Here is a 103,214-nt window from a genome sequence, read left to right as displayed (position 1 = left end):
AGAGTGAGAACGATGATCAGCACGATGAAGGCGAAGATGTCCTGGTAGTTACTGCCCAGGAAGTCGCCCGTCAGGTCGCCGATGTAACCGGCGCCCAGGCTCTCGATCAGGCCCAGCAGAATGCCGCCCAGCATGGCGCCGTAGATGTTGCCGATGCCGCCCAGCACCGCTGCCGAGAAGGCCTTCAGGCCCGGCACGAAGCCCATGGCGAATTGCGCGGTGGAGTAATTCGCCGCCCACATGACGCCGGCAATGGCCGCCAGCGCCGCGCCGATGATGAAGGTGACCACGATCACGCGATTCGAGTCCACGCCCATCAAACCCGCAATGCGCGGGTTCTCCGCCGTGGCGCGCATGGCGCGGCCCATCTTGGTCTTCTCAACGATGAGGACCAGCCCGATCATGGCGGCCAATGCCAGCAGCAAGAGCATGATCTGGGTCGGCGAAATCAGCGCGCCGGCGATGTGCACCGGATCCGACGGCATGATCTGCGGGAACGGCAGCGGGCTGCGGCCCCAGATCATCATGGCCAGCGTCTGCAGCAGGATCGACACGCCAATGGCGGTAATGAGCGGCGCCAGGCGCGGCGCATTGCGCAGCGGACGGTAAGCCACCCGCTCGATGATCATGCTCACGATCACGCACACGGGAATCGCGCCGATGATGGCGATGATCAGCTTGACGATGCCCGGCAAGTCCGGCGCCACGTGCTGCACCAGCTTCAAGATGCTCAAGCCTGCCATCGCGCCGATCATGAGCACGTCGCCGTGCGCAAAATTGATCAGGTTCAGCACGCCGTACACCATCGTGTAGCCCAGGGCGATCAGGGCGTACATGCTCCCCAAGACCAGGCCGTTGATGATTTGCTGGATGAATATGTCCATGGATGCTTCCTAACTATGTGTAACGAATCAATGAAATGCCTGCGAGGGCAAAGCCGGGCTCGGGCCCAGGCATGCGAGCGATAGAGCAAAAAGCGTTCCCGATCGGCCGAATGTCGCAAGCGCTTGCAAGCTGCCGGAGACGGCCATGGCGGCCGCCATCGGCGCTGTGGCCTTACGAGGTCAAACGGGAATTGGGGGAGGAACGCGTCAAGATGGAGCGTGCAAGGACAAGCTGGGGCAAATTCACGGGGATGCTCATGCGGATGGTCATGATCAGGGACGCTCCTTCTTTGTCGAAAGGTATTGGGGACGATCAAAAAAGCGAGTGCGCCTTGTGGGGCCTCGCGGTTGGAGCGGGATTATACCTAAGCGCAGGCTACAACACGAAAAACCGCGCAAGTGCCCGCCCGGCCTGTTGATCCGCGTGATTCACGACATAAAAAAAGCGCACCGGGGTGCGCTCTTTTGAAGCCCGGAGCAAACCGGGAAATTCCTTGTTCAGCTGTTGCCGGTTACCGAACGACCACCGCCCAGACCTTTGGGCATCGGGAATGTGACATGCTCCTCGATGCCCTCAAGGATGCGCACGCTGCGCAACGAGCCTTCCTTGATCCGATCGATGACGGCCTGCACCAGTACTTCAGGCGCCGAGGCGCCGGCGGTGACGCCGACGCGACGCTTGCCGTCCAGCCATTCCTGCTTGATCAGCTCGGCGTTGTCGACCATGTAGGCGGGCACGCCCTTCTTTTCCGCAACTTCACGCAGGCGGTTGGAGTTGGAACTGTTGGGGCTGCCGACCACGATCACGACGTCGACCTGCGGCGCCATGAACTTGACCGCTTCCTGGCGGTTGGTGGTGGCGTAGCAGATGTCGCCTTTTTTCGGCTCGGCGATATTCGGGAAGCGTTGCTTGAGCGCGGCGATGATGTCGGTGGTGTCGTCCACCGACAAAGTGGTTTGCGACACATAGGCCAGCAGATCAGGATCGGTGACCTGCAGCTTGAGGACGTCGTCGACGGTTTCCACGAGATACATGCCGGCTTCGGTCTGGCCCATGGTGCCCTCGACTTCAGGATGGCCCTGGTGGCCGATCATGATGATCTCGCGACCTTCGCGGCGCATCTTGGCGACTTCCATGTGGACCTTGGTGACCAGCGGGCAAGTGGCGTCGAATACGGTCAGGCCGCGTTTCTGGGCTTCAGCCTGCACCGCCTTGGAGACACCATGCGCGGAAAAGATGACGGTGTTCCCGGCCGGCACGTCGGCCAGCTCTTCGATGAAGATCGCGCCCTTGTTGCGCAGGTCGGCGACAACGTAGGCGTTGTGGACAATTTCATGGCGCACGTAGATCGGTGCGCCGAATTGCGTCAACGCACGCTCGACGATTTCGATGGCGCGATCGACGCCGGCGCAGAAACCGCGCGGCTGAGCCAATAAAATTTCAGATTCTTGCTTGTCCATATCGAGCACCTTACAGAATCCCGATGATTTTTACTTCAAATTTCAGTGTTTGCCCGGCCAACGGATGATTGAAATCGAACAGCGCGCCTTGCGCATCAATCTCGCGCAACACGCCTGCAAAGCGGCCGCCGCCCGGCGCCGCGAAATCGACCAGGTCGCCGACGCGATAATCTGCGTCCATCGACGAGTTTTCTTCCAGCGTGGCGCGCGAGATGCGCTGAATCAATTCCGGGTTGCGCGGTCCAAAAGCCTGCTCCGGCGCCAGCTCGAAAGTCTGATGAACGCCCTCCGGCAATCCCAGCAGGCAAGCCTCCAGGAACGGCGCCAGTTGACCCTGGCCGAATTGCAGTGTGGCCGGCTTTTCCTCGAAGGTGCTGACGATGTTTTCACCGGTCAGCGAAGCGAGGCGGTAATGCAGGGTGAGATAAGCGGTTTCGGTGACGACCGGGACAGATGCGTTGGACATGAACAATCTTCAATAAACGTGACAAAGTGGCGTGCCGGATCGATACAACATCAGTTGATGCGACAGCCCGCTATTGTAAGCCACGTTGCGAAGCTCCGTAAAAAACCCCTCGACTTTCGAGTGTTTTGAGTGTTTTAAAAGGACCCCATGGCAATCACCGATTGGCCGGAAGACCAGCGCCCGCGCGAGCGCCTGATCCGGCAAGGCCCGCAATCCCTGTCTGACGCCGAATTGCTGGCGGTGTTCCTGCGTGTAGGCGTGACCGGCAAAAGCGCGGTTGACCTCGGGCGCGACATGGTCGGACATTTCGGCTCGCTGCAGGGACTGTTTGCCGCCCGGCTGGCCGATTTTTGCGGCATCAACGGCCTGGGACCTGCCAAATACGCCCAGTTGCAGGCTGTGCTGGAGCTGGCCCGGCGTGCATTGGCTGAAGAATTGACGTCCGGGACAGCACTCAGTTCACCGCAGGCGGTAGCCAACTATCTGCGGCTGCTGTTCCACGGCAAGGCCCATGAAAGCTTCGTGGTGCTGTTTCTCGACGTCAAGAATCGCCTGATCGAGGCGGAGGAAATGTTTCGCGGCACGCTGACCCAAGCCAGCGTTTATCCGCGTGAAATCGTCAAGGCAGCGCTGGCGCGCAACGCTGCGGGCGTGATCCTGGCCCATAATCACCCGTCCGGCGAGCCCCAGCCTAGCAGCGCTGACCTGCTCCTGACGCAGACGCTGCAACAGGCGCTGGGCCTGGTCGACGTGCGTGTGCTGGATCACATCGTGGTGGCCGGGCGGCGTACGCATTCGTTTGCGGAGCATGGGCAGCTCTGAGAACCAGCGTTTCAGGACGGACCGACAATTGTTAAATTTAATTCAAAACAACGACACAATTGTTTTTCGCAAGTCATTGAATAATCAATGTTTTTTGGCTATACTCTCTTTTTTTCCAATTTCTGGAATTTTTAAGGAGCACTCCATGGCACGTGTATGCCAAGTCACCGGGAAGGGGCCGATGGTCGGCAACAACGTCTCCCATGCGAACAACAAGACCAAGCGCCGCTTTTTGCCTAACCTGCAAAACCGCCGCATTTTCGTCGAGTCGGAAAACCGTTGGGTTTCCCTGCGCTTGTCCAACGCCGGCCTGCGCGTGATCGACAAAGTCGGCATTGATGCCGTTTTGGTCGATATGCGTGCTCGCGGCGAAAAAGTCTAACTAGCAGAGTAAAGGAAATCTATCATGGCTAAATCCGGCCGCGACAAAATCAAGTTGGAGTCGACCGCAGGTACAGGTCACTTCTACACCACGACAAAGAACAAGCGTACGACACCTGAAAAACTAGCGATCATGAAGTTCGATCCCAAGGTTCGCAAGCACGTTGAATACAAAGAGACCAAGATCAAGTAATTGATTTTTCTCTTGTCGTAAAAAAAGCCCCGCGATTTGCATCCGGGGCTTTTTTATTGCCTGCGCATTCCTGAGGAATGCGCAGCGTCTGGTGAAACTGATAGCAGGGAAAACCTACTGCCCTGCTCTCACCAATTTTCAATTTGTTTGCAATCCTTGAGGATGTGCTCGGCATCTTCGCCCAGCGTTTCATCAGACAGGAATCCCTCGTTCCCCTTGTTCCACCAGACATAGCGTCCGGCAACGTATCTCACGCCCGAAGCCGCAACCACACTGACGAACAGCTGACGCTTACCCGCCACCGGCAAATAGGCGAAGGCGCCTGCGCTGGTATTGAGATAGCGCACCGGTAAACGCACATCGCCGGCGCAACGATAAATCAACCGTTGCTGGCTCTGGATCTTGACGTCGGGAAGAGTGAAACTGGGAAGAGTAGTCTTCGCCAGCGTTGCGCCGGGAAGCGCCGCCGAAGCGGCGACGGCTGCGAGCAAAATTGCAGGAAGAACTTTACTCACAGCCGATCGATACAAATCAAGCGTAGCTACGCAGGCGCAATGCGAAGTCACGCAGAGCATGGATGCCCGAGGCTTCAGCACGCACGCACCAGTCTTGCAACTGCTGCAGCAACTGTTCGCGGGTCGAATTGGAACGGCCCCAGATCGCGCCCAGTTCCACGCGCATTTCGTGCATGGTCTGCAGCGCCTTGCTGTGCGTGAACAACTCGGACAATTGTTGCTTCTGACCGTCTTCCAGCTTGGCCGGTTCACGTTGCAGCAGCTTCTTGGACGACTTCAGGAAACGCGATTCCAGCTTGGCCTTTTCCGCCAGGTGTTCGATTTCGTCAGCCCAGGCGCGCTTGAGCGACTTGGCGTACTTGGACATGACGTCGTAGCGGTTGGCGATCACGGATTGCAGCGTATCGAAATCGGCGACCAGTTTCTGACGATCGAACTTCGGCGCCGGCGCAACCTTCTTGACCTTGGCCAGGCCCATCATCTCCAGAATACGGATATACATCCAGCCAATGTCGAACTCATACCACTTCGACGACAGTTTCGCCGACGTGCCGAAAGTATGATGGTTGTTGTGCAGTTCTTCGCCGCCGATGATGATGCCCCATGGGAACACGTTGGTCGCAGCGTCGTTGCAGTCGTAGTTGCGATAGCCCCAGAAGTGACCGATACCGTTGATGATGCCGGCGGCGGTGATCGGGATCCACAGCATCTGGACAGCCCAGACCGTCAGACCGATAACGCCGAACAGCATGACGTCGATGATCAGCATCAGACCGACGCCTTGCCAGCCGAAACGGGTATAGACGTTACGCTCGACCCAGTCATCCGGCGTGCCATGGCCATACTTTTCCATGGTTTCGGCGTTCTTGGATTCAGTGCGATACAGCTCGGCGCCTTCCAGCAGCACCTTCTTGATGCCGCGTACTTGCGGGCTGTGCGGATCTTCTTCAGTTTCGCACTTGGCGTGATGCTTGCGGTGAATCGCGGCCCACTCCTTGGTGACCATGCCCGTGGTAATCCACAGCCAGAAGCGGAAGAAGTGACTTGGAATGGCGTGCAGATCCAGCGCACGGTGCGCCTGGCAGCGATGCAGATAAATGGTGACGCCCGCGATCGTGATGTGGGTCACAATCAGGGTGTAAAAGAAAATCTGCCAACCGGTTGCGTGCAGCAAGCCGTTCGAAAGAAAGTCCAGGATCGAATCTACTGTCATTACCACTCCAAAAAAGAAAAACTTCACGGCAAATGAGTTTGCCAACGGGCTTGCCCAATACAGCTTGCTAAGCAACTTGCCGAGTGAAGTTGCCACCATCTAGCACTTATATTCTTTTATTTTCCGGCATTGTACCCTGATTGTGCATCCTTGTGCACTGAAGATGCCGAACCGGCAACGCTTTGTTCAAAACTGCGCTCATCCATCAACCGAATGTCGCGTTTTGGATGCGCCACCTGGATGCCATGGGTCTTGAACACCCTCCAGATAGCCCTGTTAACGTCCGAGAGCACATTCAGACGACCGTTTTCTGGATCCGTGATCCAAAAACCTATTTCCAGCTGCAAACCGTCCTCGCCGATTTTGAGCAGCAAGGCTTGCGGCAGGATCTGGTCGGATACCCGCTCCACTGCAAATGCGGCCTTCTCCAGCATAGACAACACCGTTTCGATATCGTCCTGATACAAGATCGTAACTTGTGTTGCCAAACGTATAATTTTTCGGTTTAGCGAGTAGTTCTGGACCGGGGTCGACATGAACATTTCGTTGGGCAACACGGATTCAATGCCATCCAGCCCTTCGAGAATGGTGTAACGCGTGTTGATTTGCGTCACTTTTCCGAAATAGCGGTCCACATTCACCATATCACCGATCGCCAGGCTGCGTTCAAGCAGGATCACAAAGCCTGATACATAGCTGCTGGCGATCTTTTGCAGACCCAGACCCAGACCGACGCCCAGCGCCCCGCCGAATACCGACAGCACCGTCAGGTCGATGCCGACCGCCGACAGGCTGACCAGGATCGCCACCAGGATCAGGACCGCCCGCACCATCCGCGCCACCACCGTGCGCAGGGACAAGTGCATGGTGCTGATCTTCATCATGCGGTCTTCCAGCATGGCGCCGGCCCACAGCGCGATGATCAGCGTCACCAGCACCGAGGCGGTGGCCTGCAGGATGGTCAGCAGCGAGGTCTTGTGGCGGCCCAGCGGCAGCATGGTGGTGTCGAGGTAATCGACCAGATCCGGCCACAGGCCGGTAATGTAGAGCAGCACGCAGATCCAGACCAGCGTGGCGAATACTTTTTCGAACAGCTGGAGGAAGGCGCCGGCGGTGGTTTCCTTGACGAAGATGCGACGCAGCACATAGAACACGAAGCGCATCGCCACTTGCGAAATCATCAGCGGGATCATCACGTGCCACAGCGTCACCGGCAGCTTCAGGCGAATCAGCACCAGTCGCGCCAGCACCAGCAGGATCAGGATCAGCAGCGGCGACAGCACGCGCATGAAACTCTTGATGCCGATGTGCACCACGCTCTGCTCGTCGCCACCGGACAGCGTGAACAGTTTGCGCAGCCCGCGCGACAAACCCCAGCCGCAGGCCACGCACAAGGCAATGACCGCGAGTTGGCGCAACAGCTCCGTCGGCGGCAGCTCGCCGAACAGGTAGTCATAGAAATCGGTCAGCAAAGTTGACATGATCTTTCTTGGCGGTGGAAGGCCGTGGCGCTGGCGGCTAGCGGTCGGGCCGATACGCGTCGGCTTCCTCGAAATGACGCGTCCAGTTGGCGACGTACCTTGCCGCCAGCGGCGGATTCTTGCGCGCGATCAGGATGTTTTCAGCATTCTTGTTTTGTGCCGACCAGGTGAAATTATAACTACCGGTGATCACGGTGGCGTCGGCGCCGGCGGCATCGATGACGATGACCTTGTTGTGCGCACTTTTATATTTGGTCTCTTCCCTCACCGTAACGCCGGCGGCGAGCATGGCGGCGATGCGTTCGTGGCCGAGCTTGTTGAGCTGGCCGGCGTCGACCAGCACGCGCACTTCGACACCGCGCTTGCGGGCGGCGATCAACGCATTCGTGAGCGGCTTGCTGGTCAGGATGTAGGCTTGCACCAGCACTTGCCGGCGCGCCTTGGCGACGGCATCGGTCAGCAAACCTTCGATGTCGTCGCCCGGCGTGAAGGCGGTTTCAAGCGTGCCTTGCGCGGGCAGCGCTTGCCCGCCCGCATCGAAAGCCTGTGCAGCGGGAAGGCATGCGCAGGCGACCAGAGCGAACGCGGCGAGATGGCTTGCATGTCGCCGCAGATAGGACAACCCGGACAGACCCGGCAGCATGGCCATGACCCGCAGCATCCGCAGCATTACTTCTTGCGTTCCAGTACGGCTGCGAAGAAACCGTCGGTGTGATGCACCTGCGGCAGCATCTTGAGGTATTCGCCGGTGTCCAGGTCGATCTTCTGTTCGGCCAGCACCGTGTTCATCGGCACCAGCGTGAAGTCCGGATTGGCTTGCAGGAACTGGGCGACGATGTCTTCGTTTTCTTCATTGAGGAAACTGCAGGTGCCGTAGACCAGGCGACCGCCGGCTTTCACCAGGCGTGACGCGCTGGTGAGAATGCTGATCTGCTTGACGTTCATTTCGGCGACGGTCTCGACGGTCTGGCGCCACTTCATGTCGGGATTGCGGCGCAGCGTGCCGAGGCCGCTACAGGGCGCGTCGACCAGCACGCGGTCGATCTTGCCGGCCAGGCGCTTGACCTTGGCGTCATTCTCGTGGGCGATCATGACCGGATGCACATTGGACAGGCCGCTGCGCGCGAGGCGCGGCTTGAGCTTGGCCAGGCGTTTTTCCGAGATGTCGAAGGCATACAGGCGACCGGTATTGCGCATGGCTGCGCCCAGCGCCAGCGTCTTGCCGCCCGCGCCGGCGCAGAAATCGACCACCATCTCGCCGCGCTTGACGCCGACGATCTGGGCCAGCAGCTGGCTGCCTTCATCTTGCACTTCAATGGCGCCGTCCTTGAACAGCGGCAGGTTCTGCAGTGCGGGCTTTTTGATCACGCGCAGACCCAGCGGCGAATACGGTGTCGCCTCGCAGAGGATCGGCGCCGCAGCCAATGCCGCCATGACGTCTTCGCGGTTGGCCTTGATGGCGTTGACGCGCAAGTCCAGCGGAGCTTGCTGGTTCAATGCCTCTGCCATTTCCATGGCGGCGGCTTCGCCGTCGCGTGCGATCAGCTTGTCGAGCAGCCATGGCGGCATGTTGGCGCGCATTGCCAGCGGCAATTTATTGCGGTCGATCTGGGCGGTGCGTGTAAGCCACTCGACTTCTTCCGGCGACAGGCCGGCGATCGATTCGATGCTGACCGTGTCGACCAGGCCGAGCAGCGCCATGCGGCGCATCATCGGGCCGACGCCGGATTCGGCGAAATTGGTGAAGACCGACTTGTTGCGCAAGAGGCCGTACACCGCTTCGGCGATGACGCCGCGTTCGCGGCCGCCGAGCTTGGGATTCTCGCGGAAGTAGCGCGACAACGTGACATCGGCGGGGCCGGTGAAACGCAAAATTTCACGCAAGACTTCTTCCGTGTGGGGAACGATTGCGGGTGGCAATCTCATACTGCTTCCTTCAAAAAATGTGGTTCAGACTTGCTCGGCGGATGGATCGAGACGGACGCGATTGCCGTCCAGGCTGAGCTTGCCTTCGACGAACCAGCGCACAGCGCGCGGGTAAATAAGATGTTCCTGTTCCAGCACGCGCTCACCCAGCGTTTCTTCGCTGTCCGCGCCGCGCACCGGCACGGCGACCTGCGCCACGATCGGGCCGTGGTCGAGGTCGGGCGTGACGAAATGCACGGTAGCGCCATGCAGCCTGACGCCCGCCGCCAACGCTTGCCGGTGCGTGGCCAGTCCCGGAAAGGACGGCAACAGCGACGGATGGATGTTCAGCATCCGGCCGGCATAGTGCTCGACAAACGGTGTAGTCAGGATACGCATGAAACCGGCCAGCACCACCAGATCAGGCGCAAACACGTCAATCGCGGCGCGCAGGGCGGTATCGAACTGCTCGCGCGTGGGATAGTCCTTGTTGGCGACGACTGCGGTGGCAATGCCATGCCGGCGGGCAAACTCAAGTCCTGCCGAGTCGGTGCGGTTGCTGATGACTGCTGCGATGGAAACTGGCCATTTTTCAGCCTGGGCGGCCCGGACGATGGCTTCCATGTTGCTGCCACGGCCGGAAATCAGGATAACAATGCTTCTCATGGTCGGCATTGTAACCGCTGCCCGAGGCCGGATTGCCAAAAATTGGCGCCGGCGCGACAGCGGGAAGTGGAAAAATTACTGGAATGAATAAAAAACGCGGAATGCGACTTTCTTGTCGGCCCAAAAGTCGGCAGCGTCGCGGAACACGTCCAGCAAGGTTTCGCGGGCTTCTTTGTCGAATTTCTGTGTGTTCGGCAATTGCTCGATGACAACAATGAATCCCGGTTGCTGGCCGGCCTTGTGCGTCAGGTCGGTCAGGCAGTCGCCGAGGGCGTCGAAATTCTTGCCAAAATGGCGGGGAAAATGAAAGGCGCCGGCAATAATTGCGAGGACCTGCTGCTTGGTCGTCGCTTCGGCGCAATAGGCGTACAGAAAGTGTTGCCCAAGACGAGCAGCCTCTTCCTGCAAGTCGGTCACGCGAAAAGCGCGGATAGACTGCACAACATTTGGCGGCACCGTTTTAAATAAACTCATTTCTCCCTCAGATTTTGCAATGAATGCTGCAACCAAGATCGCCTCCTTCATTCCCTGATACGTTGGAATGTCTGGTAATGATCCTTGGTGTAATAGTACTCACCGGACGTTTGCGGATTGCCGCCGGAGATGATCCGGCGCGCGCCGCGATTGCGTGCCTTGGGCGTTTTCACGGTGAATTCGTGATAATACCCGCGCTTCTGCCTCGGTAAAACCCCTTCGTAGTTGCCAAAAACCACGCCGTCCTTCGCATAGGGATAAGGTCCGCCCTGCTTGATCAGGACCAGCGTCTGTTGCGCCTCGGGCGGCAACTGGCTGAGTGCAACGTCGTCGACGCCCAGGGAAGCGGGGCCTTTTGCGAATACGGAGCAAGATAACAGCAGCGCAGCAAGGAAAACAGACCACTGTTTCAGAAATGATGTCTTCAAGAGCAGGCTCGCATTTTATGTTGCAGAAGTATTAATTATTCGCAATACCATTGCGTAGAGTAACGTTTTGCTTCAAACCAAGCAACCCGAATCTTCGGATGAACGTGCCCGGCAGCGGGCTCACGCTTGGAGCGCGGCGATCCGATCTGGTTCAAAAAATGCAAGAACCTGGTCGCGCATGGCGTAGGTATCGCGTTCGCCGAGGCTGATCAGCTCCTGCGTGAAGCTGCGCTCGAACAACAGATAGGAGGCCAGCGCAGCGCCGCGCACTTCGGTCGCGCCGATGCCGCCCAGCATCACGCGCACCGGCCGCGGCAGGCTGTTGACGTGGCGGCTGGCGATCTCGTCGATACGCTCGGACGGCGAAATCACCAACACCTCGATCGGCTTGAGCGGGGTCTTGGCGCGCTGCTCCGGCGTCAGCATCGACAAAGTCTGGTTGACGCGGTTGGTGCGCTCGATGTCGGCCGCGAGCCCGTCAAGGAAGATGCTCGACAACGCATGGCCGGCTACTTGCGCCAGACTGGGATATTGCGCCAGTTGGGTCGGCGCTTCGGAACGCTCGCCCATGCGGCCGGCGCCGATCACCAGGATCTTGCTGGCGCCGAGGTGAATCGCCGGGGAAATCGGCGCAACCTGGCGCATGGAGCCGTCGCCAAAATACTCGCGCCGGCCTTCGTAGAAAATCGGAATCGCAGGAAAGATGAACGGAATCGCCGACGACGCCAGCAGATGCTCGACGCCGATCTGGTCACGGATGGCGCCGCGCTGGGTGCGTCGCCATGGTTCGATTTCCTGCATCGACTGATAAAACGTCAGATGCTGGCCGCCGGTATAGGACGAGGCCGTCACCGCCAGCGCATGCAAGTTGCCACTGGCCAGCGCGTCATCGAGACGCGGCAAATCCAGCAGGCGGTGCAGCATGGTCACCAGCGGGGTGTTGTCGAGCAGGGAGTTGGGCGGATTGGCGCGCCACTTGCGCAGCAGCCAGCCGAAAGAGAACAGCGACAGCCAGCGCGCTCCGGAGCGGATCACGCCGAGCGAGTCGGCGCGATAGACCTGCTCTACCTCGAAATTCGACCAGACGTTGACGAGCTCGCGCACACCTTCGCCGAAATCGTCGGCGCGGCACGCCAGCGCGGTCGCGTTGATCGCCCCGGCCGAGGTGCCGCAAATGATCTTGAAAGGATTCTGATGCCCCGGCCAGCCGGACTCCAGCAAAATCATGGACACGGCGTTGAGAACACCGACTTGGTAAGCCGCACGTGCACCGCCGCCGGTCAGGATCAGTCCTGTTTTTTTATCTGTTGACTCCATGCCAACAGCTTAGCAGGGCACACGCGCTTGCGGCACATGTTGATTTGCAAAAATTCCACATGTTGCTAAAAATACGCATGGAATAATTACGTAACTATTCTATTTCGGCGGCATGCGAATAGCGCCGTCGAGACGGATGGTCTCGCCGTTGAGCATCAGGTTCTCGATGATGGTCTTGGCCAGGTGCGCATACTCGACCGCCTTGCCCAAACGCGGTGGAAACGGCACGGCGCCGCCCAGCGAATCCAGCACTTCCTGCGGCATCGACATCATCATCGGCGTCTCGAAAATCCCCGGCGCAATGGTCATCACACGGATCCCGCTGCGCGCCAGGTCACGTGCCATCGGCAGCGTCATGCCGACGATCGCCGCCTTGGAAGCGGAATATGCGGTCTGGCCGATCTGGCCGTCGAACGCCGCCACCGAGGCGGTATTGATGATCACGCCGCGTTCGCCCTGCTCCAGCGGCTCCTGTTTGCTCATGGCGTCTGCCGCCAGGCGGGCCATGTTGAAGGTGCCGACCAGGTTGATGTTGAGTGTCTTCTGGAACAAGGCCATGGTATGCGGGCCGTCCTTGCCGATCAGCTTGGCGCCCGGCGCAATGCCCGCGCAATTGACCAGGCCGCGCAGGCTGCCCAGTTGCTGCGCCGTCGCGATCGCCTTCAGGCCGTCCTCTTCCGTGGTGACGTCGCAGCGCACAAATTCACCCTGCAGTTCGGCCGCCAGCTTTTGCCCGGCCTCTTCCTGCAAATCGGCCAGCACCACCTTGCCGCCGTTCTCCGCCAGCATGCGCGCGGTCGCCGCCCCCAAACCCGATGCCGCGCCCGTCACCACAAATACCTGTCCCGCAATCTGCATGTCTCTTCTCCAATAATAAAGACCGGCATGGAGTACCCATGCCGGTCGTTTTTTAGTCATCCTGATGGGATGTGGACTTCTATTTTCCCACGGGTACGGCGATCACGACAGATTCCGTTGTCGTTGTGGTTGTCGTCACCGCAGCCGGAACCGCTGCGGCCGCAGTGGCAGCCGTCAATGCGGGTGCCGGCAGCAAGGGCACCAGCAGCAGCGCGACGATGTTGATGATCTTGATCAGCGGATTGACCGCCGGGCCGGCGGTGTCCTTGTACGGATCGCCCACGGTGTCGCCGGTGACGGCCGCCTTGTGCGCATCGGAACCCTTGCCGCCGTGATGGCCGTCTTCAATGTACTTCTTGGCGTTGTCCCAGGCGCCGCCGCCGGTGGTCATCGAAATCGCCACGAACAGGCCGGTGACGATGGTTCCCATCAGCAATCCGCCCAGCGCCGCCGGTCCCAGCAACAGGCCGACGATGATCGGCACGATCACCGGCAACAACGAGGGCACGATCATTTCCCTGATCGCCGACGAGGTCAGCATGTCGACCGCCTTGTCGTATTCCGGCTTGCCGCTGCCGTCCATGATGCCCTTGATCTCGCTGAACTGACGGCGCACTTCGACCACCACGGCGCCGGCCGCGCGGCCCACCGCTTCCATCGCCATCGCGCCAAACAGGTAGGGAATCAGGCCGCCGATGAACAGGCCGACGATCACCATCGGATTGGACAGGTCAAACGAAGTGCTCTTGCCGACCGCGTCCAGCGCATGCGTGTAGTCGGCGAACAGCACCAGCGCGGCCAGCCCGGCCGAACCGATGGCATAGCCCTTGGTGACGGCCTTGGTGGTGTTGCCGACGGCGTCGAGCGGATCGGTGATGGCGCGCACCGATTCCGGCATGCCCGACATCTCGGCAATGCCGCCGGCGTTGTCGGTGATCGGACCGTAGGCATCCAGCGCCACGATGATGCCTGCCATCGACAGCATCGATGTCGCCGCAATCGCGATGCCGTACAGCCCGGCCAGCCAGTACGACGCCAGGATCGCCGCACATACAGCCAGCACCGGATAGGCAGTCGACTTCATTGACACGCCCAGGCCGGCGATGATGTTGGTGCCGTGACCGGTGGTCGAGGCTTGCGCGATATGCTTGACCGGCTTGAAATCGGTGCCTGTGTAGTACTCGGTGATGTAGACCATCAGGCCGGTCAGGACGATCCCGATCACCGCCGAACCCATCAGCGGCACGCGCAGCTCGGGCGGCACCATGGTCCAGGTGACCACCGCGAAGCCGATCAGGCTGAGGATCGCCGCCCACCACAAACCGGTGTAGAGCGCCGACATGATCTTCTTGCCGGGCGCAACCTTGACCATCATGCAGCCGACGATCGACGCCAGGATCGAGACGCCGCCCAGGGCCAGCGGATACAGCACCGCCAGCACTTCACCGCCCTTGATCACCAGGCTGCCGAGCAGCATGGTGGCGATCAGCGTCACCACATAGGTCTCGAACAGGTCGGCCGCCATGCCGGCGCAGTCGCCGACGTTGTCGCCGACGTTATCGGCAATCACCGCCGGATTGCGCGGATCGTCTTCGGGGATGCCGGCCTCGACCTTGCCCACCAGATCGGCGCCGACGTCGGCGCCCTTGGTGAAGATGCCGCCGCCGAGCCGGGCGAAGATGGAAATCAGCGATGCGCCAAACGCCAGCCCGATCATCGGCCGCAAGGCATCATGCAAGGACGCCGCACGCCCTTCGCCATGCAGGAACAACCACCAGAAAAACAGCGCCACACCGAGCAAGCCAAGCCCGACCACCAGCATGCCGGTGATCGCGCCGCCGCGAAACGCCACGTTGAGCGCCTCGTTCATGCCCTTGGTGGCTGCCTGCGCGGTGCGCACGTTGGCCCGCACCGACACGTTCATGCCGATGAAGCCGCAGGCGCCCGACAGCACCGCGCCTATCAGGAAACCGATCGCGGTAATCCAGCCCAGGCCGGGGATCAATGCAATGACGATGAAGAGCACCACGCCGACCAGCGCGATGGTGCGGTACTGGCGCGCGAGATAGGCTGCCGCACCTTGTTGAATGGCAGTCGCGATGTCTTGCATGCGCTGGTTGCCGGGGTCCTGCTTGAGAATCCAACTGCGGGAAATAAGACCGTAGATCACTGCGACCACGCCGCATGCCACGGCAAACCATAGGGCTCCTGCCATCATGTCTCCTCCTTGTTTTTTCACGACAAAGTCAACAATCACGACCTTCCGCAGCAACGTCTCTTGGACGTCATGGCGGACACTGCGCACTGCAATACTTTACGTGGCCTCTTTTATGGATTTGATGGGCCGCCCCTGGTTACACCGTATCGCTTACGTCTGACTCCCCTGTTTTCAGTCTGTCTATCACTAAACTGCTGCATCCGCGGTATCTGCTACGGACATAAAAAAAGCGGACACATGGTCCGCTTCATTTTATGACGCCAGAGCGGCAAATGCACTCTCTCTGATTTGCTCCACCGGTCCGACGCCGGCGATCTTGCGATACTGCGGTGCGCCAGGCTGGCCCGATTCGGCCCACTTGCCGTAGTAACCGACCAGCACTTCGGTCTGCTCGTGGTACACCGACAGGCGCTTCAGGACGGTTTCTTCCTTGTCGTCGTCGCGCTGGATCAGCGCTTCGCCGGTGACATCGTCCTTGCCTTCGACTTTCGGCGGATTGAATTTGACGTGGTAGGTGCGGCCCGAAGGTTGATGCACGCGGCGACCGCTCATGCGCTCGACGATGGCGCTGTCGGGCACGTCGATTTCCAGCACGTAGTCGATCTTGACGCCGGCATCCTTCATGGCGTCGGCTTGCGGCGTGGTACGCGGAAAGCCGTCGAACAGGTAACCGTTAGCGCAGTCAGGCTGCTTCAGGCGGTCCTTGACCAGGCCGATGATGATGTCATCGGAAACCAGACCACCTGCGTCCATGACCTTCTTGGCGGCGACGCCGAGTTCCGTGCCGGCAGCAACGGCGGCGCGCAGCATGTCGCCCGTCGAAATCTGAGGAATGTTGTACTTTTCCTTGATAAAAGTGGCTTGCGTACCTTTACCGGCACCAGGCGCTCCTAGAAGGATGAGGCGCATATGTTTTCCTAAATTGAAGTTTTGAATTCTATTGCGATGGCAATCAGTGCAACTGTTGCCATCGAAGGCGATTGTCTCTGTGACGCCGCTTGCATCTTGCTCTGAACGAAACTTACCACAAAATCTTACTGAATCATGACAAACGCCTATTTTTTAGGCAGCTCGCCAACCGCAATTATCACCATGGAGAATGACAGGAGACTTACAAAACCGCGCCGGCAGCGACTTATCGGCGAGACGAATTGTCTCGCCGATAAGCTATGGACGTTACAGCGCGGAAATAGCCGCCACCAGCGGACTGTCGGGAGGCGCTTCGAAATGCTTGCGCACGCGCTCCAAGTCTTCGGGCGTGTCGACGCCGGCTTCCGGCAGCAGCGAGGTCACATGCACCGCGATCGAATATCCGTGCCAGAGCACGCGCAATTGCTCGAGCGCTTCAATGCGCTCGATCGGCGACGCCGTCAGCGTCGGATAGACCTGCAGGAATTTGTTGGTGTAGGCGTACAGGCCGATGTGGCGCAACGGTGCGAACTCATGGCTGTGCAGGTCGGACAGGCTGTCCTTGGACTGCGCAAAACCGTCGCGATGCCATGGAATCGCCGCGCGCGAGAAATACATGGCGCGCCCTTCCTTGTCCAGCACTACCTTGACGACATTCGGATTGAACATCTCCGGCAGCAATTCGATCGCATGCGCGGCCGTCGCCATCGGCACGTCGGCCTTGATGTGGCCGGCGGTGGCGGCGATCAGGCCGGGATCGATCAGCGGTTCGTCGCCCTGCACGTTGACCACCACGGCATCTTCGGCCAGGTCGAGTGCCGCCGCGACTTCAGCGATGCGATCGGTGCCCGAGGGATGATCGGCACGCGTCATGGCGACGTCGATGCCGTGCTGTTCACACGCGGCGTAGATATCGCGATGATCGGTCGCGACCACGATGCGCGTCGCGCCCGACAACGCCGCCCGCTCGGCCACACGCACGATCATCGGCTTGCCGCCGAGGTCGGCCAGCGGCTTGTTCGGCAGACGGGTGGAAGCGAGGCGTGCGGGGATGATGACGGTAAAGGACATGGCAGGAATCAATCAGCAATCAAACGTACGACAACAGAAACTGCGGAAACTTGTTCTTTATTCAGCAGCCGGTTCGACCGCAGCAAGGCCGGCAGGCGCGGCGCCCAGATCGCGCGCTTCGTCAGCCCACATGATCGGAATGCCGTCGCGGATCGGATAAGCCAGTTTGTCGCCGTTGCAAATCAGTTCCTGGGCTTTTTTGTCGTACTCGAGCGGGCCCTTGCAAACAGGGCACACGAGGATATCAAGCAGTCGGGCGTTCACGGAGTTTCTCCACAATGTGTTCAGCCAGCGCGCCGTCTATGCGCGCCGTCACAGGCACGACCCAGATGCGGGGATCGTTTTTGATGGCCTTTATAGCCCTGCATTTTACTGCATCCTTCTCGGTGATCAGGATCACCGCCGCCGACATCGCGGCGAAGGGGTTGTGGGCAAAATCGTAATGGTCGGGCAATGCCACCCGCTCGAAGTTCAGGCCGGCCTGCTTCAGTGTCGTAAAAAACCGCGCCGGATTGCCGATACCCGCCACTGCGGCCACACCTTCGGCAGCGCTGAGCGATGCAAGCGGCTGGCGGCAGGTGCGGTCTTTCAGCAGCTCGACCTGATCGGTTTCAAGGCGCATCGCGAACGCGCCGGCCGGCGCTTCGCCGGCGGTACCGACATTGCATACCGTAAAGTCGCGCCGGCGCGAGGCCGGTTCACGCAGCGGCCCCGCCGGCAGCAACCAGCCGTTGCCGTTGCCGCGTGCATCGGACAGCACGATTTCAATATCGCGCGCCAGTGCGTAGTGTTGCAAGCCATCGTCCGAAACGATCACGTCGACTTCAGGATGCGCCGCCAGCAAAGCCTGCCCCACCGCCACCCGGCTGCGGCCGACCATCACGGGGCAACCGGCGCGCTCGGCGATCAGCAGCGGTTCGTCGCCGACCTCTGCGGCCTTCGAACCTGAAGTAACGGGACGCGCTTCAGCCTGCGCAGAACCATACCCACGCGAAATCACGCCAGGCGTATGACCGGCCTGGCGCAAGGCCTGCACCAGCCAGATGGCCAGCGGGGTCTTGCCGGTGCCACCGACGAAAACATTGCCCACCACCACCACCGGCACATCCAGGCGCGTCGCCTGTTTCAGGCCAACTCGGTACAGCGCGCGCCGCGTCAGCGCGACGGCGCCGAACAGCAGCGACAGCGGCCACAGCAGGCACGCGAGCCAGCCGCGCCGCAGCCAGGCGCGCGTCAGCGTCGATTCGAGGGAGGAAGGTGCGGACAAAGGTAGAGGCGCGCGTGCGGCTTACTTGCCGCCGGTCTGCGCAGCGAACGTGACCTTGGCGAAACCGGCCGTGCGAGCTGCTTCCAGCACGTTGATCACGGTCTGGTGCGCAGCCAGTGCGTCGGCATTGATGATCACCACCGGATCGGGCTTGCCGCCGCTGGTATCGGTATTGGCAGCGTTAGCCTGTACCGCGCTCTGCAATTCGCGCGCCAGTCCGGCCGCGTCGCGTGCAGCAATCGGGACGTTGTTGATGGCGTAGCGTCCTTGCGCGTCGACTGCAACGTTCAGTTCGAACGGCTGCTCCAGCGCCTTCTCGGCGTTAGCGGTGGGCAGGGTAATCTGCAAGGCGGTGAACTTGCTGTACGTCGTCGTGACCATCAGGAAGATGACGATCACCAGCAGGACGTCGATGAACGGGATCAGGTTGATCTCCAACTCTTCCCGCGCGCGGCCTTTGCGAAAATTCATGAGACTTCCTTTTTACTGGCGCGAGCCGTGCACGACGTCAACGAACTTGACGGCCTGCTGCTCCATGTCGACCACGAAGCTGTCCACCAGCGCGCGGAAGTGGCGGTAGAACACCAGCGACGGCATCGCGATCGCCAGGCCGAATCCGGTGTTGTACAGTGCGATCGAAATACCGTGCGCGAGCTGGGCCGGATTGGTGCCGGCGGCGTTTTGCGAGGCGAAGATTTCGATCATGCCGATGACCGTGCCGAACAAGCCCATCAGCGGCGCCAGCGAAGCAATGGTGCCGAGCGTGGTGAGATAGCGCTCGAGGCGGTGGGCGGCGGCCTGGCCGGCTTCTTCGATGGCTTCCTTCATGACTTCACGCGGCGCGTCGACGTTGCGCAGGCCGGCGGCGAGCACCTGGCCCAGCGGCGAATTCTGCTCCAGCTTGTCGATCACGTCGTCGTTGACGCGGCCGCTTTCATAGACGCGCACCACTTCCGGCAGCAGGTCGGCCGGCAGCACGCGCGAGCGGCGCAGGTACAGGAGTCGTTCGATGATCAGCGCGAGGCCGATGATGGAGGCGATCAACAACGGCCAGATCGGCCAGCCTGCGGCCTGGATGATTGCGAACAAGAGAGACTCCTTTAATACAATGATGTAATGACGAATGCTACCGGGTTAAACCCTGCTTCATTTTCCGGTGCAGAATGTAACGCGTTGCAACCCGCCGGGCAAGGCCAAGATACAGCGGTTGCAAAGGTTTCGCCGGACGCCGCAGCGGAACCGATTTAAAATCCTGTGCACTTTACCCACATTTCCTGTGCATAACTTTGTGAACAAGCGCTTTGCAATGATGCAAGCCCCTTGATTTCAAAGCTTTTTTCCATTCTGTACAGAAACCGTGCACTGACCTTACGCCAGCCAATGAACCACGACGATTTTTCCAGCCCCTCCCCTTCCGCCCCGCCGTCCGGCCCGCCCGTGCTCGCCGTATCGGCGCTCAACCAGGCGGTCGCGCGTGTGCTGGAGCGGACCTTTCCTCTGGTCTGGGTATCCGGCGAAATATCCAATTTTACCCGCGCGGCGTCCGGCCATTGGTATTTCACCCTGAAAGACGATGCCGCCCAGGTGCGTGCGGTGATGTTCAAGGGCCGCGCCCAGCATGCCGGCTTTTCGCCGCGCGAAGGCGACAAGGTCGAAGTGCGCACGCTGGTCACGCTGTATGCGCCACGCGGCGACTACCAGCTCAACGTCGAAGCGATCCGCCGTGCCGGCGTCGGCAATTTGTATGAAGCCTTCCTGCGCCTGAAGGAAAAACTCGAGAACGAAGGCCTGTTCCATCCCGATCGCAAACGTCCCCTGCCCGTCTTCCCGCGCTGCGTCGGTATCGTCACGAGCCCGCAAGCCGCGGCGCTGCACGACATATTGACCGCATTGCGCCGCCGTGCGCCGCACGTGCGCGTGATCCTGTATCCGACGCCGGTGCAGGGCGAAGGCGCCGGCGCGAAGATCGCGCGCGCCATCCAGATCGCGTCCCAACGCGCAGAGTGCGACGTGCTGCTGGTCGGTCGCGGTGGCGGCAGCATGGAAGATCTGTGGGCCTTCAATGACGAAGCCGTGGCTCGCGCAATTGCGGCGTGCCCGGTGCCGGTGATTTCCGGTGTCGGCCACGAGACCGATTTCACGATCGCCGACTTCGCCGCCGACCTGCGCGCGCCGACCCCGACCGCCGCCGCCGAGTTGTGCGCGACGCCGCGCGCCGAGTGGCTGGCGCAGGTACACAATCATGCCGCCGACCTCACGCGCGCACTCAAGCGTCGTCTCGCCGAGCATGGACAGACCGTCGACTGGATGTCGCGCCGGCTGGTCAGCCCTGCTTCCTACATCACACACGAACGCGTCAAGCTGCGCGCGCTGCAGGCCCGCCTCGAACACGCCACACGCACGCCGGTCACGCGTGTGCGCTACCAGTTGCAGCATCTGCAGACGCGCCTGCAAAATCGCCTGCCCGACACCCGCGCTGCGCGTCTGCTGGTGGGCGGTCATCAACGCCGCATCGGCAATGCCGTCGCGCTGCTGGTGCAACGGCAGCGACAAACTCTCGCGGCACAATCGTCCCAGCTTGAATTGCTCAATCCGCAGCGCACGCTCGAACGCGGCTACGCCATCGTCACCGACGCCAAAGGCAAGGTCCTGCGCGCCCCCTCCGAACTGCAACCGCGCAGCAACGTCACGCTGCGACTGGCCGACGGCAGCGCCGAAGTCGGCATCGCCAGCGTGCAGCCGACACTGGACTGACACGGAATTCAAGGCGTATTGAGAATCATCCCTATTGACATGGCCAACGCCTGAATTTCCTACGTCAATTTAAGGCGTCCGACACCCGCAAAAGCCTGTCGCGAGGATGCAAAGAATCGCTATCCGCTTTAGAATCACAAACTCAGAATAAAAAATTCGTTTCAATCACCGATACCCGAAAGGATTCACCATGGCACATACCCTCCCGGCACTGCCTTATGAACTGGACGCACTGGCGCCAACCATTTCAAAAGAAACGCTCGAGTACCACTACGGCAAGCATCATCAGACCTACGTCACCAATCTGAACAACCTGATCCCAGGTACAGAATTCGAAAACCTCTCCCTCGAAGAGATCATCAAGAAGTCCTCCGGCGGCGTGTTCAACAACGCAGCGCAAATCTGGAACCACACGTTCTACTGGAACGGCCTGACGCCAAAGGGCGCCGGCGCTCCAAGCGGCGCACTGGCTGACGCCATCAACGCCAAGTGGGGTACCTTCGACGCCTTCAAGGCCGAATTCACCAAGCAAGGCCTGGCCAACTTCGGTTCCGGCTGGACATGGCTGGTCAAGAAAGCCGACGGTACACTGGACATCGTCAACACCACCGGCGCCGGCACACCGCTGACCACCGACAGCAAGGCGCTGCTGACCATCGACGTCTGGGAACACGCTTACTACATCGACTACCGCAATGCACGCGCGAAGTATGCCGAAGCATTCTGGGGCATCGTGAACTGGGATTTCGCAGCGAAGAATTTCGCATAAGCAAACTCGGTTTTCGCATGTGAAAAAGCCTGCCAGCGTGCAGGCTTTTTTAATGCATACAATGAATACGCAGGCGCAACTGCCAGGGACAAACAAGATGAAAGACGACAGGCTGGTCGAAATGAAGATCTTCAAGGCGGTAGCCGAGCATGGCGGCTTTACGGCTGCCGCGCTGGCCCTCGACGCCAGCCAGCCCTTCGTCAGCAAGACCATGAACAACCTCGAGCAGCGCCTCGGCGTGGCCCTGTTGCGGCGCTCCACGCGCCGCATCCACCTGACCGAAGAAGGCCAGGGTTTCCTCACCGCCTGCAACAAGATCATCGCCGAGATTGAGCAAGCCGAAGGCCTGGTCTCGGCCACCGGCGCAGCACCGGCGGGCGACTTGCGGGTCACCACCGCAACCTCGTTCGGCATGGACCAGATCGTGCCGCTGCTGCCCGAGTTCATGCAGACCTATCCGGGCATCCGTATCCGGCTGGCCTTGTCGGACACGCTGGTGGACCTCATCGGCAGCGGCTTCGACGTCGCCATCCGCATGGGGCAATTGCAGGACTCCATGTTGCTGAGCCGGAAACTCTGCCACCTGCAACGCATCGTCGTGGCAGCGCCGTCCTATCTCGCCCGGCACGGCACGCCAACCCGCCCGGAAGACTTGCACCGCCACAACTGCCTGCGCTGGGAAGCGCCGATGGATCATCTGAATCATTGGCCGTTCATGATCGACGGTGAACGCACCCACGTCGAAATTCAAGGCAATTTCCAGTTCAGCACCGGCATGACATCGGTCGAACTTTGTCTGGCCGGGGTCGGCCTGACGCGCATGGCGGAACACTTCGCCATTCCCGCCATCCGTAAAAATCTGCTGGTGCCGTTGCTGACCGATTTCCAGGCGCCTGACGATACCGCCATTTACGCGGTCTACGCCAAGGAACGCCACGTCCATCCACGCGTGCGCACCTTCGTCAACTATCTGCTGGAAAAATTCAAGCAACCGCCCTGGAAAGCGCCATAAAAAAGGGCGCTCCGGATTCGGAGCGCCCTCGCACAATGTTGCCGGCCTGCCCTATTTATCGAGACTCTTGGGCAGACACATGGTGATGATGCTGCCAGCCACCAGGAAGACGCCGATGACGTACATGCCGACCTCGGTGCGTCCCAGCGCCACGTTCAGCCATCCCACCAGGTAAGGGGAGACGAATCCCGCGATGTTGCCGAAGGAGTTGATGAAGGCCAGCGCCGCCGCTACCGAAGCGCCGACGAACACGCTGGTCGGCAATGCCCAGAACAGGCTGATGCAAGAGTACACCCCGGCGGCGGCCAACGACAGACAGAACAAGGTCGTCGCCGGTCCGCCGTTGAGCACCATGGCCAGCGCCAGACCTACTGCTGCCAGCAACATGAAGGCGGCAAAATGTGCGCGGCGCTTGCCCGTCAGATCGGCGCTGCGACACGACAGGTACAGACATGCGGCGGCAACGATGTTGGGTATCGCCGAGTAAATGCCGATCCAGAACGGATCAAGCACACCCGAGCGCTTGATCAGCGAAGGCATCCAGAAGCCCACGGCATACAGTCCCATGATCAGGCAGAAGTAGATCAGCACGAACACCCACAGCTGCGCATTCCCGAGAAAGGCGCGGACGCTGCCGTGATCGATCTTGGTGGCGTTGTCGGCACGCAGGTCGGCGTCGATCTGATCCTTCTCCTGCTGGTTCAGCCAGGGCGCCTTGCGGAAATCGTCGATCAGAAAAAAGTACACCGCGACGCCCAGGATCAACGCCGGAATCGCTTCCACCAAGAACAGCCATTGCCACGCCTCAAATGGCGCCACGTGCTGGAAAGCGCTGAGGATCCAGCCCGACACCGGGCCGCCGATGATGAACGCCAGCGGCGCGCCCATCACGTAGATCGCCATGGCGCGCCCTCGCCGCCGCGCCGGAAACCACAGCGTCAGCAAGTACATGATGCCCGGCGCAAAACCGGCCTCCGCCACGCCCAGCAGGAAGCGTGCGATATAGAACTGCATCGGCGTCTTGACCAGCAGCATGCAGGCCGAGATGATGCCCCAGGTAATCATGATGCGGGCGATCCAGATGCGCGCGCCCACCTTGCGCAGGATCATGTTGCTCGGCACTTCGAAAATCAGATAGCCGATGAAAAAAATACCCGATCCCAGACCATAAATAGCATCGTCGAACTTGAGGGAATCGAGCATCTGCAGCTTGGCGAAGCCGACGTTGACGCGATCCAGATAGGCGACGAGGTAGCACAGCAGGATCAGCGGCAGCATCCGCCAGTAAGCTTTGCGATAGACGTTGCCGGCGAGATCGGCCTGCGCCAGGGCGGCGCCGGTGTAAGCGGTTGTCATGTGGTCTCCAGATGATTTTTACGGGCGCGTATCTTCGCGCCCTGTCTTATAGTCCCACCGTCGCTGCATGCCGCGACGGCGGGTAATTCAGCACAGATTTCAGCCTGCGATGCCTTAATCAAACAGGTCCGGCTGCGTGTGTGAGACTTCCGCAAACAGCGTCTGGAAATGCAACCAGCCGATGAATTCATTGCCCAGATGCTTGCGCGAGTATTCGGCGTTTTCCGGCGCGATGAATTTCGGCCGGATCGGTGCAGCCTCGGTCAGCAATTGCATGCGGCAGACATGGTCGAGCGCAATGAAATGCCAGCAAGCATCATCGATGCTGTGCCTGCTGGCCGTCAACAAACCATGGTTCTGGTGGATGACAGCCTTATTCTTGGCGAACGCCTTGGCGACAGGATTACCGGATTCTTCCGATACCGGCACCTTGCCGGCGCCGTCGGTCAGCACGGCATGGTCGCCGTAGAACATGCAAGCGTCCTGTGTGATCGGATCGAGCGCGCGTCCCATCGATGCCCATGCGCCCCCGTGCACGGTATGCGCATGGCAGGACGCGACGATATCGGGATTCTCTTCATGGATGGCGGAATGGAGGATATATCCGGCATGGTTGATCGCATAGTCTCCCTGAACGACTTTGCCGCGATGATCGACTTGCACCAGCATCGATGCTTTCACCATGGAAAACGGCACGCAGACCGGGTTAGTCCAGAACAGATCCGGAAACTCCGGATCGCGCACCGTCAGGTGGCCGCCGAAGCCAAAGCTGAAGCCATGCAGTGCAAACAGGCGGCAAGCGGCGGCGAGGCGTTCCTTGCGGTGCTGACGCTCGTCGGCCTTCGATGCAAAAACAGGCTCCTTGGGGAAAATAAGGCCTTCCTGTCGCGGTTGATAAACTGACTTATTTTTTGTCGCTTCCATTAACATGGTGATCTCCTCAATTGTCGAGAATTGATTATAGGATCGGACTTTCGAGGGATTATGCAGGCTGCGGGAATAGGACTTATGCCGCCTGAAGGGTAAATCGCCGACCGGCGCCGCAACGTCAATCAGGGAGAACATCATGGCCACCATCCATCTGCACAACGACGCCGGCTACGCGCAACGCATCCGCGCCCGCACCCATCAGTTGCAGGCGGACGAACCCGCCAGCAACGGCGGCACCGACACCGGCGCGGCGCCTTACGAATTGCTGCTGGCCGCGCTGGCCGCGTGCACCTCGCTGACCTTGCGCATGTACGCCGATCGCAAGGGCTGGGACCTGGGCACCATCCACATTGATGCGCGCTTTTCACGCGATGACTGCGGCCTGGAAAACATCGAGCGCACCGTCACCTTCGGCAATACGCTGACGCCGGAGCAGCTCACGCGCCTCGGTGAAATCTGCGAGAAGACGCCGGTCACCAAGACCCTGCGCGAAGGCACGCCGATACGCACGGCTTTTATATAAGACTTCGGCACAGCGAATTTTCGATATTTATTGAAATAGATCGTCAAAAATTACCTGAAACCGGCGATAAAACGAAGCAATAAAAACAAATAACTCTTTATTTATCAACAACTTATACTTATCATCGAATAATTCGATGATAGCACGCCAATCTTTCCGTTTTTCTTTTCATTTTGCCCCGCGCATACTCCGTTCTGCCCACTTAATCATGCAAACAAGAAGGCAGTTTTCCAAGGTGGAAAACGCCCTTGCCTGCACTAACCGACGGAGAAAAACATGCTTCAAATTCGCAAAAGCAACGAACGCGGTGTCGCCGATCACGGTTGGTTGAATTCGCACCATACATTTTCGTTCGGTCATTATTACGATCCGCAACAACTGGGCTTCGGTCCGCTGCAAGTGATCAATGAAGACCGCGTCACGCCCGGCATGGGCTTCGGCACGCACGGCCACAGCGACATGGAAATCATCTCCTATGTCCTCGACGGCGCGCTCGAACACAAGGACAGCATGGGCACAGGTTCGGTCCTGCACTACGGCGACGTCCAGCGCATGAGCGCCGGCAGCGGCGTGCGTCACAGCGAGTTCAACCACTCCAAGACGGAGCCGGTGCACTTCCTGCAGATCTGGATTCAGCCGAACGTGAAAGGCATCCCGCCAAGCTACGAAGAGAAGAATTTCACTCCGGAGCAAAAGCAGGGACAACTGCGCCTGATCGCTTCGTCCGACGGTCGCGACAACTCGGTGCTGATCCATCAGGATGCATCGATCTTCGCCTCGATCCTGAACGGCGACGCCAAGCTGGAACATGCACTCGGCGCCAAGCGTCTCGGCTACGTCCATCTGATCCGCGGCCAGCTGACCGTCAACGGCACTCAGTTGTCGGGCGGCGACGCGCTGAAAATCAGCGCAGAAAGCCTGATCACGTTTGAAAAGGCCGAAGCAGCAGAATTCCTGCTGTTCGATCTGCCTTACTAAAACATCAGAAATACCGACGCGCTGCACTCCCTGCAGCGCGTTGTCTTACCGTACCCATACAAGGAAAACATCATGGCAAACATTCTGTTCATCAATAGCAGCGCCCGCAACAGCGGTTCGATCTCGCGTCAGGTCGCAGGCGAATTCGTCGCCAAGCTCCAGGCTTCGCAACCTGGCAGCGTAGTTGTCGAACGCGACGTCGCCGCCAATCCTATCCCGCATCTGGATGAACAAAAACTGGGCGCCTTCTTCACGCCGGCCGACAAACGCAGCGCCGAGCAGCAAGCACTGGTCAAGGTCTCCGAAGAACTGATCGCGGAAGTCAATGCCGCCGACATCATCGTCATCGGCGCACCGATGTACAACTTCTCGATCACCTCCACGCTGAAGACCTGGATCGATCACGTGGCGCGTGCCGGCGTGACCTTCAAGTACACCGAATCCGGTCCGGTCGGCCTGATCCAGGGCAAGAAGGTTTACGTGTTCACTTCGCGCGGCGGCGTCTACAGCGAAGGTCCGGCCAAGGTGATGGACTTCCATGAAACCTATCTGCGCGCCGTGCTGGGTTTTATCGGCATGTCCGACATCACCTTCGTCCACAGCGAAGGCCTGGGCATGGGTGAAGCGGCTGTTGAAAAAGCCATCGCACAAACTCGCGAAACCATCGGTACCCTGGTCGCGGCATAAACTGCCGGTCCAATAAAAAAGCGCGACGGCCACAAGCCGTCGCGCTTTTTTTACGTCCGCAAGATCTACAGACCGCCGTCGGCGATCTGCGACAGCATGCGATTGAGGACTCCGGTCTCGCGCATGCGCTTGAGCCACCAGGTCAGCGCAGCGCCGTCTTCGCCGACGCGCCAGGCCAGCGAGAAGGTTTCTTCCGCGCGCGGCTGTTCGACTTCCTTCGCGATCAACGCACCGGAGGCGATGGACTTCTGCACGCACGGCTCCGGCAAGAATCCGAAACCCACGCCGGCCAGCTGCAAGGCATATTTGCTGCGCATGTCCGGCACCGTCAGGGTGTCCTGTCCGAACAGCAGGCCGACGGTGCGTGGTGGCATCTTGCGCGCCGAGTCGGCAACGCTGATGGCGCGGTAAGGATGCAGGTCGGCCTTGCTCAGGACCTTGTCCATCTTCGCCAGCGGATGATGCGGCGCCACCACGAAGACAAACTTTACCGTACCGATCTGCTCCGCTACATAGCCGCCGCCTGCCGGTCCTTCACCGGGCGCGGCAATCAGCAGGTCGACGCGGCGATCGAGCAAGGCTTCCCAGGTGCCGGCCAGCGACTCGCGCGCAATGCGCAGGCGCGTACGATCAGCCACCTGATAAAACGCCACGATGTCAGACTCCAGCGATGCCGCCGAGTAGAGCGAATCGAGGCCGATGGTGAATTCGGTTTCCCACCCGGAGGCGACGCGGCGCACGCGATGCTCGAGGTCTTCCGCCGCCTTGAGCAAGTAGCGGCCCTCCTTCAGCAATTCTTCACCGGCGCGTGTGAGCACGACCTTGGGTCCCTGCCGGTCGAATACCTGCACGCCGAGGTCCTGCTCCAGCTTCGACACCGTATAGGAAATCGTCGACGGCACCCGATGCAGCTCCAGCCCGGCGGCGGAAAACGAACCGCGCCGGTCGATCGCATCGAGAATCAACAGGGCATCGAGACTGATTCTGAACATGGATTATTTCCGCAGAAAAGAGAGAGCGAACGCCGCTCAGGCTTCGATCGAATAACCCGCCGCCACCCAGGCGTCGATGCCGCCGGTGAGCGGGCGCACGCGCTTGTAGCCGCGCCGCATGAGTGCTTTGGCGACCAGTGCGGCCGAGGCTTCGTTGGGGCAGGCGCAATAGACGATGACCTCATCTTCCATCGGCGCCTCGAACGCGAAGGTCTGGATCTCCTGGTTGGAAATCGTCAGCGCGCCGGGGATGCGGCCGATCTGCTGCGAGGCCGGCGAGCGCACGTCGACGATGGTCGGACGCACTCCGCTCTTGAGCAGGCCATCGAGCTCGCTGACCGAGATGCGCGCCATTTCCAGCGACTTGCGGAAGCGGCGGCGCTGCCACCATTTGCTGGCGACGAAGACGGCGAAGCCGATCAGCACCAGCATCATGCCGTATTGACCGAGTTCGGCCAGTACGCTCAGTACATCGTCAATGGCGGTGTTGAACAGTGCACCGAGAAAGATTGCCAGCCCCGACCACAAGGCTGCACCGACGCCGTCGTACAACAGGAATTTGCCGCGCGAGGTGCCGACGGTGCCGGCCAGCGCACTGGCGATCGAAGCGAAACCGGGAATGAATTTGGCGACCAGCAGCGAACGTGCGCCCCAGCGCGAATAGATCGATTCGGTCTGGCGTACGCAGGAATCAGGGGAAAGGGAAATGCGGCACAGTGTCGACATGATGCGGCGACCGTAACGGCGACCGGCCATATACCAGACATAGTCGGCGATCAGCGCGGCGACCACCGCCACCAGCAGCAGCAAGACGATGGGATACTGCCCGCGCCAGGCCAGCGCCCCGGTGATCACCAGCGTCGGATAAGCAGGAATCGGCGCGCCCAGCTGCTCGGTCAGCACGTTCAGGAATACGATGATCAGACCGTACTGTTCAATCAGGTGATACAAATAGCTCATCGCTGTTCCACTGCCTTTCGCCTTGTCGGCCTGCCCTGCTTGCTGCTGTTTTTATCGTTCGAATTACCCCAAGCGCACATTATAGGTCGAAGCGGGTCGAAGCGAATCGGAGCAGGCTTCAGGCCTTGCCTGCCTGCGTGGCAGATGTCGCCCTGAATTCAGCCACGATCATCGCCATCAGGATAGCAACCGGCAATAACAGCGCGAAGAACAATGCCTGGCGATAAGCAAAGGCACCGCCGATCGCCCCCACGCCGAACGCCACGATAGGCCAAAAGAACTTGATGCAGCGCTGGCGTACAGCGTCATCCGCGGCACCGCGCACAATATCGGTCACGTCGATGACCAGTTGCGTGACGTTGCCGGTCATGACGGTAGTTGGCGCCGCCTGCGGCAAAATCAAGCGGGCAGCGGCGTTCTGGATGCCCATGGCAGCGGCGCCGAACATGCCTGCCAGCAAGGCGGCGGTGGCGCGGGCATCGGCCACCCCGACCGGCGCAATGCTCTGGCCGAAGCCCATGAACGCCAGCAGGAACATCAGTTGCAGCATCAGCACCCAGGGCAAGGCCGGCTTGCCGCTGCGCTCCAGCGCAATCACTACCAGCCGCGTCATGACCACCGACAGAATGAAGGCGGGAAAAGCCAGAAACTTGATCAACACGCCGTGCGAGGGATTCGCCAGTTCACTGCCGATCAGCACGAAGTTGCCGGTGACGTGGGCGGTGAACAATCCGAACAAGGCGACGAAGCCCAACGTATCCACATAGCCCGCCAGGAAACTCATGGCGATGCCCTGGCAGGTGGCGCGATTCAGATAACGCAATCCGGCGGGGCGGACGGGACTATTCAGCGCAGCCATATCAATCCTCGATTTTTTGTGCGAGAGCAGCGTCAATCGAATAACGGCCGGCGCCCATCAAGGCGATGCTGCCGAACACGATCATCAGCAACCAGCCGAACTGGCCTTCCGCCACGCTCCAGTCGGGATGCACCAGGAACATCGATACGCCCAGCAGCACCAGCACCGCTGCGCTGGCCAGCCGCGTCAGGATGCCGGGCACGATCAGCACCGGGCACAGGACTTCGGCAAAGATGGCGAAGCCGAGCGTGAAGGCGCGGCCGACGTGCAGCGGATCGTCGATGTGCGCCAGCTCGCCGGCGAAGTTGATGATCTTCGGCAGGCCGTGCACGTACAGCAGCAGCAAGGCGCCGCTCAGGCGCAGGAACAGCAGGCCGAGGTCCTGGGCCGGCGCCCACAGCAGGCGCAGGAACAAATTTTCTTTTACGGTTGATGCAGTGTGAACTGTTTGCATGTCGATTCTCCTTGATCAGAAATGTCCTGCCAGCACATAGCCGGCAAGCACGTAACCCAATGTCATTGCCACCACCAGCGAAGCACCGACCGGTGTCGGCGGCGTCGGCGACGGCAAGCCGAACCAGCGGCAGACGGCGCCGATCAGCGTGCCCAGCACGGCGCCCGTGAACAGCGCGCTCATGCTTGCACCTCAGCTTGCTTTGCTTTCGCATCCTTGGCGGCCAGGTAACGATCCACCAGCCAGTAGCCGCTGCTCATCATGAACACCAGCAAGGCGCCGCTGAGAACCGGCGGCGACGGCACCGGGATTTGTGCAAGGTGGCAGCAGAAGCCGACCACGAAAGAGAGCAACAGGCCCCAGATGATTTTGGAATAAGTCATGTTCATTCTCCGATCAGAACGCGAAGCAGCTGCAACCGAGCGCGCCCCAGAAGCCTGAGAAATTCGACGCCGGCACCGACGAGCGGCGCGCGACATCGTGCGAGTGTGCATGCACGTTGCAAGCGCCTGCGCATTGATGCGGCAGAATCGAACGGCGTTGTTGTTGCTGGCTCTGCGTGCCCGACTTGCGTGCACTGTAGTGGCCCGGCACGTTCTTCACCGGCGACCAGTCCGGCAGCACCGGGATGGCCGGCGGCGCCAGCGGGTCGAACTCATCGGCGCCGTAGACGATCTTGCCGCCGACCACGGTCATGACCGATTCGATGGCCTTGATATCTTCTTCGGCGACACTGAAGAAGTCGGCCGACAACACCACCAGGTCAGCCAATTGGCCTGCCTTGATGCGGCCCTTCTTGTCTTGTTCATTGGAGAACCAGGCACTGCCTGCGGTCCACAGTTCCAGCGCGGTTTCACGCGGCAAGCCGGCTTCGGCCAGTTGCAGACCGCCCACGGTCTTGCCCGAGACCAGCCAGTACAGCGCGGTCCACGGGTTGTAGCTGGCGACGCGGGTGGCGTCGGTACCGGCGCCGACCGGCACGCCCATGTCCAGCATGCGCGCCACCGGCGGCGTCGCCTTGGCGGCTTCCTTGCCGTAGCGGTCGACGAAATATTCACCCTGGAACGCCATGCGGTGCTGGATCGCCAGGCCTCCGCCGAGTTCGCGCACGCGCTCGATGTTGCGCGGCGAGATGGTTTCAGCATGATCGAAGATCCAGTGCAGGCCGTTGAACGGAATGTCGCGATTCACTTTTTCGAAGACGTCGAGCATGCGGCTGATCGATTCGTCATAAGTCGCATGCAGGCGGAACGGCCAGCGGTTGGACACCAGATGGCGCACGACTTTTTCGAGTTCGTCTTCCATGCCTGCGGCGAGTTCGGGACGCGGCTCGAGAAAGTCTTCAAAGTCGGCCGCCGAGAACACCAGCATTTCGCCGGCGCCGTTGTGGCGATAGAAGTCGTCGCCCTGCCCCGGCTTGATCATGTCGGTCCAGCGCTGGAAGTCGCCCAGCTCCTTGCCCTTGTTCTGCGTGAACAGGTTGTAGGCGATGCGGACCGTCAGCTGCTGCTCGCGCGCCAGCTGGTCGATGATGGCGTAGTCTTCCGGATAATTCTGGAAGCCGCCGCCGGCGTCGATCACACTGGTGACGCCGAGGCGATTGAGTTCGCGCATGAACTGGCGCGTCGAATTGACTTGCTGGTCGAGCGGCAGCGACGGGCCCTTGGCCAGCGTCGCGTACAGAATCATGGCGTTGGGACGGGCGATCAACATGCCGGTCGGATTGCCGGCGGCGTCGCGCTGGATCTCGCCGCCCGGCGGATTCGGGGTGTCCTTGGTGTAACCGACGGCGCGCAGCGCAGCCTGGTTGAGCAAGGCGCGGTCGTACAGGTGCAGGATGAACACCGGGGTGTCGGGGGCGGCGGCGTTGATTTCTTCCAGCGTCGGCATGCGGCGCTCGGCAAACTGGAACTCGGTCCAGCCGCCTACCACGCGCACCCACTGCGGATGCGGTGTGCGCAAGGCTTGCTCGCGCAGCATGCGCAAGGCATCGGCCAGCGAAGGCACGCCTTCCCAGCGCAGTTCCAGGTTGTAGTTGAGGCCGCCGCGAATCAGGTGGATGTGCGAATCGTTCAGGCCCGGCACGACGCTGCGGCCGTTCAGGTCCACCACTTTGGTGGCGTTGCCGCGATGGCGCATGGCGGCTTCGGCGTCGCCGACGGCCAGGAACTTGCCGTCCTTGATCGCCACGGCGCTTGCCAGCGGTTGTGCTTTGTCGATGGTGTGGAAATTTCCGTTCAGCAGAATCAGGTCGGCGCTCATGTTCACTCCTGGGATTGTTCGTTGGCGTTGTGTTGTCAGGGGAGGTCTAAAACTACGGGATCCCGTTCGTGGGGGAAGCGGGATCCCGGAAATACGTGCCGAAGAATTAATGGCCTTCGGAAGCGTTGAACATGGTCTTGGCGTAGATCAGGCCGAGGCCGTAGGCGCCGCCGTTGGCGATCGCGGTGGTGACGGTTTCATTGTAGGTCTCGGTGCGGGCCCAGTCACGTTGCAGTTCGAGCAGGTATTGCAGCGACGTCATCGGACGTGCGCCCAACTGGATCATGCGTTCGACGGCGCGTTGATGCGCTTCATTCGACACGTCGCCGCTGGCGTCGGTGATCACATAGACTTCAAAGCCCTGGTCCAGCGCCGACAGCGCAGGTCCGACGATGCATACCGAGGTCCACAGGCCGGCCAGCACGATCTTTTCCTTGCCGATGGCGTTGACGCGGTCGGCGATGCGCGGGTCTTCCCAGGTGTTCATGCTGGTGCGGTCGATCACTTCTTCGTTCGGGAACACCGATTTGATTTCATCAAACATCGGGCCGGAGAAGGATTTTTCGGCAACGGTGGTCAAAATCGTCGACACCTTGAATTCCTTGGCGGCCTTGGCGACCAGTGCGACATTGTTGCGCAGCGTGACCATGTCGATCGAATGGGTCGCAAACGACATTTGCGACTGATGGTCGATCATGATCAGCGTGTGGTTGGTTGGGTTCAACAGTGTCTTGCCTGGTTGTGCTTTTGCGATTGCCATGATGTTCTCCTGAGGTTATTGACGATTAATTCGATAAGGGTGAGTGCTTCGTTGGTGTCCGTCTTTGTCTGTGCCGTTCACCATGGAGCGAAGTATGGGCGAACGATGCGGGAAAGAAAAACGGAAAGAATGACAGTCAATCATCGAAATATTCGAAAATAGAAACAGAGGCGTTCAGGGCCGTCGATATTTGCCTCAGGCGCAATAAAGCTTTGCCTTGCACCGTATTTTTGCAACAGCACTTTGCCCGCATACTGCTGTCCATGGAGTAAGCACCGCAAGCCTCCCTCCCTTGCGCGCCGGCCATGTCGCGCGCCCATCTCACTTACCAAGGAATTCCATGAGCACCATTCCCGCATTCGGCCTCGGCACCTTCCGCCTGAAAGACCAGCAAGTCATCGACTCCGTTACCAACGGCCTCGAACTCGGTTATCGCCACATCGACACCGCGCAGATCTACGGCAACGAAGCCGAGGTCGGCCAAGCCATCGCCGCCGCCGGCGTTGCGCGCAAGGACTTGTTCGTCACCACGAAGATCTGGACCGACAACCTCGGCAAGGACAAATTGATCCCCAGCCTGAAGGAAAGCCTGGCCAAACTGCAGATGGACCAGCTCGACCTGACGCTGATCCACTGGCCCGCGCCCAACGACAGCATCGCCGTCGCGACCTACATGGAAGCGTTGGCCGAAGCCAAGGCGCAGGGATTGACCCGGCTGATCGGCGTGTCGAACTTCACCATCGCGCATCTGCAGCAAGCCATTGACGCCGTAGGGGCTGCAGAAATCGCCACGCTGCAGATCGAGATCCATCCCTTCCTGCAAAACCGCAAGGTGGTCGACTTCGCGCGCAGCCAGGGCATCCACCTGACGGCCTACATGCCGCTAGCTTACGGGAAGGTCATGACGGACCCGACTATCATCGGGATCGCCAAGGCGCACCAGGCCAACCCGGCCCAGATTGCACTGGCCTGGTCGCTGCAACAAGGCTTTGCGACGATTCCGTCGTCGACTAAACGAGTCAATCTGGAAAGCAACCTGGCAGCGCAAAACATCCGCCTCAGCGACGCCGAGATGGCCGCCATCGCAAGGCTGGACAAGGGTGAGCGCCTTGCCAATCCGGACTTTGCGCCGCAGTGGGATTGATGCTGACTTGACGCATTGCTTGCGCCTGCGTGGCGCAAGCCTCCTCCCATTCCCGGCCCGGCAAAAACGACGCTCTGGAATTTTTTATTTTAAATTGCTTGCAATTTAATTTTCATCAATCTATTATTCGTTCCATGCACTGCTCCTCACCCCAACGAGGCAAGCGCATGCATGACTTGTTTCATTTGCCAAAGCATCAAATATATTGCACACAATTTAATTGCTCGAATACAAAACCCCGCCCCCGAAAGGAAACATCATGAAATCGATCAAACAACTGCTTGCCCTCAGCACCATCGCACTCGCCGCCGCTTCGGCCGCCCAATCTGCATCGGCCGCCTCCGTCGAACCGCAAACCCAGGGTTTCCTCGACGCGCTGGCCGCCGCCGGCGGTCCTCCGATCTACACGCTGACACCTGAACAAGCACGCAACCTGCTGGCCGGCGCACAGTCCGGCAAGGTCGCCAAGCCGGCTGCCGACATCGAAGACCGCGTGATCCCGGTCGGGCCGACCGGCAGCACCCGCATCCGCATCCTGCGTCCGCAAGGCAACAAGGAAACGCTGCCGGTAGTGATGTACTTCCACGGCGCCGGCTGGGTGATGGGCGACGTCAACACGCACGATCGCCTGGTGCGCCAGATCGTCGACGGCGCCAAGGTTGCCGTGGTCTTCGTCGACTACGACCGCTCGCCGGAAGCGCGCTATCCGATCGCCATCGAACAGGACTACGCCGCGACCAAATACGTCGCCGAACATGCTGCGGAATTCAACGTCGATGCGAACCGCCTGGCGATTGCCGGCGACAGCGTGGGCGGCAACATGACTGCGGTCGTGAGCCTGCTGGCCAAGGAACGCAAGGGTCCGGCGATCAAGTACCAGGTGCTGTTCTATCCAGTGACCGACACCAATTTTGAAAACGGTTCGTACAACCAGTTTGCCAACGGCCCATGGCTGACCAAGGAAGCGATGAAGTGGTTCTGGAACGCCTACCTGCCGGCCGGCGCCAACCGCAAGGATCCGCATATCGCACCACTGAACGCGACGCTGGAACAGTTGAAGGATCTGCCGCCGGCACTGGTCATCACCGATGAAAACGACGTGCTGCGCGACGAAGGCGAAGCCTATGCCGCCAAGCTGGCCAAGGCCGGCGTGCCGGTGACGCAGGTGCGCTACCTCGGCACCATCCACGACTTCGTCATGCTCAATGCGCTGGGTGATACCCCTGCGGCGAAGAGTGCCGTCGATCTCGCAACCTCCAGCCTGCGCAAGGCGCTGTCCAAATAATGGGGCAGCATCGCTGAAACAAAAACGCCCGCTTCATCAACGTGAAGCGGGCGTTTTTGCGTGAAACGGAAAAAGCGGTTTATGCAGGAACCGCCACCGGCTTGTCATGCTGGTGCCCCTTGATGCGCAACACCATCACCGCACCAACCAGGCAAGCGACTCCCATCAGCATCGACGAGGCCGTGTAGTCGCCGAGGTTGGCGCGCATGAAGCCCGATATCGTGGTGGCGGCAGCGGCGCCGAGCTGGTGACCGGCAACGATCCAGCCGAACACGATCGGTGCAGCCAGACGGCCGAATACATCATTGGCCAGACGCACGGTCGGCGGCACGGTGGCGATCCAGTCAAGACCGTAGAAGATCGCGAACACGGTCAGGCCGAAATAATCGAGGCCGAACGCATACGGCAGAAAGATCAGCGCAATGCCGCGCAAGCCGTAGTACCAGAACAGCAGCACGCGCGGATTGAAGCGATCCGACAGCCAGCCGGACAAGGTCGTGCCGACCAGATCGAGCATGCCCATCGCCGCCAGGATGCTGGCGCCGCCGACTTCGGAAATGCCGTAGTCGTTGCACATCGCGATGAACTGCGTACCGATGTAGCCGTTGGTGCTCATGCCACAGACGAAGAAGCTGAAGAACAGCAGCCAGAAATCGCGCACCTTCATCGCCTGGCGCAACGCGTCGAACGCGATCGCCAGCGGATTGCGTTGCTTCACCGCAGCATCGTCCGGCGCATCGGCCGCCTGGCCGTAACGACGCAGACCGACGTCGGATGGACGCTCCGGCAGGAACAACGCCACCAGCGGCACCGCCACGGCAGCGACGATCGCCACCAGGAAAGCCACCGAACGCCAGCCGTAATGCTCGACCATCGACGCCATCAGCGGCAGGAACACCATCTGGCCGGTAGCCGCGCTGGCGGTCAGCAAGCCCATCGCCAGGCCGCGGCGCATTTCAAACCAGCGGCTGACAATCGTTGCGCCCAAGGTGTTGGCGGCGACCCCGGTACCAGAGCCGACCAGCAGACCCCACGTCATCACCATGTGCCACGGCATCTGCATCAGCGTGCTCAGTGCAGTGCCGATCGACAGCAGCACCAGTGCACCCATCACGACGGGGCGAATGCCGAAGCGTTGCATCGCGGCTGCGGCGAACGGGCCGATCAGGCCGTACAAGGCGATGTTGAAGGAAATCGCCAGCGAGATGGTGGAACGGTTCCAGCCGAATTCATGCTCCAGCGGCAGGATCATGACCGACGGCGTGGCGCGGATGCCGGCCGAGGTCAGCAGGACGAGGAAGATCACGGCGACGACCACCCACGCATAACTGAAACGGTGCGAGGTGCGCTGCGCGATGGCTTGAGTGACTTTATTCATGACGCTCATTCAAAATAATGGTGAATAAAAAACCATCAATGCGGCAAGGCATTGATGGTGCTTGTATTAAAACTGTATTGAAACCGTCTGCCCGATTGGCGGGATCAGGCTTCCTGCAATTTGTCGTAAGCCTCGTCGATCATGCCGGACAGGGCTGCATGCAAATCCTCGCCGAGCAGGCCGTCAATCTCCAGCTGCGCCTGCACCCAGTTGGGACGAGCCTTGGCCAGCTTGGCCTTGCCTGCGTCACTGAGGCCGAGTCCGAACGAGCGCTTGTCGACATGTTCGTCTGGCGGCATGTCGATCGTGGCGATCCAGCCGGCCGTCATCAGCGGTTTGATGTTGCGGCTCAAGGTGCTGCGATCCATGCCCATTTCCGCGGCCAGACGCAGATTGGCGATCGAGCCGTGCTTGCCCACCCTGCTCAGCAACGAATACTGGCTGATGGTGAGTTCGTCCGGCAGCAGATGACGGTCGTATATAGAAGTGATCCGCCGCGTCAGCCGACGCAGGCGGGTACAGGTGCACTGGTTAAACATGAAGCTCCGGCCTATTTAAACGATCCAAATAAATGCATATGCATCAATGTATATGCATACTAATGAGCGAAGAGAGGGTTGTCAAGCGCGTGCGTTGAAACCGGACAAAAAAATGGCGTCGCAACAACGACGCCATGGAGACAACCGAAACAGGTGAATCAAGCGCTGCGCGCAGCGGCCTTCTTGCGCGGCGCCTTTGCAGGCTTGGCAGGAGGCGCAGCTTCCGGCGTCGCTGCCGCATCGTTGGCAGCAGCTTCGGCGGCCCGTTCGCGGGCAAAGTTGATGCGTGCCTTCATGCCTTCGTTGGCCTGCGGCCCCGGCGCAAACACGAAATCAGGTGAATTCAGGCGCTTGCCGCTCTTGCCGTCGATCATCACTGGTTCCGCCACTTCGCCCGTGGTCGAATCGATCAGCAGCACGCTCGGGCCTTCCGGCGCAAAATGCTTGTTGCCCCAGGTGTTGAGCGCGACCAGAATGGAGCGGAAATCACGTCCCAGGTCGGTCAGGATGTATTCGTGGCGCGGCGGCCGTTCGCTGTACTGGCGGCGCTCCAGCAGGCCGGATTCGACCAGCGAGTTGAGGCGGCGAGTGAGCATGTTGGGCGCGATGTCCAGGCTCTTCTGGAACTGGTCGAAGCGGGTCAGCCCGTGCAGCGCATCGCGCAGGATCAGGATGCTCCACCATTCGCCCACGCGCTCAAGCGTGCGGGCTACCGGGCACTGCATGTTGCCGAAGCTTTTACGTTCCATGGACAAGTCCCATCTGGCTGGCTATCATTCGGATGAACAACTAACTATCATTTTGCAATCTACATTATAAAACAAGTCAAGGGAGACCGCCAATGTCTGTCAATTTGATGTATCTGGAAGACTTTACGCCGGGTCAAAAATTCAGCCACGCCGCCGACGAGGCATTGAGCGCCGATGCCATCAAGGCGTTCGCCGCCAGCTACGATCCGCAACCTTTCCATCTCGACGAGGCCGCTGCAGCACAAAGCTTTTTCGGAGGACTGGCCGCAAGCGGCTGGCATACCGCGGCGCTGACCATGCGCCTGCTGGTGAAAACCCTGCCGATCCATGGTGGCATCATCGGTGCCGGCTTTGAAGAGTTCCGCTGGCCGCGCCCTACCCGTCCGGGCGACCGCTTGCATATCGAGGTGGAAGTGCTGGAACTGAAATTCTCTCAATCGAAACCGCAACAGGGCTTCCTCAAGCACCGCGTCACCACCTTCAACCAGGACAACCAATCGTTGCTGGTCATGACCGGCAACCTGCTGGTGCCGCGCCGTCCGCCGGCTTAATTATTAATTGTCGAAGATGAACTGCGTGGCCTTGTCAGCCGACAACGGCCGGCCGTAGAAATAGCCCTGGATTTCATCGCAGCCCCAGGCGCGCAGCAATTCGCGCTGGGTCACGGTTTCCACGCCTTCGGCGATCACCGACAAGCCGAGATGGTGACCGAGGTTGATGACTGCCTGCACGATCGCCGCGTCTTCGCTGTTGGGGCGCAGGTGGCGGATGAAGGACTGGTCGATCTTGAGCTTGTCGATCGAGAAACGCTTGAGGTAAGCCAGCGATGAATAACCCGTCCCGAAGTCATCGATCGCCAGCGTCAGGCCGCGCTTGCGCAGGTCTTCCAGCAACTCGATGGTGCGTTCGACATCGCGCATGACGATGCCTTCGGTGATTTCCAGTTCGATGAAGGACGGATCGATCATGCTTTCGGCGAGCGTCGTGGTGACGCGCCGCAGGAAGGATGGATGATGGAACTGGCGCGGCGAGATGTTCACTGCGATGACGAATTTGCGCGGCGTCTCCAGGCTCCAGATCTTGGCCTGGCGGCATGCTTCGGCCAGCACCCAGTCGCCGATCGGCACGATCAGGCCGGACTCTTCGGCCAGCGGAATGAAGTCGGCCGGCGAGATCAGTTCGCCGTTGCGGCGCCAGCGCACCAGCGCCTCGAAGCCGACCAGGCGATCGTCCGCCAGCCCTTGCTGCGGCTGGAAATGCAGTTCCAGTTCATTGCGTTCGATCGCGTGGCGCAGTTGTGCTTCCAGCGCCAAGCGTTCTTGCGCGCGCGTGTTGAGCGCATTCGAATACTGCACGAAGCAATCGCCGCCGGCGTCGCGCGCGGCCTGCAGCGCCGCGTCGGCGTTCTGCAGCAGGTGCGCCGGTTCGGCGCCGTCGCGCGGATACTCGGCGCCGCCCATGCTCATGCTGGAAAAAATCTCATGCTGGCCGAACTCGAACGGTTGGCGCATGTATTCCTGCAGGCTCGACAGGGCCTCCTGGAAGCTGAGGTTGTCGCCGTTGGACTTGTACAGGATCGCCACATTGGCGCCGTTGAGGCGGAACACTTCACCGCCGTGACGTTCGGCCGCACGCTTGATGCGGGTCGCCATTTCCTGCATCAGACGATCACCGAAGGCGTGACCAAGGCCGCCGACGACGCGCTCGAAACGGTCGATCATGCCCAGCACCACCGTATGCGGCTGATCTGCCATGGTCTTGAGCCGACGCTCGAACGATCCACGGTGCGCCAGGCCGGTCAGAGGATCATGCGCCGCCTGGAAGGCCAGCACGTTCTCCGAACGGAAGCGCGCCCACACGTGATACATCATGAACAAGGCGGTCAGCAGCATACCGACACTGTAGATATGCACCAATCGGGTAATCTCGTCGACGCCGCTGTTGGCGAGGTCGCCCACTTCATATATCCCGGCTTCGACGTCGTGCTTGGCCGTGCCGAGCAGGCCACGGATGTTGTTGGTCTTGACGTTGAGTTCGCCCAGCAGCAGGCGCGCCTTTTCCCGGTTGACCGGCGGCGCCAGCATGATCTTCTCGAGCGCCGGTCCCATCGCCAGCACGGCGTCATAGTTGCTGCGCAGGCTACCCATCTGGGCCGCCTGCTGCAAGTCGCGCCGCACGTAATCGAAGTTGTCGGCCATTTCTTCGCCGGCCTGGGTTTCCAGTGTGTCGAAGCGGTCGCGGCCGATCGACGCCACATAGTATTTGTTCAGCGCCAGCTGGTAACGCAGCAGCGCGCTTTCAAAATCGGACAGGTGGCGCAGCGTGGGGATTTTTTCCTGCAGCAGCGGCGTGGTCGACGCGCGAATATCCTTGGCCGTGCGCGCCATCGCGAAAAACAGCACGATGCCGGCGGCGATCACGACCACCAGCAAACCGTAAATCGCCCAGCGATAAGGTCGGCTGACCACTTGCATACTTGAACCCCAGCGAAGAAAAACCGCCCCCCGGAAACAGCGCCGCGCATGCGTGAACGTGGTGATGAACATCGGCTGATTGCGCGCATCCGGCCACTGCCATCTTGTGCGGCGCGGCCCTGCGGCATGTCAGGTCGATGTCATTTCCCGCTCCCCGTCATCACGACAACGTGATTCCCTGAGTCAGACTGAATCGTTTTATGGGCAGGCGCTGCGAGCGCCTGCAATATTGCTTTTTTGCCATCGGACATGATGCGTCTTTTTTTATTATCGGCAGCGCAGAAAATTATACCGGCAATCTCCCGCACCACCGCCATTTCCGGGATGCGCGGTACGCTCAAAGGGCAGACTTTGGCAAATTTCCAACAGGCATTACTTGAAATCCCGGCAAGCGCTTTGCGTCGGAAGGTTTCAAGACCAGATCAGGGAAGCGGAAATTGCCGGCGTGGCGCTGCGCCGCCGGCAGCGCCTCCAGCGAGGCTGAGGGAGATTCAGGCGGCGTCGGGCTGCGCCGACGGCTGCGCCAGCTGGAAGGCCTCGAGTGCACTACAGGCTTCCTCGATCGCAACCAGCGTCGGATACAGCGTCATGTCGACATTGAAACGGCGGGCGTTGAAGATCTGCGGAATCAGGCAGCAATCCGCCATGGTCGGTGACTCGCCAAAACAGAAGCGGCCGCGTTGCGCACTGGCGGCCAGTTGCTTCTCCAGCGCGCCGAAGCCGAGCGCGATCCAGTGCTGTATCCACTGCTGCTTGACCTCTTCGCTCACGCCCAGCTCCTGCTTGAGCATGCGCAGCACGCGCAGGTTGTTGAGCGGATGGATGTCGCAGGCGATCGCCAGCGAAATCTCGCGCACGTGGGCGCGGTCCAGCAAACCCGGCGGCAGCAATGCCGGCGTTGGGAAGCGCTCTTCCAGATATTCCAGGATCGCCAGCGACTGCGTGATGTGACGCCCTTCTTCTTCCATCACCGGCACCAGCGACTGCGGATTCATCGCGCTGAATGCCGGCGCATATTGCTCGCCGCCGTTGTTGAGCAGATGCACCGGCACGGTGTCGTAGGACTGGCCCTTGAGATGCAGGGCGATCCGCACGCGATACGACGCAGAGCTGCGGAAATAGCTGTAGAGATGAATCGTCATGGTCGCTGTCTCCTTTTTGTTTTTATCAAACCTGGCGCGCCGGCAGCACGGTGCCCGCAACTTCGCCGAAACCGATGCGCGGCAAACCCTCGCGTCCGGCCCAACCGCGCATGATGACGGTGTCGCCGTCTTCGATGAAGATGCGCGTTTCGCCATTGTCCAGATTGATTAATTGCTTGCCGCCGGCGGTCAGCTCCAGCAGCGAACCGGCCGATTCCGGCGTCGGTCCCGACAACGTTCCCGAACCGAGCAGGTCGCCCGCACGCAGGTTGCAGCCGCCGACGGTGTGGTGCGCCACCAGTTGCGATACGGTCCAGTAAGCGTCGCGGAAATTACCCAGCGACAGTCGTTGCGGCGCAGTCCCTGCTTCACGCATGGCCTTGGTTTGCAACAGCACTTCGAGTTGCACATCGAAGGCGCCGTGCTCGCGCAAGTCCGGGGCATCGAGGTAAGCCAGCGGCTGCGGATCTTCGGCGTCGCGCGTCCACGCGGCGCGATACGGCGCCAGCGCTTCGAGCGTGACGATCCACGGCGAAATCGTCGAGGCGAAATTCTTCGCCAGGAAAGGACCGAGCGGCTGGTATTCCCAGGCCTGCACGTCGCGCGCCGACCAGTCGTTCAACAGGCACAGGCCGAACACATGCGACTCGGCGGCGCCGATGCCGATAGCGTCGCCGATGGCGTTGCCCTGCCCCATGAACACGCCGACTTCCATTTCATAGTCGAGGCGTTTACACGCGCCGAACACCGGTACGTCGGACGTCGGCGGCTTGAGCTGGCCGAGTGGACGACGGAACTGCTGGCCCGACACCGCAATCGAGGAAGAGCGGCCGTGATAGCCGATCGGCACCCACTTGTAGTTCGGCAGCAGCGGATTGTCCGGGCGGAACAGCTTGCCGATCGCGGTGGCGTGATGGATCGAGGTATAGAAATCGGTGTAGTCGCCGATCTGCGCCGGCAAGGCGTGTTCGGCTTCGGCCTGCGGCACCAGCGCCGCTTGCAGTTGCGACTGGTGCACCGAACCTTCGCGCAGCAGCGTCGACAAGGCCAGGCGCAAGGCCGACCACGCCGCAGCGTCGAGCTCCATCAGCGGATTCAGATTGCTTCCCGCAGTCGCTGCAACGATTGCCTTGTGCACGGTCTCGCCGAAGCCGGCGAAGGCGCCGCTTTCAAACGCCGCGCGCAAGTCGAGGATGCTGTCGCCGATGGCGACGCCGGCGCGGAAAACTTCGTCGCTTCCCTTCCTGCGGAACACGCCGTACGGCAAATTCTGGACCGGGAAATCACTGCCGGCGGCATTGGCCGAGGCGACCCAGCTGCGCAAGCCGGCGTCGTGGGTTTCATTCAGGATGATGCTCATTGTTGCTCCGGGCGGTGTTGTGGATTGAAGTGCGGGTCAAAGTTCTTTTTGATATCCATCCAGCACTGGTAATAATTCTTTTGCAGCGTCGGCGAACTCAGCGCGTGGCGCGTCGGCTTGATGATATTGCGCGTCTCGAACATGAAGGCCATGGTGTCGCCGACCTTGTTCGGCGTGCTGGTGTCGCTGCGGCTGGCCTTCTCGAATGTGGCGGCGTCGGGGCCGTGGCCGGTCATGCAATTGTGCAGGCTGGCGCCGCCGGGACGGAAGCCTTCTGCCTTGGCATCGTACACGCCGTGGATCAGGCCCATGAATTCGCTCGCCACGTTGCGATGGAACCATGGCGGGCGGAAGGTGTTTTCCGCCGCCAGCCAGCGCGGCGGGAAAATCACGAAGTCCAGCGTGTCCACGCCCGGGGTATCGCTCTGCGCCTGCAGCACGAGGAAAATCGACGGGTCGGGATGGTCGTAGCTGATCGAGCCGATGGTATTGAAGTGGCGCAGGTCGTATTTGTACGGCGCGTAGTTGCCGTGCCACGCCACCACGTCCAGCGGCGAGTGACCGATCTTGGCCTGCCACAGGTTGCCGCCGAATTTGGCGATCAGCCTGAAGTCGCCTTCACGGTCCTCATACCAGGCATGCGGCGTCAGGAAGTCGCGTGGATTGGCCAGGCCGTTGGAGCCGAGCGGACCAAGGTCGGGCAAGCGCAGCAGCGCGCCGAAGTTTTCGCACACGTAACCCTGCGCGCTGCCGTCGGGCAGTTTGACCTGGAAGCGCACGCCGCGCGGAATCACCGCAATCTCCTGCGGCTCGATGTCGATGGCGCCCAGTTCGGTCAGCAGTTCCAGGCGGCCGACTTGCGGCACGATCAGCAATTCGCCGTCGGCGGAATAAAAATAGCTGTCGGTCATCGACTGGTTGGCCGCGTACAGATGAATCGCACAACCGGTCTGCGCATCGGGCGAACCGTTGCCGGCCATGGTGATCAGGCCCGCGACGAAATCGGTGGGCGCGTCCGGCATGGGATGGGGATCCCAACGGAACTGGTTGGGCGGCGTCTCGACGTCGTCGAAGCGACCGACGAGTCCATTATCGATGCGTTCGAACGGCTCATGCATCGCCGCCGGACGAATCCGGTACAGCCACGAGCGACGGTTGTGGCCGCGCGGCGCGGTGAAGGCCGTGCCGGACAACTGCTCGGCATACAAGCCATAGGCAACTTGCTGCGGAGAGTTCTGGTTGGCCGGCAACGCACCGGGCAACGCCTCGGTCGCGAACTCGTTGCCAAATCCCGTCTGGTAACCAACCGTGTTGATCGCCGCTTGGGCGATGAAAGATTCTGCACGCGTATTCATGATGCGTCCTTCTCAAAAAACCGATTCCGATAACTATTGCGGGCGATACCAATGCAGGCGCGCCACCATCAGCGCAGAGATGATCGCAGGCACCGCAGCAGCCATGAACAGCGAACCGTTGGCCCATTGCATGGCGATCAGCTGGCCGCCGATGACCGGCCCCAGCACAGAGCCGATGCGGCCGATGCCGAGCGCCCAGCCGATGCCGGTGGAACGCAATTGGGTCGGATAGAACGTGCCGGCCAGCGCGTTGACCGCCGGTTGTCCACCGACCACGCAAAAGCCCGCCACCACCACGCAGATGAACAGCAGCACCGGCGTCGCGGCGACATGACCGATCAGCGCGATGAAGACGCACGCCACCACGAAGCAGCTGCCCAGCACGCGGGTAAAGCCGAAACGATTGATGAACCAGCCCAGTGTCAGCGTGCCGACGATGCCACCGACTTGCAGCGACGTGCCGATCAGCACCGCGGCGCCGGTCGAATAGCCGGCATCCTTGATCAGGGTCGGCAGCCAGTTGGACAGGAAATACAGGTTGATCAGGTTCATGAAGCTGATCAGCCACAGCAGCAGCGTGACACCGGCGCGCCCTTCGCGGAACAGTTCCGCCACCGGCATGCCGTCGTTGCGCGCTTCCTTGACCACTACGGTGCTGCCTTCATTGACCTGCAAACCCGGCTGCACCTTATTGAGCCAGCGTGCGACCTGCTTCATCGGCCGCTTGCGCAGCACCAGGAACTGGATCGACTCCGGCAGCCAGATCAGCATCGCCACCCCCAGCACCGCAGGGATCAGGCCGCCGACCAAGAACACCGAACGCCAGCCGAAGGCCGGGATCAGCGCCGCACTGACGAAGCCGCCCACCGCCGCGCCGACCGTGAAGCCGCACGACACCAGCATCATGCGCGTCACGCGCGAGCTGTTCGGGCTGAATTCGCCGACCAGCGCCATCGCATTGGGCATGATGCTGCCAAGGCCGAAGCCGGTGATGAAGCGCAGGACCAGCAACTCGTCGATGGTCTGCACGCGCGTGGTCAGCAGCATGCAGATGGCGAAGAAGAAGGTGGAGACGATCAGCACCGGACGGCGGCCGTACTTGTCGCCCACGGGCGTGAGCACCAGCGAGCCGAGCAGCATGCCGAACAGGCCGGCGCCGAACACCGGACCGAGGCTGGCCTTGTTGACGTGCCAGTCGCCGATGATGGCGGGGGCGACGTAACCCATGGCCTGGATGTCGAAACCGTCGATGATCAGGCACAGTCCGCAGAGCAGCAGCAGGCCGAATTGAAAGGCGCCGAAACGGCTCTGCTCGACGACCTGGTCGACATTGATGACATCGGATTGCATCCTTGCTCCTCCTTATTGGTTGTGGACGGTCGCGACTTGCCCGCATGACAACATGTCGGGCGATGCCGCGTTTTTTTATGAGTGGTGCAATGATCCGGCTTTTACGATATAAATGGGTAAATGTAGCCCATTGATATTATGAATAGTGGTCGGAAAAATAACGAACACATGACGCGAGCATGATCGAACCCAAAGATATCGACCTCAACCTGCTGGTGGTGTTTCAGGAAGTGTTCCAGGATCGCCAGATTTCCTCGGTGGCGCGCCGCCTGAACCTGTCGCAGCCGGCCGTCAGCAATGCGCTGGCGCGCCTGCGCCGCACCTTCGGCGATGAGCTGTTCGTGCGCACCGCGCAAGGCATGCAGCCGACGCCGTTCGCACAGCAACTGGCGGACCCGGTGGTGGCGGCGCTGATGCACGTATCGAAGGCGCTGAACCGGCAGGAAGCGTTTTCCGCGGCCGGCAGCGCGCGCCATTTCACCATCGCCATGACCGACGTCGGCGAGGTGTATTTCATGCCGCTGCTGATCGAAACCTGCGCCCGCCTCGCGCCCGGCATCCAGATCAGCACTGTGCGCGCCGGCGCCATTGACCTCAAGAGCGAGATGGAATCGGGTCGTGTCGATCTGGCCATTGGCGCCTTCGACAATGTGTCGGGTGCGCTGTACCAGCGCCGGCTGTTTCGCCAGAATTATGTGAGCATGTTTCGCCTGGGCCATCCACTGAGCGGCAGGACCGTGACGATGAAGGATTTCCTGGCGGCGCAACATCTGGTGGTGTCGTCGCTGGAGAGTCCATACGACCGCATCAACCAGAATCTGGAAAAGGCCGGCATCCGCGCCAACGTCAATTTCCGCGTGCCGCATTTCACCGCCGTTCCCTACATCGTCAGCACCACCGACCTGATCGTGACGGTGCCGCAGAAACTCGCCGAGAGCGCGGCGCAACCATTCAACCTACAATACATTCGTCCGCCCTTGCGGCTGCCGTCGCTGCAGACCAATATCTTCTGGCATCGCCGCTTTAACCAGGACGAAGGCAATCAGTGGCTGCGCGGATTCATTGCCGAGCACTTTGCGGAGCAATAAGAGCGGCTGACAAAACGCCGCTGGCAAGGCGCGCCGACGAAGACAGTACGAAAGTACGGCTAGCAGAAGCAACGCCGCCAGCGGCGTTTTGTCAGCCGCTCTAAGACAATAGGAGACGCCGCATGCATTACCTGCAATACGACCGTGAACAACTTGATCGCCAGTACAACGCGCGCGCCGGCATCCCGCGCTTCCAGGATATCTTCGATCGCTGGAGCCGCGATGCAGAGGCGTTTCGCCGGCAGCACAAGGTGCTGATCAACCAGCATTACGGCGACCATCGCCTGCAGGTGCTCGACTATTTTCCGGCTGCCGTGCAAAACGCACCGCTGCTTGTATTCATCCACGGCGGCTACTGGCGTTCGCTGGACAAGGACGACTTCAGCCACATCGCCGCGCCTTACCTGCAGGCCGGCATCGCGGTGGCCATGTTCAATTACCGCCTGGCGCCCGAAGTCGACATGGACGATATCGTCGCCGACGTGCGCGCCGGCTTTGCCTGGCTGTACCGGCAAGCGTCCGCGTTCGGCTTCGACACGCGCCGCATCCATGTCGCCGGTCACTCCGCGGGCGGCCATCTGGCGGCGATGCTGGCCGGCACCGACTGGCGCGACGCCAATCTGTCGGCGCATCCAATCAAGGGCTTGTGCGGCGTCAGCGGGCTGTACGACCTCGAGCCGATCAGGCTGTCTTATCTCAACGAGACCATGCAGCTGGATGAAAAGCAGGTCCGGGAATTCAGCCCCGTGCACCATCTGCCGCCCTCGCCGATCCCGGTGGTGCTGACCGCAGGCGGCATCGAGTCGGCCGAATTCCATCGCCAGCTCGCGGCCTATGCGCAGCGCCTGACGACCGCCGGAAATTCGGTACGGCATGTGAAACCGGCCGGCGGCCATCATCTCGACGTGATCGATCAGCTGGGCGACGGCAACGGTGAACTGGCGCGCGCGCTCATCGCCATGATTCAATCCTGAGGCCGGCACCTCTGAAGGGAGCACTGAAGTCGCCCGAGATCGCGGTGTTATCATGACACCTCTCCGGAATCGGGCCGCATCTGAACGCACCTGAACGATTCCGCTCAGCCCTCGCCTGCCTCTGCCTGAAACGCTTTATCGATGTCCCGTCCTCCTCTGCTGCAAATCATCCCGTTGGCCGCACTCACCGGCGTCGGCATGCTGGCCACCGATCTCTACCTGCCTGCGTTGCCGCATCTCGCCCACGATCTTGGCAGCGACGTGCCGGCCGTGCAGGCGACGATTTCTTCCTTCATGATTGCGCTGGCGCTGTCGCAGTTGCTGTGGGGGGCGCTGGCCGACAAGCTCGGCATGCGCAACACGCTGCTCGCCGGGGTCGCCTTGCTGGCCGCCACCGGTGTGGCGTGCGCACTGGCGACGGATGTCGACGCGCTGATCGTTTACCGCACCGTGCAAGGCATCGGCGCCGGCGCCGCCACGGTGGTGGTGCCGGTGCTGCTGCGGCGGCGCTTCGCCGATGCGGATGCCATGCGCGCAATTTCCGGGGTCAGCATCGCCGAATCGGTCATCCCCGCCGTCGCGCCGGTGATCGGCACGGGCATCCTGCTGGTGTCGGGCTGGCGCAGCAATTTCTGGCTGGTGGCAATCCTCGCGCTGGCGCTGCTGCCGTTCATCCTGAAACTGGTGCCGGGCAAGCAGGTCTTGCACGACGCCGATGAAACCGTCAGCTACGCGGTGCTGCTGAAGAATCGCGTCTACCTGCGCGACGCCGCCGTGTACGGCCTGACTTTCGGTGCGCTGGTCACCTTCGTCGCCAGCGCACCGCACCTGATCGAACAATGGAGCGGCCGCGGTCCCGGCGCCTTTGCGCTGATGCAAGTCTGCGGCGTGTCGTCCTTCATCGTCGCGGCCTCGCGCGCGGGCGCCATCGCGCATCGCTGCGGCACGTTCAAGCTGATGAACGCCGGCGCCATCGTTCAGTTGATTTCGGTGGCGGGACTGATCACGCTGGGGGTGCTGGATGAGCGCCACGTGGCGCCGCTGATCGTGTGCTGGATGCTGTTCTGCGCCGGCCTCGGCCTGCGCGGACCGTCCACCGTGACGCGCGCGCTGTCGGTGCCGAAGTCGCTGACCAGCCTGGCCTCGGGTTTCCTGATGTTCCTGGCGCTGACGCTCTCAGGCCTGGGCACGCAGATCGCCGGCTTCCTGCTGCATCGCGGCCTGCTGCCGGTGGCCTTGCTGGTGGCGGCGATGATCCTGGCCAGCATGGTGTTGCAAAAGGATGAGCCTGCGCAGAGTTGATATTGCAACAATGAGATACTTCTTGGAATAATTCTCATTCTCCAATCCTCTATAATAGAGCGCTTTAGCGAAAACGCCGTCCGCTGGCGTCGACAAGCCACGCTGCCCAGCTCGCCGACCGCCAGCCCACAAGAGAAAAACAATGTTCAAGAAAATCTGGTTCCAGGTGCACTGGTTCATCGGCATCACCGCGGGCACCGTGCTGATGTTCATCGGCGTGACCGGCGCCATCCTGTCTTTCCGCGAAGAAATTACCGACTGGCTCAATCCCGGCATCGTCCATGTGGCCGTGCGCCAACAAGCAGTGCTGACGCCGCCGCAGATCCTGGAACGCCTGCGCGCCGAGGTTCCGCATGAGCGCGTCGCCGTGCTGATCGCGTCCGTCGAACCGGGCGCCTCCGTGCGCATCAACTTCGCCCCGCCGCCGGGCGTGCGCCGCGGTGAAATGCGCTACGCCGATCCTTACACCGGCGCGCTGCTGCCGCCGCTGGCCGGTAACGAATTCTTCGAATTCACCGAACGTTTCCACCGCTGGCTGCTGCTGCCGACCGATGCCGGCAAGATCGTCGCCGGCAGCCTCTCGATGTGCCTGCTGATCCTGGCGCTGTCCGGCCTGTACATGCGCTGGCCGCGCCGCGCGCTGAACTGGCGCGCCTGGTTCAAGCTCGATTTCGGCCTCTCCGGCCGCTCCTTCCTGTGGAACCTGCACTCGGTGATCGGCACCTGGGCGCTGGTGATGTACGTCATCTTCACGACTACCGGAATGTACTGGGCGTTCGATTGGTTCAAGTCCGGCGTCAATAGCCTGGCAGGGCAGGAAGTGCGAGCGCCGCAAGCCAGACGTGAAAAGCCCAAAGACATGGGGATGGATAAAGAGAAGGAAAAAGAGAAAGCCGACAAGACTGAAGCCGCGCCGCTCGACCTCACGCTGGCGTGGAACGTGTTCCTGCGCGAAGCCGGTCCATACACGCTGGTCAACATCCGCATGTCCGACAAGACCACACAACCGGTCCAGTTCAATTACCTGTTGCCCGACGCCTCGCATGAGCGCGCCCGCAATCGCCTGAACGTGCTGCCGCAGACCGGCGACATCAAACTCAATGAACGCTTCGCCGACAAGGACGCAGGCGGCCTGTTCATCGGCGCGATCTATCCGCTGCACATGGGCACCTACTTCGGTATGCCCGGTCGCATCGTGATGACGATTGCCGCGCTGATCATGCCGTTGTTCGGCATCACCGGCTGGATGCTGTACCTCGACCGCCGCCGCAAGAAGCGTGCGGTGCGCGCCGAACGCGCCCTGCTGGACCGCAGCCGCGAGGCGGTCATCAGCAGCCCCGGCGGCGCCACCGCCGGCAGCAAGGAAAGCAAGGAAGGAATATTGCTGGCCTACGCCACGCAAGCGGGTCAAGCCGAACGCATCGCGCTGCACACCGCCGCCGCGCTGCAAAAGGCCGGCGTCGCCGTCACCGTGCAATCGCTGGCCACGCTCGATCCGGAACGCCTGCGCCACTTCCATCGTGCACTGTTCGTGGTGAGCACCTTCGGCGAAGGCGAACCGCCCGACGGCGCACGTCGCTTCGCGCGGCAACTTGCGCAACCGCCGGGCAACGCCCTGGCCCACGTGCAATTCGGCTTGCTGGCGCTGGGTGATCGCCATTATGAAAAATTCTGCGGCTTCGGCCACAGCCTCGATCACTGGCTCCGCAGCCAGGGCGCGCAGGCGTTCTTCCCAATGATCGAAGTCGACGATGGCGCCCCTACTGCGCCGGCCGCACTAGCTGCCTGGCAACGTGAACTCGCGGTGCTGACCGGCGGCGCACCGCTGGAAGAAGCCGCACCCGCACCGGCCGAGGCGTCCTACGCCGGCTGGATCCTGCGCGAACGCAAGCTGCTCAATCCGGGCAGCGCAGGCCAGGGCATCTATCACCTGGAATTCGACGCGCCCGCCGACAGCAACGCGCAATGGCAATCCGGTGCGCTGGCGGAAATCCTGCCGCGCCATGCGTCCGACCGCGTCGCGCTGTTCCTCCGCCGCACCGGCCTTGACGGCGACGTCGTGGTTCGTCATCAGGACATCACGCGCACGCTGGCCGAAGCGCTCTCGTGCAGCGTGCTGCCGGTTGCAAAATCCGCTCCCGGCCTGACGCCGCAAGCCCTGGCCGACAGCCTGCAGCCGTTGGCGTCGCGACGCTATTCGGTGGCCTCGGTGCAGGATGACGAACGGGTTCACCTGCTGGTGCGCCAGGTCGCGCACGAAGACGGCTTCGGCCTGGCCTCGGGCTGGCTGACGGAATACGCGCCGCTGGGCAGCGCCATCGACTTGCGCCTGCTGGAAAACAGCAACTTCGCGCTGGCGCCCGAACCGACCCCGGCCATCTTCATCGGCAACGGTTCCGGCCTGGCCGGTTTGCGCGGCCATCTGCGCGCCCGCATCGCCGGCGGCCAGCGCCGCAACTGGCTGCTGTTCGGCGAACGTCACCGCGCCCACGATTTCCTCTATCGCGAAGAGATCGAACAATGGATGCAGGACGACATGCTCAGCCGCGTCGACATCGCGTTCTCGCGCGACCAGGCCGAGCGCGTCTACGTGCAGGACAAGTTGCGCCAGGCCGCCGATACGCTCAAGGCCTGGCTCGACGAAGGCGCGGTGCTGTATGTCTGCGGCAGCCTGGAAGGCATGGCCGCCGGCGTCGACGCCGCGCTGACCGACCTGCTCGGCGAAGCGGCACTGGAAGACCTCATCGCCCAGGGCCGCTATCGCCGCGACGTCTACTGACCGTAATTTTCAAGCTTGCCGCAAGCCGAACTCGTTTGCATGACCTACGCTTGCCGCAAGCCGAACTCGGCTTGCGGCAACGCCCACATCACCGCATCCATCACCATCGGCACCGCCTCCGCCTGTACGCACAGACACAGACACATGCGGCGCGCATGGTCCAGCGGCGACATGCGCATGAAGCAGACGCAATGCCCGCAACTCTGCATCACCACTTCGCGCAAGTGCGTCACCTCTTCGCGCGTCACCGTGATGTGCATCAGGCGTTCGCGCTGTTTGGGCAAGGTCAGCGTCTTGCGCGGTCCGGGGCGCGACGGCTCGTTGGGCTGCGGTTGCGGTTCCGCCGGCGTAGACGGCAGCAAGGACGGCAAGACTTCCGGGAACAGCAATCGCGTGAACGCGGACGAGCGTTTTCTCCAGACCATGGGGGGCATAGCGGACCTGCTTTCGTGTCGTGAATAACAGCGCCAGATTAGTCTCCGCCGCATAAAGAAGTCCTAAAAAGAAACACGGTCCGAATAAACAAAAAGTAAAAAACCGCACGCTGCGCCGCCGCAACCCGGCCTCCGGCTCCTCGTGCGCGTAGGCAGTCCTCTCGTTTTCGTGTAGGACAGCGCCGATTCCTGCCCAGAACGTGGCATTCACGCTGCAAACCGGTTTTCTCGCGGCATATACTCCGAATGACATTGTCGGATCCCCGACCATCGCCTTGCAGGACAGTCATGACTACACAAAAAAATCACGTGATTTTCAACAAAAGCATCATCCCGATCGCACGGCTCCACAGCCTGCTCCTGGGTGCCGTCGCTGTCGTGGCGCTGGCCGCATGCAGTTCGCTGCCACGCGTCGTTCCCGACATGGACACCCAGTCGGCCAAGGTCATCCAGATCAAGGGCGGACGCGGCATCCTCACTCCCGAGCAAAGCAAGGCGGTGCTCGACAAGTTCAAGGATTCCAACCAGGACAACCTGATCCTCGAGAAGCACCTCGCGATCGAACAAGCCATCACCGGCTCGCCGCTGGTGGCCGGCAACAAGGTCACGCTGCTGATCGACGGTCCGGCCACCTACGCCTCGATGTTTGCCGCCATTCGCGAGGCGCGCGACCACGTCAACATGGAAACCTACATCTTTGAAGATGACGAGGCCGGCAAGCAGTTCGCCGACCTGCTGATCGACCGGCAGAAGCACGGCGTCCAGGTCAACCTGATGTACGACAGCGTCGGCACGCTCAGCACGCCGCGCGAATTCTTCCAGCCGATGATCGATGCCGGCATCCAGGTGCTGGAATTCAACCCGGTCAATCCGGCGCAGGCGCGCAAGGGTTGGGAAGTCAACCAGCGCGACCACCGCAAATTGCTGATCGTCGACGGCAAGACCGCCTTCGTCGGCGGCATCAACGTCAGCAGCGTGTATTCCAGCGGCTCGTTCCGCAAGCGCAAGCCGAAGGAAGGCGACGACGCCAACACGGTGCCGTGGCGCGACACCCAGGTGCGCATGGACGGCCCGGTGGTGGCTGAATTCCAGAAGATGTTCATCGACACCTGGGAAAAGCAGCATGGTCCCAAGCTCGCCGAAAAGAACTACTACCCCAAGGTCGACAACAAGGGACCTGACATCGTGCGCGGCATCGGCAGCGCCCCGGAAGATCCTTACAGCGTGATCTACGCCACCTTCATCTCGGCCATCCAGCACGCCGAATCCAAGGTCTATCTGACCAACGCCTACTTCATCCCCGATCCGCAACTGCGTGATGCCTTGAAGGATGCGGTCAAGCGCGGCGTCGATGTGCGCTTGGTGTTGCCGAGCAAGAGCGATTCGAAACTGGTGCTGTACGCCTCGCGGTCGTTCTATAGCGAGCTGCTGGAAGGCGGCGTCAAGATCTACGAGCGCCAGGATGCGCTGCTGCATTCCAAGACCGCGATGATCGACGGCGTCTGGTCGACCATCGGCTCGACCAACCTCGACTGGCGCAGCTTCATCTACAACCAGGAAATCAACGCCGTCATCCTCGGTCCGCAATTCGGTGCACAGATGCAGGCCATGTTCGACCGCGACATCGATGCATCGAAGGAAATCACGCTGGAAGCCTGGAAGGACCGCCCGATCAGCGACCGCATGAAGGAATTCGGCGCCGGACTGTGGGCGCGCTGGCTGTAACGGCGCCAGATTGTTAAAGAAAGACAGGAGATCCGTATGCAACAACCCATCTCACGACAATTGACGCAGAGCCTGCGCGCCGTCATTACGGCTACCGTCGTGGCTACATTGCTGGCGGTGTCGCTGGCGGTGTGCGCCTCGGCCATCGCAGCCGAGCCGCCGGGTGGCGCCGGCTTGCAGGAAAGGTACCAGGCGCTGCAGCCGCAATTGACCAACAACCAATTTTCACGCCCGCTGTATATCAACTCGACCGAGAGCTCGTCCAGCATCAAGGGCGACATCTACGCCGTGGTCGATTATCCGTTTTCCCAGGTGCGCGCATCGCTGACCACACCGGCGCATTGGTGCGACGTCCTGATCCTGCATCTCAACACCAAATACTGCCGTCCCGGTCCCGGCCAGAATCCTGCGACGCTGAGCATGCGTGTCGGCAAGAAGCATGATCAGGCCATTGACGACGCCTATCGGATCGACTTCAACTACCGCGTGCCGTCCAATGGCGACGACTACTTCGACGTGCGCCTGGCCGCCGACAAGGGCCCACTCGACACGCGCGACTATCGTATCCAGTTGGAAGCGGTGCCGCTCGGAGACGGCCGCAGCTTCCTGCACCTGACTTATTCGTATTCGTTCGGGCTGGCCAGCCGCGTGGCGCTGCGCGCCTATCTCGCCACCGCCGGCAGCGACAAAGTCGGCTTCACACAGGACAAGTCAGACAAGAGCGGCTACGTCGGCGGCATGCGCGGCACGGTCGAGCGCAACACGATGCGTTACTACCTCGCCATCGACGCCTTCCTGAGCGGGCTGGCGACGCCTCAGTCGCAGCAACTTGAGCAACGGCTGCAAACCTGGTTCAGCGCCACCGAACGCTATCCGCGCCAACTGCATGAAGTCGACAAGAACGAGTATCTCGCCATGAAACGCAAGGAATATGCACGGCAGAACACGGAATAAGACGGCATTGCAGTGATGCGGTGAACGTAAAAAAGCCGGCCCTTCGAGGCCGGCTTTTTCATGGCGCGTTGGCGGATCCCGACCTTCAGTCGAAATACAGATCCGCAAAACTGCCGCGCAGACCTTCCGCCGTCGGTGCGTAATTCTTCACCTTCTTCGCCGCAATCGTGATGCTTGGATTGGCGCCGAATTCAATCGACGGAATATCGTCATGCACCACCTTCTGAAAATCCAGGAACAGCTGGCGACGCTTGGCTTCGTCGATTTCCACCGAGGCTGCTTCGAGCAGGCGATCGGCTTCCGGATTGACGTAGTGCGGCGCGTTCGAGAACGGCAAGCCGACCTTGTAGTTCTTGGACCAGAACACGCGCTGCACGCCCACGGTCGGATCGAACACGTTGGCCAGCGCTTCCAGCGTCAGGTCGAAAGCACGTTCGGTATAGGCCTTGGTGACATAGGTGCCGAAGTCATAGTTCTCGATGTTGGCGTCGATGCCGATGCGGCTCAGAGACTGGCGCACGAAGTCGGCTGCACGGCGCTCCTGGAACGGGTTGTACAACAGACGCAGGCGGAAACGGATGCCGTCGGCGCCGCGTTTCAAACCGGCTGCATCGAGCGCGGCTTCAGCTTCCTTCGGGCTGTACGGGAAGTACTTGATGTCTGGATTGTGGTACCTGGTGTTGAGCGTGCCGATCACCGATGCAGAGACCTTGCCGTAGCCGTACCAGACCACCTTGTTGAGCGCATTGACGTCGATCGCCTGCGAGATCGCTCGGCGCACTTCGATCTTTTGCAGCACCGGTGTGTCGAGGTTGAAATACAGCTGCTGCTGCAAACCGATGTAGGCCCAGTTGGTGGTGTCTACGGTGATCTTCGGCAGCTTGCTGAAACGCGCGACGTCGGACAGCGGGATCGCCTGGCCGCCCAGATCGGCGGCGCCCGACTCCAGCGCGGCGGCGCGCGCCAGCGCATCAGGGATAAAGCGCACGACTACCTTGTCGAGATAAGGCTTGGGCTTGTCCCAGTAGTTCGGATTGCGTTCCAGGACGATGTGGCTGCCCTTGACGAATTCCTTGAAGATGAACGGACCAGTGCCGACCGGCGCGCTGTTGTACTTGCTGTTGAGAATGTCGGTCTTGTCGTAGAGGTGTTTGGGCACAATCGGCGACTCGGCGCCGGCCAGTGCGGTCAGCAGTGTCGGCGACGGCTTCGACAGCACAATCACGGCGGTGAAGGGATCGGGCGTCTGCACCTCGGTGACGTTGGCGAAGGTGGCGCGACCGCGCGGATGCACGACTTTCAGCGTCAGGATCGAGAACGCCACGTCGGCCGAAGTGAAGTCCTTGCCGTCATGCCATTTGACGCCGTGGCGCAGGTTGAAGCGGTATTGCAGGCCGTCCTTGCTGATCGACCACGAGGTCGCCAGCAGCGGCTTGGGATTGAGGTTGAAATCGTAGGTCAGCAAACCTTCGACGATCTTCGGACCGAGTTCGGTATTGCCGCCGGCCGTGGTGGTCAGCGGCAGGATCGACGACGGCTCCGGCGTGACGATCCAGTTCAGCGTGCCGCCATGCTTAGGCTCAGCCGCACCGGCCTGGCCTGCGCCGGCCAGCGCTGCCAGAACGCCTGCCGCCAGTGCGGCAACGATTTTGCGTATCCCCTTGCGCGTCCTTGTTTTTGTTGCAGTTCCCCACGTATTCATGCCATCCCCGAGCGTTAGTGTTCACTAAAACACGCCATCTTAAAAACCGGGGAAGCCAGGGTCAACGAACAAAAAAGAGTTTGCTTACTCGTTTCGGTTCGTTGCTGCGGGAAGAATGGAAGAGGTAAGTGTTTCAGGTCTCGGCTTGCTCACCGCCCAGATACCAGCGCTGCTCGATTTCTCCGGCCGTCAGCGGTTGCGAATGCAGGTAGCCCTGCACCATGTCGCAACCGGCTGCGCGCAGGAAGTCATGCTGCTCCTGCGACTCGACGCCTTCGGCGACCACCTTCAGGTGCAGCTTGTGAGCAATGGCGATGATGGCCTCGGTGATGGCGACGTCGTCGGCGTCGGCCGGGATGCCCTTCACGAAACTGCGGTCGATCTTGAGCGTATCGAGCGGATACTGCTTAAGGCTGGCCAGCGACGAATAGCCGGTGCCGAAGTCATCCACCGAAATCGTCACGCCCAGTTCGCGCATGCGTTTGAGCAGCATCACCGCGTCCTCAGGATTCTGCATGATCGCGCCTTCGGTGATTTCCAACTCGAGCATCGCCGACGGCAGGCCGCTCTGGTCGAGCGCGTTGTCGATGGTGGCGAGCAGGTCGTCCGAAGAGAATTGGCGCGGCGACAGGTTCACTGCAATGCGACCGAACTGATAGCCGCGATCCAGCCAGGCCTTGCCCTGGCGGCAGGCTTCGCGCAATACCCAGGCGCCCAACGGCACGATCAGGCCGGTCTGCTCGGCCAGCGTGATGAACATGCCCGGCGCCACCAGTCCACGCGTCGGATGACGCCAGCGGATCAGTGCCTCGGCGCCGCAGATGGCGCCGTCCTGCGCCGAAAACTGCGGCTGGTAATACAGTTCGAATTCCTTGCGTTCGATGGCGTGACGCAGGCTGTTCTCGAGCAGCATCTGCTCGAGCGCGCGATTGCTCATTTCCTTGTTGAACAGCTGGAACGCATTCTTGCCGCGATCCTTGGCGTGGTACATCGCGATGTCGGCATTCTTGAGCAACGTGATGGCGTCCTCGCCGTGCTCCGGATAGGCCGCGCTGCCGATGCTGGCGCTGATGAACATCTCGTGGCCGTTGATCGTGAACGGCTGCAGGATGCTGTTGATCAGGCGCTGCGCAATCGCGGCAATCATGGCCGACGGCGGCGAGCCGCCCAGCACCACGACGAATTCGTCGCCGCCGAAGCGCGCCAGCACGTCGTCCGGCCGCAGCTGCTCGCGCAATCGTTCCGCCGCGGCCACCAGCAACTGATCGCCGGCATGATGCCCAAGCGTGTCGTTGACGGTCTTGAAGCGATCGAGGTCGACGAAGAACAAGGCCAGCGTCTCGCCGGCCGCCTGCGCCGCTTCAATCTGCTGGGCAAAAATGCGCATCAGGCTGCTGCGGTTGAGCAAGCCGGTCAGGCTGTCGTGGTCGGCCAGGAAGGCCAGTTTAGTTTCGGCTTCCTTGCGAATTGTGTTGTCGGTGAACACGCCGACGTAATTGCTGATGCCGCCGTGGTTGTCGCGTATCGCCGAGATCGACAGCCAGGCCGGATACCAGCTGCCGTCCTTGCGCCGGTCCTTCATTTCGCCCTGCCAGTGCCCGTCGTGCGCCAGCCGCTCCAGCATGCCGCGGTTGATTTCAGCCTGGGCGCCGGGACCGGTCATCATGCGCGAACGCTTGTCCATCGCTTCTTCCGGACGATAGCCGGTGATCCGCGTGAAAGCAGGATTGACTGCCAGGATGCGGAACTCGGCATCGGTGATCAGGATGCCTTCGCTGGTCGATTCGAAGACGCGGTCGGCCATGCGCGACTGCCATTCGGACTGCACCTGCTTGTTGACGTCGAGCGCGGTTTCGACCAGCGCGATGCCGCCTTCGTGCGGGCAGATGCTGCCATGCACCTCCACCCAGTGACGGGTGCCGTCGCGGCGCAGGATGCGGTAGGCGTATTGAACGGTGGCGACGCCGCCTTGCAGGCGCGACTGCATGTTTTCCTGCAGCAGCGCCAGGTCTTCCGGTGCGGTCAGGCTCGCCACCGGCATGCCGACCAGCTCGGCGCCGTGCTGGTAGCCGAGCATGGCGGCCATCTTGTCGTTGGCGTGCAGCACGGTGCCGTCGTTGCGCAACATGTAGACGCCGACCAAAGACTGTTCGGAAAAGTGTCGCAGGCTGCGTTCGAGCTCGGCCGACGGTGCGCGCACCTGCTGCTGGTACAGGCTGGCGTAGGCATGCGTGCGCAGATGCGTTGCCTGCGCCACGTGCGCAAGGTGCGTCGTGCGCGTCGTCGGCGAACGGCGATAGCGCGCCTGAATGGCGACGAACGCATTCGATAGTCGTCTCTGCAAAGCTCTCAAGCTGATTCCCGTATCAGGCCATGCCCCGACCTGTCCCGGTCAGGTGGCGCAGCCTGTGTCTCCAATGATTGTTGTTCTGAGCCCCTTCCCGAGACGGAAGAGGGCCGACCGCTCGTCCCGGTCGATCGTCGCGATCATGGCGCGTTATCTGTTTACAGTGCGCTGGTCGCTGAGGTAGCAGCGGACGCCCGGCGCTTTTTTGCGCAAACGTAGATTAGCACGACGGCAACTCTTGACTGTTGATTTGCCGTGAAAATATCAGGCCCAGCTTACGTGCGGCTTGCGGCGTTGCCGCAGGACACTATTGAGCTTGAGCGGCCGGGGCGGCCTGAGGGGGAAGCGCTTGCTGCAACTCGTCCAGCGTCAACGCGATGTACGGCACCAGGCCGGGCTGCGCCATGCGCTTCTTGACGGCTTCCGCGATGCGCGCACGATGTTCGCTGTAGAGCGCCACGATATTGTTGCTGGTCAGCCCGCCGATGGAAATCAGCGCGGCGCGGGTCACGAAACCCGGCAGCATCGTGCCGTTGTTGCGGATGATGAAGGTCACGCGGTCGTCGCCGGTGTCCCTGGGGCTTTCAAGCAAAAACTGTTTCGACATGCCGGTTCAATGGACTTGTTTCTGAGGGTCGGAATCGTACCATGACAGACCTGCACGCAGCAGCCGGTAACCGTGCAAAAAAGTGCATTGGCCTGCGCACGGGAGACGAGCACCCGGCGGCACAGCCGATCGATCTGCAGCAAGCAGGCTAATCCTGCGGCCGGCTGTCCAGGACCTGCTGCACCACATCCGGCAATTCATCCAGATAATCCTGCGACTTCGGCAGCACATGAGCGATTCCGCAGCGCAAGGCTTCGCCGAAATGAGCATCGTCCGAAAATCCGCTGCACATCACTGCGGGAATCCGCACACCCTCTTCGCACAGCTCGTTGTAGAAGTCGAGTCCGCTCATGTTCTCGTCGAGCTGGTAATCGATCACCAGCAGGTCGAAGGCGCCGTCGCGCAACAGGCTGCGCGCCTGCGCGATGCTGCCGGCGCTGCCAACCTTGAAGCCGCGTTTTTCCAGACGACGGCGCGCCAGCATGCGCAGGCCCTCATCGTCTTCGATAATCAGAATGGCAGGTTCGGATGCAGTCATGCAGCACCGCGCCCGACCGGAGGCACCTTGATGATCTGCAGGAAGAAACCGAGGCGGCGCACTGCTTCGATGAAGGCTTCGTACTCCACCGGCTTGGTGATGTAGAGATTGCAGCCGTAGTCGTAGCAGCGCTCGATCTCGCGCGGATCGTCGGTAGTGGTCAGCATGATGATCGGGATGGCCGAGGTAATGTCATTTTCCTTGAGCTTTTTCAACACGTCGACGCCACTCACGCGCGGCATGTTGACGTCCAGCAGGACCACCAGCGACTCGAACTTTTCCCGTGCCGGCGAACCCTCGGCGTTGAAGAAATAATCCAGCGCTTCCTGGCCGTCCTTCAGGCGCAGGAAACCGTTGGACAAGCCTGCGCGACGCAGGTTTTTTTCCACCAGCAAGGCGTGGCCGTCATCGTCCTCGACCAGCAGGATGCCTACTTCGTCTTTGTCAGCCATGAGCTTTTTCTCCTTGAGCCAATTGGGTTGCGGGCTGCAGTGCTTGTTGGGGTTGCTGGGCCGGCTGCACCGGCAGTGACGTGTAGAAGGTGGTGCCCACGCCTTCGGTCGATTCGACCCAGATCTTGCCGCCGTGGCGCAGAACGATGCGCTTGATCAGGGCCAGGCCGACGCCCTCGCCCTGGGCGACGTCCGCATGCAGCCGGTGGAAAGCGGAAAACATCTTGCCCAGATAATCAGCCGGAATGCCGAGACCGTTGTCGCGCACGAAGTAGGTGCGAAACGCCGGCTGCCCCGGATCCGGCGGCAGCACACCGATCTCGACCGTGCCGGCGCGCTTGGGATCGAGGTAGTTGACGGCGTTGCCGATCAGGTTGCCGAAGATCTGTTCAATCGCGGTAGGGTCGCCATAGCACGGCGGCAGCGGCTGCGACACCACCAGCGCCTGCCGTTCGCGGATGGTGTTGCTCATGGCGTCAATCACGCGCGCAACGACTTCGTTGACGTTGGTCTCCTGCGATTGGTACTCCACGCGCCCCACGCGCGACAGCCGCAACATGGCGTCGATGATCGCGGCCGAACGCGTCACCGCCGTGCGGATGAAGCGCAGCGATACTTCGACGTCATCTTCGATGATGTCGCGGATGCGCTGCTTGTCCTTGTCGTTGAGGTCGCTGGCGTCAATGGTCTCGTGCAGCTCGCCGACCGAATGATGCAACTCCTTGCTGAAGCCCTGCAGGTTGACCAGCGGCGAGCGCAGATCATGTGATACGCTGTAAATGAACATCTCGTTGTCCTGCGTCTGGCGCTGCAGGTCTTCGTTGACGGTGGTCAGCTCGCGCGCATGGTGCTCAAGCTCTTCACGGTAAACGCGCGCGGCTTCCTCGGCCTGGCGCAGGCGCGCGCTGCTCTCGTGCAGCACCTTGTCGAGTTCGGTGATTTCATCGTTGCCGCCGACGCGCTGGGCCAGCACGCCGCCTTCGGTCAGCTTGTGGGCATTGCCCGTCAGCACGGCCAGCCGACCGCCGACGTCACGGCTGAAAATCCGCGCCGCCAGCGCTGCCGCCAGCACCGCACCGAGCAAGGCGATCACCAATGCAATGTTCTGCATGAGCCGTGCCTCGGACACCGCTTTCAGCCGCTGCTGATCCAGGTTTTCTTCTATCTTGATGAAGTCGACCAGTTGCCGCTGGATCACCTGGATCAGCCGCAAGGCATTGGGGTCCCGCAAGGCGGCCACCAGTTCATCGCGTTTGTTGTTCTTGAGCAGCTCGGTCTGGATGTCGGTCCACTGCCGGTATTCCTGCACCGAGGTGCCGATCTGCGCCACCCGCCGCAATTGCTCAACGTTGTCGCCCACCAGCCCGCGCAGTTCGCCGAGCTCCTTTTCGATGCTGTCCCACAGGTCGTTTTTCTCAAGCCCGGCCGGGTCGTTGAGGATAATGGCCGCGCGCAGGCGCGCCGATTGCAGCAGCACGGGCTCACGCACTTCCGCAGCCTGGATGATGACGTCCTTGGTATGCAAGGCCCAGACTTCGGCCTGCGTGGCGTTCTCCTGGCTCTTGTACAGGATCCCCAGCAAGCCAAGCTCGAATATGCCGGGAATAGCAACCAGCAGCAGGCCTTTTCTGAATAGCTTCATAAACGGCTTCTCTCTCCGGAAAAACACGTCAGCAACAATCGGTACATCCCCGCGACGCAGTGACCTGCGCCGTACTGTTTTGCTCTTTGCTTTTTTGCTATCGGCTCGTTCTTGTTGTTTGTTTCTTGCCCGACATGCATCGGACGACTTGTATTGACGTTACTAAAAGTTACGTTGGTGTCAACAAAGTTATTTATTGGCAATCGTCTCACAAACGATTTCAAATCGCCATGATTTTTTAGAGGCGCCACAGGGAATTCCCGCCGGTGCGGCTACAGCTGGCGCATGAATTTTTTTGATGCGTTGTTTAATTTTTAATTACATAAAAAAATGACAACATCAAGGCAGCTCAGCGACGCCGCATGGTTTTGTCATTTTTATAACGCTCATGCCACGACAAGGCTTCGGCGAGCAGATGCGGTGTATGTCCGCCGGCGCGACAGGCGCGCGCAAAGTAGTCGTGCAAGGCCGGACGATAATCGGGATGCGCGCAATGCTCGATGATCAGCGGCGCCCGTTCGCGCGGCGCCAGGCCGCGCAGGTCGGCCAGGCCGAATTCCGTGACCAGCACGTCGACGTCGTGCTCGGTGTGATCGACGTGCGACACCATCGGCACCACGCTGGAAATGGTCCCGCCTTTGGCCGCAGCCTTGCTCACGAAAATCGACAACTGGCCGTTGCGCGCGAAGTCGCCCGAGCCGCCGATGCCGTTCATCATGTGGGTGCCGCCGACGTGCGTCGAGTTGACGTTGCCGTAGAGATCGAATTCAAGTGCGGTGTTGAGCGCAATGATGCCAAGCCGACGCACCAGCTCGGGATGATTGCTGATCTCTTGCGGACGCAGCACGATGCGCGAGCGGTAATGGTCGAGATTGCGCATGAACTTCTCGTTCATTGCCGATGACAGCGTGATCGACGACGCCGAGGCGAAGCGCAGCTGGCCCGAATCGAGCAGTTCGATCGCGCTGTCCTGCAGCACTTCGGAATACATCGTGAGGTTGCGGAACGACGATTGCGTCAGCCCGTGCAGCACGGCGTTGGCGATGGTGCCGATGCCGGCCTGCAGCGGCGCCAGTTCTTCGCCCATGCGCCCGGCCGCGACTTCTTCTTCGAGGAAGCGGATCACGTGAGCGGCGATGGCGTTGGTCTCAGCATCGGGCGGCAACACGCTGGACGGACTGTCAGGCGTATCGGTGATGACGATGGCGGCGATGCGAGCCGGGTCGAACGGAATGGCGTCGCGGCCGATGCGCTGCTCGGGACTGGTCAGCGGAATCGGTCGACGTCCGGGCCGTACCTGCGGCAAATAAATGTCGTGCAAGCCGGCCAGCGCCATCGGCACGCTGGTGTTGAGCTCGATGACGATCGACCTGGCTTGCTCGACGAAACTGGCGGAATTGCCGACCGACATGGTTGGGATGATGCCTTTGTCGGTGATCGCCGCCGCTTCGATCACGGCGATGTCTATCGGCGCCGGGATGCCGCTGCGCAACTGCTCGGCGGTTTCCGACAGGTGCTGGTCGATGAACATGACCTCGCCGGCGTTGATCTTGCGCCGTAGCGTCGCATCCACCTGAAACGGCATGCGCCGCGCCAGCAAGCCTGCCTCGGCCATCAGTCCATCGCTGTCGTTGCCCAGCGAGGCACCGGTGATCAAAGTGAAGCGCAACGCTTCGCCGCGGGCGCGCTCGGCCAGCGCGCGCGGGATTGCTTTGGCATCGCCGGCACGCGTGAAGCCGCTCATGCCGATGGTCATGCCGGTACGGAACAGGCTCGCAGCTTCGGTGGCGGACATGACTTTGCCGGCCAGTGCCGGCGGAATACGTTCGGAATGCATCTGGTTCTCCTGCTCGATTCTGGAAAGACAGAACGGATTTCTGCTCTCATTTTTTCGACCAGTATAGAATCGGCGATTCATGCACTGTATGATTTAAACTCCGCTCAACCAGTCGTTTTTCGCATACCTGATCCGGCCATCCCATGGACATTCGCGCCCTGCGTTACTTTTCAGAAACCGTCCGGCTCAACAGCTTCAGCCGTGCCGCCGACGCCCTGCACGTGACGCAGTCGACGGTCAGCAAGATGGTGCGCCAGCTGGAAGACGAAATCGGCGCGCCGCTGCTGATCCGCGCCGGGCGCAGCCTGCAGCTGACCGACACCGGGCGCGTCGTGTATGAACAGGCGCAGCAGATCCTGGCGGGCGTGCAGCGCCTCAACACCGAAGTCCTCAACACCCGCAACCTGCGCCAGGGCCATCTGGAGATCGGCATCCCGCCGATGGTGAACATCCTCTGCACGCCGGTGTTGAAGGCCTTCCGCGAACGCCATCCCGACATCGCCATCACGCTGCTGGAAGACACCGGTCCGCAGATCGAGCAGCGCGTCGCCGCCGGCACGCTGGAAATCGGCATGACGGTGCTGCCCATCGCGCCCGAGCTGGAGCTGGAAATGACGCCGGTGGCGGCCTATCCGATCTGGGCCGTGGCGCAGGCCGGGCGCTTCCAGAAAAACCGCAGCACGCTGCCCTGCAAGGCCCTCAAGGACATGCCGCTGGTGCTGCTGAACAACGAGTTCGGCCTCACCCGCACCTTGCGCAACATGTTTCGCGACACCGGCATCGCGCCCGAAGTGGCGGCCCAGAGCGGCCAATGGGACTGGCTGGTGGCCATGGCGCTGGCCGGCATGGGCGTGGCGCTGCTGCCGGAACCCTTTGTCCACCGGTTGGCCACCGACCAGTTGCAATCGGTGCGACTGGCCGAACCCGAGGTGCAATGGCAAGTGGCCTACGTCACCCGCGGCGGCTATCTGTCGCATGCGGCACGCGCCTGGCTGGCGCTGAGCGAGGAATTGTTCGCCGGCGGTCCGCCTGTTGCGGGCAAGAAAGCCGTCAAAGGTGCATGAAAATTCCGACTGCATTTGCCGAAATTAAGTCATACCGGCAATAGCGGCGTTTTCTATACTGGGGCCTTCCCTTATCCAGTGCCGCCCAGCCAACCGCCAGCATGCCGCCGCTCTCCTTCTTCGCCACGTCGCTCACGTCGCCCTGGTCCTTGCGGATCCGCCGCTGGTCGGTCAACTTCCCGATGCGCCACGCCAGCCTGTCGGAGGGACTGCGCGCGGCGGTGGCGGCCGGCACCATGCTGCTGGTCGGCGAGTGGCTGCACAATCCGTTGTTCTCCTGGGCCGCCATCGGCGCCTTCCTGACCTGCCTGGCCGACAGCGCCGGCACCAATCGCGCACGCTTAGCATCGATGGGCGGTTTCGCGCTGGCGTCGACGCTGGGCGGGATGTTCGCCGCCACCCTGAGCGGCATGGGCATGCCGGCGGGCTTGCTGGCCATCATGGTCTGCGCGGGCATCGCCGGCTTCGCGCGCATCTACGGCGCCGCCACCGGCCTGGTGCTGATGCTGGCGGCCGGGGTGTCGGCGATTCTGGCCGATTTCCCGGTGGCGCTGCTGCCGCTGCAACAGAGCCATGTGCTGATTTATTTTTCCGGCTGCGTCTGGGCCACGCTGCTGGGCCTGAGCGTGTGGCGCATCCATCCGTTTGCGCCGGCGCGACAGTCGGTCGCCCGCGTCTACGGTGCACTGGCCGAACTTGCCGACATTGGCGGCAGCGACGGCGCTTCCGGCGTGCGCGAAGAAGCCGCGGCCCAGACCCGTCGCCATGTGCGCGCCGACATCGCCGCTGCCCGTGCCGCGCTGGCGGCGCTGCCGTCCGATCGCAGCGACACGGGAAAGTTGTACGAAGTCCTCCTGATCAAACTGGCGCGCGCCGATGCCTTGCTCGACTGCATCACGGCGCTGTGCGACCTGCGCCTGTCGGTCTATCGGCACCAGGATGCACAGTCGCGCCGGCGCATCGCCCGCATCCTGAATGCCATGGCGCTGTTGCTGCGAAGCGTGCAAAGCGGCATCGCAGCAACGCCGGACAAACGCAACCAGGCCCATAGCAACACCGGCGACGCGCGCGCCATGTTGCGCCTGCGCCAGCTGACCGGCCGCGCGCCGTCGCAGGTGGCGCAGCTGCTGCAATTGCGCGACCTGCACGATGCGGAAGGCCTGGCCGTGCTGGCGGACTGGAAACGCGCGGCACGTCCTGCCGTGCCGGCGCGATCATTGCGCCGTGGTGCGCTGGCGGCGCTGCGCACGGCTGCTGCGCACCTGCGCAGCGGTTCGGTGGAAGTGCGGCATGGTCTGCGCTGCGCTGTTGCGGCGGGCATCACTTACCTGATCGTGCATCTGCTGCATCTGCCGTTCGGCTATTGGGCGACCATGGCGACCATGCTGGTGATGCAGCCCTCGATCGCCGACAGCTGGTCGCGCAGCATGGAACGCGCCATCGGCAGCATCGTCGGCGGCGTGCTGGCGGTGGCGCTGTGCCTGTTCATCCATTCTCCGCTGGCGCTGGCCTTGCTGGTGTTCCCGATGGCAGCGCTGTCGATGGGCTTGCGGCCGGTCAGCTACGGCTTGTATTCGCTGTTCCTGACGCCGGTGTTCGTGCTGGTGGCCGACGTCGCCGCGGATCCGCAACTGCAGCTGAGCAATGCGCTGCTGCGCGCCGGCAACAACGTCATCGGCGCAGTGGTGGCGATCGTCGCCACTTACCTGCTATGGCCGCAGCGCCGCCAGGCCAATTTGCATCGCAGCCTGTCGCACATGATCGTGGTCAACCTCGCCTACCTGCGCGGCGCCTTGCAAGCGCAGCCGGAGGCGGCGCAGATGCATGCACGCCGGCGTGAAGCCTGCGTGGTCAATATCGAAAGCGGCCTGCTGCTGCAACGCTTGCTGCGCGAAGGCGACCTGGAGTCGCGCCGGATCCATAACGCGCGCACCGGCGTCGCGCTGGCGCGCCGGCTGGCGGGTGCGGCCACGCATATCTGGCTGGATGAAAGAAAACCGGCGAGTGCAGCGGACATGCAAGCGCGCGCCGAACTCGACAACTGGCTGCAAGCCATGGAAGATTTGTTTGAACGCCGCGTCACCGCGGCGGCATCCTGCGCGGGGTTGCTGCAGCAACGCCCCGTCGTGCACGACCTGGCGCGTGCGGATGCGGTGGAAACGGTGTGCCTGCTGGCAGCGGCGATGTACCCGGAGCTGTCGCCGGCCGACAACAAATAGCCGGCACGGCCTCTGGAAAGACGGCTTGTTATTGGCCCGACTCTTCGCGCAACTGCGCCATCACGTCGCGCGTCGGCGGCAATGCCTGCGCGGAAATGCGCACCATCGAACTCCATTCAACCCAGTCGCGGCCGACGCGGTCGCACAGCGCAACCACGTGGTCGACCTCGCCGTTGAGCGGCGGGCCGGCGTCGAGCAAGGCCTGCAGCGCCGGCACGCGCGCGTCTTCGGACGCCACGCAATAATCGGCGATGGCGCCGGCGACGTGCAGCATCTGCGCCAGGCGCAACTGGCGCGACTCATCGTCGAGCCCGGACTGCGACGGCGCTTCGTGATGCAGCACCGCTTCGCAGAACAGGCGCGGAATGCTCCAGTCCTGCATCATGGCGGCGGCCAGGTCGAGATGGGTATAACCGAAGGCGGCTTTTTCAGCGTCGCGCAATTTCTCGTCGCTGCTGTCATCATCCGCGATGTTCGCAACACTCGCCAGCACGCCGGCATAGTCGGCGGGACGAGCCGCCGCGAGGCCAAGGCTGCCGATATTGGCCAACAGGCCGCTGGCGAACATTTCGGTCGGCGGCGCTTCGCCGTAGTACTCGGCCAGCGCCTGCGCCGCGCAGGCCATGGCGACCGTGCGCGCCCAGAACGTGTCGTAGTCGAATCCGGCGCAGCCGCTGTCGCGGCGCTCGGTCGTCAGCGAAATCGCCAACGCCAGCTGGCGCACCGCATCCAGGCCGATCATCAGCAGCACGTCCTTGCTGATGGCGACGATAGGACGGCCCTTGTTGATCGAGGCGCCGTTGCCGATCTTGATGATGCGCCCGCCCAGCACCGGATCGGCCTGGATTTGCGTGACCAGCTCGACCAGGGAAACGTCTTCCTGGCGACACATGCGCATGATGTTGAGGCGAACGCCGCTGGGCGACGGCAAGGCGTCGTCCTGTTTCAGCGCTTCGAAGTCGGTGGGGTCGATGAAATTGGGCATGGAGTAGAAGTATTCAGGATTGCAAGCAACTGTCTTTTACTTTTTATATTCCAGCGTCGAATCCTGATGTTATCAGCTGGCAGCCCTTGTCCGCCAGTATCTTCACTCCCTCAGGCCTGCACCGGCGCGCACGCATGGTTGCGGTGCAGCGAAGCGCACCACAGTACGCCGCTCACCAGGCAGACGATCGCCAGCACTTCCAGGCGGGTCGGCCAGCGTTGTTCCCACAGGAAACCATACAGCAGCGCAAACAAGGTTTCGAAAATGATCATCTGCCCGGTCAACGTCAGCGGCAGCAGCCGGCTGGCGCGATTCCAGAAGGCGTTGCCGACCACCGAGGCGAAGATCGCCACGGCGGTGGCCACCGCCCAGAAGCGCAGCCAGTCGCGGCCGTCGTGCCCGTCCATGCCGTGCGAGAACGCCGGCAACACCAGCAGCAAGGCCAGCGCGCCGGTGACGATGCCCGTCAGCAATGACCAGTCGTGCGAGGAAATATCGGGCCGGCGCGCCAGCCAGCGGCTGTTGCGTACCGAGTAGACCGACCACGACGCCAGCGCGCCGAACGCACACAGCAGACCCGCCGCGCGTGTCGCCAGGTCCGTCGCGGCGTGCTCTGCGGAGAGCGCCTGCACGCCGACCAGGCCGACGCCGAACAGGCACAGCGCCAGCGGCGCCATCAGCGACGACAGTTTGAGCGCCCCCTCATCGCGCGCCCCGACCAGCGTCACCACCACCGGCAGCAGGCCGATGATCAGCGAGGTCGATGCCCCGCCCGCCCATTGCACGGCGCTGGCGAGGAAAAGGTAATACAGGATGTTGCCGAGCAGACTCAGGTAGACCAGCGCCAGCCATTCGGCGCGTCCCAGCCGCCCCGCCAGGGCGCGCCAGCGCGGCGCCAGCAGCAGCACCGCGACGACGCCGTAGGCCAGGTAGCGCGCCGCCGACAATTGCAGCGCGCTGAAGCTGCCGAGCACCTGCGGCGCCAGAAACACCAGCCCCCAGAACGCCCCCGCCGCGACGCCGTTGCCGACGCCGACCAGGATATTGCTTTTCATATTCCGCCTTGTTCGATTCACTTCCGGCAGGATAGGCAAAGCGGCGGCGCGCGTCTTGACCGCGACTCTTCAAAAATGGGCTGAGGCTATTGCAGGAGGAAATATCACAGAAGAAAATTACTGCCGATGTTCGCGGCGATGTTCACGCCGATACGCGGCCGGCGTCATGCCGGTGGTGCGACGCATTGCGCGCGTCAGGGCGCTCTGGTCGGAATAGCCGGCGCGCAGCGCCAGTTCGGCCAGCGGCGTATCCGATCCGGCCAGTGCATCCTGCACGAAGCGCAGGCGCACGTCCGAGAGCCACTCCTGCGGCGTGCGGCCGAGTTCGCTCTTGAACAAGGCATGCAGGCGGCTCACGCTGAGGTTGGCCACCCGCGCCATGCGCGCCGCAGTCCACGCTTGTCCGGGAGCGGCGTCGATGCGCAGCAGCAAGCCATGCAAACGCGACTGCCGTTGCGGCATCGCGGTCAGCGCCTCCAGCAGCAACGGCGTGCAGTGACGCACCACCGACTCCGGCAACACCAATCCGCCGCCGCTGGCGCGGCTCAGGTCGATGAACTCGACCAGCCGCCGCACCGCCGCAGGCACCGGCAGAAAGGTCTGGCGCCGCAGCCGTTCGGCGGCATCGGCGCCGATGTCGGCGAGCTTGCAGTCAAGGATCAGGAAACGGTTGGGACCTTGCGCCGATTGCGCATGATTGATGTCGGGCGCGACGAAGGCGGCCCGTGTGACGTCGAGGGTATTGCCGCGGCCGTCGACTTCGATATCCATCTCGCCCTGCATCGGCAGCACGATCTGCACGTGGTCGTGGTGATGCAATGGGCCATCGGCGCCATAGGTGCGAAAACTCAGCTGTTGCGGGGTATCCATGGCGTCATTTTACGCCTGCGGCGGCGTTTTCCGGGCTGCAGGAAGGCAGAGAACGCCGGACATGACCGCAGGGTGTGACAATTTGACGCAAGCGCAACCGCGCGAAATTTTTTATACTTCGGGTTCCGCATTCCGTCACCATCATGTCCAAGCACTCCAGAGACCACAGCCGTTCCGGCTTCAGCCTGTCGAACATGCAAGTCATGGCAATCCTGCTCGTGGCCGGCACGCTCCTGGTCGGCGTGACGTTCGTCTTCGCCAAGGACATCGGCCGGATTCCGGTGTCGCTGTGGGATATCTGCACGACGCCGGCCGCGACTCAGGAAGCACCTGCAACCTCCCCGCCTCCCACTGGCGTTTCACGCAACTGACCGATCCCCCGCAGGACGTTCAGGCCCCCATGCCAACCCGCGAGTCGGGCGCCAGCGTGAAATAGAAGGTGGTGCCGGTTCCGACCGTCGACTCGGCCCAGATCTTTCCGCCATGCTTGGTGATGATGCGCTCCACGATGGCCAGGCCGATGCCCGTTCCCTCGAATTCCTGGCTGCTGTGAAGACGCTGGAAGACGCCGAACAATTTGTGCGCATACGCCATGTCAAAGCCGACACCGTTGTCTTTCACGAAGTAAACGGGCGGCGTACTTTCCTTGTAGCCGATGGTCACGATGGAAACCTCCCTTGTACGAGAATACTTGATCGCGTTTTCGATGAGATTCCACCATACCTGGCGAAGAATCCTGCCTTCCGCCAGGGCTGCAGGCAGAGGAACGATATCGAACCGGATGCGACGCTGCGGATGCGCCGATTTGAAGTCCTCGACGATGTCGTTCACCAGCGCATCGGAATTCACGATCTCCGTTTCCAGGGGCTGCTGGCCCATCTTCGAGAACGCCAGCAAGTCCTCCACCAGCGACGTCATCTTGCCGCTGCTTTTCCTGATGATGGAGACGTAGCGCCGCCCTTCCTCATCAAGCACGCCGGCGTATTCCTCTTCCAGTATCTGCGCGAACTCGCCGACGACCCGCAACGGACTTCGCAAGTCGTGCGAGACCGAATAACCGAATGCCTCGAGGTCGCGATTCAGGAGCTCCAGCTCGGCCGTTTTGCGCCGCTGCTGCTCATGCATGCTGACCAGCTTCGCATACAGATTCGTGTTTTCAAGCAGCAGCATGCCCAGGACGAAGCTCGCGGCAAGCAGGCCGTAAACGCGACCGGCATAGAATCCGAGATCGAATCTTTTGGCATTGAATATGGTGGACAGACCGACGTCGAATATCCACGCGCAGACCACCACCAGAAGCCATAAATCCAGGACCGAAAAAGACCGTCTCCGCCAGAGCAGCATGAGCGCCGCCAGGGATGCGCCGCCGATCCCCAGCACCGTGGCGGTGAATGCGGGCGTGTACTTGCCTTCGGATAAAAGCACGGGCAAATAATCGTGGCCTGCCGTTCCCAGATACGCCAAGGCGCATACCAGCAGGAACACGCCGCCGAGGCTCAGGGCAATGAAGCGCCGTCCCGGAAGTACGGCCTCCCGGTTCTTGAGCAAGGCATAGGCAATGACAAACAGCGGAAAGCCGCCGTGCCAGAACATGTAGAACCATACCGTGGTCTGCGGCCCGCCGCTGAGCAGACCTGACGGCGAAAACAAGCCCGGGAACGACAGCGCATGGATTGCCGTCATCAGCGCCGTGAACGCATAAGCCAGCGCCAGGACCAAGATCGCGCGGGAACGCAGAATGAGGAATTGACCAAACAACAGCAATGACGTAATGGCGTCGTTGATGCACAGCGCCGAAGCATAGATGGGAATGAAGGCATCCACTTTCGCCAGGGGCATCTTGGCAAACGGAATGCAGACCACGAAGAAGACGGCGGACAGGGCAATGAGGACAATGGCCAGCCTGCGTTCGCCGGCGCTTGCCGGCATCGTCGGCAGGAATAAGGAAATATTCTCTGATTGTGTTTGCGTCATATGCTTTTCGAATCAGGTCGATTGAAAGCCCAACACCTTGCATTTCGGAACGATTCTACTCTGATGGGGTGACGAATTCACGCAAACGAAGCTCGCCCCGGTTGATGGCCGCACACGGCCGGGGGAAGGCGCTGAAAAGATGCATTTTTGAAAACATCCGACTGTGCGGACACGGTGTCGACGAAGATCTTTCGGTGGAAGACGATAGCGCGATCGCCCGATCATTTTCCAGTCAGGATTTTCCTGCCGTTGCAGTATCGCCGCACCACGTGACGTCCCATCCTTTCAACGCTGATTTTGTTCTTGCACGAGTTGAGCCAAAGCCTTCACTTTGGGTTGCACGGAGTCCTTGCGCGATATGAGCATCGTGTTGACCGAGTGTATTTTTCCTTTGGGGTAGTGCTCCGAGAGTCTCGATCGTTCGGTATAGGTCTCAAGAACCGCCGCAGGTATGAGGGCAACGCCCATGCCGGCAATACAGCAACCAAGAATCGCATGATAAGAACCCAATTCCAGAATCTTCAGAGGGGCGACATCGTCGCTGGCGCACCATGCTTCCAGACGTTGCCGATGAGGGCAGTCAGGTTCAAAAGCCAATAACGTGCTTGTTCGCATGTCTTTGGCGGAGCGAATCTTTGGATGACCAGGGGGACCGATAATCACCAAAGGTTCGGTATAGGCCAAGATGCTATTGAGCCGGGTGTCCGATACAGGTTCCGCAACGAGCGCCGCGTCAAGCTCTCCGCTCAGCACGCGCGCGGTGAGCGGTCGGGGGGCGCCGGTTCTCAGCTCCACCGAAAGCCGAGGATATCTTTCATTCAGTTTTCCGAGCAGGGACGGCAATCGTATCGCGGCCGTGCTTTCCATCGCTCCCAGCGCCAGTACACCGGACGGGGTTGTATCGTGCATCGCCGCCTTGGTTTCTTCCGCCAGCGCCACCAAACGCACGGCATAGCCAAACAACAACTTTCCATGACCGGACAACTGAAGCCGATTTTTTTCTCGAATAAAGAGAGAAATATCGAGATCTGCTTCCAGTTTCTGAATACAGGTAGTGACGTTGGATGGCACGCGATGCAGCACAGATGCCGCATTTGTGATCCCTCCTTCGTTGACGACAGCCAGGAAAACACGCAGATCCGAGAGTTTCATATTCTTATTTTGGAAATAAAAATTTCATTTTAATTCAATATTAAAGAATATCTATAGCCGCTACTATTCGCCAATCAGCCTTCATCCAGAAGGCGGAAATCATTGGAGACGACATGTTGCTAACGGTATTTCGATCAAGACTGCGTGCAGAAAATCAAGAAGAATATCAAGCCTGGGCCTCACGCATGAGCCTGTTGGTGGCGCAAATCCCCGACTATGTTTCACATAAGGGATTTGTCGCAGCAGATGGAGAACGCGTAACGATTGTGGAGTTTTCCAGCGAAGAAGGCATGCAAGCATGGGCGACGCATCCGCAACATCTGGAGGCCAAGAAGAAAGGACGAGAGTCTTTTTTCTCGGAATACCGTGTTCAGATTTGCAATGTCTTCCGGGATAGCGCGGATCGGAAGCGTTGAAGACTGTCGGCCGGAAGCACTGTAGATTTGCATCGAAAACTGACCCACTTTGCTGGGAATTTTGCATCGAAAATTGACCCACGTTTGAGACACAATCCTACCTAAGCAATCAGGTAGGAGATTGGAGTGATCGACGTGGCATTACTAGGAATTATTCGGCGCTGGCACCTACGTGACCAGATATCGCTAAGGGAGATCGCCAAGCGACTTGGCATCTCCAGGAACACCGTTAGACGTTACCTGCGCTCTGAAACTGTAGAGCCAGCCTACGCTGACCGGCGTTCAGCCAGTGCTCTGGATGTGTACACATTCAAACTATCCGCATGGCTTAAAACCGAATCCACCAAATCTCGGAAGCAAAAGCGCAGTCTCAAGCAGATGCACGCAGACTTGTGTGCGTTGGGATTTGAAGGCTCTTATGATCGCGTTGCCGCGTTCGCCCGGCAATGGAAAGTGGATCAGTTAGACAGGGTCAATGCTGCGAGCAAAGGAACATTCGTTTTTCCAGTAGCCAATTTCATAGAAACGTCTTGCTCCAGTGTCATACTGAAAGCAAACATATTCCACATCTCCATCAGTAGGTGCTCCACAGATTGCATCAAATTTTGTCCGCACCTTCAAATTAGAGTATCTTCCGGCAGCGACGCTGCTCTTGGAGTAGTCAAATTTAATTCTTGAAATTTCCGTCCACGACGGACATATGACTTCCAGACCGCGCCCTTGAATATTTCCGCGATTGCTGAAGGAGATATCAAATTGAAATAGCTCGGTGAGTGAAAGCTTTTCATTTTCACCAACCAATGCAACCAGATAAACTGCGCTCTTCTTCTCCACATTGACAAGTGCGATTCCAAAATCTCTTTCACCTGGAGACATCACACTTGCTTGGCAAACTCCCATTATTTTGTAGTTCGGATATTGATAATTCAATTGACCAACAATCTTTTCGAATCGATTTCCCGACCAATATTGCAACTGGCTAAGGCTATTTTTTTGGATGGCCGCAAAATTTTCCATTTTTTGCATAACATCATCGAAGCCGAAAGCTGGTGATGATATCCAGAAGCAAACAAGGATTAGCGAAAGGCCCCGTAGGCAACGTAATTTACGTAGGTAGATAAACACCTTCATATCTCCATTTATTTCTCTGCGTCCGTTTCTGGCCGACAGGTGCCGGTACTCATGCATAACGGATACCGGCCGTTGCAGTGAATCCCTTGGGGTCGAAGCCGCTCCAAGCAACGCCCCAGCTAAAGGCTTCAAGTCTGTCGCCGAATTCTCGACCTAATTGGCGATGGAATACCTTTCGCATAAACGCGATTTCTTTGTCAATGGCTGTTCTCGTCGGCCAGCCGCAGTTCTTCTCCGTGTCCGGCAAAGCCACTCCCAGATGGACCTCGGTCAGCGTGCCATGGTGAAAGCCAAGAGCGAGTCCACAGAGCATTCCTTCAAGAGTTAGCCCATGAAAACTCGACCATGAGTACCCATTTCCATGGTCGAGCGTTCCCTTGCTAAATTCAGCGAGCATCGTCTCAGCACGAGATTGAACCAAACCTGGGCGAATGACAAGCGCTAGCTCGGGCAGCTTCACCGAGCCATCAACGGGGTCTACTTGGATGTGTGTGGTCATGTGTTTTCAGGATTTGAGAATGTGCTGTCGCCACGCGGTGAAGGTCCGTTTCTGGCCGATTGCGGCCATCCAATTGATGAAGGTTGGTAGTTCTAATCTGTTAGACCAGCAACTTCTTTCAGCTCCAGAATAGAATCGTGCCCTACTAGCCTTGTCGTGCCGTCTGCTCGTTTAACTCGATATGATTTCGGCGTTTTCTTTATGCATTTCACATTATTTTCGTATTCAATTTCATAGCCGTCCGTTGAAAAAGCAACGTCATATATCGTCCCTATTTTCATTTGAATTCTCCATATTTGCTCCAAACGGGAAATTGAATGTGGCCTCGCATAGCCCACAGAATTACGAATAGGCACATTCAGTCGTTCTATTGAGCTCCATGGCTATGCGTCCTCAAGAGAATAAATTATTCGTTCATCAAAAACAAATCATCGGATTTTTTATTTCACATACCAAGTAGTATTGGAATTTATTTTCCAAATATTGTGCGTTGTGCATAAAGTTAGGGCTATTTCTGACGTTGAACTGACAGCTGTCTTTTGCAACTCCCCCCCTTTATCGCTCGCAAATCTTCGATCAGAGATTGCGTAATTGCTCAATAGTTGGAGACTTGATGTCTATTCAAATTGCCTCAAAAACAAATACTGACTCTACGGCCAGTATTAACGTGACTGGCGACAAAAAAGTTTCGAGCAACCTTGCTGCGGGTCAAAGTACATCCGAGACCGTAGCAACACAAGCCGCTAAGGTAACCCTCTCAAGTCAAGGGCTCGAGCTGGCTAAGTCTGATACCAGTGAAGAAGTTGAGCTTTCAAAATTAGCTGAAGGAGCAATTACCAAGCAAAAGTCGGTCGGAGTTTTACCCCCACCTGACATGGCGGCATTTGAGGCCGATGCAGCGCTACCGCGAGGAGAACTGTATGCCAAGTATGAGAAGGCAGTAGCAAGTTTGACTTTCCACAACCAAGCGGAGTTGGATCGCGCGAATGCGGAAGTGCCGAAGAGTGATGATCCTGCGCGGCTTGCGCAAGCGAAGCAAGCGACTGCCTATGTCATTGGCAAGGCGCCCAGCCCGTTTCCCGCACTATCTCGTAACGAACTTGCCGCTATTTACTATGACTACTCTGGCCGCTATACATCAAATGAACGTCTTGCAGCGGCAGGTCAAATGAATGAAATGGACAAAAAGTTTTGGGACCCACTCAGTGTTAGGGCCGCCCAAACTGAAGATTGGCGTGCTGTTTTGGAGGCTGGGTTGGCAGCGTATGACGCCGCGCTTCCCATCGAGAAAATGAAGTCGCCAGCCAACTACAAACAATTGATGCAGCAGGAGATAGCCTACGCTAACAACAAGAAGAAGGGGCCAATCGATGAAAAACAAAAAGAAACGCTCTTAGAAATGCTCAACGCTCTGTATCACAAGCACGGCCGGACTGAGAATGAACGGAAAGTGTTAGGGACAGATCACACCAAAAATTGGTCCGATAAGCTCGCAGAACTAGCGAATACACAATAAAACCGATACCAGAGCAGATCATCACAGAATTAGAGGGAATAGCCGATGCCCGAGTGGGTTGGGAGGAGAAAGTCTGCTCCTGGCCGGTTGGGGACATCGAATAATATCAAAACGAATCTACGGTCTGCAGTTGCAAGCTAGCGAAACGCACCACTGTCAATAACCGGTTACGGCACGGTTTAAATACCAGCGAAACCATTTGGCAACCGTCGCTACGGCAGGCATATCTCTCGAATCAGGCATATCGGTGCAGAAGCGTGATGTTCAACACTGTCTCGCCGTCAATGCGTCGCACTTCGAACGTGCCGCCAAGACGGCTAGTTCTCAGTTGCATGCTTTTCATTCCTGTACCGGCTTTGCTTTCCTGCATCGGAAAATCGAAACCTATACCGTTGTCCCGGATCCTCAACACTAGTTCACTGGCATCGCCACGCAGCTCGACATGGGCCCTGCTTGCCCGGCTGTGCTTGAGAACATTGGTGAGACCTTCCTGCAGGATGCGCATGATGTCCAGGCTTTGCGCCGTAGGTAGATGGCAATCCTCAATGCCTGACAGTTGCCAGCGGCAGACGATATTCTGACTTTCAAAGAGGACACCGAAGCGATGCCGTAATGGTGCCAGCATTTCGGCCAATGAGGTCTCGTCCAGTTGGTAACTGGAGGCAGTATCGATGATGATGCGCAAGTCGTCGCGCAGCTCTTTCAGGATCGTCAAAAACCTCGAGGAGGGGATGCTCTCCGGCGCATGTTCCAGCGTGGCGATGCTGCTCACCAGCGTGCCGCCCAGACCGTCATGCAGGTCATGGGCGAGGTTGAGGCGTTCACCCAGGCGCACGTTCACGACTTGCAGTTCATGTTCGCGCTTCAATGTCTGCGCCAGCGCTTCTTTTGCCGATTCGACCTTGACATGCAACTCTTCGTTGAAGCATTCGATACGAGAAAGGTTTGCTACAAAACGCCACCCCAGCACCAGCGCCATGGCAACCATCTGGATCTGAGATGCGAACGCGCTGTAGTAGATATTGCTGTCCAGTATTTTGAGAAACACTAACAGGTCGTGGATGCCGACGACAATGAATATAGCGAGACACGCAGCCAGAATCAGCTGCTCGACGCGCCGTTGACGCCAGGCGAAATAAAAAAACAGGAAGCAGCTGGCGATGTAAGTCAGTACGGGAATCAATGCCAGCCACGCCCGCATCTCCTGCATCCGGCCATGCGGAGTAAGGCACATGGCTATGCTGCCGAAAACAACCATTGCCCAGACGGCAAGCTCGGTGCGTCGATGGCGGCGAGGCCCGTTGCGTAAAACGAACATGGTGAAGCTGGCGCTGTACACCAAAAACAGGATCGATACGGCAGCTTGCCAGGCATCGGTAGTGGCGAAAGGCCACGTAGTCAATTTGATCTGGTTGCTCGCGTACAGCCACCAAGTCAGCGACATCAGACCAAACCAGCCGAACTCTGCTTCGCGCCGCCGCAATATCCAGAGCGCCAGGAAAAAGCAGCCGAGGGTTGCGCTCACTGCGAGGCTGAACAACTGCAAGTCGTGGCGCAGCCAATATTCATGCGTGTAGCGCGCGCTGATGTCTGTGGGAGTGCCAAGCGTCACCGGGCCAAGACCAGGCTGATAGGCGGCGAGGCCGGAAACTCGGATGAGCAGAATGTTTTGCCCGCTCCTGAGCAAAGGCGGCGAAGCCTGCCAGTAGCGTGGGGTATTCCACGCGCGCGTCAACGGTTCGGTCAGGCTCTGGTCGCGGCTGAGTTGGACACCATTGAGCGAAACCATACCGGCCATGTTCAGATAATCCATCATCAGTCCGACCGGCGCTGTCGCATCGGTCTGCTCCCAGCTAAGGCGGTACCAGACCACTCCGTCGAAGCCCGGCCAGCGCAGGCTCCAGTCGTCCGGCAGCGTGACGGTGGTCCAACCGGTCGCGGGAGGCGTTTGTGCGTTCCAATCGGCGCGAACAGCTTCGATGCGCTGAAAAGCGGCAGCGGTCGTAGCGGTGATGGCCGAGGCCGGAAAAAGCAGCAGGATGACGCCCGAGAGTAAAGAAATCAGGGTAGCAAACCGTGTGCGCGCGCTTCGAAGATGGCCTGTGTGCGGGAGTTGACGGCCAGTTTCTTGTAGATGTTCTTGATATGGCATTCGACAGTCGATCGTGAGATTGAAAGCAAATCGGATATCTCCAGATTGGCCAGTCCCTTGCCGACCAGTTCAAGAATCTCGATTTCACGTTTGCTCAGGGGTGATCGCAAGAGTGCTGACGATGGCGGGTGCTGCTGCGCCTTGCCCACACCCGGATCGATCAGTTGCAGGATGTGCTTGGCGACAAACGGATCAATCGGCGCACCGCCGCGCAACACGCTGCGTATGGAAAGACCGATTTCAAAGTCGTCGCGATCCTTGAGCATGTAGCCGGTTGCGCCGGCCTGCAGAGCACTGACGATGGTCTGTTCGGTGCTCCATGTGGAGATTACCAGAATGGGCAAGGCGGCGTCGACGGCATGCAGGGTGCGAATCAGGTCGATGCCGTTGCCGTCCGGCAGGCCGACATCGACCAGCACCATCGCAAACGGTTGCAATGCCATCAGCGCGTTGGCATCGCCGATGCTGCCGGCAAACGACAATGCCTCGTCGTCGTAGCCAAGAATGCCGAGGATGCCGCGCAACCGTAACTGCATGGCCGGCTCATCCTCCACGATCAGCAGAGGACTGGGGAGAATCGATGCCGGCTCGACGCCGGCAGGAGAAGATGGCTGAGTCAAAAATGGATACCGTAAAAAGGGACGCGGAAGAAGGCGAGATTTGTTGATAGCTTGCCTGAATCGTGACAAGTTAGCCAATCGTGCCCGGCGCTGCAATACCCAATTCTAAGGAGGGGGGCTTTCGTACCGGGCCCGGAATCCCTGCGGTATTCGCGATGACCAGAACTAGCCAGTTTCCAGGTCCCTATCGCGATCTACCTATTTTCAAGGATTGTTGCCGCATAAATAGGATGTCAGCATCACGTCCATACGTCTGCTTGGCTGGATCGCTGCGGCACGCGCCGCTATCTCAGTTTTTTGACAGCGTACCTTTGTCAGAATAATAAACGGGATGGCAAATATGGACGCTCGCGTCATACCTTCTTGCAGCAAGGCAAAAATTCAGCCGGCACCAGGCCCTGAAGAATGGCGTATGGCGCCTCTCTTGGTTGCTGTGTTGAGCACCTTGGCTATCAACGTACTGGGCTTGCAAGGCGTCCAGGCAGCAGGAGCAAGCGGTGGTGGACCATTCGGAGGCACCGGCAACGGCGGCGGCGGCAGCGGTGCTTTTGGTACCAGTGGATCAAGTCCAACAGGCACCGGCGCGGGCGGTTCGGGAGGGAACGGAGGCGGCGGCAGTGGCGGCGGTGGCGGCGGTGCTCTCGGAGCGAGCATGTCGGGAGGTTACAACTCAGGTAGCCCGGTGACGGGTGGCACTGGGCAAGACGGTGGGCCGGGCGTTTCTGCAACCGCTGGTGGCGGCGGCGGCGGTGGCGCCGGGCTGTACCTGGATGGAGCGAATGCATCTGTAACGACCGTCAGCGGTGGTGCTGGTGGCAACGGCGGAAATAATACCTCTGCCGGCGGTGGTGGCGGTGGTGGCGCCGGTCTCTTGTCAGCAGCAGGCTGGACTACTGTGAATGTTGCCGTCGGCGGGGCTGTCAGCGGTGGCCAGGGCGGCAATGGCGGCAGCGGGACTGGCGCCGGGGGCGGTGGCGGGGGCGGCGATGGGGCCTTGTTGTCGACCTCGGGTGCCCTCGACAATTTCGGACGCATCACTGGCGGAACCGGTGGCAGTGCCGGCTCAGGTTTCAGTGGCTCCGGCGGTAGCGGCGGAGTGGGTGTCAGGGCTGTATCCGGCGTCTTCATTCTCAATGAGGCTGGGGCGCAAATTACCGGTGGAAATGGCGGCGGGAGTGCCGCCGGTGGCGCCGGCATCGTTGCAGGAGCCAATGTAACAATCGATGCCTACGGTACGATCGCCGGGGGCATGTCCGGCAACGGTACGACGCGCGCCGATGCGATCCTGTTTACCGGAACCAGCGCCTTGTTGCATCTGCTGGGCGGCACCATCTCGGGCAACATCGAATTGGCCACGGGAGCTGACGTGACCATCAATAACAGCGGCACCGCCAGCCTCTTGAGCAACAACTTCGTCGTTGGCAGCGGCGCACAAATATTCTTCTTCTCCTCATCTCCATTCACCCTTTCGGGCGACATTACGGGTAGCGGATCCGTCAGCTTCAATGGCAGTGACGTGGTTTCGCTGAATGGTTCGAACACGTACAGTGGTGCCACTACCGTGGGCGGAGGAATCACCCTGAGGGCCGGTCTTACAAATGCCTTGTCGGCCAATAGCGCAATGACGGTCGCGTCGTCCGGCACACTTGACCTGAACGGATTCAACCAGAGTATCGCTTCGTTGAGCGGCGCCGGTGCAGTCACACTGGGCGCCGGCACCCTGACTACGGGTGGCGACAACAGCAACACGACTTTCAGCGGAACCATCAGCGGCTCCGGCGGCTTCACCAAAACCGGCAGTGGCGCCCAGATCCTGAGCGGTACCAATAGCTATACCGGCATGACAACAGTCAACGGCGGAGCACTGCAGGTCGATGGCTCCGTGAGCGGAGCAGTCTCCGTTCTGAACGGCGCCACCTTGCTAGGCAACGGCACAGTGGGCGCGGTGACCTTGGGCAGCGGCGCGACGCTCGCATCCACTACCCTCGGCAGCGGTTTGCATGTCAATGGCGACCTCGGCGTCGGCAGTGGCGCCACCTATGCGGTGACATTGGGATCCACCCCGGGGAATTCAGGCAAGGTGACGGTCAACGGCAACCTCAACCTCGCCGGCGGCAGCGTACTCAGACTGGTCGCCGGCAGCGGCAGTTACAGCGAGGGCGGCAGCTACACCGTCGCCAGCTATAGCGGTACGCGCAGCGGGACCTTCAGTACGGTCACCAATAATTTTGCCTACCTGGTCCCCGTCGTGAGTTACGGCAGCAATGCGGTTAACGTGCAACTGCTCAGCAATACGGGTTTCCAGTCGAGGGGATTTGGCAGTCATGCAGGCTCCTCCAATCAACAGGCGGTAGCCAATGCCCTGGACCGTATCTATGCCGCCGGCGGCAACAGTGTCACTACCAGTTTGCTGGGCGCTTCCGACTCGCAGGCCCAACGCAACCTGGCAAGCCTGAGCGGCGATACGGCTGGCATCGCTTCCGTGAATGCCGCTGCCAATATCAGTCAGGGAAACGCTGCCATCGGGCAGCGTCTGGCGGCGGTTGACGCAACGGTCGCCGGGTCGGCAACCACGGTTGACGCAGATCCCTGGATCAGTACCTCAATCAGTCAGCAAAGCCAGTCAAGCAGCAGCTCTGGTGCCAGTGGCTATCGCAACCATTCGACTGCTTTCGCATTCGGTCACGATCATGCGTTATCGTCGAATTGGCTGCTGGGCTTTGCCTTCACTGCCAACGCGGACTCGCTGTCTTATACCGATACTGGTGGTGGAGGACGCAGTGACGGTGGCCAGGCTGCGTTATATGTACGTTACCGGCCGGATGCATCGAACGTCTTCTTCAAAGGCGTAGCCAGCTATGGCTGGTGGAAAAACGTGCAATATCGCCAGGCCTCGGCTGGCGCTCTCAACGGCCTGACGCGCGGCCAATTCAACGTGCAAAGCGTTGCCATGTATACCGAAACGGGTATGGCGCTCCCAATGGCGGCGCTCACCGTAGAACCCTACGCAGCGCTTTCGGTGGCGCGTCTGCATCGCCCGGCCTTTACGGAGACCACTGAAAGCGGCAGCGACGCCTTAGTACTGGCTTATAGCGCAAGCAACAGTACACAAACCTCGGCGAGTCTGGGCGTTCGCCTGCGCAGCATGCCTGGCGCCGGATCGCCGCTGGGGTGGCAAACTGATCTGGCATGGCGTCATCGTCTGGGCAGCAACGCCGAGACGATGCAGCTTGCTTTCGCCAATGCCAGCGGATTCGACTTCACTGTACGCGGCGTAGCCCAGGCACGCGATGAGGCAGTCGTCAGCGGCGGTTTGAACTATTCGATCAACGACACCACCAGCGCCTTCGGACAACTATCGGTGGTCACCGGCAAAGCGTATGCCAGCTATGGTGCTTCCGCGGGCGTGCGTTGGTGGTGGTAAAAGACGCGAGCGCAACCATCGTGCCTTGACGCAGAATTAGGCTGCTCTTGGAGTTGCTCGTCCTTGAGGTTTCCATGTCACAGCGAGGCGACACCCGCGAACCAAAACGCAATCTTTTTTATTTCGTGAGAGGCGTGTCTTTTCATTGATTACAGAGAAAAAAGATCCAGGTATTTGCTTTTAATGAAATCTAGCTCTGACTTGTAATCAGGAGGTCCGCACATGAAAAAAACCGCTTTAGCAGGCTTTTTCTTTGGGCGGGAACGTCCGCTTCTGGCCGACAGCTGCCATCTTCCGATGGGCTTATGCTAACTGTACGAATAAATTTTGGTCACTGTTTTGGCCCAAAATCTCTTTTGGCAACACACACAAGTACTTCAAAATCCTCTGCAATTTGCTCGTAAGGGTTTCCAATGTAGCCGCATCGGCCATTTGCAATTGCTGCCCCCTGACGCAGTGTGTCTAGATGTTCAATAAAGCTCTCTGCAGTACCGAACACAGGGCCAACTGCCTCGACCAAACGTTCAGTTCTTTCAGGATGTAATGACCGCAGCGCAGCCCAAAGGTTAATTGCGTCCATATTTAACATTGCTGGTAAGGGCCTGTTCCGCGAGGTAGATTAGATGTCTTCTTCTGGCCGATTTCAGACCCGACTAGTTTTAGGCTTCATCGCGGAATGGGTGTTCAGCAAGTACCTGCGTGTATTCAGATTTCTTCCGCTCCGCCCATTTTTCGTTGAGACGGCTTAGAAGCTCAACGTTCTTTGCAAACCATTGACGCCTAGAATCTTGACCAAGAACTCTATTCTGCACTTCGATCTCCACGGAAATAGCAGTTGTTACATCGCTCAATAGCCAATATAGAAGCTCGTCTTCATCTGCAGCTATTTTTCTTTCATATTCCGTACCGCGCTCAGTGACCACGTAATGATAGAAGCCATCAACTATCTCAATGTGCGGCGACCCATCGTCTTGTCGATGAGTCTGGATTTTATTTTGATTACGATATCGTGGCCGATATGGCGCCAGTAACTGGCAAAGTTGCGTATATCTTCCTTGTAGATCTCTGAATTCGTTGGTCATGGCGCTATATCTGTTTTTTTAACTTCCGCCGGAACAGTGACGTCCAGATTTGGCCGATTGCTGTCACTTTTATCCGGGGTAATTCTTGCGATGAATTTGAGAATAATCTTTTGACTATAAGTAGCCGATATCTTCCCAATCAACATCTGGACGAAACGGCAGCGTATTGTTTCTTCTCCATTGAGATGTAGCTGTTCTATAGCCGGATGGGGGAGGCAATTCTACATTCTGCTGTCGCGAGTAATTTGGAAGATGATTAATTTTTTCTTCCAACAATTCAGCATATCTTCCCCCAATCGGTATGAGCCACTCGCCGTGATCCGTAATGATCTTCCAGGACAAGGGAGGAAACTCACTTCTCCGAAGTACTTGAATTTCAAGTATATCGGCCCAAGTAAATTGGCAGCTTAGTTCGTGGTTGTCGTACAGGAAAAAAGTATTCGCATCGGTATCAAAGACAAGAACAAAGCGATCATCGATTTTTCTCTGCCAATGCTTTTCCGCTTCAGGGAACAATAGTGTCTTGATCCACTTATCGAGCATATTTTTCTTCTCCTCGCTTAGCATTGTAACGATAACTCAATGGCCGCTCCTGGCCGATTGCGGACTTTCGTGCAATGTATGCGCGACGAGTCTTTTCCAACAATGTCTGCAATCGAGATTTAGGCAGCCCGCTTCTGGTCTTCAACAGATGAGTTCTCCCATTTCAACCATGTCATCACCGAGAAGTTCGAAGCCAAGATTCTGTTTAGGGCAGATTTCATCATTTCCGCGAAAAACATGAATGTCCACGTACTTTGAAATGGATGTCTTATTGTTCGTAAAAACAAAATATTTCACCTCCGTATCACTCGGGTCAATCGGAGTTACGCATGGCACTACAGATACATCGAAATGGTCTTCGTACGCCTTAAGTGCTTCGCTAAGCGTTTTCGCGCTTGACTCAAAGGCAAGGTCGGTGTGGGGACACGGACTACCTGTATACGAATAGCGTGAGTTGTTGGGACCGAAAATGATAGGCATGACACTTATTTAGGAATTTACAAAAAAATCTTCATGGTCGCTTCTGGCCGATTGCGGCCAACCCTAAGAATCGGCCAGCGCAACTACTTCGTCCCTGTTAAGAAGAATCATTTTGGGGCCTGGAAAGTCATCAAAAATACGCTGATGAGCGTTGAAGGAACTTGAGCCTGTCCGAGTACGATAAGTGTCCGCCCACTCAAGCAAGTCGACGAAGGACCGTTCGCTGGCATTTCCCCGTCGACCTCGGGACTTGATATTGGTCAGACATTCCTCCTCGCTTAAGCGTAGCCATATTAGCGCTGTTGCACTTGACATCACTTCATCAACTAGCCATCCATAGATGCCCTCAATGACCCATCGCTCTTGCGAGGCGGCGGCTTTAGTTAGCTCAATTGCTTCGCTTCGTTCTCTGGCTCGGTTATATCCGCTTCCCAGCCAATTAACGGAGTCTAAATCTATGCAGGCACCGCCATTGTTTTTCGCCAAGCGCTCCGCCAACCAGCTCTTTCCAGAGCCTGAGTTTCCGATGATTATTGTTCTTGAGATATCCAAATAACATCCCTTCAAATCATATTTCGTCTTGGAGAAAATTTTCACCCCCGTTTGAAAATCTGGGTATCCAGAACGTCTGTTCCTGGCGAGGATTTCTCACGCAGCCTCGAAGCGAGCCTTTAAATAGCTATCAACCCTCTTTAACAGCAACTCACAGCGTTGCATTGTCGCTTCACTGTCATTAAATTCGTGATTTTTGATGACTACGAATTCCTGAATGATTGAACTGGTCGGGAACTGCTGCCAGGTCAAGTCAATGTGATACCAGTCAGCGCCAATACGAAGCCCATTCCAAAAGTGGACATCTAGCGTTTTCCCGGTCCACACCTTCCCTTTGATGATTTCGGTTTCGGGATAGTAGTGCTGCACCGTCCGTGACGTTGGATAGCACTGACCTAGGGCCGGATTTCCCACTTGCTCCACTTCTAAATAAGCGGTTCGTTTATCCCAGGAAGCGGTTAGCGCTTCACGAAGGAGGAGCATGAAATTTTGAGGGAGGCTCTTCATTGTCCGGTCCAATCTATGCTGTTGCGCCAAGGCGCTCCTAGGAAATTGGGTTATCGGCATTGGGCCTCGATATGCTGAGCGAAGCTCGGAAATTCGGCCCTTGCGTCTCGCAGTACTTGCGCAGCAGTTCGTGGTGGAGCTGCATTCTTAAGTGCAAACGACTTCAGTTCGGGCTGTACCATGCGGGGACCATCTGCAAATGACGTTGCCTCACTAGGCCCGAGCCCTGCCGCCAGAAGCCAAAGGTAATCATAGAAGTTGCGAGCCAAGATAGCGGTCTCGCCCTCGGAGCCCAAGAACACAATTGGCTGCCCCAACAAGTCAGGGACATCTCGCACTGTCCAGAACGCGACATAGCCACCTGAGCCATCTTGGCCAAACACTCGGAATTTTGATGCATCTGCACTAGGATTGCCTGTCCAAGCTCGGAACCAACGGGTCGTTTCCTCCGGCGACAAGAACGCTCCGTATGGTTCGAATTCAATGCCCTCACCATCGGCGTAGTCAAACGGCAGTTGATTGGCTTGATTCAATAGCTCGGGTAGAGAATTCTTTTCACTCATCGTTATCTATCTCCCTGTGTAAGTCAAAGGTGTTTAGAAGGGCAGCTTCTGGCCGACAGAAGGTATGCGCTGTGCGTCAGGCAAGCTTTGGCGGCTTTTGTAAAATCACGCCACCAGCAACTTCCTGAAGGTAGGCGGCAACGCGCTTTGTGATTTCCTCATCGGGAGAACGAATCTCTAAGACAAGAGGCGTAACAGATACTGGGTCAACATGAACTAGGTCCCGTTCGTTCCCGCTGCGAAGAATAAGTGAGACCTCAGTCCACTGGGTATCGTCCGGATGACTACTGTTCCCATCCGAATCTATGTTCGCAGCTTTTCCCCAAAGATAATCAGCGATTTTGTAGTATGCCGGCCTATCGCCTGGGCTTTCCAGATAGAGAACAAAATCGTCATGCACGGCGTAGTTCCTCTCTAATGATAAGCATTGCGATAGTCCGTTTTTGGCCGATTGCAGTCTAATTAGAGAGCTCCGATTTGATAGGCCTGACCAGACGGCAAGCTTTGAGGATATCTCATTGAAGTTCGACCTCAACCTCTCCAGCAGGGCCGGTGCGCGTGTAAAGATAACCTCCAGCCTGGTCACTGTCGCGCATACGCATTACCCTTTCTCGCTCTTTAGGTGTGCTATGCACTACAGCGAACTCTGCTGTCTGAGGAACTGGAACATCGGCGCGCCAGGCCGACTCGCCTATCGTGAATCTGGGACCTTGTACAGTGAAATCGGGGGCGACGGACGCGATAATGCGATGCTCGTGTGTCAGAAACGTGATGCGAGGGACGAAGACATGTCCGTTTCGGTTGTACAGCATATTTTGTCCGTAAGTCCGGATAACCAGAGTGCGTCTATCCGGGCTCACCATGTGCAGAGGAAGGAAAAAGCTTTTTCCCTCCACGAACGAGAAGACCGGCGTATGCGGGCCAAGGCTGTCGCGAATTCTTTGACCGACCACCAAGTCGCGGTATGGAAGGCTTGAGAGGTCATTACAACAGGAGGCTGTTCTCGCAAGCAGTGCGTCGTGTTGGGGCGGTAGAAAACCTGCACAACCGGTGAGCGCTCCCCCGAGCGCAAGAGCAATGATTATTTTTTTCATTTTCTTAATTTAAAGTGTCAAACCGCAACGAATGTATCAGAAATCTAAAAGTCGTTCGAAGTTGGAAAGATGAAAGCTTCGCTCTTTAATTAGACGTCCGTTTCTGGCCGATTGCAGATATCCACCAGGTTTCACTCTTCGCAGGAAAGACCGTATTGCTGTTTAAATGCTGCCGCTTGAGCCGGCGGCTCTTTCGACAGCAATGCACATGCGGTGAAGTTTCCTACCATTTTGTTACTACGCTCATCCACATACATCCAGTCTGCAATCTGCTTCGGCGTAAAGGTGATTCGTTCTCCCAACTTATGGTTCTTAACTAAACGTGGCTCGTTGTTAAGCGTTCCTGTGAACGCATTTTCATTGCGGGAGAAGTTGCCAACCCAGAAGTATTCCGTGTTACGCCCGTCCGAAATTCCGACTTTTAGAGAATAACGAGATGTTCCGGGCTTTGGATTGGATGCGAGCTTTAGAAACGCAGGAAGCGTTTCTGCGACTCGCGACATTGCCTTTCTCATCGCCGGGTCATTGTTGTCTCGGACGATGACCTCATCATTTTTCGCCTTCTCTGAAATGCTCTGGGATTCCGCACATGCGCACACCGCTAAAAGACCTGTGAATAGCAACTTCCGAAAGTACATGTTTTTCCTTAATTTTTGAGAACTTCGCGCCACGGATATATGCACCACGAATGATGCATCTTTACGGATGCCAAACGAGCAAGCTTCCCACGTCGAATGAGCGCCCACTCCTGGCCGGTTGCAGACTAAAAATCCTATGAAGTAGTCGTTGCAGCACGGTCCTGCGCCAAAGATCCTGCTTCGAAAAAAATACTCTCATGATTTTTCGTCCAGCAATCTCTCCATCAGTTGCTGTTTTTCCGCCATGTCATGATCCGTGTCGTGAAAGCGAACCGCGATGGCGCGGAATTCGTCCTGCAACTCAATGAAGGCATCCACCAGATCCGGATCGAAGTGCTTGCCTTTGCCGTCGATGATGATCTGGATTGCCTTGTCGTGCGGCATGCCTTCCTTGTAGACGCGGCGACTGATCAGCGCATCGTAGACATCTGCGACGGCCATCAGGCGCGCCGACAGGGGAATGTCTTCCCCGCTCAATCCTTGCGGATATCCCGATCCATCCCATTTTTCCTGATGTCCATAAGCGATTTCCTTGGCCATCGACAGAAATGGGACCGGCGTACCGAGAGCGCGTTCTGCATGCTCGATCGCATCGCGCCCCAGCGTGGTATGCGTTTTCATGATTTCGAATTCATGCGCTTCGAAACGTCCCGGCTTGAGCAGGATGCGATCGGGGATGCCGACTTTGCCAATGTCGTGCAATGGCGCGGACTTGAACAAGATGTTGATGTAATTCTCGGTGAGCACCGCGCGGAAGCGCGGATGATCCTGCAGCTTCTCCGCCAGCGCCTTGACGTAGAACTGCGTGCGGCGAATGTGATTGCCGGTTTCCTGGTCGCGGGTTTCGGCCAGCGAGGCCATGGCGAGGATAGTCACATCCTGAATTGCCAACACCTCGCGCGTGCGGCTTTCGATCTCCTGTTCGAGAAATTTGCTTTTGTCGCGCAAGAAGTCGGCGCTTGCCTTCAGCAACAAATGATTCTTGACCCGCGCCAATGCGATGGGCGGACTGATGGGCTTGGTCAGGTAGTCCACTGCACCAAGTTCCAGTCCCATCTTTTCATCGGCAGGATCTGATTTTGCGGTCAGGAAAATCACCGGGATGTCGCGCGTCAGGACGTCTTCTTTCAGGAGACGGCACACTTCGTAGCCGTCCATCTCCGGCATCATGATATCGAGCAGAATCAGATCGGGCGGCGCTTCTGCCTGTGCAATGCGCAAAGCTCTTGCACCGTTGTTTGCAATCTTGACCTTGTAGCGGTCCTTCAGCAGATCGTGCATCAGCGTGAGATTGTCCGCCGTGTCGTCCACCAGAAGTATTGTCTGCCTGGTGACCAAGGTCAGTTCATCATCGTTTGTGCTCATCAACGTCTCCTCGGGTGGAGCTTCAAGTACGATATTCCTGTTCTGCGGCTTCGACAACGGTCAGTGCAACCTCAAAATCAAAGTTCTCCAGTTCTTTTTCAATACGATGCCAATGCCGCGGATAGGCGGCTTTGAAGAGCTCGGCATGCGTCTGCCAAAGGTCTGATACTTCCGCATCGCTATCGGCCAAGAGCCGCTTCAGGTGGCCCGTCTGCGCTTGCAACAGCGTGGCGTCGATGTGCGTTACCGATGCCACGTTTGCCGGGCCGGCATCTTCAAGGGCCGTCAATGCAGCGATTACGGGTTGCAGCTTGCGCAGTACTTGGGCCAGCAGATCGCCTGTCACCGCTGAAGAAGCGTTGGTCATGCAGGCCGTTTCCAGCGCCGCGGCCGCCGCCTGAACTTCCCTGGCGCCGATATTGCCGGCGGTGCCTTTCAGGGTGTGGGCCAGGCGCCCCGGTGCGGAGGGATCCGCGTCGTTGCAGGCTGCCTCGAACAGTTGTGAAAAATTGCCCTGGCCTGCTCGAAACTTGCTCAGCAAACGGCGGTATAGCGACGGGTTGTTCATGGTTGTCGCCAGACCCGCTTTTACGTCAACGCCGTCGATTGCCGGGAACATGTGCGCTTCCTGCGCCATGTCCCTGCCCGGCAATTTGTCGATGCCGGGTTCCTGCGGATGTATCCAGCGCGCCAGGGTTGAAAACATGTCGCCGACATTGAGCGGCTTGGCGATGTGGTCCTGCATGCCCGCATCAAGGGCTCTTTGCTTGTCGCTCATCATCACGTTGGCGGTCATTGCGATGATCGGCATCCTGGAAAATGCAGGATTGGTGCGTAAAAGCTGCGTCGCCTCATACCCATCCATCACCGGCATCTGGCAATCCATCAACACGCCGTCGAAGCGGTCATCCCTGGCGAGAATATCCACTGCCTGTTGCCCGTCGCCGGCCACCACCACTTCAACTCCGGCATTGGATAAAAGTTCGCTGGCCAGCTCCTGGTTCATTTCATTGTCCTCGACCAGCAGCAGGCGCGCACCGCACAGGTGAGCCATGGCCTCTTTGTAGTGATGGCTGCGCTCGCTGGCGCGCGTCTCGATCAGCGTTCCCTTTCCGAGCGTCAGGCCTATGGCCTCCAGCAGGGAAGAAGAGGTGACCGGCTTGGTCAGTACCGAGCTCAGCTCCACGCCTTGTTCCGCCGCGTTGAGCAGTGCGTCCTCGCGTCCGTATGCGGTCACCATAATGACCGCAGGCGTTTGCGCCAGACTGGTGGCGCGCAAGCGCTGCACCGTCGCAATGCCGTCCATGCCGGGCATCTTCCAGTCCATCAGCATCAGGTTGTAAGGCAGGGATTGCCGTTCCGCCTGCAGGACCATCTCGACGCCTTGCGCGCCGCCGGAAGCGACGTCGACTTCGAGGCCGAAGTTGCGCGCCATTGTCGACAGGATTTCACGCGCCATGGCGTTGTCGTCGACCACCAGCACCCGCATTCCCAGCAGCTCTTCGGCGTGGAACATGCGACGCGGCCTGACGTTCTTTTGCAACCCGAAACGGGCATGGCAATGGAATATGGATCCACGTCCGATTTCACTTTCGACCCAGATCCGTCCATCCATGAGTTCCAGCAGATTCTTCGAGATGGCGAGACCAAGCCCGCTGCCGCCGTACTTGCGCGTCGTCGATGCGTCCGCCTGGCTGAAGGACTGGAACAGTTTTTCACACTGCTCCACGGTCATGCCTATGCCTGAATCCTTGACGGAAAAATGCAGCATGACGGACTCGTCGTCGCCGGAAATGCGTTCGACTGCAACCACAATTTCACCCGCATCGGTGAATTTGACGGCGTTGGTTCCGAGGTTGACCAATACCTGGCCGATTCTGAGGGGGTCGCCGATCAGGTCGCCAGGCACGTCCGAGTCAATTCGGAACAGCAACTCCAGGCCTTTATCCTCGGCTTTCAGGCCGATCAGGCTGACGAGATTGTCCATCACATCTTCAAGACTGAATTCGATCTGCTCGACGGTCAGCTTGCCGGCTTCGATCTTGGAGAAATCGAGAATGTCGTTGATGATACCCAGCAGATTTTCGCCCGCCCGCTGCACTTTCTCGATGTAGTTGCGTTGACGCTTGTCGAGCGAGGTCTGCAGCGCCAGATGGGACATGCCGATGATGGCGTTCATCGGGGTGCGGATTTCATGGCTCATATTGGCCAGGAACTCGCTCTTGGCGCGTGTGGCCGTCAGCGCCTGCTCCTTGGCCTGATGCAGCTCATGTTCGGCCGCCTTTTGCTCGGTGATGTCCAGGTAGGCGCCATACATGAACAATATTTTCTGGGTCTTCTCATCCCGCACCGGCCGGCCATGCGCGTGCAGCCAGATGACTTCGCCATCCACCGGACGTTTATAGGCATAGATCGATTCGTATTTTTCGGTCTCGCCGCTGATAGCCGCCCGATAGCGGCTATTGGTCAGCTCGGCGCAAGCCTGGTCCGGCCCCAGCGTCTTGTCGGCATCGACAACCCGCTCGAACCACTCCTTGTCCAACCGGTACAAGCCGCCGTCCGGCTTGATTTCTTCACCTAGCAGGCGAGCGGTCCGCTCCGGCATGAAGACATGCTCGGGGTCCTTGAAATCCACCACCCATATCCCGCTCTTGGTCTGATCCAGGGCCACGTCGGTAAGGAAATTCATGCGCTTGATTTCTTCCTCAAACCGCTTGCCTTTGCGCAGCTCTGCTTGAAGCGATTGGATCGAATGCGCGATGACGCCTATTTCATTTGGATAGTGGGTATAAGGAACGGTACGCTCAAGCTCTCCGGCGGCAAGCTCCTGCAGCGCTCTGCGCAACCGTTGGCTGGGCAGCCGGACCGAGCGGCCGACCAGGACGGCGAACAGCAGACCCAGGGCCAGGCCGATGCACAGCCAGATGACCGTGAACCGTGTTTGCGATGTATAGCGATCGCCTTGCTCACTGATCCGCCGCCGCGCACTGTCTTCCTTGAGTTCGGTCAGGCGGTTCAGGGCGATATTGGCCACCAATCCATAGTTCTGGAATTCCGGATCGGCAACGATCTCGCGCGCCTGCGCGATGTTGCCTTTCTTCAGCAGTTGGACCGCCCGTTCGACTCGTGCGCGGTAGACTGCATGGGCTTTTTCAAAGTCGGCAAGGTTGACCGCGTTTTCTGCCAGCACGATGCGCGGCCGCAGTTCCTTCAACGCGACATCGAGTTTGGTTTGTGCCTCGTCGACCAGGGCCAGCGCTTGTTCCCGGCTCGCAGCATCGGGCGCCAGGATGGCCTGACGCAAGGCGCGGCCGCGCTGCGACAAATGGATCAGGGCGTCCTTGGCGTTGGAAATGCCAAGCAGGTCGGTTTCGTAGATGTCCTCGATCAACGCGCTCTGTTCGGTCTGCATCTGGAGGTCCTTGAGACCCAAGCCCAGAATAATCAGCAATATCCCGCCAAAACCCAGCGCGAGTTTATAGCTTAGGCTGAGCTTTTCCAACGCAGTCAATATGGACTTCATTTCACCCCTCCCAAGGGGTTCCATCAGCGCTACCGGCAACGAACAGTCTGTACCCAGCCATCATTGAATCGAGCGACTCTGCCCTACACGCTTAACGAGAACCAATCTTATGTGTCGGATAACTTCGTATGCATTTTTATGTATATCAGAGAATAGCAGTTTGACGATAAATAGCGAGTATGGTGTTTTTTGAGGTCCGCTTCTGGCCGATTTCGGATATCGGAAACGATATCAGGATCGAAGCCGGCATTCGCAGATAGAGACGAATTGAGAAGCAAGAAGTGGAGTGTTTATGCAGCGGACGGGGTGCACAATGAAGTCATCCACTCACGAACCAAGGCTCCCATGAATACTCCTCACGTAGTTGCAGAACCCAACATCCTCTATCTCGGAACACCCGTCGCCTTGGTCAGCACTGTTAACCAAGATGGCACGCACAATCTCGCACCCATATCGTCGGTATTTTGGCTGGGCTGGCGAGGCGTTCTGGGCATCGCATCCGCATCCCAGACTGCACGCAATCTGCTTCGCACGGGCGAATGTGTGTTGAATCTTCCCTCGACAAACGAAGTGAGCGCCGTCGACCGCATCGCACGAACTACGGGGACCAATCCTGTTTCAGAATTCAGAAAGGCATTGGGCTATGTCTACGAGCCCGACAAGTTCGGCCGCGCCGGAATGACGAAAGTGAAATCTGATACCGTCAAGGCGTCGCGTGCACTGGAATGCCCTATCCAGCTCGAAGCAGTCCTTGCCGCAGCTCACGGCATCGGCGAAGACAATGATGAACTCCGCGGCGCGATCAGTTTGATCGAAGTCCGCATCCAGCGCGTTCATGTGCGTCCGGATTTACTCATGGCCGGCCACGCAAATCGCATTGATCCAGATAAGTGGTCGCCGTTAATCATGAGTTTTCAGAAATTCTATGGGCTTAGCGGGCAGGTGCATCCGTCCAGACTTGCTGACATACCAGAAGAGGCGTATCGGGTTCTCGCTGAAATACCGGAAAATGCGTAACGAATTCCCGATCTCGGTCGATCTCCCGCTTTACTGGCCTCTGCATTATTCAGCTTGGTTACAAGGACGTTCGCTTATTCGCTCCCGACACGCAGCCAGCACGTTTGGAAGTGGGTTACCGCGTCTCTCTCAATATGCTTTCTGCCACTAGCTAGGAAGGCCTAGAAATGGAACACACCAGAAGACTATGCGCTGCACGATGTTCGAATATGGCGCATCGATGATCAACGAATCCGCTAGCTGAAAGGTCTGCCGCCAACTATTGAAAATGCGCCATTGTCGCTCATCAGCAATGGCGTATTTCGCGGGCCTTCTAATTTTTTAACGGCTGCTCCTGGCCGCGAGCTGCATATTTCACTGAGCTTGGTCACACAGTTCAGCAAGATGGACATGACATTGTTCAACAACGCGAACACAAACGCTAAACTCGATAGCCAAAGATCAACTTAGCGCGCAAGCGCTGCGTCTGAAATCGACACGCGGGGGAAAGTCACTCTGCCTCATATTGACGAAACTTCGCCTATTTGACGGCCATCACCCACTGGTCTGTAAATCTCTTTCAGTGAGCACGTACTCCGAGTTATCGTTGAGCCGTTGAACAGCAAGATCAATGAATGCCCGTGCGCGGGCCGGCTGCGAAGACCTGCTGCCGAAATGGCAGACTTCATCACCACGTATGCTGGCGTGGACGCCGAGCGCCTTGCCCCCTCCTGATGTCACACTCTGCGTCGGGAGACTTGCCGGGCGATGTATTTTTTCCACCAGAGATAGACGCCGGTAACGCTTAACAGAGAAACCAGCAAGCCAACCAAAGACAGGAGCCCCTTGTACAGACGACCTCCCACAGTTGCCATGTGTAAGCTGGTCAACCAGGTGGTGACCGTATCGCCCGCAGCCGAACCAGTGGGGAGCCAGATTCCTCTCACTTCGCCATTGAACGCGTCGATGTAGAGGTTCGTGTTGGCATAGCGCTCGCGAATGTCGCGACTGCTGGTGACTGCATAGCGATAGATTCCGCGACTGGCGTCGTAATACATCCATTCTTCGGGGCCGGGAGAGAAGCCCATTTCTCGACCTCGTGCGGCCATTTCTCGACGACCAATTTGACGCGCATGCTGCCAGTTGATGGGTGGCCGCCATTCAGGTTGAGCGATCCGCGAAATCGATCGTTCGTCGGGCTGATGGGCAAGCAATTGGCGTATGGCTGGCTGATACACCGCAGGCAGGCTCAACGCGACGCTGGAGAGCGCGAGAACGAACAGCATCAGCCATAGCCATAGCCCACCTGCGCGGTGCAGGTCGAAACTGAGTTTGTGCAGTCCGCTACCGCGACGTACACGCCATGCCGACTTCCAGCGACTGAACCACGACTTGGGACTGGCACTGCGCGCACGAGATGGCAAGGTCAGGTAGAAACCGATGAAGCAATCTACAGTCCAGGTTAGTGCGATTACCCCGAATAGCAAGGCGCCCGGTACACCAAGCGTCAGGGTGTAATGCAGGCGATAGATGAAAGGCATGAAGGCTTTACGCCCCTGCCCAAGATCGTTGGCATTGCGACTGCCGAGAATGGCGCCTGTGTAAGGGTGAATAAAGACTTGGTTGTCCGGCAGCGGCAGTGGCTTGCCGTCAGCGTCGGAACCAGGCGTCAAAAAAAATTGCAGCGCGTGGCCTGGTTCCACTCTCAATGGCTGATAAGCCGCCCGTGCACTGGGGTAGGCCTGCAGGACGACGGCACGCAGTTCCAAAGGGTCCAATGGTGCAGCACCGGTTAGCACCGGTGCAAGAAAGAGCTCCGGACTGATCAGTCGTTCCAGTTCGTCATTCCAGGCCAACAGCGAGCCTGTGAGGCCGGCGACGAGGAGGAACGCGGCCATCCCCAAGCCGGCATAGCGATGCACGACAAGGAGGACGGCCCGTGGATTGAATAGGCGCATGCGCCAATCTCGTCGTCAGAAATCGAACTGTGCGCTCAGGCTCACGGTGCGAGGTGCGCCTTGGATCAGGCGATTTGAGCCCGCCATCAGCCAGTAAGCCTTATTGGCGACGTTATCCAGATTCAGGCGCAAGGTAGTCTTGGTCTGTCCCAAATGCGTGACGTAGCGAGCGCCGAGATCCCAGACAGTGTATCCGGGCAGCTCCCAGTTGTTGGCAGTGTCAAGAGCACGGGCGCTGACATACCGTACTCCCCCGGTGAAGGTGGCCGGCATGTCGGCCAGGGAATATTCGCTATAGAGTGAATACTGCTGACGTGATGCCCCTGGAGTACGCTTGCCGTCCAACGTGCCGCCGCTGGTCCTGGTATTGCGAGCGTCGAGAAACACCGCGCTGGCCAAGATGTTCCAGCGACGATCCAGACGCAACTTGCTGGATAACTCCAAGCCTTGATAACGAGCTTGGCCATCCTGCGTATAGACGCCACCAGAGGTGATGTAGGTCAGTGCCTGGTTCATGCGAAACAGCGCTGCACTGCCAGACCAGTTCTCCAGTTCAGCTTTCACGCCGATTTCGGTCTGCTTGCTCTTGAGCGGGGCAAACACCTCATTGGCATTGATCGTGCCAGTGGGAGCCACCGAGCCCTGTTCCAGTGCTTCTACGTAGCTGGCGTAGGTAGACAGCCAGTTGACCGGACGATATACGAGGGCCAATGTCGGCGTAACTGCGCCCTTGTCGTATGTGGTCGACCGGAAACTGCTGTGGCGTAAGCCGCCGATCAAGTCCACCTGCGAACCGAAGTGCGCAATATCTGAGATGAACGCGCTCTTTTGCTGCTCTGGGAAGCGCCAGCCGCCTCCAGTCCACACGGTACTCAATCCCGGATTGGCATAGTTGGTGTTGGTTCCCAACACCCCGGTGCCCAGTACGGCGGACTTGAAGTCATTGGATTCCTGGGCATAGATGCCCGAATATGAAACCCCTAGAGTCACATCATTGCGCAGGAAATCACCACCGAAGGAGCCGGTCACCATCGCCTGTGTCTGCTCGGAGCGCACTTGGGACGGAAGCGAGATTTGCATCTCGGAATAGGTTCCGGCAGCGTTGGCATACAAGAAGCTATGGTCGCTCTGCATGTCCTGGTCCCATTTGCGATATGAGACCTTGGCGTTCCATTCCGGGGCGAATTGCCAGGACAATGAAGTTCCAAGCGAGGTACTCCGCACTTGACTATACGCAAATGGTGAGGCCAGGCGCTTGCTGCCGTCCACTGCAGCAGGCGGCGCCGAGATCGCATTGCTTACGGCACCGCTGGCGTTGGGCACAAGCTGGTAATACACGGCATCGACTCGCCGCTCCTGGTGGAGTGCATCCACACTCAATACCACGTCGCGCGTGAGACGCCAGTCGAAGGCGAGCGATGCCGTCTGGCGATCAATCTTTCCTCCATCCTTCACGTAGGTATTGCCTTGTTCATTGATCAGATTGATGCGGTAGCCGAAGCGGCCGTCTTCGCCTAAACGTCCGCCAAGGTCTCCATGCACCAGGACTTTGCCGCTGTCGGTTATCTGCGTGTTGAGCATACGCACCGGCGCGTCGGTCGGACGTTTGAGTGACAGGCTGACGATGCCGCCAGGCGTGCCGAAACCGTAGAGAAAACCGCCCGCGCCTTTCAGCACTTCTATGTTCTCCATCACCTCAACCGGAAGCTGGGGGGCTCCCAGAAAGCCAATCAAGTCCATGCCATCCAGTTTGTAGTTATTGCGATAACTGAGCAGCGTGCCGCGAATCAGCAGCACATCACCGGTGCCGTTGGTGTAGTTGCTGCCGGAAGCGATGCCTGCGTCGCCCTTGACGGCATCGGAAAGGGAGTGCGCCTGTTTGTTTTCAATCAGCTCACGCGTGACGACATCCACTGTGTAAGGGGTGTTGCGCAAGCTGCCGGCGCCGAGTGCGCCAAGATTCATGCTGCGCGTGCGATAGGCGTTGTTTTCGCCGCTGTCCGCCGCGGCCGAGACTTCTACCGTTGGCAGCGTGCCATTGCTGGTCGGGGAAGAAGATGCGTCCTGCAGGACATAGCCGCCTTTTTCCGACTTCACGGCCTGCAGGCCGCTACCGGCCAGCAGAGCGGCCAGACCGCCCTCCACACCGTATTGTCCGTTGAGTCCCGCCGAAGTTTTGCCTTGCGTACGCGTAGCGTCGATCCAGATCAGGATGCCGGCCTGGGCTCCAAAGGCATTGAGCGCCTGATCAAGCGTGCCGGCGGCAATCTTGTACATTTGAGGTGAGGTGTCTGCCGGCCGGGCCTGTTGGGCATAGGCCGTTCCCCCAAGTCCGACGGCGCCGATGGACAGGCAGGCGACAATGATCGCCCTGGAGAGTGGCGACAAGCTTGGCAGGCCAGCTTGGTGCCGGCGTGTTCGGACAATCGTGACTGAAGACATATGTGATTTCCCCTTCGTTGGCGTGTTTTATGAACCGGCCTCCAGAAAGAGGCCATGTCTCTATTCCGAACGAAAAAGGAAAAGTGCTACGGTCAGGAGAAGTATTTTTATCGCGCCGAGACGGAGACCCAATAACGGGTAGCGTAGGTAATTCTTATCGGCAATATCTGGGTCAATGCTGTTAACGTCTGATCCGTGTCGCGTACCGAGAAGACGCCCGATATCGCCAGCTCGCCCACCGAGTCATCGCATCGGACGATGCCGCTGCGGTAACGCGCAAGATTGGCAAGGAAGTCTCGTAACGGCATGCGTTCGGCCATCATCAATCCGCGCAGCCACTCTTCGCTCCCCGGTGGCGTTTGCTGAAGAGGGCTGAGGCTGCTACTGTCGAATGAGGCACGTTCTCCGGCGTTCACGAGCAATACCGCCTCGACATCTTGCGGTCGCAGTTCCACAAGTCCCTGGCTGACGGCGACGATTGACCTGCCATCTTCCTGCCTCACCGTGAAGCGCGTGCCGATCGCTCGGGCCCGTCCTTGCCGGGTTTCGACGACGAACGGGCGTACAGGTAATTGCTGGTCGGCGGCCGTAGCGACATGGATCTCGCCACGTTGTAAACGAATACGGCGAATATCGCTGTCGTAAGCGATATCGACTGCGCTGTCGGTATTGAGTGTCAGGCGTCCACCGTCGGGTAACGTGATTTCGCGTTGCTCACCGCGGCCTGTCCGGTAGTCGGCAGCCAGTGCCTGCCATTGAGGCGTGCGTCGCGCACCGTAGAGTGCCAATCCGCTACCGCTGATGAATAATAATGTCTTCAGCGTTCGACGGCGGACCAATTGCTGGCGCTTGATGCGAAGAGCGCCCGCGGTTGAGGGCCCGGCTATTTCGTTCAGGCGTGTGTTCATTGCCTGTACCTGGCGCCATGCATCTTGTTGTTGAGGGCCGGTGCTAAGCCAGCGTTCGAATTGCTGGTGTTCGTCGGTGCCGCTTTCGCCCGACCAGAAGCTCACTTGCCATTCCAAAGCCTGCTGCATTATCGCTGAAGGAATCTGCGCGACCTTGATGGGGGGACTCGTCATGTCAGGGGCCGCCATCCAGGCAGGCCATGCAGGATTGCACTGCCTTCAACATGTATTTACGCACTGTCGCGACCGAGATGTTGAGTGCGGTTGAAATTTCGGAATAGGTCAAGCCGTCGAAGCGAGAAAGCAAGAAGGTTGCACGGATCTTTGCAGGCATGTCATCCAGCATGACGTCGATACGCACCAGCGACTCGAGGATGATCGCCCGCGCCTCTGCCGATGGTACATGTTGCTCCGGCATGCTCGCCAAGGATTCCAACCACGCTGTTTCCAGCATGCGTCGACGATGCATGTCGATCATCAGCCCCTTGGCGATCTGGGTCAGGTGCGCACGTGATTGTTCAGGGGCGGGCGAATGCCCATTCAGCAGGATACGGACAAATGTGTCCTGAGTGATATCTGCAGCATCGAAACGATTGCCGATCCTTCGCTGCAGCCAGCACCGCAACCAGTCGTGGTGCTGGCAATAGAGAGCGCTCACCTCGCGTGTGAGGGCAGTTGCGGGTGACGACGCTGCGAAATCCACGATAAGCTCTTTTATTGATAATGCTTCTCATTTTACTAAATTATCAAATTGGAGGCAAGCCGCGATAGTTCACAAGGGGGGTCGCTTAAAAGGAATTGCGTGAGGTGCTGGACGGCCCTTTTGGCCGATTGCGAACGTCGGGGGTCAACCATTCACGGTTCAATATGCAATGGCAGTCGCAAATTCATAGTTGCAAACAGCCGTCCCTGACCGCTTGCACGCACCAATCATCTGATCTTGAGCAAGCCCGCCTTGACCTCGGCGGCAGTTTTGTACTTTGCTTTGCTTGCAGGTCCGTCGGAGCGCCGGCAATCGCAGCCGCCGCTCAGTTTGTCACTCAATGACTTGAGATATTGCGGCTGGGCGCCGGAGGACTTCGGCGTCAGTGCATAGATGAACGTTTGATATAACGCCCCTTTGACGGTCGCATGATTCTGCTCCCACGAGACGATGACAAACAGCTTCTTGTCCGGTGTCTTGTCGGTACCGGCAAAAAACAGGGACTCTATATGCGGGTCTGCGCCCTCCGGTTCATAGGTGTCAATCAACACGCGCTCATAGGAATCGGATTGGCTTGGAACGAACAGGAACAACTGCAAGTTGGGCGATGAGCCGTCAGTGGACGCATCTCCGTAGGCGACCAGCAGTACCGGCGCAGAAAAACCCAACGCATTCGTCACGACCGGCTTTTGCAGGGGCTGCATGCCTTGCGGTGCCGTGCGCACGAGGAATGCATCAACACTCTCACCTGACGTACGTTCAAGCGTGGTCGCACCAACATTCCAGGACAGAACGAGAGAGAGAAGCAAAGACAGGCAGCGAGTCAAGTGAGGTCCTTTTGGTATGACTATTTACATGGCTATTGCTGAGTTCGTCGCAACAGACGCATGCCCCGTCCTCGGTCGATGGCGTCGATGTCCGCCATCACCGGGATTGCGTGTTGACGCGGACATCAGATCGGCTTTCTTCCAACGCTTAGTTGAGGACCAGCAGCAGCTCGTCCAGACGCTCCAGGGTCGAGGCCAGACCTTCTTTCAATCCCATGTTGATGACTTGCTGCAGAGCCTCGGGCGACGCATAGGCAACCACCGTTTCCACCAGGGTATGCGCCTTGGCATCGGAAAAGGTAACGTTCCATTTGGCCCTGGGCAAGGCTGGATTCACTGCACCGGTAGCATCGCTGAATCCGTCAAACGAGGTGTAGTTGTCGATCGGCTGAATCGTCAGATAGTCAACCCGGCCCCAGTACTCTTGTCCGGTCGGATCCACCATGGCGTAGTGCCAATGCCCGCCTTCGCGGAAGTCCATGGACTTGGTTTTGGTGGTCAATGGCTTGGGGGCGAACCAGCGGTCGAGCAATTCACTTTTCGTATGGCAGTCCCAGACCAGCTGGCGCTTGCCGGCAAACTCTCTTTTGATCGTGATGGTGCTTTTTTCCTGGTCGACCAGGAAGTCGAATTGAAGTTTAAGTGTCATCGTCTTCACCTTTCAGAGTAATCAATAAATTGTCGAGATTGTCGTATCTGCTTTCCCAGCCTGCGCGTTGCTCGTCAAACCACTTCTGGGCAGCGATCAGGTTGGCGCGTTTCAGTTTGCAGGTTCGCACCCGCCCTACTTTTTCCGAAGCAATAAGGCCACTGTTTTCAAGCACCTTGATGTGCTTCAGGAACGACGGCAACCCCAGACCGAAGGGTTCCGCCAGCTCCTTGATCGATGCCGAGCCGCTACCAAGCCTGGCAATCACGGACCGCCTGGTGGGATCGGCCAATGCGTGGAATACGTTATTGAGTGAGGCTGAATA

The 103,214-nt window shown here is 59.4% G+C and carries 98 protein-coding genes and 2 pseudogenes (1 of these 100 cut by a window edge); 26 read left to right on the top strand and 74 right to left on the bottom strand.

Features of this window, described 5'->3' with window-relative positions:
* From ACIROW_RS10490 to ACIROW_RS10480, 3 genes are all read right to left on the bottom strand, one after another.
* The coding region (locus tag ACIROW_RS10490; protein WP_402274945.1) for a branched-chain amino acid ABC transporter permease at positions 1-884 on the bottom strand (884 nt) is incomplete at its 3' end.
* Positions 885-1,382: 498 nt separating this feature from the next.
* Positions 1,383-2,345, bottom strand: coding sequence for a 4-hydroxy-3-methylbut-2-enyl diphosphate reductase (ispH, locus tag ACIROW_RS10485; protein ID WP_402274943.1), 963 nt, complete (start codon positions 2,343-2,345; stop codon positions 1,383-1,385).
* Between the two features lie 10 nt (positions 2,346-2,355).
* The gene (locus ACIROW_RS10480; RefSeq protein WP_116436660.1) at positions 2,356-2,811 is read right to left on the bottom strand and encodes a peptidylprolyl isomerase; all 456 of its coding nucleotides are present in this window, start codon (positions 2,809-2,811) and stop codon (positions 2,356-2,358) included.
* Between the two features lie 147 nt (positions 2,812-2,958).
* Here ACIROW_RS10480 and radC point away from each other — a divergent pair, with 147 nt between their 5' ends.
* From radC to rpmG, 3 genes are all read left to right on the top strand, one after another.
* Positions 2,959-3,633, top strand: coding sequence for a DNA repair protein RadC (gene radC, locus ACIROW_RS10475; RefSeq protein WP_402274940.1), 675 nt, complete (start codon positions 2,959-2,961; stop codon positions 3,631-3,633).
* A 145-nt stretch (positions 3,634-3,778) separates the two neighbouring features.
* Positions 3,779-4,015 (top strand): 50S ribosomal protein L28, encoded by a 237-nt coding sequence (gene rpmB / locus ACIROW_RS10470; RefSeq protein WP_054264245.1) that lies wholly within the window; start codon positions 3,779-3,781, stop codon positions 4,013-4,015.
* 24 nt (positions 4,016-4,039) lie between these two features.
* A complete protein-coding gene (gene rpmG / locus ACIROW_RS10465) occupies positions 4,040-4,207 on the top strand; it encodes a 50S ribosomal protein L33 (RefSeq protein ID WP_016833197.1) in 168 nt (55 codons plus the stop codon).
* 128 nt (positions 4,208-4,335) lie between these two features.
* Here rpmG and ACIROW_RS10460 read toward each other — a convergent pair whose 3' ends face one another.
* From ACIROW_RS10460 to ACIROW_RS10380, 17 genes are all read right to left on the bottom strand, one after another.
* On the bottom strand, positions 4,336-4,722 hold the full coding sequence (locus ACIROW_RS10460; protein WP_402274937.1) for an MliC family protein: 387 nt from the start codon (positions 4,720-4,722) through the stop codon (positions 4,336-4,338).
* A gap of 16 nt (positions 4,723-4,738) precedes the next feature.
* Entirely contained in the window at positions 4,739-5,935 is a 1,197-nt protein-coding gene (locus tag ACIROW_RS10455; RefSeq protein WP_402274935.1) for a fatty acid desaturase, read from the bottom strand.
* A gap of 116 nt (positions 5,936-6,051) precedes the next feature.
* A complete protein-coding gene (locus tag ACIROW_RS10450; RefSeq protein ID WP_402274933.1) occupies positions 6,052-7,416 on the bottom strand; it encodes a mechanosensitive ion channel family protein in 1,365 nt (454 codons plus the stop codon).
* Between the two features lie 37 nt (positions 7,417-7,453).
* Complete coding sequence (locus ACIROW_RS10445) at positions 7,454-8,086, bottom strand: phospholipase D family protein (protein WP_402274931.1); 633 nt, start codon at positions 8,084-8,086, stop codon at positions 7,454-7,456.
* Positions 8,086-9,342 (bottom strand): RsmB/NOP family class I SAM-dependent RNA methyltransferase, encoded by a 1,257-nt coding sequence (locus ACIROW_RS10440; protein ID WP_402274929.1) that lies wholly within the window; start codon positions 9,340-9,342, stop codon positions 8,086-8,088. Before ACIROW_RS10440 ends, ACIROW_RS10445 begins: the two co-directional genes overlap by 1 nt.
* 24 nt (positions 9,343-9,366) lie before the next feature.
* Complete coding sequence (gene purN / locus ACIROW_RS10435) at positions 9,367-9,996, bottom strand: phosphoribosylglycinamide formyltransferase (RefSeq protein ID WP_402274927.1); 630 nt, start codon at positions 9,994-9,996, stop codon at positions 9,367-9,369.
* A 66-nt stretch (positions 9,997-10,062) separates the two neighbouring features.
* Complete coding sequence (locus tag ACIROW_RS10430) at positions 10,063-10,530, bottom strand: barstar family protein (RefSeq protein WP_402274985.1); 468 nt, start codon at positions 10,528-10,530, stop codon at positions 10,063-10,065.
* The gene (locus tag ACIROW_RS10425; protein WP_402274924.1) at positions 10,509-10,889 is read right to left on the bottom strand and encodes a ribonuclease domain-containing protein; all 381 of its coding nucleotides are present in this window, start codon (positions 10,887-10,889) and stop codon (positions 10,509-10,511) included. Before ACIROW_RS10425 ends, ACIROW_RS10430 begins: the two co-directional genes overlap by 22 nt.
* A 120-nt stretch (positions 10,890-11,009) precedes the next feature.
* The gene (locus ACIROW_RS10420; RefSeq protein ID WP_402274922.1) at positions 11,010-12,206 is read right to left on the bottom strand and encodes a patatin-like phospholipase family protein; all 1,197 of its coding nucleotides are present in this window, start codon (positions 12,204-12,206) and stop codon (positions 11,010-11,012) included.
* A gap of 99 nt (positions 12,207-12,305) precedes the next feature.
* Positions 12,306-13,064 carry a 3-hydroxyacyl-CoA dehydrogenase gene (locus ACIROW_RS10415; protein WP_402274920.1) on the bottom strand — a complete coding sequence of 253 codons (759 nt, stop codon included), beginning with the start codon at positions 13,062-13,064 and terminating at the stop codon, positions 12,306-12,308.
* A gap of 79 nt (positions 13,065-13,143) precedes the next feature.
* On the bottom strand, positions 13,144-15,279 hold the full coding sequence (locus ACIROW_RS10410; protein WP_402274982.1) for a sodium-translocating pyrophosphatase: 2,136 nt from the start codon (positions 15,277-15,279) through the stop codon (positions 13,144-13,146).
* A 255-nt stretch (positions 15,280-15,534) separates the two neighbouring features.
* Complete coding sequence (adk, locus tag ACIROW_RS10405; RefSeq protein WP_116436670.1) at positions 15,535-16,191, bottom strand: adenylate kinase; 657 nt, start codon at positions 16,189-16,191, stop codon at positions 15,535-15,537.
* A 267-nt stretch (positions 16,192-16,458) separates the two neighbouring features.
* Positions 16,459-17,262, bottom strand: coding sequence for a 3-deoxy-manno-octulosonate cytidylyltransferase (gene kdsB, locus ACIROW_RS10400; RefSeq protein WP_402274918.1), 804 nt, complete (start codon positions 17,260-17,262; stop codon positions 16,459-16,461).
* A gap of 57 nt (positions 17,263-17,319) precedes the next feature.
* Entirely contained in the window at positions 17,320-17,526 is a 207-nt protein-coding gene (locus tag ACIROW_RS10395; RefSeq protein ID WP_402274916.1) for a Trm112 family protein, read from the bottom strand.
* Positions 17,507-18,529, bottom strand: a complete 1,023-nt coding sequence (gene lpxK, locus ACIROW_RS10390) for a tetraacyldisaccharide 4'-kinase (RefSeq protein ID WP_402274914.1) — start codon at positions 18,527-18,529, stop codon at positions 17,507-17,509. Before lpxK ends, ACIROW_RS10395 begins: the two co-directional genes overlap by 20 nt.
* A gap of 21 nt (positions 18,530-18,550) precedes the next feature.
* Positions 18,551-19,000 (bottom strand): ExbD/TolR family protein, encoded by a 450-nt coding sequence (locus tag ACIROW_RS10385; RefSeq protein WP_402274912.1) that lies wholly within the window; start codon positions 18,998-19,000, stop codon positions 18,551-18,553.
* A 12-nt stretch (positions 19,001-19,012) separates the two neighbouring features.
* Complete coding sequence (locus tag ACIROW_RS10380) at positions 19,013-19,618, bottom strand: MotA/TolQ/ExbB proton channel family protein (protein ID WP_402274909.1); 606 nt, start codon at positions 19,616-19,618, stop codon at positions 19,013-19,015.
* Positions 19,619-19,909: 291 nt separating this feature from the next.
* Between ACIROW_RS10380 and xseA the strand changes: the two genes are divergently transcribed.
* From xseA to ACIROW_RS10365, 3 genes are all read left to right on the top strand, one after another.
* The gene (gene xseA, locus ACIROW_RS10375; protein WP_402274907.1) at positions 19,910-21,283 is read left to right on the top strand and encodes an exodeoxyribonuclease VII large subunit; all 1,374 of its coding nucleotides are present in this window, start codon (positions 19,910-19,912) and stop codon (positions 21,281-21,283) included.
* Between the two features lie 190 nt (positions 21,284-21,473).
* Entirely contained in the window at positions 21,474-22,052 is a 579-nt protein-coding gene (gene sodB, locus ACIROW_RS10370; protein WP_116436676.1) for a superoxide dismutase [Fe], read from the top strand.
* A gap of 97 nt (positions 22,053-22,149) precedes the next feature.
* The gene (locus ACIROW_RS10365) at positions 22,150-23,064 is read left to right on the top strand and encodes a LysR family transcriptional regulator (protein WP_402274904.1); all 915 of its coding nucleotides are present in this window, start codon (positions 22,150-22,152) and stop codon (positions 23,062-23,064) included.
* A 51-nt stretch (positions 23,065-23,115) separates the two neighbouring features.
* Here ACIROW_RS10365 and ACIROW_RS10360 read toward each other — a convergent pair whose 3' ends face one another.
* Entirely contained in the window at positions 23,116-24,420 is a 1,305-nt protein-coding gene (locus tag ACIROW_RS10360) for an MFS transporter (RefSeq protein ID WP_402274902.1), read from the bottom strand.
* A 114-nt stretch (positions 24,421-24,534) separates the two neighbouring features.
* Positions 24,535-25,350, bottom strand: a complete 816-nt coding sequence (locus ACIROW_RS10355; protein WP_402274900.1) for a class II aldolase/adducin family protein — start codon at positions 25,348-25,350, stop codon at positions 24,535-24,537.
* A 136-nt stretch (positions 25,351-25,486) separates the two neighbouring features.
* Here ACIROW_RS10355 and ACIROW_RS10350 point away from each other — a divergent pair, with 136 nt between their 5' ends.
* From ACIROW_RS10350 to ACIROW_RS10340, 3 genes are all read left to right on the top strand, one after another.
* Positions 25,487-25,873 (top strand): OsmC family protein, encoded by a 387-nt coding sequence (locus ACIROW_RS10350; protein ID WP_402274897.1) that lies wholly within the window; start codon positions 25,487-25,489, stop codon positions 25,871-25,873.
* Between the two features lie 276 nt (positions 25,874-26,149).
* Positions 26,150-26,851 (top strand): pirin family protein, encoded by a 702-nt coding sequence (locus ACIROW_RS10345; RefSeq protein WP_116436677.1) that lies wholly within the window; start codon positions 26,150-26,152, stop codon positions 26,849-26,851.
* A 72-nt stretch (positions 26,852-26,923) separates the two neighbouring features.
* Complete coding sequence (locus ACIROW_RS10340) at positions 26,924-27,538, top strand: FMN-dependent NADH-azoreductase (RefSeq protein ID WP_402274893.1); 615 nt, start codon at positions 26,924-26,926, stop codon at positions 27,536-27,538.
* Between the two features lie 65 nt (positions 27,539-27,603).
* Here the strand turns inward: ACIROW_RS10340 and ACIROW_RS10335 are convergent, their stop codons facing one another.
* From ACIROW_RS10335 to ACIROW_RS10300, 8 genes are all read right to left on the bottom strand, one after another.
* Positions 27,604-28,530 (bottom strand): LysR substrate-binding domain-containing protein, encoded by a 927-nt coding sequence (locus ACIROW_RS10335; RefSeq protein WP_402274890.1) that lies wholly within the window; start codon positions 28,528-28,530, stop codon positions 27,604-27,606.
* A gap of 36 nt (positions 28,531-28,566) precedes the next feature.
* The gene (locus ACIROW_RS10330) at positions 28,567-29,490 is read right to left on the bottom strand and encodes a rhodanese-like domain-containing protein (protein WP_402274887.1); all 924 of its coding nucleotides are present in this window, start codon (positions 29,488-29,490) and stop codon (positions 28,567-28,569) included.
* Between the two features lie 118 nt (positions 29,491-29,608).
* Positions 29,609-30,349, bottom strand: coding sequence for a YoaK family protein (locus ACIROW_RS10325; protein WP_402274885.1), 741 nt, complete (start codon positions 30,347-30,349; stop codon positions 29,609-29,611).
* 1 nt (position 30,350) lies between these two features.
* Positions 30,351-30,803, bottom strand: coding sequence for a DoxX family protein (locus tag ACIROW_RS10320; RefSeq protein ID WP_402274883.1), 453 nt, complete (start codon positions 30,801-30,803; stop codon positions 30,351-30,353).
* A gap of 15 nt (positions 30,804-30,818) precedes the next feature.
* Complete coding sequence (locus ACIROW_RS10315; RefSeq protein ID WP_016836256.1) at positions 30,819-30,986, bottom strand: DUF1427 family protein; 168 nt, start codon at positions 30,984-30,986, stop codon at positions 30,819-30,821.
* Positions 30,983-31,186, bottom strand: a complete 204-nt coding sequence (locus ACIROW_RS10310; RefSeq protein WP_402274881.1) for a DUF1427 family protein — start codon at positions 31,184-31,186, stop codon at positions 30,983-30,985. The genes ACIROW_RS10315 and ACIROW_RS10310 overlap by 4 nt, the downstream gene beginning before the upstream one ends.
* Before the next feature lie 13 nt (positions 31,187-31,199).
* Entirely contained in the window at positions 31,200-33,065 is a 1,866-nt protein-coding gene (locus tag ACIROW_RS10305; RefSeq protein WP_402274879.1) for an amidohydrolase, read from the bottom strand.
* Positions 33,066-33,171: 106 nt separating this feature from the next.
* A complete protein-coding gene (locus tag ACIROW_RS10300) occupies positions 33,172-33,825 on the bottom strand; it encodes a hydrolase (RefSeq protein WP_402274877.1) in 654 nt (217 codons plus the stop codon).
* Positions 33,826-34,165: 340 nt separating this feature from the next.
* On the opposite strand from ACIROW_RS10300, the gene dkgB reads away from it, so the two are divergent.
* Entirely contained in the window at positions 34,166-34,969 is an 804-nt protein-coding gene (dkgB, locus tag ACIROW_RS10295; RefSeq protein ID WP_402274875.1) for a 2,5-didehydrogluconate reductase DkgB, read from the top strand.
* 259 nt (positions 34,970-35,228) lie between these two features.
* The gene (locus tag ACIROW_RS10290) at positions 35,229-36,254 is read left to right on the top strand and encodes an alpha/beta hydrolase fold domain-containing protein (protein ID WP_402274872.1); all 1,026 of its coding nucleotides are present in this window, start codon (positions 35,229-35,231) and stop codon (positions 36,252-36,254) included.
* 79 nt (positions 36,255-36,333) lie between these two features.
* Here ACIROW_RS10290 and ACIROW_RS10285 read toward each other — a convergent pair whose 3' ends face one another.
* From ACIROW_RS10285 to ACIROW_RS10275, 3 genes are all read right to left on the bottom strand, one after another.
* Positions 36,334-37,632 (bottom strand): MFS transporter, encoded by a 1,299-nt coding sequence (locus tag ACIROW_RS10285; protein WP_402274869.1) that lies wholly within the window; start codon positions 37,630-37,632, stop codon positions 36,334-36,336.
* A gap of 104 nt (positions 37,633-37,736) precedes the next feature.
* A complete protein-coding gene (locus ACIROW_RS10280; RefSeq protein WP_402274867.1) occupies positions 37,737-38,171 on the bottom strand; it encodes a MarR family winged helix-turn-helix transcriptional regulator in 435 nt (144 codons plus the stop codon).
* A gap of 158 nt (positions 38,172-38,329) precedes the next feature.
* Positions 38,330-38,920, bottom strand: coding sequence for a winged helix-turn-helix transcriptional regulator (locus ACIROW_RS10275; RefSeq protein WP_402274864.1), 591 nt, complete (start codon positions 38,918-38,920; stop codon positions 38,330-38,332).
* A gap of 92 nt (positions 38,921-39,012) precedes the next feature.
* Between ACIROW_RS10275 and ACIROW_RS10270 the strand changes: the two genes are divergently transcribed.
* Positions 39,013-39,471: a MaoC family dehydratase gene (locus ACIROW_RS10270; RefSeq protein WP_402274862.1), complete on the top strand. Its 459-nt coding sequence runs from the start codon at positions 39,013-39,015 to the stop codon at positions 39,469-39,471.
* Between the two features lie 3 nt (positions 39,472-39,474).
* Here the strand turns inward: ACIROW_RS10270 and ACIROW_RS10265 are convergent, their stop codons facing one another.
* The 6 genes from ACIROW_RS10265 to ACIROW_RS10240 form a co-directional block, all read right to left on the bottom strand.
* On the bottom strand, positions 39,475-41,394 hold the full coding sequence (locus tag ACIROW_RS10265) for a putative bifunctional diguanylate cyclase/phosphodiesterase (protein ID WP_402274859.1): 1,920 nt from the start codon (positions 41,392-41,394) through the stop codon (positions 39,475-39,477).
* A 140-nt stretch (positions 41,395-41,534) separates the two neighbouring features.
* Positions 41,535-41,735: a hypothetical protein gene (locus ACIROW_RS10260; RefSeq protein ID WP_402274857.1), complete on the bottom strand. Its 201-nt coding sequence runs from the start codon at positions 41,733-41,735 to the stop codon at positions 41,535-41,537.
* 150 nt (positions 41,736-41,885) lie between these two features.
* The gene (maiA, locus tag ACIROW_RS10255) at positions 41,886-42,536 is read right to left on the bottom strand and encodes a maleylacetoacetate isomerase (protein WP_402274854.1); all 651 of its coding nucleotides are present in this window, start codon (positions 42,534-42,536) and stop codon (positions 41,886-41,888) included.
* A gap of 25 nt (positions 42,537-42,561) precedes the next feature.
* Positions 42,562-43,896 carry a fumarylacetoacetase gene (fahA, locus tag ACIROW_RS10250; RefSeq protein ID WP_402274852.1) on the bottom strand — a complete coding sequence of 445 codons (1,335 nt, stop codon included), beginning with the start codon at positions 43,894-43,896 and terminating at the stop codon, positions 42,562-42,564.
* Positions 43,893-45,251 (bottom strand): homogentisate 1,2-dioxygenase, encoded by a 1,359-nt coding sequence (gene hmgA / locus ACIROW_RS10245; RefSeq protein ID WP_402274850.1) that lies wholly within the window; start codon positions 45,249-45,251, stop codon positions 43,893-43,895. The genes fahA and hmgA overlap by 4 nt, the downstream gene beginning before the upstream one ends.
* A gap of 33 nt (positions 45,252-45,284) precedes the next feature.
* A complete protein-coding gene (locus ACIROW_RS10240; RefSeq protein ID WP_402274848.1) occupies positions 45,285-46,601 on the bottom strand; it encodes an MFS transporter in 1,317 nt (438 codons plus the stop codon).
* A 179-nt stretch (positions 46,602-46,780) separates the two neighbouring features.
* Here ACIROW_RS10240 and ACIROW_RS10235 point away from each other — a divergent pair, with 179 nt between their 5' ends.
* From ACIROW_RS10235 to ACIROW_RS10220, 4 genes are all read left to right on the top strand, one after another.
* Positions 46,781-47,689: a LysR family transcriptional regulator gene (locus ACIROW_RS10235; RefSeq protein ID WP_402274846.1), complete on the top strand. Its 909-nt coding sequence runs from the start codon at positions 46,781-46,783 to the stop codon at positions 47,687-47,689.
* Between the two features lie 122 nt (positions 47,690-47,811).
* Complete coding sequence (locus ACIROW_RS10230) at positions 47,812-48,663, top strand: alpha/beta hydrolase (RefSeq protein WP_402274844.1); 852 nt, start codon at positions 47,812-47,814, stop codon at positions 48,661-48,663.
* Between the two features lie 141 nt (positions 48,664-48,804).
* Positions 48,805-49,965, top strand: coding sequence for an MFS transporter (locus ACIROW_RS10225; RefSeq protein WP_402274842.1), 1,161 nt, complete (start codon positions 48,805-48,807; stop codon positions 49,963-49,965).
* A 142-nt stretch (positions 49,966-50,107) separates the two neighbouring features.
* The gene (locus ACIROW_RS10220) at positions 50,108-52,744 is read left to right on the top strand and encodes a PepSY domain-containing protein (RefSeq protein WP_402274839.1); all 2,637 of its coding nucleotides are present in this window, start codon (positions 50,108-50,110) and stop codon (positions 52,742-52,744) included.
* Between the two features lie 44 nt (positions 52,745-52,788).
* Here ACIROW_RS10220 and ACIROW_RS10215 read toward each other — a convergent pair whose 3' ends face one another.
* Entirely contained in the window at positions 52,789-53,178 is a 390-nt protein-coding gene (locus tag ACIROW_RS10215; protein WP_402274836.1) for a hypothetical protein, read from the bottom strand.
* Positions 53,179-53,466: 288 nt separating this feature from the next.
* Between ACIROW_RS10215 and cls the strand changes: the two genes are divergently transcribed.
* Both cls and ACIROW_RS10205 read left to right on the top strand, forming a co-directional pair.
* Positions 53,467-54,903, top strand: coding sequence for a cardiolipin synthase (gene cls / locus ACIROW_RS10210; protein ID WP_402274834.1), 1,437 nt, complete (start codon positions 53,467-53,469; stop codon positions 54,901-54,903).
* 36 nt (positions 54,904-54,939) lie between these two features.
* Positions 54,940-55,857, top strand: coding sequence for a hypothetical protein (locus ACIROW_RS10205; protein ID WP_402274833.1), 918 nt, complete (start codon positions 54,940-54,942; stop codon positions 55,855-55,857).
* Positions 55,858-55,942: 85 nt separating this feature from the next.
* Here the strand turns inward: ACIROW_RS10205 and ACIROW_RS10200 are convergent, their stop codons facing one another.
* The 7 genes from ACIROW_RS10200 to ACIROW_RS10170 form a co-directional block, all read right to left on the bottom strand.
* On the bottom strand, positions 55,943-57,559 hold the full coding sequence (locus ACIROW_RS10200) for an ABC transporter substrate-binding protein (protein WP_402274831.1): 1,617 nt from the start codon (positions 57,557-57,559) through the stop codon (positions 55,943-55,945).
* A 133-nt stretch (positions 57,560-57,692) separates the two neighbouring features.
* Positions 57,693-59,912, bottom strand: a complete 2,220-nt coding sequence (locus tag ACIROW_RS10195; RefSeq protein WP_402274829.1) for a putative bifunctional diguanylate cyclase/phosphodiesterase — start codon at positions 59,910-59,912, stop codon at positions 57,693-57,695.
* A gap of 301 nt (positions 59,913-60,213) precedes the next feature.
* Positions 60,214-60,513, bottom strand: a complete 300-nt coding sequence (locus tag ACIROW_RS10190; protein ID WP_402274827.1) for a hypothetical protein — start codon at positions 60,511-60,513, stop codon at positions 60,214-60,216.
* Positions 60,514-60,661: 148 nt separating this feature from the next.
* A complete protein-coding gene (locus ACIROW_RS10185; protein WP_402274825.1) occupies positions 60,662-61,051 on the bottom strand; it encodes a response regulator in 390 nt (129 codons plus the stop codon).
* Positions 61,048-61,503: a response regulator gene (locus ACIROW_RS10180; RefSeq protein ID WP_116436710.1), complete on the bottom strand. Its 456-nt coding sequence runs from the start codon at positions 61,501-61,503 to the stop codon at positions 61,048-61,050. Before ACIROW_RS10180 ends, ACIROW_RS10185 begins: the two co-directional genes overlap by 4 nt.
* Positions 61,496-63,145 (bottom strand): ATP-binding protein, encoded by a 1,650-nt coding sequence (locus ACIROW_RS10175; protein ID WP_402274822.1) that lies wholly within the window; start codon positions 63,143-63,145, stop codon positions 61,496-61,498. The genes ACIROW_RS10180 and ACIROW_RS10175 overlap by 8 nt, the downstream gene beginning before the upstream one ends.
* Before the next feature lie 349 nt (positions 63,146-63,494).
* Complete coding sequence (locus tag ACIROW_RS10170; protein ID WP_402274819.1) at positions 63,495-64,982, bottom strand: acetyl-CoA hydrolase/transferase family protein; 1,488 nt, start codon at positions 64,980-64,982, stop codon at positions 63,495-63,497.
* 143 nt (positions 64,983-65,125) lie between these two features.
* Between ACIROW_RS10170 and ACIROW_RS10165 the strand changes: the two genes are divergently transcribed.
* Positions 65,126-66,046, top strand: coding sequence for a LysR family transcriptional regulator (locus ACIROW_RS10165; protein ID WP_402274816.1), 921 nt, complete (start codon positions 65,126-65,128; stop codon positions 66,044-66,046).
* Between the two features lie 101 nt (positions 66,047-66,147).
* The gene (locus tag ACIROW_RS10160; protein WP_402274814.1) at positions 66,148-68,265 is read left to right on the top strand and encodes an FUSC family protein; all 2,118 of its coding nucleotides are present in this window, start codon (positions 66,148-66,150) and stop codon (positions 68,263-68,265) included.
* Between the two features lie 28 nt (positions 68,266-68,293).
* Here the strand turns inward: ACIROW_RS10160 and ACIROW_RS10155 are convergent, their stop codons facing one another.
* The 3 genes from ACIROW_RS10155 to ACIROW_RS10145 form a co-directional block, all read right to left on the bottom strand.
* A complete protein-coding gene (locus ACIROW_RS10155; protein WP_402274811.1) occupies positions 68,294-69,250 on the bottom strand; it encodes an HDOD domain-containing protein in 957 nt (318 codons plus the stop codon).
* A 110-nt stretch (positions 69,251-69,360) separates the two neighbouring features.
* Positions 69,361-70,305 carry a DMT family transporter gene (locus ACIROW_RS10150; RefSeq protein ID WP_402274809.1) on the bottom strand — a complete coding sequence of 315 codons (945 nt, stop codon included), beginning with the start codon at positions 70,303-70,305 and terminating at the stop codon, positions 69,361-69,363.
* Between the two features lie 117 nt (positions 70,306-70,422).
* Positions 70,423-71,175, bottom strand: coding sequence for an AraC family transcriptional regulator (locus ACIROW_RS10145; protein ID WP_402274807.1), 753 nt, complete (start codon positions 71,173-71,175; stop codon positions 70,423-70,425).
* A gap of 143 nt (positions 71,176-71,318) precedes the next feature.
* On the opposite strand from ACIROW_RS10145, the gene ACIROW_RS10140 reads away from it, so the two are divergent.
* Complete coding sequence (locus tag ACIROW_RS10140) at positions 71,319-71,546, top strand: hypothetical protein (protein ID WP_402274805.1); 228 nt, start codon at positions 71,319-71,321, stop codon at positions 71,544-71,546.
* Between the two features lie 19 nt (positions 71,547-71,565).
* Here the strand turns inward: ACIROW_RS10140 and ACIROW_RS10135 are convergent, their stop codons facing one another.
* Positions 71,566-73,149: an MASE4 domain-containing protein gene (locus ACIROW_RS10135; RefSeq protein WP_402274803.1), complete on the bottom strand. Its 1,584-nt coding sequence runs from the start codon at positions 73,147-73,149 to the stop codon at positions 71,566-71,568.
* Positions 73,150-73,434: 285 nt separating this feature from the next.
* A complete protein-coding gene (locus ACIROW_RS10130) occupies positions 73,435-74,301 on the bottom strand; it encodes a LysR substrate-binding domain-containing protein (RefSeq protein WP_402274800.1) in 867 nt (288 codons plus the stop codon).
* Between the two features lie 113 nt (positions 74,302-74,414).
* Between ACIROW_RS10130 and ACIROW_RS10125 the strand changes: the two genes are divergently transcribed.
* On the top strand, positions 74,415-74,717 hold the full coding sequence (locus ACIROW_RS10125; protein WP_402274798.1) for an antibiotic biosynthesis monooxygenase family protein: 303 nt from the start codon (positions 74,415-74,417) through the stop codon (positions 74,715-74,717).
* Positions 74,718-74,843: 126 nt separating this feature from the next.
* A pseudogene (locus ACIROW_RS10120) lies at positions 74,844-75,218 on the top strand (helix-turn-helix domain-containing protein); the annotation flags it as partial.
* Here the strand turns inward: ACIROW_RS10120 and ACIROW_RS10115 are convergent.
* Together ACIROW_RS10115 and ACIROW_RS10110 are read right to left on the bottom strand one after the other, a co-directional pair.
* Positions 75,180-75,842 (bottom strand): hypothetical protein, encoded by a 663-nt coding sequence (locus ACIROW_RS10115; RefSeq protein ID WP_402274988.1) that lies wholly within the window; start codon positions 75,840-75,842, stop codon positions 75,180-75,182. The pseudogene ACIROW_RS10120 and the gene ACIROW_RS10115 overlap by 39 nt on opposite strands.
* 55 nt (positions 75,843-75,897) lie before the next feature.
* Positions 75,898-76,347, bottom strand: a complete 450-nt coding sequence (locus ACIROW_RS10110; protein WP_402274797.1) for a hypothetical protein — start codon at positions 76,345-76,347, stop codon at positions 75,898-75,900.
* 613 nt (positions 76,348-76,960) lie between these two features.
* Between ACIROW_RS10110 and ACIROW_RS10105 the strand changes: the two genes are divergently transcribed.
* Complete coding sequence (locus tag ACIROW_RS10105) at positions 76,961-77,863, top strand: hypothetical protein (RefSeq protein ID WP_402274795.1); 903 nt, start codon at positions 76,961-76,963, stop codon at positions 77,861-77,863.
* A gap of 235 nt (positions 77,864-78,098) precedes the next feature.
* On the opposite strand, the gene ACIROW_RS10100 is transcribed toward ACIROW_RS10105, so the two are convergent.
* Together ACIROW_RS10100 and ACIROW_RS10095 are read right to left on the bottom strand one after the other, a co-directional pair.
* Positions 78,099-80,015, bottom strand: a complete 1,917-nt coding sequence (locus ACIROW_RS10100; protein WP_402274793.1) for a 7TM diverse intracellular signaling domain-containing protein — start codon at positions 80,013-80,015, stop codon at positions 78,099-78,101.
* The gene (locus ACIROW_RS10095; protein WP_402274979.1) at positions 79,925-80,551 is read right to left on the bottom strand and encodes a LuxR C-terminal-related transcriptional regulator; all 627 of its coding nucleotides are present in this window, start codon (positions 80,549-80,551) and stop codon (positions 79,925-79,927) included. The genes ACIROW_RS10100 and ACIROW_RS10095 overlap by 91 nt, the downstream gene beginning before the upstream one ends.
* A 496-nt stretch (positions 80,552-81,047) precedes the next feature.
* Here ACIROW_RS10095 and ACIROW_RS10090 point away from each other — a divergent pair, with 496 nt between their 5' ends.
* On the top strand, positions 81,048-84,059 hold the full coding sequence (locus ACIROW_RS10090) for an autotransporter domain-containing protein (RefSeq protein WP_402274790.1): 3,012 nt from the start codon (positions 81,048-81,050) through the stop codon (positions 84,057-84,059).
* Between the two features lie 331 nt (positions 84,060-84,390).
* Here ACIROW_RS10090 and ACIROW_RS10085 read toward each other — a convergent pair whose 3' ends face one another.
* The 10 genes from ACIROW_RS10085 to ACIROW_RS10040 all read right to left on the bottom strand — a co-directional run bounded on the left by ACIROW_RS10085 (position 84,391) and on the right by ACIROW_RS10040 (position 94,406).
* Positions 84,391-84,639, bottom strand: coding sequence for a hypothetical protein (locus tag ACIROW_RS10085; RefSeq protein WP_402274788.1), 249 nt, complete (start codon positions 84,637-84,639; stop codon positions 84,391-84,393).
* Positions 84,640-84,718: 79 nt separating this feature from the next.
* Positions 84,719-85,141: an Imm63 family immunity protein gene (locus tag ACIROW_RS10080; RefSeq protein WP_402274785.1), complete on the bottom strand. Its 423-nt coding sequence runs from the start codon at positions 85,139-85,141 to the stop codon at positions 84,719-84,721.
* A 114-nt stretch (positions 85,142-85,255) separates the two neighbouring features.
* Complete coding sequence (locus tag ACIROW_RS10075; protein WP_402274783.1) at positions 85,256-85,684, bottom strand: hypothetical protein; 429 nt, start codon at positions 85,682-85,684, stop codon at positions 85,256-85,258.
* 543 nt (positions 85,685-86,227) lie between these two features.
* A complete protein-coding gene (locus ACIROW_RS10070; RefSeq protein ID WP_402274781.1) occupies positions 86,228-86,761 on the bottom strand; it encodes an AAA family ATPase in 534 nt (177 codons plus the stop codon).
* A 51-nt stretch (positions 86,762-86,812) separates the two neighbouring features.
* The gene (locus tag ACIROW_RS10065; protein ID WP_402274779.1) at positions 86,813-87,223 is read right to left on the bottom strand and encodes a hypothetical protein; all 411 of its coding nucleotides are present in this window, start codon (positions 87,221-87,223) and stop codon (positions 86,813-86,815) included.
* 50 nt (positions 87,224-87,273) lie between these two features.
* Complete coding sequence (locus ACIROW_RS10060; protein WP_402274777.1) at positions 87,274-87,786, bottom strand: hypothetical protein; 513 nt, start codon at positions 87,784-87,786, stop codon at positions 87,274-87,276.
* Between the two features lie 76 nt (positions 87,787-87,862).
* On the bottom strand, positions 87,863-88,186 hold the full coding sequence (locus ACIROW_RS10055; protein ID WP_402274774.1) for a hypothetical protein: 324 nt from the start codon (positions 88,184-88,186) through the stop codon (positions 87,863-87,865).
* Between the two features lie 825 nt (positions 88,187-89,011).
* Positions 89,012-89,518: a YegJ family protein gene (locus tag ACIROW_RS10050; RefSeq protein WP_402274772.1), complete on the bottom strand. Its 507-nt coding sequence runs from the start codon at positions 89,516-89,518 to the stop codon at positions 89,012-89,014.
* A gap of 195 nt (positions 89,519-89,713) precedes the next feature.
* A complete protein-coding gene (locus ACIROW_RS10045) occupies positions 89,714-90,883 on the bottom strand; it encodes a two-component system response regulator (protein WP_402274769.1) in 1,170 nt (389 codons plus the stop codon).
* Positions 90,884-90,905: 22 nt separating this feature from the next.
* Entirely contained in the window at positions 90,906-94,406 is a 3,501-nt protein-coding gene (locus tag ACIROW_RS10040; protein ID WP_402274767.1) for a response regulator, read from the bottom strand.
* A gap of 345 nt (positions 94,407-94,751) precedes the next feature.
* On the opposite strand from ACIROW_RS10040, the gene ACIROW_RS10035 reads away from it, so the two are divergent.
* A complete protein-coding gene (locus tag ACIROW_RS10035) occupies positions 94,752-95,423 on the top strand; it encodes a flavin reductase family protein (protein ID WP_402274765.1) in 672 nt (223 codons plus the stop codon).
* Positions 95,424-95,957: 534 nt separating this feature from the next.
* On the opposite strand, the pseudogene ACIROW_RS10030 reads toward ACIROW_RS10035, so the two are convergent.
* The 8 genes and pseudogenes from ACIROW_RS10030 to ACIROW_RS09995 all read right to left on the bottom strand — a co-directional run.
* Positions 95,958-96,080 (bottom strand): annotated as a pseudogene (locus tag ACIROW_RS10030) (LysR family transcriptional regulator); the annotation flags it as partial.
* A 59-nt stretch (positions 96,081-96,139) separates the two neighbouring features.
* Entirely contained in the window at positions 96,140-97,360 is a 1,221-nt protein-coding gene (locus ACIROW_RS10025; RefSeq protein ID WP_402274763.1) for a PepSY-associated TM helix domain-containing protein, read from the bottom strand.
* 15 nt (positions 97,361-97,375) lie between these two features.
* A complete protein-coding gene (locus ACIROW_RS10020; RefSeq protein WP_402274761.1) occupies positions 97,376-99,802 on the bottom strand; it encodes a TonB-dependent siderophore receptor in 2,427 nt (808 codons plus the stop codon).
* Positions 99,803-99,909: 107 nt separating this feature from the next.
* Entirely contained in the window at positions 99,910-100,884 is a 975-nt protein-coding gene (locus ACIROW_RS10015) for a FecR domain-containing protein (protein ID WP_402274759.1), read from the bottom strand.
* Position 100,885: 1 nt separating this feature from the next.
* Positions 100,886-101,413 (bottom strand): sigma-70 family RNA polymerase sigma factor, encoded by a 528-nt coding sequence (locus tag ACIROW_RS10010; RefSeq protein WP_402274757.1) that lies wholly within the window; start codon positions 101,411-101,413, stop codon positions 100,886-100,888.
* A 227-nt stretch (positions 101,414-101,640) separates the two neighbouring features.
* Positions 101,641-102,240 (bottom strand): hypothetical protein, encoded by a 600-nt coding sequence (locus tag ACIROW_RS10005; RefSeq protein ID WP_402274755.1) that lies wholly within the window; start codon positions 102,238-102,240, stop codon positions 101,641-101,643.
* Positions 102,241-102,388: 148 nt separating this feature from the next.
* On the bottom strand, positions 102,389-102,889 hold the full coding sequence (locus ACIROW_RS10000; protein WP_402274753.1) for an SRPBCC domain-containing protein: 501 nt from the start codon (positions 102,887-102,889) through the stop codon (positions 102,389-102,391).
* A protein-coding gene (locus ACIROW_RS09995) for a helix-turn-helix transcriptional regulator (RefSeq protein ID WP_116436730.1) crosses the window boundary here: on the bottom strand, positions 102,879-103,214 show its 3' portion. The gene runs 9 nt beyond the window's last position; 336 of the gene's 345 nt are visible here — the last part of the coding sequence; the start codon falls outside the window, past its right edge; it ends in the stop codon at positions 102,879-102,881. Before ACIROW_RS09995 ends, ACIROW_RS10000 begins: the two co-directional genes overlap by 11 nt.

This window comes from Herbaspirillum sp. NPDC101397, from assembly GCF_044767325.1.
In the GTDB taxonomy this organism is placed as follows: domain Bacteria; phylum Pseudomonadota; class Gammaproteobacteria; order Burkholderiales; family Burkholderiaceae_D; genus Herbaspirillum.
Note: the sequence above shows the minus strand (reverse complement) of the source record. Positions and strands in the feature narration are given on the sequence as shown.

Excerpts from the sequence above, each read along its gene's own strand:
- ACIROW_RS10240 (WP_402274848.1), bottom strand. The coding sequence starts at position 46,601 with ATGCAATCCGATGTCATCAATGTCGACCAGGTCGTCGAGCAGAGCCGT.
- ACIROW_RS10130 (WP_402274800.1), bottom strand. The coding sequence starts at position 74,301 with ATGAAACTCTCGGATCTGCGTGTTTTCCTGGCTGTCGTCAACGAAGGA.
- ACIROW_RS10415 (WP_402274920.1), bottom strand. The coding sequence starts at position 13,064 with ATGCAGATTGCGGGACAGGTATTTGTGGTGACGGGCGCGGCATCGGGT.
- ACIROW_RS10175 (WP_402274822.1), bottom strand. The coding sequence starts at position 63,145 with ATGAAGCTATTCAGAAAAGGCCTGCTGCTGGTTGCTATTCCCGGCATA.
- ACIROW_RS10190 (WP_402274827.1), bottom strand. The coding sequence starts at position 60,513 with ATGTCGAAACAGTTTTTGCTTGAAAGCCCCAGGGACACCGGCGACGAC.
- ACIROW_RS10085 (WP_402274788.1), bottom strand. The coding sequence starts at position 84,639 with ATGGACGCAATTAACCTTTGGGCTGCGCTGCGGTCATTACATCCTGAA.
- ACIROW_RS10200 (WP_402274831.1), bottom strand. The coding sequence starts at position 57,559 with ATGAATACGTGGGGAACTGCAACAAAAACAAGGACGCGCAAGGGGATA.
- purN (WP_402274927.1), bottom strand. The coding sequence starts at position 9,996 with ATGCCGACCATGAGAAGCATTGTTATCCTGATTTCCGGCCGTGGCAGC.
- ACIROW_RS10320 (WP_402274883.1), bottom strand. The coding sequence starts at position 30,803 with ATGCAAACAGTTCACACTGCATCAACCGTAAAAGAAAATTTGTTCCTG.
- kdsB (WP_402274918.1), bottom strand. The coding sequence starts at position 17,262 with ATGTCCTTTACCGTCATCATCCCCGCACGCCTCGCTTCCACCCGTCTG.
- rpmB (WP_054264245.1), top strand. The coding sequence starts at position 3,779 with ATGGCACGTGTATGCCAAGTCACCGGGAAGGGGCCGATGGTCGGCAAC.
- ACIROW_RS10180 (WP_116436710.1), bottom strand. The coding sequence starts at position 61,503 with ATGGCTGACAAAGACGAAGTAGGCATCCTGCTGGTCGAGGACGATGAC.
- ACIROW_RS10100 (WP_402274793.1), bottom strand. The coding sequence starts at position 80,015 with ATGCCATATCAAGAACATCTACAAGAAACTGGCCGTCAACTCCCGCAC.
- ACIROW_RS10015 (WP_402274759.1), bottom strand. The coding sequence starts at position 100,884 with ATGACGAGTCCCCCCATCAAGGTCGCGCAGATTCCTTCAGCGATAATG.
- ACIROW_RS10420 (WP_402274922.1), bottom strand. The coding sequence starts at position 12,206 with ATGGAGTCAACAGATAAAAAAACAGGACTGATCCTGACCGGCGGCGGT.
- ACIROW_RS10075 (WP_402274783.1), bottom strand. The coding sequence starts at position 85,684 with ATGCTCGATAAGTGGATCAAGACACTATTGTTCCCTGAAGCGGAAAAG.
- ACIROW_RS10155 (WP_402274811.1), bottom strand. The coding sequence starts at position 69,250 with ATGCCCAATTTCATCGACCCCACCGACTTCGAAGCGCTGAAACAGGAC.
- ACIROW_RS10410 (WP_402274982.1), bottom strand. The coding sequence starts at position 15,279 with ATGGCAGGAGCCCTATGGTTTGCCGTGGCATGCGGCGTGGTCGCAGTG.
- ACIROW_RS10350 (WP_402274897.1), top strand. The coding sequence starts at position 25,487 with ATGGCCACCATCCATCTGCACAACGACGCCGGCTACGCGCAACGCATC.
- ACIROW_RS10060 (WP_402274777.1), bottom strand. The coding sequence starts at position 87,786 with ATGAGTGAAAAGAATTCTCTACCCGAGCTATTGAATCAAGCCAATCAA.
- ACIROW_RS10035 (WP_402274765.1), top strand. The coding sequence starts at position 94,752 with ATGAATACTCCTCACGTAGTTGCAGAACCCAACATCCTCTATCTCGGA.
- ACIROW_RS10145 (WP_402274807.1), bottom strand. The coding sequence starts at position 71,175 with ATGGATACCCCGCAACAGCTGAGTTTTCGCACCTATGGCGCCGATGGC.
- radC (WP_402274940.1), top strand. The coding sequence starts at position 2,959 with ATGGCAATCACCGATTGGCCGGAAGACCAGCGCCCGCGCGAGCGCCTG.
- ACIROW_RS10440 (WP_402274929.1), bottom strand. The coding sequence starts at position 9,342 with ATGAGATTGCCACCCGCAATCGTTCCCCACACGGAAGAAGTCTTGCGT.
- ACIROW_RS10315 (WP_016836256.1), bottom strand. The coding sequence starts at position 30,986 with ATGAGCGCGCTGTTCACGGGCGCCGTGCTGGGCACGCTGATCGGCGCC.
- ACIROW_RS10445 (WP_402274931.1), bottom strand. The coding sequence starts at position 8,086 with ATGCTGCGGATGCTGCGGGTCATGGCCATGCTGCCGGGTCTGTCCGGG.
- ACIROW_RS10125 (WP_402274798.1), top strand. The coding sequence starts at position 74,415 with ATGTTGCTAACGGTATTTCGATCAAGACTGCGTGCAGAAAATCAAGAA.
- ispH (WP_402274943.1), bottom strand. The coding sequence starts at position 2,345 with ATGGACAAGCAAGAATCTGAAATTTTATTGGCTCAGCCGCGCGGTTTC.
- ACIROW_RS10360 (WP_402274902.1), bottom strand. The coding sequence starts at position 24,420 with ATGACAACCGCTTACACCGGCGCCGCCCTGGCGCAGGCCGATCTCGCC.
- ACIROW_RS10330 (WP_402274887.1), bottom strand. The coding sequence starts at position 29,490 with ATGAGCTATTTGTATCACCTGATTGAACAGTACGGTCTGATCATCGTA.
- ACIROW_RS10355 (WP_402274900.1), bottom strand. The coding sequence starts at position 25,350 with ATGTTAATGGAAGCGACAAAAAATAAGTCAGTTTATCAACCGCGACAG.
- ACIROW_RS10050 (WP_402274772.1), bottom strand. The coding sequence starts at position 89,518 with ATGTACTTTCGGAAGTTGCTATTCACAGGTCTTTTAGCGGTGTGCGCA.
- ACIROW_RS10310 (WP_402274881.1), bottom strand. The coding sequence starts at position 31,186 with ATGACTTATTCCAAAATCATCTGGGGCCTGTTGCTCTCTTTCGTGGTC.
- ACIROW_RS10300 (WP_402274877.1), bottom strand. The coding sequence starts at position 33,825 with ATGGCAATCGCAAAAGCACAACCAGGCAAGACACTGTTGAACCCAACC.
- ACIROW_RS10110 (WP_402274797.1), bottom strand. The coding sequence starts at position 76,347 with ATGACCACACACATCCAAGTAGACCCCGTTGATGGCTCGGTGAAGCTG.
- ACIROW_RS10265 (WP_402274859.1), bottom strand. The coding sequence starts at position 41,394 with ATGCAAGTGGTCAGCCGACCTTATCGCTGGGCGATTTACGGTTTGCTG.
- ACIROW_RS10305 (WP_402274879.1), bottom strand. The coding sequence starts at position 33,065 with ATGAGCGCCGACCTGATTCTGCTGAACGGAAATTTCCACACCATCGAC.
- ACIROW_RS10285 (WP_402274869.1), bottom strand. The coding sequence starts at position 37,632 with ATGAATAAAGTCACTCAAGCCATCGCGCAGCGCACCTCGCACCGTTTC.
- ACIROW_RS10325 (WP_402274885.1), bottom strand. The coding sequence starts at position 30,349 with ATGGCTGCGCTGAATAGTCCCGTCCGCCCCGCCGGATTGCGTTATCTG.
- adk (WP_116436670.1), bottom strand. The coding sequence starts at position 16,191 with ATGCGCCTCATCCTTCTAGGAGCGCCTGGTGCCGGTAAAGGTACGCAA.
- rpmG (WP_016833197.1), top strand. The coding sequence starts at position 4,040 with ATGGCTAAATCCGGCCGCGACAAAATCAAGTTGGAGTCGACCGCAGGT.
- ACIROW_RS10290 (WP_402274872.1), top strand. The coding sequence starts at position 35,229 with ATGAAATCGATCAAACAACTGCTTGCCCTCAGCACCATCGCACTCGCC.
- ACIROW_RS10280 (WP_402274867.1), bottom strand. The coding sequence starts at position 38,171 with ATGTTTAACCAGTGCACCTGTACCCGCCTGCGTCGGCTGACGCGGCGG.
- ACIROW_RS10215 (WP_402274836.1), bottom strand. The coding sequence starts at position 53,178 with ATGCCCCCCATGGTCTGGAGAAAACGCTCGTCCGCGTTCACGCGATTG.
- ACIROW_RS10270 (WP_402274862.1), top strand. The coding sequence starts at position 39,013 with ATGTCTGTCAATTTGATGTATCTGGAAGACTTTACGCCGGGTCAAAAA.
- ACIROW_RS10340 (WP_402274893.1), top strand. The coding sequence starts at position 26,924 with ATGGCAAACATTCTGTTCATCAATAGCAGCGCCCGCAACAGCGGTTCG.
- hmgA (WP_402274850.1), bottom strand. The coding sequence starts at position 45,251 with ATGAATACGCGTGCAGAATCTTTCATCGCCCAAGCGGCGATCAACACG.
- ACIROW_RS10170 (WP_402274819.1), bottom strand. The coding sequence starts at position 64,982 with ATGCATTCCGAACGTATTCCGCCGGCACTGGCCGGCAAAGTCATGTCC.
- ACIROW_RS10140 (WP_402274805.1), top strand. The coding sequence starts at position 71,319 with ATGTCCAAGCACTCCAGAGACCACAGCCGTTCCGGCTTCAGCCTGTCG.
- ACIROW_RS10230 (WP_402274844.1), top strand. The coding sequence starts at position 47,812 with ATGCATTACCTGCAATACGACCGTGAACAACTTGATCGCCAGTACAAC.
- ACIROW_RS10025 (WP_402274763.1), bottom strand. The coding sequence starts at position 97,360 with ATGCGCCTATTCAATCCACGGGCCGTCCTCCTTGTCGTGCATCGCTAT.
- ACIROW_RS10045 (WP_402274769.1), bottom strand. The coding sequence starts at position 90,883 with ATGAGCACAAACGATGATGAACTGACCTTGGTCACCAGGCAGACAATA.
- ACIROW_RS10365 (WP_402274904.1), top strand. The coding sequence starts at position 22,150 with ATGAAAGACGACAGGCTGGTCGAAATGAAGATCTTCAAGGCGGTAGCC.
- ACIROW_RS10455 (WP_402274935.1), bottom strand. The coding sequence starts at position 5,935 with ATGACAGTAGATTCGATCCTGGACTTTCTTTCGAACGGCTTGCTGCAC.
- xseA (WP_402274907.1), top strand. The coding sequence starts at position 19,910 with ATGAACCACGACGATTTTTCCAGCCCCTCCCCTTCCGCCCCGCCGTCC.
- fahA (WP_402274852.1), bottom strand. The coding sequence starts at position 43,896 with ATGAGCATCATCCTGAATGAAACCCACGACGCCGGCTTGCGCAGCTGG.
- ACIROW_RS10000 (WP_402274753.1), bottom strand. The coding sequence starts at position 102,889 with ATGACACTTAAACTTCAATTCGACTTCCTGGTCGACCAGGAAAAAAGC.
- ACIROW_RS10480 (WP_116436660.1), bottom strand. The coding sequence starts at position 2,811 with ATGTCCAACGCATCTGTCCCGGTCGTCACCGAAACCGCTTATCTCACC.
- cls (WP_402274834.1), top strand. The coding sequence starts at position 53,467 with ATGACTACACAAAAAAATCACGTGATTTTCAACAAAAGCATCATCCCG.
- ACIROW_RS10235 (WP_402274846.1), top strand. The coding sequence starts at position 46,781 with ATGATCGAACCCAAAGATATCGACCTCAACCTGCTGGTGGTGTTTCAG.
- ACIROW_RS10385 (WP_402274912.1), bottom strand. The coding sequence starts at position 19,000 with ATGAATTTTCGCAAAGGCCGCGCGCGGGAAGAGTTGGAGATCAACCTG.
- ACIROW_RS10185 (WP_402274825.1), bottom strand. The coding sequence starts at position 61,051 with ATGACTGCATCCGAACCTGCCATTCTGATTATCGAAGACGATGAGGGC.
- ACIROW_RS10450 (WP_402274933.1), bottom strand. The coding sequence starts at position 7,416 with ATGTCAACTTTGCTGACCGATTTCTATGACTACCTGTTCGGCGAGCTG.
- sodB (WP_116436676.1), top strand. The coding sequence starts at position 21,474 with ATGGCACATACCCTCCCGGCACTGCCTTATGAACTGGACGCACTGGCG.
- maiA (WP_402274854.1), bottom strand. The coding sequence starts at position 42,536 with ATGACGATTCATCTCTACAGCTATTTCCGCAGCTCTGCGTCGTATCGC.
- ACIROW_RS10205 (WP_402274833.1), top strand. The coding sequence starts at position 54,940 with ATGCAACAACCCATCTCACGACAATTGACGCAGAGCCTGCGCGCCGTC.
- ACIROW_RS10040 (WP_402274767.1), bottom strand. The coding sequence starts at position 94,406 with ATGAAGTCCATATTGACTGCGTTGGAAAAGCTCAGCCTAAGCTATAAA.
- dkgB (WP_402274875.1), top strand. The coding sequence starts at position 34,166 with ATGAGCACCATTCCCGCATTCGGCCTCGGCACCTTCCGCCTGAAAGAC.
- ACIROW_RS10105 (WP_402274795.1), top strand. The coding sequence starts at position 76,961 with ATGTCTATTCAAATTGCCTCAAAAACAAATACTGACTCTACGGCCAGT.
- ACIROW_RS10345 (WP_116436677.1), top strand. The coding sequence starts at position 26,150 with ATGCTTCAAATTCGCAAAAGCAACGAACGCGGTGTCGCCGATCACGGT.
- ACIROW_RS10160 (WP_402274814.1), top strand. The coding sequence starts at position 66,148 with ATGCCGCCGCTCTCCTTCTTCGCCACGTCGCTCACGTCGCCCTGGTCC.
- ACIROW_RS10080 (WP_402274785.1), bottom strand. The coding sequence starts at position 85,141 with ATGACCAACGAATTCAGAGATCTACAAGGAAGATATACGCAACTTTGC.
- ACIROW_RS10220 (WP_402274839.1), top strand. The coding sequence starts at position 50,108 with ATGTTCAAGAAAATCTGGTTCCAGGTGCACTGGTTCATCGGCATCACC.
- ACIROW_RS10095 (WP_402274979.1), bottom strand. The coding sequence starts at position 80,551 with ATGCAGTTACGGTTGCGCGGCATCCTCGGCATTCTTGGCTACGACGAC.
- ACIROW_RS10335 (WP_402274890.1), bottom strand. The coding sequence starts at position 28,530 with ATGTTCAGAATCAGTCTCGATGCCCTGTTGATTCTCGATGCGATCGAC.
- ACIROW_RS10150 (WP_402274809.1), bottom strand. The coding sequence starts at position 70,305 with ATGAAAAGCAATATCCTGGTCGGCGTCGGCAACGGCGTCGCGGCGGGG.
- ACIROW_RS10090 (WP_402274790.1), top strand. The coding sequence starts at position 81,048 with ATGGCGCCTCTCTTGGTTGCTGTGTTGAGCACCTTGGCTATCAACGTA.
- ACIROW_RS10020 (WP_402274761.1), bottom strand. The coding sequence starts at position 99,802 with ATGTCTTCAGTCACGATTGTCCGAACACGCCGGCACCAAGCTGGCCTG.
- ACIROW_RS10065 (WP_402274779.1), bottom strand. The coding sequence starts at position 87,223 with ATGAAGAGCCTCCCTCAAAATTTCATGCTCCTCCTTCGTGAAGCGCTA.
- ACIROW_RS10165 (WP_402274816.1), top strand. The coding sequence starts at position 65,126 with ATGGACATTCGCGCCCTGCGTTACTTTTCAGAAACCGTCCGGCTCAAC.
- ACIROW_RS10225 (WP_402274842.1), top strand. The coding sequence starts at position 48,805 with ATGTCCCGTCCTCCTCTGCTGCAAATCATCCCGTTGGCCGCACTCACC.
- ACIROW_RS10135 (WP_402274803.1), bottom strand. The coding sequence starts at position 73,149 with ATGACGCAAACACAATCAGAGAATATTTCCTTATTCCTGCCGACGATG.
- ACIROW_RS10275 (WP_402274864.1), bottom strand. The coding sequence starts at position 38,920 with ATGGAACGTAAAAGCTTCGGCAACATGCAGTGCCCGGTAGCCCGCACG.